This is a genomic window from Comamonas odontotermitis, assembly GCF_020080045.1.
GTDB classification, from domain to species: Bacteria; Pseudomonadota; Gammaproteobacteria; order Burkholderiales; family Burkholderiaceae_C; genus Comamonas; species Comamonas odontotermitis.
Genome location: NZ_CP083452.1, coordinates 230,436 through 345,072, shown reverse-complemented (window position 1 = coordinate 345,072; position 114,637 = coordinate 230,436). Strand labels below are relative to the sequence as shown.

The window sequence follows — 114,637 nt, the reverse complement described above, 5'->3', positions numbered from 1 at the left end:
TCTCGAGGTCCTCGTCATACCGCACCGCTTCAAAGCGCTCGTTGTTGAAGTACTTGACGGTTTCGTAGTTCAGCAGCGAATCGATGGCTTTACTGTGCGCCGAAGAGTCAATCAGGTTGGCCTCGCGCCGGTACTGGGTTCGCCACTGTGTGACCGTGACTGTGAAGGTGATGTAGACCACCAGCGCCATGATGGTGATGAGTGCAAACCAGATGTCGAACTTGACAGCCAGGATGCCCAGCACCAGCACCAGCTCGATGAAGGTGGGCACGATGCTGTAGAGCGAATAGGAAATGAGCGACTCGACGCCTTTGACACCACGCTCGATATCGCGCGTCATGCCGCCGGTCTGGCGCTCCAGGTGAAAGCGCAGGCTCATGCCGTGCAGGTGCTCGAAGGTCTGCAGGGCGATGGAGCGCGCCGCGCCCTGCGTGGCCTTGGCAAACACCAGCTCGCGCAGTTCGCCGAACACCGAAGTCAGCAGCCGCAGACCGCCATAGGCCAGCAGCAGGCCAACCGGCACCACCAGCAGCGCCTGAGCACTGCCCGGTTGAATGCCAAGCGCATCCACCACGTGCTTGAGCAGCACCGGCACACCGACGTTGGCGACCTTGGCTCCCACCATCAGCAGCAGTGCAGCCATCACGCGCCATTTGTAGGCCCACAGATAGGGCAGCAGGCGCTTCAGGGTTTCTCCATCACGAGACTCGGGTTTACCCTTAGTTTCGCTAGGGCTTGCGGGGAGAGAGGCTTCCTGAAAACGGCGCATGGAGGACAATTATGGGATTGTTGTATCCCCTGATTGTGCCCATGAATACCGTCCGCACCACTTCCTCCGATTTGCCCACCGACAAGGAGCTGGTGCTGCGCGTCATTCCCATGCCTGCCGATTGCAACGCCAATGGCGATATCTTTGGCGGCTGGGTGATGTCGCAGGTCGATCTGGCGGGCTCGGTGCTGCCGCTGCGCCACTCACGCGGCCGCACGGTAACCGTGGCCGTCAATGAATTCATCTTCAAGCAACCCGTGCGCGTGGGCGACATTCTGTCGTTCTACGCCAAGCTCACCCGCGTCGGCACCACGTCGATGACAGTGGCCGTGGAAGTGGTGGCCGAGCGCCTGTCCAAGCAGGGCCAGTTCATCAAGGTGACCGAAGCGACCTTGACCTATGTGGCAATCGACGAGGAAGGACAGCCTCGCAAGGTGCCGCCGCTGTCTGCTTAAACACCAGAGCACCAGAGCGGCTCCCAAGCAAAAGCGCTGCCAGGGCAGCGCTTTTTTATTGCTACTGAATCAGGAGCTATTGGCGCGCAATGGACGAGCGCCACAACCTGTTTCTTGCCTGAATCCTGTCAGGCCACGCTCTCGGCGGCCTTTTCGGTCTTGGTGGTGCTGCCTGTGCTTGCTGCAGGCTTGCGCGTGCTGCCCGAGCACTCGATCTCGCCCGTCAGCTGGCCGCCTTCTTCGATGATGACCTTGCCGTAGCGAATCTTGCCATGCACCCGGCCGCTGCCAAAGATCACCAGCTTGTCGCGCACCGTCAGGTTGCCTTCGAATTCACCGTGAATTTCGGCAATGTCGATCTCGGCCGAGCCGCGGAACGCGCCGTCGGCAGTGATCTGGATCACGCGCGAGTCCATGGTGGCCTCGACCGTGCCTTCCACCACCAGGGTGTCGCAATCGGTAATCTCGACGCCCTTGAGCTTGATATTGGGGCCGACGGTCAGTTTGCTGCCGGTGCCGGCATTGGTATCGTTGGAGGTCACTGCGCTGGAGTAAGAAGAAGTGGATGAAGAAGCACTGCTGAAGTCTTCGCTCTTGTTGGAGAGATTGCCCCCCAGCACCGAGCTGGCCGAACCAGCCGCCGTACTGGGCAAAGTGCTTCCGGAGGAGCTCGATGACGAGCCGCCCATGAACTTGGATGCGGAATTGTCGTTGTCACGGCGCCCGCCGAAGAAAGGGTTTTGTACAGCCATCGGATCTCCTTGTAGAAAATGACACCCCACGCTTCCCACGGCGTGCGGCTCGCGGCCCCTCTGCGAGGGGCGTTTTTCACCCTGGTGCGACCCTGCGATGAAAAAACAGAACTATGCTATTCAATTTATAGCTATCGTGTTAACAAAATTTGACACTAGTCGTAACAAGGCCGCTGTATTGCGTCGTTTGCTATCAATATTTTCATAGCATCGACAGATTTCACAATTCCCAACAAACACCTAGGCTCTGCAAATAGTCGTCAGGAAACGATGTAGGCCGCCGTTGCCGTGGCCAGCACCTGGCCCGTGCTGTCGCAGAAATCCGAGCGCGTCGTCGCCACGCGCGAGCCCAGGCGCAGCACGCGCGCCTGCATCGCAAACGGGCCGTGCGTGCCGGGGCGCAGGTAGTCCACGCGCAGATCGATGGTGCCCAGCTTGCCAAAGCGCATCAGCCGCTGCATGACCGGCTCGCCCACGTGCTTGGCGCCCGATGCGGCCATGACCGCAATACCGCCCAGTGCATCCAGGCTGGCACTGATCACGCCGCCATGGATGCGCTTGAGCCCGAAGTGGCCGATCAGCTCATGCCGCATCTCCAGCGATGCCAGCAACGCATCGTCCTGGACACCCACGAGCTTGAGCCCGAGCAACTGGTTGAACACAATGCGCTCTTCAAAGATTTCGCGCAGGCCGGCGATGTAGGGCTCATCCAGCCCCTGCATCGATACGTAGGCGGGGCCGGGGGAATGGGCCGGTAAGTGGGCAGGCGAGGCGGCAGCGGTCATACATCTCCGTGGTTGAAAAGGCAAAAGGTCCTTGAGCGAGTATGCATACAAACAGCGCTGCCGGGCAATGTGCATTCGCTCTGGTTTTCACCCAGGAGACCCGCCAAACGCACTGATGTAGACAGAGGAATCCACTGCGCAAGCGGTGCTTCATCGTCCACCCCGCCCCGCCTTGCGCTAGACTGCCAGCCATTCCGCAGACTTGCCATGCCATTACCTCCCGCCTCCCCTGCCCCTCTTGCCGTGCAGCGCCCGCCATTGCGGCTGAGCTGTGTCGTGCCCGCCTACAACGAGGCAGCCAATCTGGAAACCTTTTTGCCCGCCCTGCATGAAGCGGTGCGCCTGCTCTCGGCAGAGTGCGAGATCGTGCTGGTCGATGATGGCAGCAAGGACGAGACGCCGGCACTGGCATTGCGCATGGCCGATCGCCTGCCACTGCAGTACGTGCAACTGTCGCGCAACTTTGGCAAGGAAGCGGCCATGAGCGCGGGGCTTGACTACGCGCGCGGCAATGCCGTGCTGCTGATCGACGCTGATTTCCAGCACCCGCTGCCTTTGATCGCCGAGATGGTGCAGTTGTGGAACAGCGGCTACGACATGGTGTACGGCGTGATCGCTGACCGGACTGCCGAGGGCGCCGCCAAGCGCCGCGGCACCCAGCTGTTCTACTACCTGATGAACCGGGACAGCCGGTTCCGCATTCCTGAAAATGCGGGCGACTTCCGCTTGATGGACCGCAAGGTGGTAGATGTGCTGCGCCAGTTGCCCGAGCGCAACCGCTTCATGAAGGGGCTGTATGCCTGGGTCGGCTTCAAGAGCGCGGCCCTGCCCTTTGTGCCCGATGCGCGCCGCAGTGGGCAATCCACTTTCAACCTGCACCGGTTGGGGGCGCTGGCGTTCGAGGGGCTGACCTCGTTCACGACCATTCCGCTCAAGGTCTGGAGCTTCATCGGCTTCTGCATCTCGGTTGCAGCCATTTTCTATGGCGTCTACATCACCGTCGAAACCTTGATTTTCGACAATCCTACCGACGGTTGGCCCACGCTGGCAGCCAGCCTGATGCTGTTCTCCGGCGTGCAGTTGTTGTCAATCGGCATGCTGGGCGAATACATCGGCCGCATCTACGAAGAGGTCAAGCGCCGGCCACTGTATGTGGTGGACCAGCATGTGGCCACCCATGCACTGCCAGTTTTGGCGCCGGGTGCTGGCGGTGAAAGCGTTGCTGCCCCCGCGACGCCAGCCGCCTCGCAGCCACCGCAAGCATGATGGCGACCTTGCTCTCCCTGCTGCGCCGCCTGCCCCAGGGCCTGCAGTTTGTCTGCGTGGGCGGTGCAGCAGCGGCCACCCATCTGCTGGTGGTGGCCCTGCTGGTGCAGGGCCTGGCCCTGGCGCCGCTGGCAGCCAACGTGCTGGGTTTTCTGGTGGCATTCTGCGTGAGTTATGGCGGCCATGCATTGCTCACCTTTTCGGAGCATCAAGCGCCCCACAGACAAGCGCTTCCGCGTTTTTTTCTGGTGGCCTGCTGCTCGTTTGCACTGAATGAAGTGCTGTACTACATCGCACTGCACCAGTGGCACCTGCACTACCTGTGGAGCCTGTTTGCCGTGCTGCTGATCGTGGCCGTCGTCACCTTTGTGGCCGCCAAGTTCTGGGCCTTTGCCAGGAGCGCCGCATGAGCCGCTCCATTGTGCTGTGCGCAGACGACTACGCGCTGCACCCCGCTGTCGACGCCGCCGTGCAGCAGCTGGCCGAGCAGGGCCGCCTGTCCGCCACCAGCTGCATGACCACTGCGCCGCGCTGGCGCGAAGCGGCGCGGGCCCTGCCCGCCCTGCGCGGCAGGCTGAACGTGGGGCTGCACTTCAACCTGACCGAAGGCCATGGCGTGCAGCCAGGAGCCACCATTGGCAGCGTCATCGCACAGGCCTACACCCATCGCCTGCCCGCAGCCCGCCTGCGCGATGCCTGGCGCGAGCAGCTCGATGCCTTTGAAGATGCCCTGGGCATGCCACCCGACTATGTCGACGGCCACCAGCATGTGCACCAGTTGCCGGGTGTGCGCGCAGCCATGGTGGGGGAGCTGCAGCGCCGCTATGGCACAGACGCCGGGCAACAGCTCTGGATTCGCTCCACGGCACCCGCAGGCCGCCTGCGCTGGCAGCCCAAGGCCGCCGTGATTGCGCTGCTGGGCGGCTACACGCTCACGCGCCAGTTGCATGCACGGCGCTGGCAGATGAACCGGGGCTTTGGTGGCGTCTATGGTTTTGATGCGCCCACGCCTGCCGCGTATGGCGCGCACATGGCGCAATGGCTGGCCGCCTGCGACGACGGCAGTCTGCTCATGTGCCACCCCGCCAATGCCCAGGTGGAGGGCGATGCCATCGGCGGGCAGCGGCCAGTGGAGTTTGCGTACCTTCAATCGCCAGCGTTTGCCGATGCGCTGGCAGCGCAGAACTGCAGCATCTGGCAGGCGAATCGCAAAATTTAATAAAAAATAGCTGCAGACGCCCTTTCATCAAACGCCAGCAGCTATCTTTTTATGAGCAATTTATCGCTTGCGCGGCGTCATTGCTCTCAGCATTTGCTGAAATCCGGCTTTCTTTTAGCGAAAGAGGCCGCCTGCACTACGTGCATTGGCACCGCTGCGCGGCGCCATGGCTTTCAGCATTTGCTGAAATCCGGCTTTCTTTTCTCGAGGAAAGCGCTCATTGCCTCTTTGGCTGCGGGCTGCTGCAGCAGATCGGCAAACAGTTTGCCTTCTTCGGCAATGCGCGCCTGCACCGCTGCCATCTGGCCGCTCTTGAGCAGTTTTTTGCTCGCCAGCAGTGAGCCCATGGGCTTGGCGGCCAGTTTGGCTGCCTGGGCCTGGGCGATGGTGTTGCATTCGGTGGGGGGCACCACGCGGTTGACCAGGCCCACTTCCAGTGCCGCCTCGGCCATGAACGGATCGCCCAGCAACAAGGCCTCGCTGGCGCGCTGGTGGCCCATCAGCTGGGGCAGCAGCAGGCTCGATGCGCCTTCGGGACAGAAGCCCAGGTTCACGAACGGCAGCGAGAACATCGCGTTGTCGCCCGCATAGACCAGATCACAGTGCAGCAGCATGGTCGTCCCGATGCCGACCGCCGGGCCACAGACCGCCGCCACGATGGGTTTGGGGCAGGCGGCCAGTGCCTGCAGAAACTGAAAGGGCGGCGCATTCTCGTCCGGTTTGGGACCGTTCAGAAAATCGCCCAGGTCATTGCCTGCGGTAAATACCGTGGCATCGCCCTGGAACAGCACCACGCGCACGTCGCCGCTGGTGGCGGCCTGTTGCAGCACGCTGGCCATGGCCAGGTACATGGCGCCGGTGATGGAATTCTTCTTGGCGACGCGGTTGAAGGTGATGGTGCAGATGCCATTTTCGGCCAGCACCAGGATGTCGTCGCAGGTGGATTGAATGCTCACAGTTATCTCTCCAATATCTGGGAAGCAAGCACGCCGCGTGCTTGCCTCTGTTCGGGCGCCGATGCTAACCGATCCGGCGCCCTCCATTCACTCTTTGTAATAGACCAATTGGTGGCTCGTTGCGAGCAAGGTGCCGCCCGGCGCCCAGATCTGTGCCGTCTGGTCGAAGAAGCCGTCACGAAAGCCCTGGCCCTGCGCCTGCGCCAGCACCGGCTCGCTGCCGACCTGTCGCAGCTCGTCCTCGCTGGCGTGGAAGTACACGCTGAATGTGACCGTGCCAATCGGCACCCGTTTGGCGCGGCGCAGCCAGATGCGCGGAAAGAACACGTCGCACAGCGCCGTCAGTGCCTGCACATCCAAGGGGCGCGGCGGCTCGTCGCTGACCCACATGCGGGTCAGGCTCGGGCTGATGGCACCGTCCCACTGCTCCGGATAGCTGCCCAGAAGCGGGCGCACGTTGTAGCGCGAGAGCCATTCCACGCGAAAATCGGTGACGTAGCGCGCCACTTCGCCAGACGGCGGCACCTGCGGCATGGCGCATTCGTCGTCCGACCAGGTCTTGCGCGCCAGCGCCGTCATCGCGGTAGCAGTCGTGGTTGTGGACCAATGGCCTTCCGCGTCCTTTTCGCGCATGGTGATGATCCAGTGCTGCGTGGAGCGGTTGGTGCGCGCAGGAATGGCTTCGATCACCACCTCGCCCTCACCCACGGCCCCCGCAAAATTCACCGTGATCGCCACCAGCTCGCCCAGGCGATCCGGGTGCTGCAGCACCGCCTGCGCCATCTGCGCCGCGGTGATGCCGCCGTAGGGTCCGACCATGTTCCAGTAATCCTTGCTGGCGCGTGTGGCGAACTGGTTGGCGCCAACAGGCTCCATTGCCATCGCCCGGTCAAAGGGATGGCCGCCTGTAGAAGTGAAAAGGTTGCTCATTGGGACAGATTTCGCAAGAAAAGTGAAGAAAGGCTCCAGAGCCTTGCGCGCACCCATCGCGCGCCAGCTGCTTGATTGAGGCAGTTGGAAGTTGCATTTTCTGCCACTTTCAGCAACACCTGATTTGTACCACTCCCACCCTGCCAGGCGTGCCGTCTGCGGGACAGCACGCCTGCACAGAAACCTGTTCGCGCCTTTGTTCCAATATATGGACTTGGGATTACACGCGTTCCAGGATGCCGGCGGCTCCCTGCCCCATGCCCACGCACATGGTCACCATGCCGTACTTGAGTTTGTTGCGCTGCAGTGCATGCACCACCGTGGCCGCGCGGATGGCACCGGTCGCGCCCAACGGGTGGCCCAGCGCAATCGCGCCGCCCATGGGGTTGACCTTGGCCGGGTCCATGCCCAGTTGCTCCATGACGGCGAGCGACTGCGCGGCAAAAGCCTCGTTCAGCTCGATCCAGTCCATGTCCTGCAGCGACAGGCCTGCGTTGCGCAGCGCAACAGGAATTGCCTCGATCGGGCCGATGCCCATGATCTCGGGCGGCACGCCCTTGCTCGCATAGCTGACAAAGCGCGCCAGCGGCGTCAGGTTGAAGCGCTTGAGAGCCGCCTCGCTCACCACCAGCAGCGCACCTGCGCCATCGCTGGTCTGCGAGCTGTTGCCGGCGGTGACCGAGCCGCGCGCCGCAAACACGGTACGCAGCTTGGCCAGGCCTTCGATGGAGGTATCAGTGCGCGGCCCTTCGTCCAGGCTGACCGTGCGCGAGTTGCTCACCGCTTCGCCCCTGGCGATGTCCACGCCCCGGTCGGTCACGGTGATGGGCGTGATTTCTGCCGTGAAATCGCCCGCCTGCTGCGCAGCCAGGGCGCGTTGGTGCGATTGCAGCGCAAACGCATCCTGGGCATCGCGGCTCACCTTCCAGCGCTGCGCCACCTTCTCTGCCGTGAGACCCATGCCGTAGGCAATGCCAACGTCGCCTTCGCGCTCAAAGATCGAGGGCGACAGCGATGGCGAATTGCCCATCATGGGCACCATGCTCATGCTCTCGACACCGGCGGCGATCATCACGTCGGCCTCGCCCACACGGATGCGGTCTGCCGCCATCTGCAGCGCTGTCAGGCCCGATGCGCAGAAGCGGTTGACGGTAACGCCACCCACGCCCACCGGCAGGCCCGCCAGCACCGCGCTGATGCGGGCCACATTCAGCCCTTGCTGCGACTCGGGGATGGCGCAGCCGCACACCACATCTTCAATGGCCTGCGGATCGAGCCCGGGCGCCTGCGCCAGCACGGCTTTCATCGTGGTGGCCAGCAGATCGTCGGGGCGCATGTTGCGCAGATAGCCTTTGTGCGACTTGCCAATTGGCGTGCGCGTGGCAGCAACAATGTAGGCGTCTTGTACTTGTTTCATATCGATCTCTCAATGATCCAAACAATGCTCTCGGGTTCGTGGCTGAGGAAGCGTAGCGAGCAGGACTCATGCAAGGCGGACGGAGCACAGCCACCGGAACGCACTTGCTGTGCGTGAGGATGGCGAGCACCGCCCAACGCCGCATGAGGCCTGCGCAGTAGCTTCATCAGTTACGAACCGGTTTGCCGGTGCTCAACATGCCCAGAATGCGCTCCTGGGTCTTTTCCTTCACGATCAGGTCGGTGAAGGCCTTGCGTTCCAGTGCCATCAGGTATTCCTCGTTCACCAGCGTGCCTGCGTCCACATCGCCGCCGCACACCACATTGGCCATATGGCTGGCGATCAGCATGTCGTGTTCGGTGATGAAACCGCCCTCGCGCATGTTGACCAGGGTGCTGCGCAAGGTGGCAGCACCGCTGCGGCCCGCCACCGGGAAAGGCTTGCGCTGCGGCGGGCGCCAGCCCGACTGCGCCATGGCCTTAGCCTGGGTCAGCGCCACAAACAGCAGCTCGTCACGGTGCGGCACGATCACATCGTCTGCCTGCAGGTAGCCCAGGGTCTGCGATTCCAGCGCGCTGGTGCCGACCGTGGCCTTGGCGGCAGCCGTAAAACCGTTGGCCAGGAAGGGCAGCAGGTCGTTGCCGGTCGAATACTGGGCATGGCGCGCGGCTTGGTAGGCCACGTTGGTGAGACCGCCAGCACCCGGCACCAGGCCCACGCCCATTTCCACCAGGCCGATGTAGCTTTCCATGTGCGCCACGCGGCGTGCGCAGTGCAGCAGCAGCTCGCAGCCGCCGCCCAGCGCCATGCCGTGCACGGCCCCCACCACCGGTATCTGCGCGTAGCGCACGGCCAGGAAGAGCTGCTGCATCACCTGCTCGATCTGGTCGATGGCCATGGGGCCTTGCAGTGCAAAGGCGGGCATCATGGCCTGCAGATCGGCACCCACACTGAACGGTGCGTCGCCCGACCAGACGACCAGGGCGTCAAAGTCCTTCTCGGCAAGCGCCAGCGCGGCCTGCAGGTCTTCCATCACATCGGGGCTGATGGCGTGCATCTTGGTCTTGATGCTGAAGACCAGCACCTGGTCATCCAGCGTCCAGGTGCGCGAAGCCTTGCTCTCAGTCAAGGTTCGGCCTGCCGTGCGCCAATCCTGCGCGGCGTCGCCTGCCTCGCCCAGCACACGCTCGGGGAACAGCTGGCGCGCATACACCGGCAGATCGCGGCGTGGCACGAAGCGGTTTTCGGCAGCGCTCCACGATCCCTGGGGCGTGTGCACGCCGCCGGCATCGGCCACTGGGCCTTCGAACACCCATTGCGGCAGAGGCTCGGTGCTGAGCGCCTTGCCAGCATCAATGTCTTCCTGCACCATCTTGGCGACCTGCAGCCAGCCCGCTTCCTGCCACAGCTCGAACGGGCCCTGCTGCATGCCAAAGCCCCAGCGCATGGCCAGATCCACATCGCGTGCATTGTCTGCAATGTCCTTCAGGTGCACGGCAGCGTAGTGAAAGCTGTTGCGCAGAATGGCCCACAGGAACTGGCCCTGCGCGCCCTCGCTGCCCCGCAGCAGCTGCAGGCGCTCGCCCGCTGGCTTTTTCAGCATGCGGGCGTAGACGTCGTTGCACTTCTCGCCCGAAGGCACATAGGCCTGGTACTCGGGATCGAAGCGCTCGATGCCCAACTTGGTCTTGCGGTAAAAACCTGCCTTGGTCTTTTGCCCCAGCGCGCCATCTGCTATCAATTTGGTAATGACGGCAGGGGTCGCGTAGCTGGCGTAGAACGAATCGGTCTGCGCGCTCAGCTGGGTTTGCATCGTGCCGATGACGTGGGCCAGGGTATCCAGGCCCACCACATCGGCGGTGCGGAAGGTGCCCGAGCTGGCACGGCCAAGCTTCTTGCCGGTCAGGTCGTCCACCACGTCATAGGTCAGGCCAAAGCGATCGGCCTCGGCAATGGTGGACAACATGCCCGCCACACCCACGCGGTTGGCTACGAAGTTGGGCGTGTCCTTGGCGCGGACCACGCCCTTGCCCAGCTGGGTGGTGGCAAAGGTTTCCAGCTGATCGAGCACCTGCGGCTCGGTCGCCGCAGTGGGGATCAGTTCCACCAGTTGCATGTAGCGCGGCGGATTGAAGAAATGGATGCCGCAGAAGCGGTGGCGCAGTTGCTCAGGCAGGGCTTCCGAGAGTGCCGTGATCGACAGGCCCGAGGTGTTGGATGCCAGGATCGCATGGGGTGCGACGAACGGCGCGATCTTGTGGTACAGGTCGCGCTTCCAGTCCATGCGCTCGGCAATCGCCTCGATCACCAGATCGCAGTCCTTGAGCAGCTCCAGGTGCTCTTCGTAGTTGGCTGCCGCTATGAGATCCGCTTCTGCCGATACGCCCAGCGGCGAAGGCTTGAGCTTCTTCAGGTTGGCAATCGCCTTCTGGGCAATCGCACTCTTGGGGCCTTCCTTTGCCGGAAGGTCAAACAACACCACCGGCACGCGCACATTGACGAGGTGGGCCGCAATCTGTGCCCCCATCACCCCGGCGCCGAGCACCGCCACTTTCTTCACCACAAATCGAGACATGGTTACTCCATTTTTGATAGCTATCAGCGCTTTCTGGTTAACCGCCAAAAGCCAATTTCATTCAAAACCTATTCGACTCGCGACCAGGTTTGCGTGCGGCCGAACGGGCCGATTGATCCGCGCACATCGAGCTTGCTGCCGTTGTCGGCAGGCGTGAGCTTCAAGCTGTAGGTGCTGCCGTTTTCCGGGTCAAGAATCCTGCCGTCTTCCCACACGGCCTTGCCTTCTGCCTTCTTGGCACCGCGAATGATCTCCAGCCCCACCAGCGGCTGGCCCTTGCGATCGTCAGTGCAACGGTCGCAGACCGCCTTGGGGTCGGCGCCCTTGCGCAGCAGCTTTTCCACCTTGCCGCTGAGCACGCCGCCGCTGTCGCTGATGCGCACCTCGGATTTGGGCTCGCCGCTTTTCTCGTCAAAGGTGCGCCACAGGCCCACCGGCGACATTTCGGCAGCGAGCGCTGGCAGTGCCACCGCCAAGCTGCCAGCCACCATCAGCAAAGGTTTCAGCAAGGTTTGCATCACGGTCTCCTTAGGTCTTTTCGGCAGCACTGCGGGTGTTAAGCCAGCGCAGCGTCGGTGTTCATCAAAAGCTTGCTGCCGGTACGCATGGTGCGCACGCGCAGGCCTGCCTCGGGGAAGAGGCGCGCAAAGTAAAAGCGCGCCGTCTGCAGCTTGCCTTCGTAGAAGGTCTTGTCAGCCGCGTCGCCTTCCGCCAGTGCGCGCAGCGCGGTCTGCGCCATGCGCGCCCACCAGTAGCCCATCACCAGATGGCCCATGACGCAGAGGTAGTCGACCGAGGCCGCGCCCACTTCGTCGGGGTTCTGCAGTGCCTTGAGGCCCAGCTCGGTGGTGATGCCCGTCATCTGGCCGGCCAGTTGCGCCAGCGGGTTGATGAAATCGGCCATGCGCTCGTTCACGCCTTCTTCCTCGACCAGGCCCTGCACCAGTTTGCCCAACGCCTTGAGCGCCGCGCCCTGGTCGCCCAGCACCTTGCGGCCCAGCAGGTCAAGTGCCTGGATGCCGTTGGTGCCTTCGTAGATCATGTTGATGCGCGCATCGCGCACGAACTGCTCCATGCCGGTTTCGTGGATGTAGCCGTGGCCGCCGAACACCTGCTGGCACTGTACGGTCACATCGAAGCCCTTGTCCGTCAGGAAGGCCTTGAGAATGGGCGTGAGCAGGGCCACCTGCGCGGCGTTGGCCTTGCGCACGGCTTCGTCGGGGTGGTTCAGCTCTTCATCGACCAGGGCCGAGGTGGCCACCATCATGGCGCGGCCGCCTTCGCTGTAGGCCTTGGCGGTCAGCAGCATGCGGCGCACATCAGGGTGCACGATGATTGGATCGGCGGGCAGGTCCTTGGCCTTGGTGCCCGAGAGGCTGCGCATCTGCACGCGATCCTTGGCATAGGCCAGCGCATTCTGGTAGGCCACGGTCATCAGACCCAGCGACTGGTTGGCCACGCCCAGGCGGGCCGCGTTCATCATCACGAACATGGCTTGCAGGCCCTTGTTGGGCTGGCCCACCAGGGTGCCCATGGCGCCATCGATGGCGATCTGCGCGGTGGCGTTGCCGTGGATGCCCATCTTGTGCTCCAGGCCGGAGCAGCTGATGGGGTTGCGCGCACCGAGCGAGCCATCGGCATTGACGAGGAACTTGGGCACCAGGAACAGGCTGATGCCCTTGCTGCCCTTGGGCGCATCGGGCAGGCGGGCCAGCACCAGGTGCACGATGTTGTCCGTCATGTCGTGCTCACCGGCGCTGATGAAAATCTTGTTGCCGGTGATCTTGTAGGTGCCGTCGGCCTGGGGCTCGGCCTTGGTGCGCAGCAAGCCCAGGTCGGTGCCGCAGTGGGGCTCGGTCAGGCACATGGTGCCGGTCCACTCGCCACTGGTGAGTTTGGGCAGGTAGAGCTTCTTCTGCTCGTCCGAGCCATAGACATGGAGCGCCTCATAGGCGCCGTGCGACAGGCCAGGGTACATGGCCCAGGCCTGGTTGGCGCTGTTGAGCATTTCGTACAGGCACTGGTTCAGCACAAAGGGCAGGCCCTGGCCGCCGTAGGCAGTGTCGCACGACAGGGCCGCCCAGCCGCCTTCCACATACTTGGCGTAGGCCTCCTTGAACCCCTTGGGCGTGGCCACGCTCGAATCCGCCGGGTTGCGGGTGCAACCTTCAACGTCGCCGGACAGATTGAGCGGCTGTATGACTTCGGCTGCGAACTTGCCAGCCTCTTCCAGGATGGCATCCATGGTGCCGGTATCGACATCGGCATAGGCGGGCAACTGGGCAAAACGGGCGGGCAGACCCAGCACTTCTTGCATGAGGAACTGCATGTCGCGCAGTGGTGGGGTGTACTGAGGCATGGAATATCCTTTGGGGTTTTACGAAATCAACGCAGATTCGGAAGCCGCTACGGCAGAGGATGCGTGCGGTACCGGAGGGGTCGGAGGGGAAACGGATAGCAGGGGCGCCAGTGCGGCGTCGATCAGTGGCGCATCGCGCCCGCTGTCCACCGCATAGCGATGGAGCACGCTGCGCAATGCACGCGTGGCATGCAGCAAGGCCTGCGGGCCGTGCAGAAAACGGGTTTCGTAGTGCAGCGAGAGGATGATGCCGTGCAGCTCGAACAGCACCTGGTCAGGCTCGACCTCGGACTGCAACTGGCCCTCCTGCTGAGACTGGGCGATTGCGCGGCGCATGGCATCCATCCAGATGCTGACCGATTCGGCGAGCGCATCGCGCACATCGCCCGGGCGATCGTCGAACTCCACCGCGCCACTGATATACAGGCTGCCATAGAGGCGGCTGGCTTCGCCCTGCTGGGCGGTGCTGCCCATCCAGCCCGCCACCATGTGCAGCAGGCGGGGCAGGCCGCGCGGTGCCGCCAGGGCGGGGCCGAAGATCTCGCGCTCGAAACGGGTGTGGTATTCACGCACGACCGAGCACTGCAGCTCTTCCAGTGAGCCAAAATGGGCAAAGACGCCCGATTTGCTCATGCCCATGGCCAGGGCCAACATCCCCAGCGACAGGCCATCAAGCCCTTCCTGTGCAGACAGCGCGAGCGCCGCATCCAGAATGGCGGCACGGGTTTGGGCACCTTTGGCCAGCTTCGTGGTTTCGTTGTTTTCAGTGGTGATTCTGGACATACATCAAAAATAGCACGGTCGTTCTATTTTTTGATTTTTGCACAATCCCTGCCCCTTGCCAATGCCTGTTGTGCAAAGCAAGGGTAAACCACAGGCCAGACTCCCAGACAAGGCTGCAGCTCACCAGCCCCTCATGCCGGAGACGCAATAAAAAAAACTGCCAGCGCTTTCTCATCAAGCGCTGGCAGCTATGTTTTTTGAAGCAACCCGTTGAACGGGCCCGGTCAATGTGCCATCAGTCCCAGGCAGGCATCGAGCTGCTCGGTAGGCAGCTTGCGGAAATCCGACCGCGCAAAGCGCTGCAGGCGGCCGATCAGGAAAGACATATGGACGCTGGCGCGCACATTCGCATCCACGGTTGGCGTGGCCGACCCATCTGCCCCCGGCACGGTACGCAGGCACTGGCGCAAGGTGGTTTCGATGCGCTCAAAAAACTGCTGCATGCGCTGCTGCAGGCGTGGGTGCTCGGATTGGAGGGCATCACCCATCATCACCCGCACCATGCCTGGGTTGCGCTCGCCGAACTGCAGCACCATGGCCACCACGCGCTGCGCCTGGGCTACGCCCTGCTCTACGGTTTTCGCCGGGTCGGGCACATCACGGCCTGTGATCTGCACCGCCAGGGTGAATACGGACTGCTCGATGAAATCGATCAACCCTTCGTACATCTGCGCCTTGCTGGCAAAGTGGCGATAGAGCGCCGCTTCGCTGATCGACATCTGCGCCGCCAGGGCCGCCGTGGTGATGCGGTCAGCGCCCGGCTGCTCCAGCATGGCAGCCAGGGTTTGCAGAATCTGGATCCGGCGCTCTCCGGGTTTTGGGCGTTTACGGGTAGGTGCCGGCGCAGCAGCGTCTACCGGCGCATCAATGACGTCGGCGGCGAATGAAGATTCTTGATCGGACATGCGTTGTTTGAGGCGTGTGCCCGGCGTAGTCTCCCAACATCGCCAGGCTATTTTTCTAGGCAGCAATCATGCTTTTGTGCTCTCGGAGACTGATGTTTCAGCCTGTGGAGCCTGTAACATCTTACTGCAGAAAATCTGCAAAATCATGGCTCAAACCGGGCTTATCACTGGATAAGCCCATGAATTACGCAATCAAATGTATCAATAACTACGAATCATTGTGCCGTAAGCCGTGTCGGTCAGAATCTCCAGCAGCATGGCGTGGGGAACGCGACCGTCCACAATGTGCACGGCGTTCACTCCACTCTTGGCCGCGTCGATGGCGCCCGCCAGTTTGGGCAGCATACCACCCGAAATCGTGCCATCTGTGATCAGATCGTCGATCTGGCGCGAGGTCAATTCGGTGAGCAACTGGCCTTGCTTGTCCAGAACACCGGGAATGTTCGTCAGCAGCATCAGTTTTTCGGCTTGCAGCACCGTGGCCAGCTTGCTGGCTACCACATCTGCGTTGATGTTGTAGCTTTCATTGCCTTCGCCAAAGCCGATGGGGCTGACCACCGGAATGAAGGCATCATCCTGCAGCGCCTTGACCACACTCGGGTCGATCTGGAGGATATCACCGACCTGGCCCACATCGTGCTCGACCGATGGGTCCTTGTTGTCCTTGAGCTTGAGTTTCTGCGCGCGGATCAGGCCTCCGTCGCGCCCGGTCAGGCCCACCGCCTTGCCGCCTGCCTGATTGATCAGGCCTACGATGTCCTGCTGCACCTCGCCAGCCAGCACCCATTCCACCACTTCCATGGTTTCGGCATCGGTCACGCGCATGCCTTGCACGAAGCGGCCTTCCTTGCCCAGGCGCTTCAAGGCGTTTTCAATCTGCGGACCGCCACCGTGAACCACCACGGGGTTGATACCCACGAGCTTGAGCAGCACCACGTCTTCGGCAAAGTCGGCCTGCAGCTCAGGGTCCGTCATGGCATTGCCGCCGTACTTGATGACCATGGTCTTGCCATGGAACTTGCGAATGTACGGCAGCGCCTGCGCCAGGATTTCTGCCTTGTCGCGTGGAGCAATGGAAAGAGGTTGGGTCGTCATGGATGCAGGCCTTTACAGCAGGACGGGAAGGTTCAAAACGCGCATTGTGCCCCAATCTGCGCCATGGCCGTCAATTAGCGAATCCAGCCCGGCAGCTTGAAGCGAACAATCACCAGGTACGCGGCCACATAAGAGACACAGAACAGCGCACAGAACGCGATCAGCACATAGGTGTTGCGCCAGAACAGCACGGCAGGCACCACTGTCAGCAAGGTGAAGGCCCAGAGGTAGGGCGCGGTGCGGTTGTTGCGGCGCAGCATCTGACGGGCGGCATTCTCGTCCAGCACGCTGCGCACAATGCGGCGATAGATCAACTGGTGCAGGTGCAGGGCATCTGCCATGCCCGGCGAATCACCCCGCGCCAGCTTGCGATAAATGGAGAACATGGTCTCCCACACCGGATAGATGAGCAGCAGCATCGGAAACCAGGGCGAGACGATGGGGTGGCGCTGCACCAGGGTGATGCTGCAGAACGCGATCACGATGCCCCAGACATAGGCGCCGCCGTCGCCTGCGAACAACTGGCCCATGGGGTAGTTCCAGAACATGAAGCCCAGTGTGGCCGCGGCAGTGATCACCAGAATGGCGGCCAGTTCGCGGTCGCCCAGCTGCAGCGCCACATGGGTGAGCGCCGCACAGATGATGAGCGCCACCATGCCGGCCAAGCCGTTGTAGCCATCGATGATGTTGAAGGCATGGGGCAGACCCGCTATCGCCAGCACCGCCAGCGCCATGCCCAGCCAGGGGGCGGTGCTCAACAAGGCATCGAGCCAGCCCAGGCCCAGGCGCGGCACGGTCATTCCCAGCAGGTAGACGGCCAGCAAGCCGGTGGCCAGGGTCAGCACCAGGCGGTAGCGCACCGTCATGCGCTGGGTCATGTCCTCAGCAATACCGCCCGCCACTGCGGGCAGCATTGCTATGAAAAAGTAGAGCACCCAGGTGTTCCACTGCAGTGCATTGCTGTAGTAGCCCCACCAGTTCTGCACACCTGCCACGCCCACCGTCAACACCATGCTGACAAACATGGCCAGGCCGCCCAGGCGGGGAATATGGCCCATGTGAAAGCGCTGGGGCAGGTCTTTGCCATAGCGCCTGGCGTGCCCGCGCATGCGGCGCACGATGAAGCCCGCACCGATCAGCGCGAACAGAAAAGCCACCACTGCCAAGAGAATCATTGTTTCGTCATCGTGAGTGCCGCAGCCGGCAGGCGCCGCAACAAAGGGCGCGAACGCCAGAACACTGCCGAAGTCCATAACTGCAGCAGGCTGCGAATATGCCACAAAGCATGGCGCATGCGCCGATGGCTGGCCCTCTGGCCTGCATGCTCCACCACGGCGTCTGCACGTGCCAGCGTAAAGCCGGCCAGGCGCAGGCGCAGGCAGAGGTCCACATCCTCGCAGTACATGAAGTAGGCGGGGTTCAGCCCGCCAATGCTCCGCCATGCATCGGCAGGCAGCATCCACATGGCGCCGTTGACCCATTCCGCCCGTGTTTCCCGCCGGCGCACCGTGTAGCGCAGCAGCAGCGACCAGGGCGTGGGCACCTCGCGCTCGCTGTCCTGCACCGCACCTGTTTCGTCCAGCTGCGTGGGATAGGCCAGGCCGGCGCCAGGGCGGCGCGCCGCCTCAACAAGGGCGGGGAAAGGGTTGCCCTTGCGCAGCACCACATCCGGGTTGACGATGCAGACAAAGGGCTCGCTGGCATCTGCCAGGGCCGCATTGTGGTTGGCCGAAAAGCCCAGGGGCGCGGGGTTGTGCCGAATCTCCAGCACAAATGGCCAGCCGCCTTCGGGGGTCTGCAACGGTGGCTCCGGCTGGTTCAGCGTCAGCACGACGCGGCTCACGCCAGCGTCGCCCAGGCGGGCCAGATCTTCCAGCAGACGCTGCACCATGTCCCGGTGCCCGTGGCTGACGACGGACAGGACAATGGCGGGGTACGGGTGTGGCGATGGGAGCATGGCCTTCTATTATCCCCTGCCAACGCAGGGGCCGCGGCCGTGACTGGCCTCAGTACAGGCGCAGCGCCAGCAGCACCCGCAAAATCAGGGTGTCCACGGCGCTCATGCGCCAATAGAAGCCCTGAATCGCCACGCGAAAGGCGGCCAGCCATCGCCTGCGCGATTGCAGCAGCATCTGCAATTGGGCACGCTGCCCGTCTTTCAGGCGCGCGCCGTGCGTGCGATCAAACTCCGCCAGCTGGTCCAGCCAGCCCGGTCCGGCCTGGCGCAGGCGGCGCGCAAAGCGCTGCACACGCGCCCACTGGCCCAGCAGGCCCTGCTGCTGCATTCCAATGGTATTGCGCCCATGCTGACGGTAAAGAATATGGCTTTGCGTATCGAATACCACCGTGCCAAAGGCAGATACGACGAGATAGGCCCACCAGTCATGCGCCAGACAATACCGGGGCAGCGACGAGAGCACCAACTGGCGTGCAGAGGCATTCAGTGCTACGGTGCAGCCTGTGGCGATGTTCTGCACCAGGGCGTTGCCCCAGCCGATCTTGTCAGCCGGATAGTCTGGCGACGGGCCGATCGCCTCCAGCGCCATATCGGTGTACTGGGTGCGTGAGCAGTACAGCGCGGGGCCGGTCTGCGGCGCAAGCAAGGCCACGGCACTGGCGACCTTGCCCGGAAGCCAGACATCGTCCTGGTCGCAAAAGAAATAAAAATCGTAGCCATTGCCTGCAATTTGCAACAACTCATGAAAACTACCGACAAAACCAAGATTGGCGCCCACAGTCACACGGATGTTGGGGTGTGCCGCTGCATATCGGTGGACAATGGCAAGCGTCGCATCCGACGAGCCATCGTCGCGCACCCAGAGATCGCACGCTGCATGGGTTTGCACCAGCAGTGAATCCAGTTGCGCTGACAGAAACTGCTCGCCATTGAATGTAGACAATAGAATTGCCACTCGATTTTTCTTGTCAGTCATTCATCCCTACCTGCCTGGCAGGCCTACTTCGGCAGAATCTCTAGCCATTTCCTATCCATGACCCGCGAACACCACGTCTACACACGCCACATCGATCCACAAGAGCGGACCTCGCTGTCTGTGCTGGCCGGCAAAATACGTCCTGGCTCACGTGTGCTCGATCTGGGCTGCGGCCCGGGTGTGCTGGGCCAGCACCTGCACCAGCATCTGGCCTGCACCGTCGACGGTGTGACTTTCAGCGCTGAAGAAGCCGGGCTGGCCAAGCCACATTATCGCGATGTCGCTGTGGCAGATTTGGAACAGATCAATCTTGCAGAGGCTTTCCTGCTGCGCCAGTATGACTATATCGTCTGCGCGGATGTTCTGGAGCACCTGCGCCACCCCGAGCAGATTCTGGCCGATTGCCGTGCGTTGCTGGCAGAAGACGGCCAGATTCTGGTCTCGATCCCCAATGCCGGATACTGCGGCCTGGTGATGGAACTCATGCAGGGCGAGTTGCGCTACCGCGAGGAAGGGCTGCTGGATGCCACGCACCTGCGGTTTTTCACCCGCCAGTCGCTGCTGCGCCTGCTCAATGCCGAGCAATGGTGCGTGGAGTCGCTGGAAACCATCGATCGCCCACTCGATGAATCGGAGTTCGCACGCACCACCGCCGACAGCCTGCCACCGGCAGTCATGCACTACCTGCTCTCGCAGCCCGATGCACTGGCCTACCAGTTTGTCGCCAGCGTACGCCCTGCAGGCGACCCCGCTGCCGTCCAGTCGCATGCACTGCTGGCCATTGGCAACCAGAACAACGCAGCGCAAGCGAGCTTTACCACCAACCTGTACTGGGCCGATGCGGATGGCTACAGCGAAGACCGCAAGCTCATTCAAAAGGGCCATATCGGCAAGCTGCAGCAAAGCATTCGCTTCACGCTGCCCCGGTATGACGCGCCCACGCCCACCCTGCGCTGGGACCCGGCAGACCGCCCGGGTTTTCTGCACATCCACGATATCCGCCTGTTCGACGCCAGTGCTGACCTGCGCTGGCGTTGGCTTGGCGCTGGCGACCAGAGCCTCGCCCAGGCCCCGCACAGCGAAATGGTCTGGCAGCCCGCGCCAGCGAGCGCTCCAGGCTCTGCCCTTGCCCTGTTGACTGGCGACGACCCTTACCTGCGCCTGCCGATCCCTGCCGATGTGCTGCGCCAATGCCTGCAAACCGAAGGCGCCGTGCTGGAAGTGACGGTAGGCTGGCCCATGTCTGCCGACTACGCCGTGCTGGCAGACAGCGCGCAGCAGTTGGAAACCCGGCTGCGCCACGCCGATACCGAGGTGATCCGCGCCCAGCACGCCGAAGGCCGGGCGCATGAGCACATGCGCGAGCTGCAGGCCCATATCCAGGACCAGCGGCACAACCTGGAAGCGAGCATCGGGCAGCAGCAGGAACACATTCAGGCGCAGCAGACCCACATTGGCAACCTGCAGACGCACCTGAGCAATATTGAAGGCTCCGAGGCCTATCGCATTGGCCAGAAACTCGCCCGCGCCAAGGCAAGGCTGCGCGGCAGAACGCCGCCTCCCGCAGCCGTCGTGTCCATTCCTGCGGCAGCCGCTCCTGCTGTTCAGGCTGAGGAAGTGGTCGCTGGCGACGCAGTGCAAGCCAAGACCGAAGCCGAGACCAAGACAGTCACTGTGGCCGAACCAGTACCGGAGTTGGCGCCTGAAGCCCTGCTGCCCGACGCGGCACACCCTGTTGCGGCAGAGGCCAGCCAGCCAGCCAGCGCTGTGGACATCATCGTTCCCGTCTACCGGGGACTTTCGGACACCCAACGCTGCCTGCAATCGGTGCTGCAGGCAGCCACGCAAACCAATTGCCAGTTGATCGTCATCAACGACGCCAGCCCCGAACCCGCCTTGAGCGAGTGGCTGCGTGCGCTGGCGGCGCAGGACAGCCGCGTCACCCTGCTCGAAAACGACAGCAATCTCGGCTTCGTGGCCACGGTCAACCGAGGCATGGCGCTGCACCCCGACCATGACGTCGTACTACTCAACAGCGACACCGAGGTGTCCCATGAGTGGCTGGACCGCCTGCGTACCGCAGCCTACAGCCAGCCCGCCATCGGCAGCGTCACGCCACTGTCCAACAACGCCACGATCTGCAGCTACCCCCGTTTCTGCGAGAAGAACGCCCTGCCTGCAGACGCCGACCTGGTGCGCCTCAACCACCTCAGTGCTGCGGCCAATGCTGGCCGCACTGTCGATATTCCGACCGGCGTGGGCTTTTGCATGTACATCCGGCGCGACTGCCTTACGCAGACCGGTCTGTTCGATGTCGAGCACTTCGGCAAGGGCTACGGCGAAGAGAACGATTTCTGCATGCGCTCCCACCATCTGGGATGGCGCCACCTGTTGGCGCTGGACACTTTCGTCCTGCACACCGGCGGAGTCAGCTTTGGCGACAGCAAGACGCCCCGTGAGCAAGCCGCTTACCAGACGCTGCTGCAGTTGCACCCCGAATACGACGCGCAGGTGCAAGCGCACCTCAAAGCCAACCCCGCCCAGGCTGCGCGCAATGCCATCGACAAGGCCCGCCTGCGCCAGCACCCGCTGCCCCGCATTCTGATGGTGCTGCACAACGCAGGTGGCGGCACCTTGCGCCATGTGCACGAACTGGCGCACAGCCTGCGCGAGCAGGCCGTCTCGCTGGCCTTGACGCCGCTCGAAGACAACTACATCCGCCTGCAGTGGCTGGATGCCGCCGAGGGCTATGACGAGGAGTTCCACTGGCCTACCCAGTCACAGGAAGTGGTGGCGCTGCTGCGCGAGCTGGGCGTGCGCCATGTCCACTTCCACCACTTGATGGGGCTCAATCTTGAAATCATGCGCCTGCCACAGCTGCTGGGCGTTCGCTACGACTTTACCGCCCACGACTACTACGCCATCTGCCCGCAGATCAACCTGATGATGCCTACGCACAACGCACGCTATGCCGCGCTGGGCGTGGCGCAGTGTCCGCAATGCTCGGGCGAGCACCCCGCACCGACGGGCGAATACATCGACGCCTGGCGCATGCGCCACCGCCTGTTCCTCAACCAGGCACGTTATGTTCTGGCACCCACCCGCGACGCCGCAGAACGCATGTTGCAGTACTTTCCCGACGCGCCCGTGCGCTACGTCACCCACCACGACATTGCCGACCCGGCCGCGCTGCCCGTGCCACAGGGCAAGCCGCTGGCCGCACACAGCCATCTGCGCGTCTTCATCCTGGGCGGCGTCAGCCTCGCCAAGGGCGGCGATGTGATGGAAGCCGTGGCGCTGGCAGCCGCACGCGCAAACGCGCCGGTGGAGCTGCACCTGCTGGGCTATCCGCACCGCCGCATGCGCACGCAGCCGCAGGCAAGCCTCACCATCCACGGCCCGTACGACGATGCCGACCTGCCCGCGCTGCTGGCGCGCCTCCAGCCCGATGTGGTCTGGTTCCCCGCCCTCTGGCCCGAAACCTACAGCTACACCCTGAGCGCCTGCCTGCAAGCGGGCATACCGGTGATCGCCCCCGACATCGGCGCCTTCCCCGAGCGCCTGGCCAACCGCCCCTGGACCTGGATGCAGCCCTGGAGCACTTCGGCCGACGAATGGCTGGCCTTGTTCCAGAACATCCGCGAACGCCACTTCGTGCAAGGAACGCCGCCATTGCCTGCGCCCGCTGCGCCTGCCGAACTCTTTGGCCCGCGCCTGCAACCCTGGAGCTACCCGCACGATTACCTGACAGGTATTGCAGCCCCTTGATTTTCAATAAAATATGCCTCTGGCGCTGACGTATAAAGCGCCGTTAGCTATAAAATAAAGAGCAATCATCTTGTCTTCTCCACTTTCCACCTTGCGCAGGCTGCCCCACAAGCTGCGCCAACTTGGCCGCAGCCTGTACCTGCTGGCCGCCGATCCACGCCAGTTGGGCAGCAACAGCCGCAAGCTGTGGCGCGCCTGGCGCGCTGGCGGCACGCAGATGCTCAAGCACCAATTGCTGTCGCTGGGCCACCCGGATGCGCCCACCGTCCCCGTGGCACCCACCGACGCCTGGCAGGATTACCAGCAGCGACTGAATGAAGACGTGCTGCCCGTGCTGCGCGCCGAGGTTGCGGCCATGGCGCAGCCGGTCACCATCTCCATCCTGGTGCCCACCTACAACACCGATCCCGCCATGCTGACTGCCATGGTGGAGTCGGTACGCAGCCAGATCTACCCGCACTGGGAGCTGTGCATTGCCGATGACGCATCGCCCAAGCCGCATGTGCGCCAGATGCTGCAGGAGCTGGCCACGCAGGAGCCGCGCATCAAACTGCACCTGGGAGAGACCAACCGCGGCGTCTCGCACGCCACCAACCAGGCGCTGGCGCTGGCCAGCTCGCCATTCGTCGTGCTGCTCGACCATGACGATCTGCTCCAGCCCCAGGCCATCTACCGGGTGGCGCAGTGCGTGCTGGCAGACGATCCGGACATGCTGTATTCGGACGAAGTGCTGGTCAGCCCCGATGGCAGCCAGGTGCTGCAGTACTTTCACCGCCCGGCCTTTTCGCCCGAGTACCTGCGCAGCCACCCCTATATCGTGCACATGGTGGGCTTTCGTACCGCCTTGCTGCGCCAGTTGGGCGGCTTTGATGAAGCCCTGACGATTTCGCAGGATTACGACCTGATCCTGCGCGTGAGCGAAGCCGCCAGCCGCATCGCCCACATCCCCGAAATCCTGTACCAGTGGCGCACCCACACCGGGTCTGCCGGGCATGAAAAGATGGCGCAGGTGATGGCCACCTCCACCGCCGTGCTGCAGCGCCACCTGGACCGCACCGGCCAGCAGGCCACCTCGGCTCCCGGCGTGTCGTTCAATTTCTTCGAAACCCGCCACCGGATTGCGGCAGACCAGCGCGTTGCCATCATCATTCCCACCAAGAATTACGGCCATCTGGTCCGCCAGTGTGTGGACAGCATCCGCGCCACCACCAAGCAGGTCCAGTACGACCTGATCGTCATCGACCACGAGTCAACCGACGCCAACAGCCTCGATTACTTTGCGCAGATCGCCCAGGACGGCACGGCCACGGTGCTGCGCTACAAAGGGCCGTTCAACTTCTCGGCGATCAACAACTGGGCGGTGCACCAGCTCACGCGCAGCTATACGCACTACCTGTTCTGCAACAACGACATCGAGGCCCTGCACGAGGGCTGGCTGGAGCAGATGCTGTCCCAGTGCCAGGACCCGAGTGTGGGCATGGTGGGCGCCCAGCTTCTCTACCCCGACCGTACCTCCATCCAGCACGCAGGCGTCTGCGTGGGCGCTTTCGGCATCGCCGAGCACTACGGCAAGTTCCTCAAGCTGCCGCCGGACCGCGTGGACATCGCCTTCATGGGCCGCCTGGTCTGCACGCACGAGGTATCGGCCGTCACCGCAGCCTGCCTGCTGATGCGCAAGGAAGCCTTTGATGCCATCGACGGCTACGATGAAAAGCTGGCAGTGGGCTTTGGCGATGTGGACCTGTGCCTGCGCACCCTGCAGCTGGGCTGGCGCGTGCTTTACTGCCCGCAGGCCACGCTGATCCACCATGAATCCATCACCCGCGGCAAGGCCGAAGGCTACGACCCCCACCCCGAGGATTCGGCCTTGTTCGCCAGCCGCTGGCGCGATTTTCTCGACGCAGGCGACCCCTACCACCACCCCGCATTCGAGGTACGCCATACCTGCTGGCTGGTACGCACACCCATGCGCTGCGAGCCATCGATCAACCGCCGCCTCTTCAACCGCAGCGGCCTGGGCCAGCGCATGCAGCATCTGGGCTACAGCTTGAGCGAATCAACATCCACCACTGAAGCGACCTGAAAATCGTTGATCTGAATAGAAATCGGCGCTTAATCCATACGGAGTAAGCGCCGATAGCTATCAAGATCACTGAAAAACTGGCTCAAACGGGCCTTTGCAGCAGCAGAAAGATTTCGTTGTTGGTCAGAACTTCTCGCGGGTAGTGCTGCAGCAGCGCCTCCGGCACCGGAGCTGGCTCATAGTGGCGGCGCTCCTCACGCGCCACGCCAAAACCGGCATCCACCGCAATCGCCACCAGCTCATCGGCCGTTAGGCGGTTGAGCTCCTGGTATTCCTTGAACACGAAGCGCTTGTAGCCGGCCGGGCCAAAATCGGCAAAACCAAAATCAACTTCATCCGGGCTGAGCTGGCCGTTATAGGCTTCAATCACCTGCCACAGCACCTCTTCATCCACCTGCAGGTGGTGCCAGGGGATTTCGTCATAGCGGCGCAGGTGCGAGCCATAGGCCGAGTAAAACAGCGGCTCGATCTGCAGGAAGAAGTAGCCGCCGGGCTTGAGGCAGGCACGCAGATCCTTCAGGATGGGCAGCAACTGGTCGCGCTGCACGTGCTCGAATGTGGACCAGCTCATGATGCCGTCGTACAGGGGCGCCTGCCCGGCCAGCGGCGCGCCAGGCGCGATGGTCTGAAAGCTCAGTGCCTTGGGGATGGCTTGCATGCCCAACTGCTCATGCGCAATGCGCGGCAGCTTGGTGTATTCCTGCCTCACATCAATGCCATGAATGGCATCGGCACCGTGCCGAAGCACCAGCGCGAGATCGGTGATGCCGTCTCCGCAGCCAAACTGCAGCAGCCGAGAAGTTCTCAGATCCAGCACGCCCCCCAGCCACTGCTGCACCACATCGGCCGCGTAGTGGAAGTGGGAACGAAACCATTCATCGGTGATGAGGCCATCGTTGTAGGCAGGCAGGCCAAACCGCCGCTCGTGCAGCTGGGCCAGCCGGCGCATGCGGCTTCCGCGGTTCATAGCGGTTTGCGCAGCACGTACACGTCCTGGTGGTTCCAGAACTGCACGGGTGCGAAGTATTCGAGCTTGTCGGCGCCCACGGTCTCTGCAATGCGGGCGCGCACAAAGGCCTCGGTCGTGAAGGCGGTGCCATATTCGTTGGCATCGATCGCATGCGATTCGCTGGACGATGCAAAGAAAAAGCCCTCGTCATCGAGAGGCACGCGGTCAAAATTAGCGGCCTTGATGCCGTGGGTGCTGAACACCAGCACGCCGCCGGGGGCGACGACCTCGTACAAGGCCTTCAGCCAGCGCGCCCAGGTGCTGCGCGGCAGGTGGCTGAACAGCGAGAGAACGAACACCGTGTCATAGCTGCGCGGAGCCGCGAGGTCTTCGGGAACGCTGGCAGACAGAAAGCCGTCTACGCCAAAGGTACGGGTTGCAAACTCCACGGCATCCGGCACCACATCAGATACCGTCACCTTGTCGGCCCCCAGCAGCTTGACCAGATGGCGGGTAAAACGGCCGTGGCCGCTCGCAAACTCCAGAAAGTGCTGGCTTTGCACCAGGGGTTGGCCCACACGCTCCATCACGGTCATCAGCTCGGCCAGGGTGCGCCAGCCGTCGGCAAAGTAATCGCGCAGCGGGTTGATGCTGCTCGGGTGTCCGGCAAAGAAGCCGAAAATATCGTCCGAACCCGAAATGGTGCAGTCCAGGCCCGTCATGTTGCGGAACGATCCGCTCAGACCATGCTGCTCGATCAGCGCATGCGCTGCAAGCATGGTGTCTTTTTCGGCCCGCGCGCTCAGCAGCAGAGGTGAAGCCGCTACGGGATCGCCAGCCGCCAGCAATTGCCGGGCTTGCTCCAGCAGGTGCTGCCCGGTGCTGGCAGAGGGGGATGTGGTGGTCGTCATATCTGTGATTTTTATAGCATCAGGCGCATGCTGGGTGGATGCCAGTGGCCATTCTTATCTGAAGCATCAGCTCCATTCGTGCGGCAATCGTACCAGTCCGGGAAGCGGCTTGGGGTAGATGAAGCGAAACACCGTGTACTGGAACCATTGGTCATACACGGCGAGACCGGACCCGTCGAACAGGAACGCGCTCACCACATAGTCGCCACTGTGCAGCGGCAGATCGGGGAAGGTGAGGACCGATTGCCAGGTGCCATCAGGCTGCAACACCGGCCGCGCGCCGTCTTCATGGGTAGCCAGGCAGGCAATGCCCACGCCCTTGTTCTGCTCGATCATGAACCCAATGTGGGGACACTCCGCCCCGTTGCCACGCGCACGGATGGTGACAACCAAGTCATTGCCCTGCAGCACCGGAGGCTGATCGCCACTCAGGTTGGCGATCTCGACGGACAGCAGGCAGGCATTGCCTGTTTCTTCTGCCTGCGGTGCATTGGGCCGCTGAACGACGTATGGCTCTGCCTCCTTGGCGAGGCCCTCGGGGATGCCGGTATCCGGCGACTCGGCAGTCTGGTCCATGGGCGGCAAGCCAAGATCTGCAACGCCTGCGGGCGCATCGTCACCCCATTGCAGCCGGTCCTTTTCTTCCTTTAGCTGGCGGGTGCGCACATCGTAGGCAGCAAGTGCCGCCTCGGTTTCACCGAACATCTGCACCTGGCCCTTTTCCAGCCACAGGGCAGCATCGCACAGATGGCGGATATGGTAGGGGCTGTGGGAACAGAACAGGATCGTGCATCCCTTCTTGCGGAAGTCGAGAATCCGCTCGATGCACTTTTTCTGAAAGCTCTGGTCACCCACGGCCAGCGCCTCGTCGACAATCAGCACATCCGGCTGCACGGCGGTCACCAGTGCGAACGCGAGGCGCACATTCATCCCGGAGGAATAGGTCTTCACCGGCCGGTCGATGGCATCGTGCAGCTCGGAGAAAGCGATGATCTCCGGCTCCAGCTGGCGCATCTCTTGCTGATTGATGCCAATCAAGCTACCGGCAAAGTACAGATTCTCACGCCCGGTGAAATCGCCGTGGAACCCCGCACCCAGCTCCAGAATCGCGGTAATCCGCCCTGTGCGCTCAATGGTGCCGGTAGAGGGCTGCATCGTGCCGGCAAGCAGCTTCAGCAGCGAGCTCTTGCCTGCGCCATTGTCGCCAATCACGCCAATGCATTGGCCACGCTGCAAAGTAAAGCTCACATCGCGCAGAGCCCAGTGGCTGCGATGGGTGGCCCGCCCCGTCAGCAATGCCTTCACGCGCTGCCGCGGCGAGTCATAGAGCTTGTATTCCTTGCCCAGGTTCTTGATCACCAGTACAGGCTGGGCTGCCGTCTCTTTTGTTGTCATAACCAATCCACCAGCTGATCCCGGCTTCTGCGCACCAGCAGATTCACGACCACGGCAAGGAGCGCGATCCATACCAGCCCGCCCAGCCATACAGGCCAATCCGGCCATTGGCCCTGCAGCAGGATCGACTGGTACCCTTGCACGTATGAAGCCATGGGATTGAGCCACAACAGCCAGCGCCACTGCGCTGGGAACATGGAAACGGGAAACAGAATCGGTGTCAGATAGATGCCTACCGACAGCGCAAAACCCACCACCTGCACGGTATCGCGCAAGGCTGCAGCAAAAATCGCCAGGGCGTAGGCGAGCAGCACCGTCATCAGCAGCTGCATTGCCATCAGCGGCAGCAGGGCCAGCACACCCCACTGCATGTGGTGCAGCGGCGTATAGCAAAGCGCGACCAGCAGCATCAATGGCCCGAAGATGATGGAACTGGCCAGCACCGACCGCACAGGAAAGAGAACCGGTGGCAACGGATTCTTCTGCAGCATGGCGCCCGCCTCCAGAAGGCTGCCCATTCCACGCGCCACAGCATCGCAAAAGGCCATCCAGGGCAAAGCCCCGACAATCAGGAATGTTCCCACGGCATGGGTTTTGGCTCCATCGCCAAGACGCATGGAGAACACGATGTCAAATACCAGGTAATAGGCAGCCACCGACAGCAGCGGCTGCAGATAGGGCCACAGAACCCCAAGAGCTGTTCCCGCGTGGCGGGCCGCAACCTCTCGCCGCGTCATCACACCAATCAACTGGCGGCTGGCGACCAACTCACGAATATTCTGCAAAAGCGAACGCATATGGTTTCCAAGGCCCTTCCGTGTGGCCGGAGCCGGTATACAAAAAAGGAGAAGGCCAAGCCCTCTCCTTCACATCAGGATCGAAATCCCTACCGGCTCCACAAAGAGCGCAGCTTATTTCTTGTTGGCAAAACGGGCAGAAAATGCTTCCATATTGGCCTTGTCCCAGGTAGCGGCCTTCAACACCTTTTCCACCTCAGCCTGGCGCGCGGTCTGCAGGGACTGCTGCACATACTGCTTCTCCAGATCCGGGCGCACTTCGTCAAAGGACATGGTGCGAGCGGGCTTCTTCTCGAACAGCTTGATGATGTGGTAGCCGAACTGGCTCTTGATGACCGGGCTCAGCTGATTAGGCTTGTCCAGAGCAAAGGCTGCGGCCTCGAATTCAGGCACCATTCTGCCATGTGAAACCATACCCAGGTCACCGCCCTTGACTGCGCTGGAAGCATCGGAAGAATTGTCCTTGGCCAACTGCGCGAAGTCTGCGCCCGCCTGCGCCTCTGCCAGCAGCTTTTCGGCCTTTGCTTTCGCTGCAGCATCATCGTCCTGGTTCATCACCAGAATATGTGCAATATGCACCTGCTCCGGAGCCTTGAAAGTTTCCTTCTTGGCTGCATACGCCGCTTTCGCCTGTGCCTCAGCCAATTTGGTATCAGGCTTGTGTTCGGCATTGAACTTTTGCAGATAAGCATCCGACAGCACCTTGTCGGTCGCAATCTTGATCGCGGCGGCAATTTCCGGCTGGTTTGCCAGACCACTGGAGCGAGCGGTTTCCGCAATCGCCCTGCGCACATACAGTGCCTCCACCATCTGCGCTACGCTTTCCGGCTTGGCCAAAAAGCTGCTTCGCATCTCTTCCGGCATGCGCTTGGCATCATTGAGCACATCGCTTTCATACACCGCAGTGGATGGTCCTTGCAACAATACGGCGTTGCTGCTGCCCTGGGCAACGGCTGCAACACTCATGCCTCCCAATGCCACAACCATACCTACCGACTTCAACCAATTACGCATGAGCCTTGTCCTTCTGCCAAAACTGCAAGGATAGCAAAAAAGTGCCAACCGCCACGGCATTACCCTCATAGCGGCTGGAAACAAAGAGAAAACAAAAAAGGGCAGAGATTGCTCTCTGCCCTTTGGCTAGTTTCCTAAGCACTTACCAAACAGGTCTTACGACCTGCGGGGCAAATTACTTAGAGAAACGGTGAGGCCAGGTGATACCGTAGGTACCGCTGAAGCCGTTAGCTGCGCCACCGCTGTTCATCAGCTTGATGAACGAAGAACCAACCACTGGGAATGCATTGCCAGCACCGTAGTTGACCTTGCCCCAGCCGTTTTCGTACTGAACAGCAGCGGTTTGACGAGCAACCGTAGCGCCCAGAACGGAAGTACCTGCATCCTTGAATGCCAGCACGTTCACTTCACCGCACAGACGGATCTTCTTGGCGGTACCTGGAGACACCACAGCACCGTTGGTCACCGACGATTCTTCACGGTCGTAGAACGTGTTGCTTGCGGTATCCACGCAGATGTTGCCATCAGCGTCCACCGAGGTGATGCCACGGGGGAAGAATGGTTGGCTGTTAGCAGGGTTCAGCACAGCTGGGTTGAACACTTGGTAAGCAGCGTCCTTGGTAGCAGCAGCGTAGTTTGCACCAACGCTGTAACGACGCAGAGGCATGGACAGTACCCAGTCAGTCTTCGCATCGATGATGGCATCGGTTGCGAACTGGTTGGCCACGCCATTGTTTGCCACTGCAGCGGTCAAGGTCGAAGCTTGGCTAGCTGGAACACCAACGTTGCTGGTCAGGTAAGGGGTCGACAGGTCTGGCAGGTCGTAGTTAGCGATCTGGATCAGCTTGTTCTGAGGATTGTTACCCTTGTCCACTGCGGTCGAGATGAACAGTGGGTCAGCGGTGTACAGGTCGGTGTTACCAACTGCTGGCGACAGGTTGTCCTGAGGGAAGGCAACGAAGTTACCGCGTGCGTTAGCACCGGCAGCGTCCACAGCCTTGATGGCGGTAGCAGCACCCGAGAACGTGGTGGTTTGGTTCACGTTCAGGATGTACCAGTCACCAGTCAGACCACCGGTAGGCGTGTCGTAACCCAGGGCGGTAGCGTCAGCTGCCTTTTCTGGGTTGATCGACAGGGTCTTGGCCAGCACTGCTTCGTCGCAGGAAGGTGCGCCGCCGCTCTTGTGCTTGATGGCTGGGTACAGCGTGCCCGTAGCAGTGCTGGGAGGAATGTCAGCCATGTTCAGGATTTCGATGTAGCCTTCCTTGGTGTTGTTCACACGCTTTTCAGCAGACCAGCTGTCAGCCAGACGGTCTTGAATGAACGACTGCTTCACCTTGCGGATGTCAGGGTACATGCAGCTATTGTCAGCGGTCATGAAGTACGAACCGTTGGCATCAGCTTGAACGGAACCGGTCCACACGTCGTATGGCGACAGGAACACGGTAAAGTCCAAGATATCGTCAGAGTTAGCAGCGCCGCGGAAGCGAACCTTCAGAGCCTTGCCGTTCTGCGTGTCGGTGTTCACCACGTGAATCACAGACATGTTGTTGTTTTGCGTGGTGAAGTAAGGCACCACCAAAATGTGACCTGCACCGCCATCGTTTTGCTCGAACGCGGTTGCCGTAGCAGCGGTCAAAGCGTTGGCAGAGCCAGCAAAGCCGCCAATCATGGCAGCAATGCTCAGGGCCAGAACATTTTTCTTCATAAACACACTCCAGTTAAAAAAAGTTAGTCAGCGCAACTACCACGATTGTTTACGCTAAGAAATAATAGCATAGCGCTCCGACCAGATGCAAAGCAAGTTCGCTGTTTTTTGGGGATGGCTGTAGACTAATTACAACAATCCTGAACCAACTTGCCATGCAGAGCCTGTCTCAAGGCTCAAGGTACAGCTTCCACTGACCGTCTTCGAGCAACCAAGTTTGCTTCGAATACATATCAATGGTACCGATCTTTTTGCCAGGCAGCGGTGGATTGACCTTTAAATTGATACCGACGTCGCATTTTTGCGCATCGCACTCCACCTTGTGCACTTCGGCCCCGACCGCAAAAGTAGCCATGTGGCCGCGCTTGAACTTGTCTTCGTCCACGGCCTGCCTGAAAGCATCATTGGCAAAGCCATACGCCGCAGAAGCATCCCCCTTCAGTCGCGCATCCCAGTAGGCCTGCGCGCGCTTGGCGACGATTTGCTCCGGCGTGCCGGAGTCCATGGTGGCACATGCAGTCAACGACAGTGCAGCCATGATCATGGCGCCAGCACGCACTACGCCTTTTTTGGGGAACCAAGTCTTCATTACAATTTCTTTCATAAAATGAATTAGCTGATTGATTTACTGAGTCACCATTGGCTGAACCGTGGAAGCCGGACGCCGAGGCTCCGCCTTTTTGAGGCTACCGAGCAAATCATCATCATTCAAACCGCGCAGGCGGTCACGCAACTCTTCGCTCACTTCCCGCACGTCTACATCCGTACGCACTACACGAGGCGTCATGACCAGCAATAGTTCCGTGCGGGCTGTGCTCTTTTTGGTACTGCTGAATGCCTTTCCAATGATTGGAATGTCCTTGAGCAGCGGAACGCCGCTGTCGGAATCTTCCGTCCTGTCCTTGATGAGTCCACCCATCACGATTGACTCGCCGGATCGCACGGCCAGCTTGCTCGTGAGTTGCCGGTTCGAGAACTTGGTTTGGCTGGAGGCTGCATCAATACCTGCACTATCGATGACGGACTGATCAATCTGCAAGCTGACCATATTGCCGGAGTTGACGGAAGGCGTGACATTCAGAATCACGCCGGTGTCCTTCAGTTGGTAATTTTGCGCGATGTAATTGTTGCCGGTGTTGTTGATGTAATCCGTAGTTCTCACCGGGATCTGCTCGCCAACGGAAATAGTGGCAGGATGGTTGTCCATCACCATCACCGACGGGCTCGATAGCATCTTGACCTGCCCCTGCCCCGCAACGGCGCTCAAGCGAGCAGCAATATTAGAGCCATTGAAGATAGAGTAGGTGAAGGTAGGCGCAGCGGTGCTCCCCAAAGCGCCACTATTGGCGCCCGCATTGGGGTCAGCCAATCCGCCAAAGTTGCCAATGCCAGTGTAGTCGCGTGATGAGCCCCCCAGATGGCGGTTCTTGAACAGCCATTCCACACCATATTGCAAGTTGTCATTCAAGGTGACTTCGATGATGCTCGCCTCGATCAACACCTGGATAGGAGCCACGTCAAGCCGCTTGAGCGAGGCCTCGATCTTGCGGTACTGAGAGCCCGTGCTCCAGACCAGAATGGTGTTGTTGAATTCGTCAGCCACCACGCGGATATCGCCGATTGCGGTGGCTGTGATGGTGGGGGCATTCGCCTGCTGCTGGGTATTCTGGTTCAGGCCAAACCGATTGCCGCTATTGAACCCCAGGCCAGAAGAAGTGCCCAGATTGTTGAAAGATCCGGGCGTGCGGTTCACGCTATTGTTCAATCCGGGAGCGACACCAGAGGTCATGTTGCCCGCTGCGCCTGGCTGCTGCCCACCAAAGATGCCATTCAGCACCTGCGCCAGGTACTTTGCATTGCCGTTTTGAACACGGTAGACGTACAACTCTGGCTCGCTGCCCCCGTAACCGGGAACATCCAGACGGCGAATCCACTTTTCCGCTTCATCCAGATAGGCCGCACGCGGCGTGATGACCATGAGCGCATTCAATCGTGGAATCGGCAGGACGCGCAGCGCTCCATACAGCGGATTGGACTCCCCCAAAGAGGACAGCAAGGCCGCAGCAGCAGCGGCATTGCCGCTCAGTTGCGTAGTGTTCGCCCCGGCTGCACCCGTTGGAGATGCCGCCTGGCCAGGGCGCCGACCCGCAACAACGCTGGCTGAATTCCCCGCAGCGCCGCCGCTGACGTTGATCGATTGTTGGCCGGCCCCAGCTGCCTGCCCACCGCTATTGACCATTTGCAAGGCCGCAGAGACCTCTTCTATGGATGCATGCTTGAGCGGATAAATGCCGACCGACATGCCCTTGAGCAGATCGACGTCGAAGGTCTTCACCATCTCCATCCAGCCTTCGGACTGGGTACGGTTTCCCTGCATGATGATGACGTTGCGAACGGCATCCACCTTGACCACCGCCTCAGGTGGCGCGATCGGCTTCAGGATGTTGGCCATTTCGTTGGCGCCAATGTACTGAAGAGGAATCACGATCACGCCATAGCCTGGGGCCATCGAGCCAGGGGCGCCTGCCACGCGCACCGCACCCACCAGGCTGCGCAGCACCTCTGGCTTGCCCACCTGGTATACACCGCGCGCATCACGCACCATGGCCAGCCCATTGGCCTGCAACGCAGCTTCCAGCAGAAACACTGCGGTATCCGGATCAATGGCATTGCGGGTTGTCAATGTGACCGTCCCCTGCAGGGGCGGATGCATGACGAAATCCAGCTTCAGCATGTCGCCCAGGATGGTTCGCACCACCTCCGCCACAGGGGCCTCTTCAAAGCGGAACGTCACCGGCGCGCCCTTGGGGATGGGCTCCGATTTGTCTATGTTGAGCACCTTGTCGGTGCCGCGCATGATGCGGGGCTCGGTGGATTGCTCGTCATCGCCTCCCGAAGCCTGCTTTCCGTTGATCAGGATGCCTGGCGCTTGCAGCACCGGCACCTGTCCAGCCTGTCCTGCCTGGGCGGGTGTAGCGGCCGTCCCGGTTGCAGGAGTCTGCGCATACGCTGATTGCAATATGAGCGCCTGCCCAAGTGCCAGGAAGAGTGCGGTGCGGCGCAAAGTGGAAGTCGTCATAATTTAAAACCCAAAAATCGATCAATACGTCGGTGCTGGCCTGTCTGGGCCTGTGTCAAGATCTGGCAGGGGAGCGAGAGCCCCCCAGGGTCGGACCTCTGCGTTGTGGCTTCGCCTCCTGTCCGTCACCACCTGGTACTGGTGGGGCACTTCTCGGCATCTCGGGCGTCTCAGCAGACGGCCCATATCCGGTCTGCAGCTTGGCCTTTTGCAAGGTGATTTCCTTGGTGACGCCATTCCGTGTGAAATACACCCGGTTCTCTGCCACCGAGTTCAGAGTCCATCCGTCCAGCACACCACGCAATGGCAGGGACTTGTCTTTGCCCTGGAAGCGAATGATGATTCCGCCTGATTTGCCCTGTTCGCTGACGTACACGCCCGTCAAGACGGCATCTGCCAAGTAGTCGGGCGGTGGAGGCGGCGCCTCGACTGGAGGTGGAGGTGGCGGCGGAGGTGGGCGCCGCGTGGACGAAAAGAGCGGGCGGTCCAGCATGGCCAGAAATTGTCTTTGGTCCATCGGTTGAGGCTTGCCGAGACGAGGAACCACATCGTCAAAATTTGATTTCTGTGCCCGTGGCGCCTCCCAATGGGCGTTTCGCAATTCCCCATTGGGCTTGAACCATAACCAAGCCAGCACAAGTGCCAACACAATGTTGAGGGCGGCCAGCGCCCAGCCTAGATAGCGCTTCATGTACGCTCCCGCAGTACGCTCAGATTCAGTTGCAGAGTCAACCGCGGCGCTATTTTTTCATTCATGATCTGCAGGTTCCCCTGGTTACGGACCTCCACATCGCCAAGCAGCATCACTGGAAACTGTTCGACCAACACCGCCAGGGCACTATCCACGGCCAGCAACTCGCCTTCCGCACGCACGGTGAGCGGGATGCGATCAAAACCCTTTTCTTCCTTGGCCTGCAACACCTGGCTGCTGACCACCGTCAAGCCTGCCTGCGTCAGCAAGTCTCGCAACTTTTGCTGCACGGCATTGCCCGTCTGGGCCACATCCTGGGAGGATGGATAGACATACTCTGCGCGGATGCGCAATGCACGCTCCAGAGCCTGGTCAATTTCTTCGCGCTGCATATCCAGACCTTTGAGACGTGCATAGCGCGGCTCCAGCTCCGCGAGCCTGGATTGGGCCCAGTGGTGCTTGTTGGCGATATATCCACCAAGAACCACCAACGGTGTGAGTGCCAACACCACGGTACCCAGCAATATCAGCCATTCCTTGCGATTGGGTTTGATGTGATCTGTCATTTGCGCTCCTCCCGCGACTGTGCCGGCTTGGAGCCCCCAAGGCTGGGCCCGGATTTTGATCCACCAAGGGTCGGTCCCTTGTGTTGGTTTACGTTGGCAGGTGGTGGAGACTGGGCCGGAGGGGTCTGTGCAGGTACAGGAGCCGCATTCGGCACCGCTGGCGTTGCACTTGCCTCCTGGCTCGGTGCAGCCGGGTGTGCACCGGCTTCACTCGCCTCGGAGGGGCTGGTTGCTGGCGGGAGCTCCTCCGCCTTGAGGGTAGGGCCAAACACCTTGTTGTCCAGTGTCAACTCAATCGTGAACGACTCCCGGTTGGCACCTGCCAGGCGGGTTGCTGCGCTTGGCGCGCGAACATCCTTGACGCCTTCCTCGTTGCTGAGCTTTTGCATGAGTGTCGAGGAGTTTTCCGTCAGTCCCACCAGCGTGACCTTGTTGCCCTGAACACGCGCCGATTGCAGTGCCGTGTCATCAGGAAGCACTTTGGTCAGCATGCTCAGCACCTTGACACTATCCACGCGCTCGGAAAGCAGCTCCGATAGCCCTGCAACCTTGTCGGCGCTCTGCATCAATTGTTCACGCTTGCCCACCACGTCCGTCGTTTTGGCAGCCATGCCTTCATAGGCGTGAACTGCCTCGATCGCACGTAGGCGCAGCTGTGCCGTCGGCGTGATGGCAATGGCAGCACACAACAGGCCTGCTACTCCAACGCCCGCAGCATTGAGCATCAGTTTCTTGCGGCCGGCAACAGCACGGGCGGCTTCGCCAAACCCGTGGATCACAATCGGCTGCCGCTGCGGAGCAAAAACCCAGACCTCCGGCTGCAACAGCGGCGCAGCGTTTTCAGCCAACGTCAGCTGGCGCTCAGAGATCTTGCTCTGTATATAAGGCTCCACCTGGGTTCGGGATGCCAGTACCAGTTGCAAACGCACCGCCTGGCTGCTTCGCGAGAGCTCCGCATATCCCCAGAGCACATCTGCTGCCGAAAATGGGCTGATGGCTTGCACCTCCAACTGTGCCGCGCTGGCACAGTCTTGCGGATCCAGTGCAGGCAGCTGCAAGGTCTTGCGCAACACCATGCCTTCCGGGATTTCGACAGCCCAGAACTCGGGACTGCGTTTGCCGACGGGCGCTGGTGCGCCGCTCTCCCAAACAACGGATGGATCGCCTTGCGTTGGCACCAGCGTCAGCGCCTGCTCTGGACGCAGCCAGCTCAATGGCGGCCATTGCGGGGCCTTTTGCCAAGTTTTGAATACATCGGCTTTCAACTGGTTCAAATCCAGTCCAAAAAAGCGCGAGTCTGTGGAAAGTGCCATACCGTTTCTTTGTTTGAATCAGGACGCGGGCTGCAACATCTGACGTGCTTCGAACGTGTACCAAGGCAACCCATCACGGGTACGAGAGCCAAAATACACGCTGCGATCCACCAGAAAAAATCGACCGTCGGCCATGGGAACCTTGGCCGTCACGCGGTAGCGGCGTTGAGCGCTTCCTGCGCGGGACAGATTGCCGTCGAGACCGGAGGTGTCCACACCGGTCGTATCGCCAGAAGCGCGGGCGGAGGTAATCTGGTTGACGATGCCCTCATTGCCGTTTGCAAGAATGCGCAGCACTTCAGGCGGCGCCGCCAATGGATTGACGCCCGATCCACCCGTACCGGCATTGGAGGCTGTGATCAGGGGCGCGAGTCTAGCATAGAGGTCATAATCGATTCCAGGGATCTGCATGAGATCCTCAATCGCTTCAAAACGTTCCGGCCGACGCCCTTCCAACGAGGAGCGCTCGCGCCGATCCAGAATGCCGATGGCAATCTCCTGCGCAGCTCCCTCGGGGACTCCGCCGCCAATCGTCAACAATGCAGTCAACAGCGGCAGCGATGCACCATTGATATTGATCAAGCCATTCAAGGGCATCACGTTCACCGGAATTTCGGCCCCCTGGTAGGTCACCGAGGTATCGGTCCATTGCCGGATCGGGTTGCGCTCTGCCGCGAGTTGCTGCAACACCAGCATGACTGCCGCATCGCCCATGGCGTGCGCCGAGACGCGATCCTTGGCAACACCCACCATTCGCGTCTCTTGTCGCACGACGCCGCTGACCCCCGTCACCATCAGGCTCAGGGCGGCAACCAGCCACAACACCGCAATCAGCGCCATGCCAGCTTGCGCACCGGGCCTGCGTGCAGCGATACGCCATTGAAAAGCGTGCCTGCTTGCGTAACTCATGATGCACTGCCTCCCAACGAGGCACCGCCGCCGCCACCGCCGCGCGGATCTCCTGCGGGCATCACTCTCATCTGCACCACGAGCGGAGGCAATACTGCCTGCTCCGAGGCCATCGATATCTGCACGGCTTGCGGGAGCTGATCCAGACTGCCCCAGTCGCTACCCCATTGTGGAGGATCAACGGCCGCATTGAGGTACTGAAAGGAAACCCCCGTCGCATGCGGCAACACCGGGTAGCTTTCTGCAGCCCCCCAGTTGGGCTGGGTCTGCTGATCAATCCACGGGGTATAGCTCAGAACCACGGCGGGAGCGCCCAGGTAGTCACCCATGGCCAGTCGAAAATGATAGCGTCCGCCCACACCATAACGTGCCGGCATGACCCCTACCCAGGTCATGACCTGTCCGGCGCCGGAGAAGAAGAACTGCGGCTTGGTCCCCTCCCCCATGCGCTGCTCTTGCAGACCTTGTACCCTTTTTGCAGAAATGCGCGAAAGCACGGAACGCAGGAAATCTGTACTCGAGCGCGCTTCGTCCATGCGGTCGAGCCGGTTGTCGATACTCGTTTCCGTTCGCCCCATCGTGCCCATGGCACCAGCAAGCCCCAACATGATGAGCGATAGCAGCGACAACGCCACCAGCATTTCCACCAGGGTAAATCCAACCGACGCGTTGCGCCTGTTGCTGTTGACGCTTCCGCCAACGCCAAGGGAATTTCGCGCTTTGGTCATGACGCCCCACCGCTTTCAGCCGGATCCGGCGGGCGACGCTGGGCACGTAGAGTGCTCAACTCAAAACTCTTGGGCTTGTCGCCGTCACTCCAACTGACAACAATGCGCACTTCGTGCAATGGTGGAATATTGGGAGCCTCCCCCACATCGGTCTTGAAGGGGGCACTTTGGATGCTCCATTGAAAACCATTGCTTTCCCCAGACTCGTTCCAGCCACTTTCATACACCGAATCCCGGGAGTCCATCAACGATTCGGCCAGCTGTATCGCGTACTGGTAGTGCCCCAAGTCCCCAACGCTGCGCGCGTTGCTGCCGGTTGCACGGTAGATCATGCCAAGGGATATGGCCATGATGGCCAGGGCGACAAGCAATTCGAGCAAGGTCATCCCTCGCTGCCGCTGGCGATGAACCGAGTTGGACAAGGCACGCGTCATCATTGCAGGAGCGGCTCCTGGGTGACGCGCCCCGACAACCAGTCGACACGCAGCCGCGTGCCCGTCCCCGTCTTGCGCACGATCTCCACGCTACCACCGGTCGATCCACCGGAAGCCAGGAACACAATGGAGGCAGAGCCACCCGGAACAAACTCCCGATCGGCGACGATGGTACGCAGATCGACGCTTTCCGGGATTTCCTTGACAGCGCCGGGCACGCCATATTCGCGGGTTTTCAGATCCACCGTGAATCGCACCGACACACCTTCCGAGACGGCCGCATATCTGGCGGAGCGCAGTTGCGTGATCAGACTGCGCACCGTATCACGGTATTGCACACCTTCCTTGAGCCTGTCATAGGCGACCGGAGCCATGGCCACCACCAAAGCCATGATGGCGAACACCACCATCAGCTCGATCAGGGTAAATCCCCGATGTGCCGATGTTCTGCGCACCGAAGCACGCGCAGGAAGTTGCAACCATGGCGAAAGAATGGGCACGGAGGCGTCCGGTCAGGCGCTAGTACTTACTGCGCGTTGCGAATATCAGCGGCCTCGCCCTCGCCGCCAGGCTGGCCATCCGAGCCCAGAGACAGCAATTCCACCTTGCCGTTCGCATAGCCATAGCGGTACGGATTGCCCCATGGATCGGAAGGCACGCCGCCCGTCAGATAGGGGCCATTCCAGCCGCGAACATTGCCAGGCTGCTTGGCCAGGGCTTCCAGGCCTTCTTCCGTGGTGGGGTAACGACCCACGTCCAGTTTGTAGATATCGAGTGCCTTTTGCAGGTCGGCAATCTGGACACCGGCAGTCTTGGACTTGGCGCCGCCCAGCTGGCTCAGCACCTTGGGACCGACCAGGCCTGCCAGCAAGGTCAGGATAGCCAGCACCACCAGCAGTTCAATCAGCGTAAAGCCGCGGCTTTTGCGTTGCAGTTTTTGGGTAAATAAAGCCTTCATGGCAGGCACTCCTTGTTGAATCAAATCGTTAGACAGCCAGATCATTGACGGACAGAATGCCCATCAGGATCGACACAATGATCGAGGCGATCAGGATACCCAGCACCAGAATCAGAATCGGCTCAATCATGGTCAGAGCGCGTTTGATGCCGATTTCCACCTCGCGGTTCAAGATATTCGACAGCTCCAGCATCATCTGGCCCAGCCGCCCCGTTTCTTCGCCAACCCGCACCAGATTGACGGCCAGAGGCTCGAACACGGTGGTCGTATTCATGGCCTGCACCATCTTTCCCCCCTCTTTGACGATGGGCGGAATCTTGGCCAGCTCCGTCTGGATGATGCGGTTGCTGACCGTGTCGGTCGCAATGTGCAGCGCCGTCAGCAGCGGCACGCCGTTCCCCAGCAGAGTACCGAGCGAGCGGGAGTACAGGGTCAGCTGGTACTTGAGCGCCAGGCGGCCCAGCACCGGCATGCGCAGCAGAACACCCTGCCACCACATGCGCCCCTTGGGCGACTGGAACCAGCGGCGCAGCACATACACGCCCAGCGCCACCACGATCAGAATCACCCAGCCGTTCTTGCGGAATGCTTGACCGATCGTCATCACGATCTTGGTCGGCGTTGGCAGTGCATCCCCCATGTCGGTGAACAGCTTTTCGAACTGCGGCACGACAAAGCCCAACATGGCAACCAGAGACAGAATGGCCACCGCAACCAGAATCATCGGGTAAATGGTGGCGGAGATGACGCTTTCCTTCAGGGCACGCTGGCGCTCCAGATGCTCCACCAGCCGGGCCAGCACTGCTGACATCTGGCCGCTGGCCTCGCCCGAGCGCACCATGTTGATGTAGAAATCGCCAAACAGCTCCTGGTGCTGCATCAGTGCCTTGGACAGCGGAACACCGCCCTTGACGGCTTCCAGCACCCCGGTCAGAAGCTCGCGCATGCTGTCCTTGTAGGCCATGTCGATCAGCACACGCAGCGCATTGTCGAGTGCGAGACCCGCTTTGAGCATGATGGACAGCTCGGAGGTCATCGCCAGCACATCTGCCGCCTTGGCAGGACCTTTCTGCGACTTGGTGGCCTTGGCTTTGACGATTGCGTTGCTGGCCTCGGCCTTCTTGTCGGCCTTACCGCCTGCAAGGATCAAGGCCGCCGCATCGGCCGCATCGACAATGCGCACCGGCGTGAGCTTTTGCGCGCGCAAATGCTTTTGCACCGCCGCCACGCTGGAGGCCTGGAATGTGCCGCGGACTTGCTCGCCGCTGGCGCTGATGGCGTGCCAGGCAAAATCAGCCATCGATCTGGTCCTGGGTGACGCGGGCAATTTCGTCCAGCGTGGTCATACCTGCAGCCACTTTGCGCAGGCCATCCTCATTCAGGCTGAGCATGCCGGCCTTGGAGGCCAGCGCAAACAGCTCGTTCGAATCCTTCCCCGCATTGATGGCGTTTCGCATCGGCTCATCCAGCACGAACAGTTCGTGAATGCCCGTACGCCCCTTGTAGCCCGTATGGCGGCAGACGTTGCAGCCAACGGCGCGATAAATGGGCTGGCCAGTCTGGCTGAAACGCGCCAATCCGGATCGCTGGCGCACTTCTTCGCCGGGCTCGTATTCTTCCTTGCAGTTGCTGCACAGGGTACGCACCAGGCGCTGCGCCAGCACACCGTTGACGGAAGAGGTGATCAGGTAGCTCTCCACCCCCATGTCTTGCATACGGGTGATGGCACCCGCCGCAGTATTGGTGTGCAGGGTGGACAGCACCAGGTGACCGGTCAGCGCGGACTGCACGGCAATCTGCGCGGTTTCACCGTCACGCATTTCACCGATCATGATGATGTCCGGATCCTGGCGCAGAATGGAGCGCAGTGCGTTGGCAAAGGTCAGGTTGATCTGCGAATGCACCTGGATCTGGTTGATGCCTTCAAGCTGGTACTCCACCGGGTCTTCCACGGTGATGATCTTGTTGGCTTCGGCATCGATCTTGGACAAGGCGGCATACAACGTGGTGGTCTTGCCCGAGCCCGTGGGCCCCGTGACCAGCAGGATGCCATGCGGGCGGGCCAGCAAATCGTTGAATTTGGCCAAGGTGTCCTTGGCAAAACCCATGGTTTCGAGCTGCAGGCGCACGCTGGCGCGGTCGAGCACACGCATCACGATGCTTTCGCCATGCACGGTGGGCACGGTCGAGACACGCAAATCCAGCTCGCGACCCTTGACGCGGGTCTTGATACGGCCGTCCTGCGGCAGGCGGCGTTCGGCAATGTCCAGATGCGCCATCAGCTTGACGCGCGACCCCACGGCGGCCGACAGGCGTGGGGGCACCAACTCACCCGGGTGGATCACGCCGTCCACGCGGTAACGCACATGCAGGCCGTCATCAAAGGGCTCCAGGTGAATGTCGGAAGCCCGCAGGTCCGTCACCTTGCCGATGATGCTGTTGACCAGGCGAATCACCGGCGCCTCGCTCGCCAGATCCTTCAGGTGCTCGACAAAATCGCCGACATCCGCGCCGTCGCCGAACAGGCCGTCATCGTCCTCCTCGGCCACTTCGGGCTCGGGCTCCTGCAATGCCTTTTCAATATCGGCTTCCAGCGCCAGATGGGGCTGGATCACCAACCCGGTCGACATCTGCAACGCCTTGATGACAAACGGATCCTGTGGCGCCGTCATGGCCACATCCAGCACGCCGTTTTCCAGTTTCAGAGGAAACACGTGCTGGGTATGCTGAAACTCCGGCAGCAGGCCCGGCACCTCGATGGATTCCGGCGGAAAGTCCGCGCCGAGCGTGAAGGGAATCTGCAGCTGGCGCGCCAGCGTCTGCATCAAATCCATCTCGGAGACCAGGCCCAGTTGCACCAGCACCTGGCCGATGAGGCTGCCCATCTCCTGCTGCGCCTGCAAGGCTCGCTCCAGGTCACGCGGCGAGAGCTTGCCAGCCTGCACCAGCATTTCGCCCAGCAGGGGTCGCACCGCATCAGCCTGGCCGGCGGCGGTTGCAAAAGTGGGCTCGTGAAGAGTGCTGGTCGTCATGCTTATCGTTGTTCAAGGCCTGTCACAGGCGAATGGTCCGCCCCTCCATGCCATAGGCGCTCTAGTGTAGAAGGCAGGCATGGGAGACATTTGGGAGGAACTGCAAAGATCAGACAAAAACCTCAGCCCGGGCAAAGGCCACGCCCTGCTGATCCTTGGCAGACAGCTGCGGCACGATATCACCTAGATTCCAGTCGATGGCCAGATCGGGATCATTCCATGCAATGCAGTGCTCGTGCGCTGGCGCGTAATAATCCGTTGTTTTATAGAGAAATTCTGCCGTTTCGCTGTATACAACAAAACCATGGGCCAGCCCCGGCGGCACCCACAGCTGACGTTTGTTGTCCTCCGTCAGCTCTACCGACACCCATTGGCCAAAGGTTGGCGAGCTTTTGCGGATATCCACCACCACATCCAGAACGGAGCCTTGCGTCACCCGTACCAGCTTGCCCTGAGCCTGCTGCAACTGGTAGTGCAGGCCGCGCAACACGCCACGGCTGCTTTTGCTGTGGTTGTCCTGCACAAAATTGTAGTGCCTACCCACCGCCGCATCGAAAGCCTGCTGGTTGAAGCTCTCATAGAAGAAACCGCGTGCATCACCAAAAATCTTGGGCTCGATGATCTTGACGTCGGCAATCTTTGTATCAATCACTTGCATGTCGCACTCACTCTCCCGCCTCTTGCAGCAGGCGCTTCAGGTACTGGCCGTAGCCGTTCTTGGCCAATGGCTTGGCAAGCGCCGCGAGTTGCTCGCTGTTGATGTAGCCGCTGCGCCAGGCAATCTCTTCCGGGCAAGCGATCTTCAGGCCCTGGCGGCTTTCCAGGGTCGCAATGAACTGGCCCGCCTCCAGCAGGCTGTCGTGCGTGCCGGTATCCAGCCAGGCATAGCCCCGGCCCATGATTTCGACGCTGAGCTGGCCTTTTTCCAGGTACAGGCGGTTCAGATCGGTGATTTCCAGCTCGCCACGCGGCGACGGTTTGAGGCTTTTCGCCAGCTCCACCACCTGGCCGTCGTAGAAATACAGGCCGGTGACCGCGTAATTGCTCTTGGGCTTGGCCGGTTTTTCTTCCAGCGACAACACCCGCCCCGCCTGGTCGAACTCGGCCACGCCATAGCGCTCTGGGTCGGTCACGTGGTAGGCAAAAACACTTGCGCCATCGCCGCGCTGCATGGCGCTGCCCAGCAGCTTGTAGAAATCATGACCGTAGAAGATGTTGTCACCCAGCACCAGCGCGCTGGGAGCACCGTTCAGGAACGACTCACCGATCAGGAAGGCCTGCGCCAGGCCGTCGGGACTGGGCTGCACCGCGTATTGCAGGCGGATGCCCCATTGGCTGCCGTCGCCCAGCAGCTGCTCGAAGCGTGGCGTATCCTGCGGCGTGCTGATGATCAGGATTTCCTTGATCCCGGCCAACATCAAGGTGGTGAGCGGGTAATAGATCATCGGCTTGTCATACACCGGCAGCAATTGCTTGCTGACAGCCAGAGTTGCCGGGTGCAGGCGGGTGCCCGAGCCGCCCGCGAGGATGATGCCTTTGCGTTGTTGCGTTGTCATTTACAAAATTTCCTGCAGCATGCGCTGTACGCCGACCTGCCAGTCAGGCAGTGCCAAGCCAAAGCTCTGCTGCAATTTCTGGGTATTCAAGCGAGAATTGTTGGGACGCTTGGCGGGCGTCGGAAAAGCCGATGTCGCCACCGCCTGCACTTCACGCGCGGTGATGCCAAGCGCCGGATTGATTTGCCGGGCCTGCGCCAGCACAAACTGGGCGTAGCGGTTCCAGGTGGTTTCGCCGCCTGCCACCAGGTGGTAGATACCGCTCAGGTCCTGCCCGGCCGCCATGGCCGTGCGCAGCGCATGGGCCGTTACATCGGCAATCAGCTCGGCCCCGGTGGGCGCGCCCCATTGGTCATCGATCACCGCGAGCTTGTCCCGCTCCTGTGCAAGGCGCAGCATGGTCTTGGCAAAGTTGCCGCCGCGCGCCGCGTAGACCCAGCTGGTACGGAAGACAAGGTGCTTGGCACCGCTCTTGGCAATCGCCTGCTCGCCTTCCAGCTTGGTCTGGCCATAGACCGAAAGCGGACCGGTGGCATCGCTCTCCTGCCAAGGTTTGGTACCGCTGCCGTCAAAGACATAGTCGGTGCTGTAGTGCACCAGCCAGGCACCCAGCGCCTTGGCCTCGCGCGCCAGCACACCCAACGCTTCGGCATTGATGGTGCGGGCGGCATCCACGTCGCTTTCCGCCTTGTCGACGGCGGTATAGGCCGCAGCATTCACGATGACGTCGGGCTTGATCACCCGCACGGCTTCGGCCAGCGCATCGGGCTGCAGCAGATCGCCGCACAGCGGGCTGCTGTTGCGATCCAGCGCGATCAGCTCGCCCAGGGGCTGCAGGCTGCGCTGCAGCTCCCAGCCGACCTGACCGTTCTTGCCGAGCAACAAAATCTTCATTCCACTACCTTTCGCTATCGATCAATACAAAAACAACCGCTGGCACAGCGCTGTCAAGCGCGAGCAGTCCTGTTTTCATAGCAAATCTCAAGCGTACTGTTTGTTGACCCACTCTTTATAGGCGCCAGACTGCACCTGCTGCACCCACGCCTGGTTGTCCAGGTACCACTGCACGGTTTTCTGGATACCGCTGTCAAAGGTTTCGGCAGGCTTCCAGCCCAGCTCCTTTTCAAGCTTGCGCGCGTCGATGGCATAGCGGCGGTCGTGGCCCGGACGATCCTTGACGTAGGTGATCTGTTCGGCGTAGCGCTTGCCATCGGCGCGGGGACGCAGTTGGTCGAGCAGGCTGCACACGCGCTGGACGATTTCGATGTTGGGCATTTCGTTCCAGCCACCGACGTTGTAGGTCTCGCCCAACTGCCCGCCTTGCAAGACGCGGCGGATCGCGCTGCAATGGTCCTTCACGTAGAGCCAGTCGCGAATCTGCATGCCATCGCCATACACCGGCAGGCTTTTACCGGCCAGCGCATTCACAATCATTAATGGAATTAGCTTTTCTGGAAAATGATATGGCCCGTAGTTATTGGAGCAGTTGGTGGTGAGCACCGGCAGGCCGTAGGTGTGGTACCAGGCACGCACCAGGTGGTCGCTGGCGGCCTTGCTCGCGCTGTAGGGGCTGTTGGGCTCGAAATTGTGGGTCTCGGTAAAGGCCGGGTCGGTCTTTTCCAGGCTGCCATAGACTTCGTCGGTCGATACGTGCAGAAAGCGGAAACCGCTCCTGGCATCGCCTTCCAGACCATTCCAGTAGGCACGGGTAGCTTCCAGCAGGCGCAGGGTTCCCACCACATTGGTCTGGATGAAATCCTCAGGGCCGTGGATCGAGCGGTCCACATGGCTTTCGGCTGCAAAGTGCACAATGGCGCGGGGCTTGTGCTCGGCCAGCAGCTTGTCCAGCAGCGCGCGATCGCCAATATCGCCTTGCACGAAGATGTGACGGTCATCACCCTGCAGGCTGTGCAGATTGTGCAGGTTGCCTGCGTATGTCAGCTTGTCGAGATTGACCACGGGCTCCTCGGAGCCTGCCAGCCAGTCCAACACAAAATTCGAGCCGATAAAGCCGGCGCCTCCGGTGACGAGAATCATGGGCAATATGGGTAATGAACAACAACCGCCCATTATCGCACCGCCCTCCATGGACTGGCTGCCAGCGCCCGCAAAGCCGCGCCCCTGTTGTAACCAGGCTTACAAATCGGCAAACCGCTACTATTTTTGCAGCAATCAGCGCTTTCTATACATGGCCTTCTGACCCAAAAGCCTTGATTCTGCGGCTCTTCGCTCAGGAGGCCGCGCCGAAGCGGCTCTGCGCAATATGCAGCAACCCATCGAAAATCAGGTTTTCCACCAGTTCGAACGGGCGCGTCATGCTGGGCATCATCTTCCAGCCCGCACCGCCTGTCATGACACACGCCGGCTCTTCGCCGCAGTGCGCAATCACGTGCTGCACCATGCGCTCCACGGCACCCGCAATGGCGTAAGTGCCGCCGCTGGTCAGTGCATCGCTGGTATTGGTGGGGAAGGAGCAGACATTGCCCGTGGGCACATGCAGGCCGGCGGTACCCGCTTCCAACGCGCGCAGCATGATGCCGTGGCCGGGCAGAATCAGGCCGCCCAGGAACCTGCCGCTCGCATCGATGGCCTCTACCGTCACGGCCGTACCCACCATGACCACGACCACCGGCCGCTGCCGCCCCTGCGCCAACACGTGGTGCCAGGCGCCGATCATGGCAATCCAGCGGTCTGTCCCCAGCCGGGACGGGTGGTCGTAGCCATTGGTCAGGCCCGCCTCTTGCGTGGTGGATACCACCCAATGGGGCGAGACATCCCAGATTTCCATTTGCTCCTGAACGCGGCGGCGCACCACATCGCCCGCCACGACGCAGCCCAGCATGTGCCGGGGCTCGGGCAGTTCCGCCCAGCTGCCTTCGGCCAGGCGTTCGATGTTGTCCAAAAACTCCACGCCATGGGCGAGCACGGCCGCACCCGGGCTCGGCTCGTCATACATTGCCCACTTGAGGCGCGTGTTCCCTACGTCAATGGCCAGAAAATGCATGGGCGGCATTATCAGCCTTTTTGCATTCATCCTTTGTTGCACTTGCAACATCTACGGTAAATACCCAGCTGCAAGCGGTAGTGAGCACTGCGGGTACTGTGAATTTTCTTCAAGCGCCCTTGGCTGACATTGCGTTGCCGCCAAAGCCGTTTATATTGGGCAGTTCCTGCAATCAACCTTCAAGGAGTCAACCAATGGGACTGTTCAGCTTTATCAAGGAAGCCGGTGAAAAACTGTTTGGAGGCAAGGACGCCGCTGCCGCCCCTCAGGACCTGAACGCCACCGCAGGCGCAGCCATCGAAAAGTACATCGGTACCCAGAATCTGGGCGTGACCGATGTGAAAGTCGCCTTTGACGCAGGCAAGGTGACCGTGACGGGCACTGCCCCCACCCAGGCCGCCAAGGAAAAGGTGACCCTGTGCTGCGGCAACGTCTCAAGCGTGAGCGATGTGGACAACCAGATGACCGTCACTAACCCCGAACCCGAAGCCAAGTACTACGACGTGGTCTCCGGCGACACTCTCTCGGGCATCTCCAAGAAGATGTATGGCGACGCCAACAAGTACATGGTGATCTTCGAAGCCAACAAGCCGATGTTGAGCGACCCCAACAAGATCTACCCAGGCCAGAAGCTGCGCATCCCTGCAGTGTAAAAGCCGGTAGGCCCATCAAAAAACCCGCGCAGGGCTTCCCCTGCGTGGGTTTTTTATTGGAATGGATGTCACGCGGCTCTGGACTGCAGGAACCGGTCTACCAACTGGCGCAGGTCCTGTTCGGCCTTGTAGATGACCGCCAGATACTCCTGGTTGTTGATGCCCCACAGCGACGAGTCCATTTCGGTCGTGTGCGCCACCAGGAAAGGCAAGGTCGTCACCACACGCATCTGCGCCTTGGTCTGCAGATAGGTATCAATGGTGTTGGTGTGCGGATCGCGGATGTTGGCGTCCCACTGGGCCAATGCCTCCAGCGCCGGCTGGGTGTAGATGTTGTGCACCATGCTGGTCATGCGGTCGAGCACCACAAAGGTTTCGCCGTCGCGCTGCTGAACGTCCAGCACCTGGGTGTCGGGGTGGATCTTGGCGATCAGTCCCGCAAAAATGTCCCATTCGCCAGCGTGCTGCTGCAGCCAGGCATCGACCTTGCCGCGGCGCAGCGCGTAATCAGGCGGCATCTCCACGTCGTCTTCCATCACTTCAATCTGTGGCACGCCAGCCTGCAGCGCCTTGCGAGCAAGATAGTGGTAGCTCATGGCACAGCCCAGCCATCCAGGGCTGTGGCGCACACCATCAAACACCGCCACATCGCGAGCGAGGCCGGGCAAGGTCTCCTGCACGAAATGTGCGCGGCGGCGGTGGGTTTCGGGCATGCTCAGCACCATGCAGTCACCCGGCAGCGGTTGGGTCTGCGTCAGGGCATCCCATGTGGCGGTATCGATTCGGCCTAGCGCGTACAGGGCGCGGCAGGCCATGAACTCGAACTGCTGCGCGCTGCGCTGCACCTCCTGCTCGACGGCCTGGCGCACCTCGGCCGGTGCAATCGTGATTTGCTGCAGCAGTTGTTCCACCGCCTTCACCAGCGCCTGCGCATCGCCAACCGGCGCCACACGCACCGCGCCGCTGTCCACCAATTCCTGATAGATGTCAATGTCGGCGCTGCTTTCCGTCACAACCGGCGTGCCCAGACTCAGGCACTCGTAAATGCGCGTGGTCTCCAGCAATGCACCTTCGTAGTAGTGGATGTTGACCACCACGCGCGCCTGGCGCACAGCCTGGCGCAAAGCGTCACCAAACAGATTGCCTTCGATGCGGACCGTGAAATGGCGCTGCAGCTCCTGCAGCATCTCCTGGCGACGCGGCGCATTGACATCACCGTAGAACAGCACATCGCACACCGGCTCGGCAGGCTGCAGCGCAGGCTCGCCGCTGGCCTCCAATGCCAGCGAATAATCGGCCACACCGCCAATGGGCACCAGGAAGGTGTGCGGGTAGCGCACGCCCTTGCCTTCCAGGAAGGCCAGGTTGGCCGGCGCATAATCCCAGGCCGACAGCGAGTTCTCCAGGATCGACAGGTATTCTGGCGTGAACCAGCGCGGACTGACGCTCTGCTCCATCTGGAACACGATACGTTTTTCACCCGGAGGCAATTGCCTGAACATCTGCGGGCACACCACGATGTACATGTCCAGCACATAACCCTCGGGAGGAACCTCCTGCAGCACGGACACCTCGAACCCCGCCTTGCGCAGCACCTGCGCGAGGCCGTGCGCAACAAACTGCGTATGCGCGGTGGCCAGCACGCCGTACCGTCTGTTGCGACCGGGCAGCAGCGGCACCGTTTGTGGCACCACTCCTTGCGAGCGCTGAATGCGCCGGCGCAATGCGTGCCGCACCTTGCGCACCAGGGCCGGCTCGTAAGGCGCGAGCTTCTGCTTGAGGCGGAAAAGCGCGCTTTTCAACGAGCGCAGCGCATCCTTGACCCGCCACAGCGGTGTCAGCTGGCGCGCCATGGCCTGCATCTGCTGGCTTTGCTGCTCGATCTGCCACTGCTTCTGGGCGCCCTCCAGCTCCAGGGCCCGCATCCGGGCAGTCTGCTGCTCGAGGCGCTGCTGCTTGCGTGCGGCGTTCTGCTCCAGAGCCTGCACCTGCTGCTGCATGTGACGGCCAGCCTCGTCCAGCGTCGCCTGCACTTGCTCAGCTCGGCTTTGCCACTGCTGGCGTGCCAACTCCAGTGCGCGGATCTCGCCGTCCTGCTTTTCAATCCAGGCATGCCGCTGCTGGCCTGCTGCCTCCAACTGTTGTGCCTGCTGCTCGACACCGGCCAGTTGGTGCTTCAGCGCCTGCATCTCGGCCCGGCATTCAAACCGCGCTCCAAGGGCGCCCAACACCGCCTGCACCTGGTTTTGGAGATCCGTGTGGGCCGGATTGCAGAGTGACCGCAGCAGCGCGGGTTGCTCGGGCCCCACCAGCAACACCCCCAGGCCATTGCTGTGCGGAAAGTGCAGGCTGGGGTAGCGATTCTTCAGCTCTGCCCACAATTGGTGTACGCCAAAGTCATCCCGGTAGACATTGCTGTCGTGGAAAAGCACAACCCCGCGCTTGCTGAGCTTGGGCAACCAGCTCTCGAAATCATGGCGAACGGCTTCATAGGTATGCAGGCCGTCGATGTGCAGCAGATCCACACTGCCATCGGCAAAGCTGCGCAGAGCCTCATCAAAGCGCATGCGCATCAGCGTGGAAAACCGCAGGTAATGCGGGTCGTGGTGCTGCCGCAGGCTGGTATAGATGTGCTCGCCATAGGCGCCCGCATGGGCGTCGCCCTCCCAGGTATCCACCGCATAGGCACGGGTCGGCAATTGCTGCGCCGCAATCGCCTGGCAAAAGGCGAGGTACGAGATGCCGGAGTACGCACCCAGCTCCACCAGCACATCTGGCCGGGCCACCGCCATGAGCCAGGCCGCAAATGGAATATGGCCCGCCCACGGTGCGGGGTGGGTCAGGTGATGGGGCTCCATCATGGCTGCGGGCAGCAGCCAGTCGTAATCCGCAGAGTCCTCGCGCAGGACATCGGTCATTGGTTTCATGTCGAAGAAGTCTTTTCGTTGTCGCCGCCTGCACGCAGCGCGATGCTCCGCATCGGAATCCCCAAAAGGCCCGTGGCCACGTTGGTGGATTCGGATTTGAAGTGCACGGCATCCTGAATCCAGTGGTGCTGCACGTGGTCGTGCTGCGAGCCATCGGCCAGCGCAATATCAATGGCGTAGTGGCCCACCGGCATGCGCGGCATGTCAAAGCTGAATTCCGCCTGCAATTGCTGGCCTGCGGCGCAGGCCACAGGCTGGCCCAGGTAGGAGAGGTAGCTGTTGTCCCCAAATACAGCCTGGCCGGTTCGGTCCTTCACGACAAAACCGACGATCGGGGATTGCAACGCCTGCAGGCACTGCGCCTGCACCCGCAAAGTCACAGGCTCGCCCCCCACTACCCAGTGCAGGGGGCGGCGCTGCGCATCTATCAGCCAGACATCAGTGATGCGTGCACCACCCAACCCGAAAGACATGGCTTCGGGATTGAAGCGGAATACTTCGATATCGTTGCGCAAGGGCTCGCTGCGGAAAAAATCTTGACGCTGGTCATGAAAGCTCAGCTGTACCGCCTCGGCCTGCGTCACCGCCACGCCTGCAGCGGCACTCTCGCCCTGCTCTGCCTCATAGCAGGCCTGCATGTACCGGTCGCAGACTTCCTTGGTCGGACCTACCTGCATCACGCGGCCCTTGTCGATCCAGACCGCGCGGTCGCACAGACTCTTGATTGCAGCCGTATCGTGGCTCACGAACAGCAAGGTACCGCGCTGCATGAAATTGCGCAGAAAGCGCATGCATTTCTGGGTGAACACGGCATCGCCCACCGCCAGCGCCTCGTCCACCACCAGAATATCAGCATCCACATGGGCGATCACCGCAAAGGCGAGGCGCACATACATGCCGCTGGAATAGGTCTTGACCGGCTGCTCCATGAATTCACCGATATCGGCAAACGCCGCAATCGAATCGAAGCGCTCGGTGATCTGCGCATCCGACAGCCCCAGCAGCGCGGCATTCATGTAGACATTGTCGCGGCCCGAAAACTCGGGGTTGAAGCCAGCGCCCAGCTCCAGCAGCGCCGCGATGCGGCCGTTCGTGCGCACCTCGCCCCGGGTTGGCTCCAGCGTGCCGCACACCATCTGCAGCAAAGTGGACTTGCCGGAACCATTGCGGCCAATGATGCCGACCGTCTCGCCCTTGCGCACGCGCAGGTCCAGGTGGTGCAGCGCCCAGAATTCGCGGTAGTAGTCCTTCGCCGGACGCCCCACCATGCGCGACATGCGTGGCAGCACAAACTGCCGCAGCCGATCGCCCGGCCGGTCGTAGACGTGGAAACACTTGCCCAGGCCGTCGATCTCCAGCGCCATCGTTTCAGAGGACATCGGCAAATCCTTTGCGCGTCTTCTGGAACCAGGCAAAGCCCAGCCACGCCACGATGGCACAGACCACCAAACTGACAGCCCAGGCGGCCCAATCCGGCGCACGCCCCCAGATCAGCACCTCGCGCGATTGCTCGATAAAAAAAGTCAGTGGATTGAGCCACATCACGGTCTGGAACTCTGGCGGCAGTGCCTTGACGGGAAAAAAGATGGGAGAAATGAACATCAGCATCGTGGTCAGCACACCGGTGATCTGCTTGAGATCGCGCGCGAAAACGCCCAGCGATGCAAAAAACCAGCCCACACCCAGGGTCAGCAACACCAGCGGCAGCCAGATCAGCGGCAGCAGCAAGGCCGTGGGCGGCACGCTGCCATTGAGCACCAGCAAGGCCAGCAGCAGTACCACCAGGCTGGCCAGCGACTGGATCAGCGCCGAGCACACGGCCACGATCACCAGAATTTCAAGCGGAAACACCACGCGCTTGACGTAGTTGACATTGCCCAGAATCAGCTGCGGGGCACGGTTGAACACGTCGGAGAAAAAACCATACACGATGAGGCCCGAAAACAGCACCATCGCAAACTGCGTCTTGGATTCGTTCAGATCACCCCAGCGCGCCTTGAACACCACGGAGAACACAAAGGTGTAGATCACCAGCATGCACAGCGGAATGATGAGCGACCACAGCCACCCCACAACCGAGCCCGTATAGCGCTCGCTCACATCGCGACGCGTCATCTTCCTGATCAAAGGCCAATGCGTGCGAACGCTGGCAACCATGGCTGCAGCAGAAGCTGCGCTGCCAGCACGAGCTGTCAATGTAAAACTCCGTTAATTGGTGAGGGGCCAAGTTTACTGGTGCGAGGAGCCCAGTGTGGCCTTTATCGGAGCTACGGTTACACCTAGCCACGCTTACGTTGCTAAGCTATTGATTTTATTGAAACCAAGGCAGGCCATGCTGGCGCCAGCCACCCAGCCCGCCCCGCTGGCCTTGGCTGTTTGCGTCGCCCTCGAAGCCTTCAAGGATGTTATATGCGGCTAACCCAAGCTCGGTAGCGCGTTTTGCGGCAGCCACCGAGCGCACGCCACTTCGGCACAGAAGAACGACTTTTTTCCCTTGCTCCTTCTGGGCAACCGCCTGCAGCAGGACGTCAAAGTCAGGATTCATCGCCATACTGGGCCATTGCTTCCAGGCAAGGGGCACGGCGCCTGGCACCTGCCCCACCCAGGCACGCTCGGCATCGGTACGGACATCCACCAGCACGGCTTCGCCGCTTTGCACCCAGTGCCATGCCAGCTCTGGCGCAATATCACCGGCATAGCCGCTGGCGGGATGGATCTTTTGCTGCTCTGTGGTCAATGTCATAGCGGTACGGTCTCCATGCGGTTTACGCAAACCAAATCTCAACAAGATATTTGCCAATGAGAATACACCGCCTGTATTCTTCACCTCCGGTTGGGCGAAATATTTTTAAATTTGATAGCTATCTGCGCATTTCTGCTGCGCTTCATCACTATTTTCCATCCAAGCTTCGCCAAGATTTGGCTCATGCGGCCAGATCCCAGGGCGGCGCAGGAATCGACTTGAGCTGCTCGCGCAGCGCGCGGTGATCGGGCACCACCTCGGCCACAGTGTCCCAAAAGCGCGGGCTGTGATCCATCACACGCAAATGGGCCAATTCGTGCGCGACCACATAGTCGATGACGGCGGGCGTGTAGTGCATCAGCCGCCAGTTCAGCCGGATGGAGCCATCGGATTTGGCACTGCCCCAGCGAGTTTCAGCGCTCGACAGCCGCAGGCTCGTGTAATGCACACGCAGAAGCGGTGCAAAGTGAGCGAGCCGCGAGAGAAAATGCTGGCGCGCACTTTTCATGAACCAGGCCTGCACCAGATCCCGAATCTGCTCACGCCCGGCTGCACGCGGCAGGGCCAGGTACAGCCGCGAGGGACTGCCGGGTAGCTCGCTCTCCACTCGCCATACCGCACCGGCACGCGCCACGCGCTGCTCGCTGTCGATCACCAGTTGCAGCGGCTGCCCCAGAAAGGGCAGGGTTGCGCCATCTTCCCAGCGGATGGTGGCGTTCAGGCTATGGGCGCGGCGGCGCTGCATTTCGCCCAGCTTGCGCACAATCCAGGCCCCCTTCTCCTGCAGCGCTTCGTCAATGCCGTTCTGCGTGACCCAGCGCGGCGCACGCACCACGAGGCCGTCCTCCCCCACCAGAAAGCCAATGCTGCGCCGCTTGGCGCGCTGGAGCAGGTAGGCGATATGGGTGTCGCCCAACAACACAGCGCGATTGGCCCCCGGGTGCTCGAATGCCTGTGGCAGCAGGGTGTGCGACAAGGATTCGGGCTCAGGCTCGGGCGGCATGGTTTTCGTAGACACCGCAGATGGCGTCTCCACACCTGCACCAGGCGCTGGCTGGACACCTGGAATCACCAGATCGGGCACTTTTTGCAGTGACGGCACCACAGGCCTATCGATCACCGGCGGCGGTGCCACGGGCACGGATGGGCGTGTACCACCCTGCCCCGCCGCAGCCTCGGCAGGCGCCCTGGGCTCACTGCGGTCCCACAGGTCCAACGCCAGTTGCACCAGCCGGCGCACATCCGCAATCATGCCCACCTCCGTTGCACGGCTGTCCTGGCCCATTTCGGTGAGAAATACCCTTTTCCGCCCTTGGAAGTGCCCAGCCGCAGGTCTTGAACCATCGCGCGTTTTTTCCTGAAGCAGCCTCGCGATGAAAAATAGCCACCAGCGCTTGAAGTACAAGCACCAGCAGCTATTGTTTTTATAGTTCTTTGTAGCGAGACTGAAGTATCGCAGGCAGGCAAGTAGATGCTCTCCGGTAAAAAATCAATCGGCAGAGGCATCGGCAGCGGACGCAGCCGGGGCGCGTTCCGCACGCGCGGGCAACTGCGGCTTGCCCACATAGGCCTCCGGGTCCAGGCGACGCATTTCTGACTCGATCCAGAATTCCACCTCTGCCATCAACTCGTCATGCTTGCGACCCTTGCTGTCGATGGGTTTGCCCACCGACACATCCACCGTGCCCGGTTTCTTCACGAATGCCTTGCGAGGCCAGCACTTGGCAGAGGTCACGGCAATCGGCACCACCTGCGCGCCCGTCATGATGGCCAGGCGGGTGGCGCCGGTCTTGTAGTCGCCAGTCTCGCCGCGTGGAATGCGGGTCCCTTCGGGAAACATGATCACCCAGATACCCTGCCCCAGCAGGCGCTTGCCCTGTTCCACCACCTTGTGGAAGGCACGGCTGCCGTCCTTGCGGTCAATGTGGATCATGTCCAGGCTGCCGATCGACCAACCGAAGAACGGAATCTTCAGCAGTTCTTTCTTGAACACATAGGCAAGCGGCACCGGCATGATGGCCGGCATCAGAAAAGTCTCGAACGTGGACTGGTGCTTGCACAGCAGCACCACGCCTTTTTCACTCCCCGGCTGGCCCTGCACCGGCAGATTCTCCATTCCCTGCATGCGCACCTTGATACCGCAGAACCAGCCTGCGCTATCGGCCGACAGCTTGAGCCAACGCCGAGCCACTGTATAGCGCGCCATGCTGCTGGCACCGCATACGCGCAGCAGCAGAATGGTCAGGGTGAACGGAATCACCGTCAGGCTCATGAAGAGCGTATGCAAGATCGATCGAATCAGGGGCATGGGTCAAGTGGCAAAGCAGCACATGACAGGTGCCATGTGCGAGTGCTAAATCTATCCAGGTGCGCGGGTCGGCAACCAACCGCCAATGAACGGATGTGGCCCGGGCACGCGGTCATCAGCGCATGATCATATCGGAAGCGAACCCACATTGACCGGGGATAACACAGAGGCCACGAAGCACCCCACCACAGCCCGAAGAACGACAACTGCAGCCTGCGGCAGCGCAGCAGCCAGGCTCTTACACATTTCGGCCACCGCCATGATTAAAGAGGAATCTAAATAATTCATTGATTTTTATAGAAATAAATTCAACTACCCACAAGAAGAAGGGAGGTATCCACAAGCTTGCACACAGCTTGATCAAAATGGGAAAAATCTCAATAAATTATTTACATATCAATGATTTATGGTGGATAAATCAGCTATTTCTAGAATAATTGTGGATAAATGACTGCTGGAAGCAGCGCCGTGCTGCACGCCACCCGTGCAGTGAGCGAGCACTTATGCACACAATGTGGAAAGCAGACCCACTAGCACAAAACAAGGCGCGTGAATTTGAAAATGCCTAGAGCGCGTATATAACTTATTGAAAAATAGAAATAAAAAATTTTGTCAACGAGGCAAAGGCCATGGGCGACAATCTGTGTTAGTGGCTCGGGCACCTGATGGCGGCTTGTATGTCAACAAAGTTATCCACAAATGCATCGGCCATTGTTGATTTACCTTGGGATTTATCTTGTGGGTAAGTTGTCCTACAATTTTCTCAATGCCTTCTCCGGGTTGCACAACTGGTAAAAATACCTAGGCTGGTGCACCGCGCTTGGCGTCCTCCTGAAATCAGAAGTCCCAAGCCCTACACTTGGTACTTTGGTCCGCTCCGCCCACGCATCTCCTGTCTCTGCATTCCGTGCCCTTGCTTCTTGTCGCCGTCCATACGCCTGCCCATAGCGCCATCAGCGCTGCCAGCGAGCTGCTGAGCTATCGCAGCGAACAGTTGCTGCCACGCGGCAGTCTGGTGCGTGTACCCCTGGGCAAACGGGAAGTGCTGGGTGTTGTCTGGGGTGAGGATGACAGCTATGCAGGCGAGGCCAGCGCACTCAAACCCATCGCTGCCGTGCTCGAAGGCATTGACCCCATGCCGGAAAACTGGTTGCGCCTGGTGCAATTTGCTGCACGCTACTATCAGCGCAGTCTGGGTGAGATGGCCATCACCGCCTTGCCGCCCGCCTTGCGTGATTTGACAGCAGAGCAGCTGACCCGGCGGCTCAAACGCAAAAGCCAGGCCGCGCCAACAAACACAGCCACTGACACCGCCTTGGCCTTGAGCCCCGAGCAAGCCGTTGTTTGTGCGCAGATCGATGCCAATGCAGGGCCATTCCTGCTATTTGGCAGCACTGGCAGCGGCAAGACCGAGGTCTACCTGCACCAGGCCGCGCAGCTGCTGCAGCGCGATCCAACTGCCCAGGTGCTGGTGATGGTGCCCGAGATCAACCTGACCCCACAGCTGGAAGCACGCTTTCAAGCCCGCTTCACGGCCCAGTTGGGTGAAAGCGCCGTTGTCAGCATGCACAGCGGCATGACGCCGCCGCAGCGCCTGAAAAGCTGGCTGGCTGCGCATACAGGCCAGGCCCGCATCGTCCTCGGCACGCGCATGGCGATATTTGCATCGATGCCGCAGCTCCAACTCATCATCGTCGATGAGGAGCACGACCCCAGCTACAAACAGCAGGAGGGAGCGCGGTACTCGGCACGCGATCTGGCCATATGGCGCGGCCATGATCTGAATGCCAAGGTCATACTGGGATCCGCCACACCCTCGCTGGAGAGTTGGTGGGCCAGCCGCCCTGCCGGAACCGCAGGACCGCAGGATGCCGGCGGCCGCTACCTGCGGCTGGCCATGCCCAGCCGTATCGGTGCGGCCGGCGTAGGTGCTACCGGCGTAGGTGCTACCGGCGTAGGTGCTACCAGCTTAGGGGTGGCCAGCCCAGGTGCCACCGAATCCGGCGCAGGCGCCATGCCACGCCTGCGCATGGTCGATATGCGGCAGCAACCGCGCCGCACGGTGTTCTCCGATGCGCTGCTGCAAGCCATTACAGAACGTGTGGAGCGCGGCGAGCAGGCCTTGGTCTTGCTGAACCGGCGCGGTTTTGCCCCAGTGCTCTTCTGCGGCGATTGCGGCTGGAAAAGCGATTGCCCCCATTGCAGCGCGCACCAGGTCTTTCACAAGAATGACCGCACGCTGCGCTGCCACCACTGCGGATACACCCAGCGCGTACCGCACGCCTGCCCCAGCTGTGGCAACCCCGACATCCTGCCACTGGGCAAGGGAACCGAGCAGCTCGAAGAAGAGCTGGAGCGCCTGCTGCGCAACGTACAGCGCCCCGACGGCGACCCAGCCCGCATCGCACGCATCGATGCCGACACCACCAAGGCCAAGGGCGCACTGGAAGAAAAGCTGGCCCATATGCACGCAGGCGATGTCGACGTGCTGGTTGGCACGCAAATGGTGGCCAAGGGCCATGATTTCCGGCGCGTCACCCTGGTGGCCGCCGTGCAGCCCGATGGCGCCCTGATGTCCAGCGACTTTCGCGCGCCTGAACGCCTTTTCTCATTGCTGCTGCAGGCGGCGGGCCGTGCCGGGCGCGACGCTGCCTACGTGGCAGCGCAAGGCAGCAAGGTGGAAATGTGGCTGCAGACCCTGCAGCCCGACCATGCCGTATATCAGGCGCTGCGCCGTTGGGACTTCGCAGGCTTTGCCGCCCAGCAACTGGCGGAGCGGCGCGACGCTGCCATGCCACCATTTGCCCACCAGGCCATCATCCGTGCCGATGCCCGAACGCAGGAGGTGGCGCAGGGCTTTCTGCGTGCCGCTGCGGCTGCCGCAACCAGCCAGCCCATGCCCGGAGCGGAAGATGTATTCGTCTACCCGCCCATTCCGCTCGCCGTGCAGCGCGTTGCCAATGTGGAACGGGCGCAGATGCTGATCGAGAGCCCATCGCGCAAGGCCCTGCAGCAATTCCTGCGCGCCTGGCAGCCCACACTGCACTGGCTGCGCAGCCACCCGGAGCACAAAGCCTTGGTACGCTGGCTGGTGGATGTGGATCCGCAAGCTATCTAATCAATAGCATTCAGCGCTTGACATGCAAGCGCTACAGCCACTTTTATTGAAAAAATTCTGCAAACCCACTGACCGCCAGTGTAAAGCTGACAAAGGCGAGCGCCGTGCTCACCAGAATGATGTGCGCAATGCGGCCGTTGTGCGCGCCATAGCGCTCGGCCAGCAAGGTGACATTGCTGGCACTGGGCAGGGCAGCCACCAGCGCCAGCACCATGACCGAAAAGGACGGCAGCGGCAAGCCCAGCGCAATGGCAGCATGGCCCAGCGCCAGCACCAGCAGCGGATGCACGAACAATTTGACCAGCGCCAGCGGTACATAGCTGCCTGGGGCCGCGTACTCGGCCTGCACCATCTTGGAGCGCGCGAGTACCGCGCCCACGGCAAATAACGCGACCGGTGTCGCTGCGCTCGCCAGCAGCCCGACCGTCTTGTCGATGGCCACAGGCAGTTGCCACTGCAGGTAGGAGGCGAGCGCGCCCAGCAGGATCGACCAGGGCATGGGATTGGAGAGCACGCCCTTGAACGCCTTGCCCAGCGCCGGGCGAATGTTGCCTGCAGCGCCATCCATGCGAGACAGGGCCAGGCCCAGCGAGGTTGTCATCACCATGTCCACCAGCATCGACAGGATGGCTGGCCCGGCAGCCGCCTCGCCCAGCAGCGCCACCAGAAGCGGCAGCCCCATGAACCCGGTATTGGGGAAAGCCGTGACCAGTGCGCCAAAGGCGCTGTTGTTCCAGTCCAGCCCGCCTCTGCGCGAGAACCAGACACAGCCGCCCACCATCAAGAGCTGCACCAGCATGTACAGCAGCAGCGTGGGAATATTCATCAACTGTGCAAACGGCAGCGACGAGCCCGCCTTGTACAGCATGCACGGCAGTGCAAAGAACAGCACGAAGGCATTCACCCCGGCGATGGCGGGCAGCGGAAATATGCCGCGGCGCGTGGCCAGATAGCCGCACAGCACCAGCGCAAAGAATGGAAAGGTGACAAGAAAGACAGACAGCACCCGCGTATTGTGCCGATGCCTCTGCGCTGCTGCTGTAGCGCGAGGGACCAGCGCGGGCTATCAGGCACCCGGGACATCCCCAAAGTGCCCCCCCCCCCGCTCACACCACGCCTCTACCAGAGAAAAAAAGAGCATTCCTGCATCGATATAGCCCGTACAAATAGAAAAACCTGCCAGCGACGCGGCAGGTTCTGGGTATCGGCTATTGGCGAAACGAGCGCCAGGCGCTCGCTACAAGGGATCAGATCGACACGAGCTTTTCCACATCTGCGCATTTGCGACGGGACAGCGCCAGATTGCTGCGCTGCTTGTCGAGCACCAGATACAGGAAGAGGCCTTCCTTTTGCGCCATGGGACGAATGATGTGGTACTGCGTGCCCAGGGTAATCAGAATATCGTCAATCGAGTCGTTGAGGCCGAGCGACTTCATCGTCTTGAGCTTGGCGCGTACCACCTCGGTATTGCCCGCCGCAGCCAGTTCGAGGTCCAGACCGGAGCCTGCGCTGCCCAACAGCATGCCGCTGGCGCTGTCCACCAGTGCTGCGCACATGGCGCCATCAACGGTGAGCAGTTGTGTCAAAGCTTCTTGTACCGATGCCATTCATCTCCCCTTCACGCACTGGCTGATTGTCGTCGCTGGCTCATTCGGCCAATGCAACGCATGGGCCAGCTTTCTCCCTGCCGGCGCCATGCAGGCGGCGCCATCAGGGTTTGTTCATTTCCGCACCGACTTCCGCAGCCGCCCAGAGCACACGGCCCAGGATGGCATTGGTGTCGAGCACCATGCACAAAATACACGGGAACTCGGATGATACCGATTGAAACACAACCACGCCACTGTCGGTTTCAAACGTGAGGCGTTTGCAGCCCGCATGGTTGATTTCCCGGCCCACGGCACGTGCCATCGCCATCAGCGAGCCGGCCATGGCCGACAGGCGGTTGAGTTGCAACTCGCTGTTCGTGCGCAGCGATGCGATCTCAAAACCATCGGGAGTGCTGAGCAGAGCAACACGGACCCCATCGACGGGCCCGATCAATTTATCCAGCGCCTGTTGGCCCGCTGTGACAACCTGGGCAGGGATCATGGGTTGTGATGCGGTCATGGATTCTCGCTTTGCAAAGACAGCATGGAAACTAGCACACTCATTACTTCCAGCATCTGGGCGCGATCACGGGGATCGGCCTGCAACACGGGAATCACGCCATAGCCGGCAGAATACACACCTTGCGCGAATGTTTCAATTTGTGTATCGCCCGCGTCACGCGCGCTCAGAATCAAGGTGACAGGCGCCGTCTCCAACTTGCTGATCTCGCCGAGAATGTGCGTGGTTTCCGCCAGGCTGCCAGCGGCATTCACGTCGGCCATGATGAAAACACCCATGGACACCGACAACACCCATTGACGCACAAAGCTGAAACGCTCCTGCCCCGGGCAGCCGCAGATCTGGACGCGATCACCATCGCCCAGGTCGATTTCACCGAATTCGGTACCGACCGTGGTGAAGTCCTTGGTGTGGGCGGCAAGGTCGAGATTGCGCACATCCGAATGGGACATCAGCTCGCCACACAAGGTACGCACGGCTGTTGTCTTGCCTATGCCCATGGGCCCACACAGCGCAATGCGGGGCAGCGCCAGCTTTTGCCGCGTGCCCCAGTCCAACTCCTGAATCATGCCGCTTTTCCTCCTCCGCGGATCCATCGGCTCAAACGGCCGAGTAATCCACCGGAGTGTACCGGCTCACGGCTTCCCGCAGAAGCAATTGCGCGCTGAGACGACATGGCGACACCACGCAGCACGCCGCGTTGACCCAGTTCCACCAGCATGTGGCGGGCGGTAGCGGAATCCATTCCGCTATGGGTGCAGAGTTGGGCAAGGGAAATAGGCTCGCGCGACAGCAGGGCCAGTGCCCGGATGCAGGCACCGGTGTTGAAGGGCGCGCCCATCGATACCCAGGATTTGAGCTGGTAGAGATATTCCTGCTTGGCCGCAGGTGCGGCGTCAGCCACCTGAGTCTGCGCACGCGCACTCCGGGCAATCACTTTCTGGCGCGCTTCCCAGTCCAGCAGAAAGACGGCGGCACGGTCCAGCGTATCGATCAGGTCGCTCAGCGTGTAGTTCACCTCCAGGCGCCCCGCCCAGGAGGCATTGCCCGTGAGGTTGCCCCCTACATTGCCGACGGTCACCACGCAAGGGCTGTTGCCCAGCGAAGAAACGACATCAGCCATGCCCTGGTCCACGAGAACCAGTTGGGCACGGTCTCGAGGCACCTCCTTCCAGGGAAGCACCGACTTGCGTGCAGCCACCCCGAACAGTTGCACGAAACGGTGCCTGACATTGGGGGTGAGCAAATCTGCGGAAATACCGGCGGTCTGCATGGATGTGACTCGTAACTTATTGTCTAAATTTATTAGCACTTTCGTTGAACAACAACGATGCTATCGCACATTCTAAAAGCTTGTAAGTTAGGCGCAAGTCTTTCGTCAAGGTGGAAAGCATCTACCTACATTGATTGACATTCAGCCCGGCGAAACGTGTGCTTTCTGTAACAAAAAAATATACAAAGTCCCATGTCTGCAGTCGGCGGAGCTTGCCGCTATTCTTCTGCACCTTCTTCATCTTTTATCCGCAAGGTTTCATCGCTCCATGGCAGCAGGCCTCAATCTCGCCCAATTGCAAGCAGTGCATTACACGCAAGGCCCTTGCCTGGTGCTCGCAGGTGCGGGCTCCGGCAAGACGCGCGTCATCACGCACAAGATTGCCCGGCTGATTGAGACAGGCCTTGCACCGCGCAAGATTGCTGCCATCACCTTCACCAACAAGGCTGCCGCCGAAATGCGCGAGCGTGCCAAGGGGCTGATCGGCCGTGCCGCCAATGATGTGCTGATCTGCACCTTCCATGCCCTGGGCGTGAAAATGGTGCGCGAAGACGGTCATGTGCTGGGCCTCAAGCCCCAGTTCAGCATCCTCGACAGCGACGATGTCGTCGGCATCCTGAAAGATGCGGCCGGAGGCTCCGCAGATGCGGCCACCGCACGCCAGTGGCAGTGGACGATCAGCAAATGGAAGAACATGGGGCTGGACTACAAGGCGGCCCTCGCCCAGGCCGCCGATGACAACGAGCGCGCCATTGCGGTCATCATGCAGCGCTATGAAGAGCGCCTGACCGCCTACCAGAGCGTGGATTTTGACGACCTGATCGGCATGCCGCTGCGCCTGCTGCGCGACCACCCGGCCGTGCGCGCAAAATGGCAGGCCCATCTCGGCCATGTGCTGGTGGACGAGTACCAGGACACGAATGCCACTCAGTACGATCTGCTGAAGCTGCTGATCGGCGAGCGGGCCCATTTCACCGCCGTGGGCGACGACGACCAGAGCATCTACGGCTGGCGCGGCGCCACGCTCGATAACCTCAAGAAGCTGCCGGTGGATTTTCCGCAGCTCAAGGTCATCAAGCTGGAGCAGAACTACCGCTCCACCAGCGCCATCCTGCGCGCGGCCAACAATGTGATCCAGCCCAACCCCAAGCTGTTTCCCAAGACGCTGTTCTCCGAACTCGGCGAAGGCGAGCCGGTGCGCATCGTGGATTGCGATACCGAGGAGCATGAGGCCGAGCGCGTCGTGGCGCGCATCATGAGCCTGCGCGCCAGCGCCAACCCACCGCCGGACTGGAAGAACTTTGCCATTCTGTACCGCGCCAACCACCAGGCCAAGCCGTTTGAAAAGGCCTTGCGCCGCGCCAACGTGCCCTACAAGGTCTCGGGCGGCACCAGCTTTTTCGACCGCGCCGAAATTCGCGATCTATGTGCCTGGTTCCGGCTGTGGATCAACAACGATGACGATCCGGCGTTCCTGCGCGCCATCACCAACCCCAAGCGCGGCATCGGCCACACCACCCTGGGCCGGCTGGGCGAATTCTCGAAAGCGCACCACTGCAGCATGTTCGGTGCGCTCTTCAACAGCATGCTCGAAGACGCCATGCCCGCCAAGGGCCGTGAAAGCCTGCTGGAGTTCGGCCGCTACATCAACGACCTGGAATACCGGGCACGCCAGACCCGCGGCGCCGAGGAATCGCTTGCGTTCCTGATGGAGTGGCTCAAGGAGATTGGTTACGAACAGCACCTGTACGACGCCGAAGACAGCGAAAAGCTTGCGGCCGCGCGCTGGACCAATGTGCTCGAATTCTGTGAGTGGATGGCCCAGCGTGCGGGTGGCCAGACCTCGACGACCGCCGACATCACCACCACCAGCGAGGCCAAGAGCCTTCTGGAAGTCTCGCAGACCATCGCGCTGCTCTCGACCATCAGCGAGCGAGAAAAGGAGCAGGACATGGTGGTGCTGTCGACCTTGCATGCCAGCAAAGGGCTGGAGTGGCCACATGTCATGTTGATCGGCGTCAACGAAGGACTGCTGCCCTTCAAGCTGGAAGACGACGAAGGCCGCCAGCAAAAAGTGACCGAAGACGTCGCCCTGCGGCTGCAGGAAGAGCGCCGCCTGATGTATGTAGGCATCACCCGCGCGCAACGCTCGCTGGCCGTGAGCTGGACCAAGCGCCGCAAAAAGGGACGCGAGCTTGTCTCCGCCCTGCCCAGCCGCTTTATTGAAGAAATGGGACTGGACCAAAGCACCGCCCGCGAAGACCCCCGCGAGAAGCTGCGCAAGCTGCGTGAGGAATTTGCCAAGAAGGCGCAGAACGCCAGCAACAATGCCAGTCCCGGTACCGTTTGATTCGCATGAAAAACACTATATTTTTAATAGCTGCAAGCGCTTTACTGGTAAGCGCATGCGCTACAAATCAGCAAAAACCACGTCCAGCCTGCCCCACGGCAGCCCAAATGGACCAGCCGGAGCTGCTGGGTCGCTGGACAGCCACCATGGATGGTCAGCCCGGCCCCATCCAGCTGCAGCTCGCACCGCATCCGGAGTGGAACGGCACGGTCAAGGGCAGCATTGCACGCCCTGCGGGCCGATCTGTCGTCGTGGGCGATGTCAACCAGGGCAAGCTGACGATGGAAGAATCAGCGGACGGCAAAAAAGTGAGCGGCACCTGGCTCGGAGATGTGGTGGAAGGCAGTTGTGCACGCGAGATCCGTGGCGATTGGCTGGATGATAAAGACAACAGTGTCCCTTTCGTCATGCGCAAACAGCAGCAATAATGTGCGACCGTGCAGCCCCACTCGCGTCTGCACGCACCTCGCTCCAATACCCATGAACACCACTTTCTTTGCGCGCACCCCGCTGGCGCTCGCCTGCTCTGCACTGGGCGCCTGCCTGGGCCTGCCCGCTGCCTGGGCACAGAATGCCTCCGCCATTGCAAGCAATACCACGGACACCGCCTGGCGCCAGTGCACCCAGCAGCAGGACAGCAACGCACGCCTGGCCTGTTTCGACCAGTGGGCGCAGCAGCAAAGCAAGCAAGTGTCGGTAGAGCCGACACCGGCTCCCGTATCCGCTGCAGCAACGGCCCCGTCGGCCACCGAGGCAAGCCCGGCCAGCACCGGCCTGCGCGCTCCCGCCACAGCGCTGGCGGCTACCGAAGAGATTGCGCCTCCCATTGGGGGTTGCCGTAACGATGCCTACACCGAGATGTCACGCTTCTGGGAACTGGAAGCCGGCACCGATTGCGGCAAATTCAGCTTCCGTGGCTACCGCCCGCTTTCCGTGTCGATTGCAGCAGGTGACCATGTCAACCAGCAACCGACCTCGGGCAACCCCGGCAACTCGGCCCCTACCGCCGAGCCTTACCAGAAGCAGGAAATGCGCATCCAGCTGTCGGTGCGTACCAAGCTCGCGCAGAATCTGCTGACCGACCCCAATGGCAAGCTGCGCGATTCGCTGTGGATCGGCTACACCGGTCTGTCGTACTGGCAGGTGTTCAACTCGGACATGTCGCGCCCCTTCCGCACCACTGATCATGAGCCCGAGATTTTCTATGTCTACCCCACTACGGCACAGCTGCCGTTTGGCTGGCGCTGGCGCTACAGCGGGGTGGGCCTGGTGCACCAGTCCAATGGCCAGAGCGATCCGCTCTCGCGCAGCTGGAACCGCACCTACTTGATGACCGGCTTCGAGCTGGACAACCGACTGCAGTTGCAGGCCAAGGTCTGGCATCGCATCAAGGAAAGCGCCGAGGACGACAACAACCCCGGCATCCAGAACTACATCGGTCGCGGCGAGTTGAAGCTGGGCTGGAACGTGAACCAGCGCAACTGGATGGGCCTCACCGCTCGCGGCTCGCTCAACGGCCACGGCAAGGGCTCGGGGCGCCTGGAGTGGATGCACACGCTGGGCGAAGGCTGGATGGGCGGCAAGAGCAATCTGCGCCTGCACGCCCAGCTGTTTCACGGCTATGGCGACAGCCTGATCGACTACAACTACAAGCGCACGGTGTTCTCGCTGGGCTTCAGCCTGCTGGATTTCTGACCGTTCTAAGCCGCCAGACGCACCAGCCGCTGGCACAGATCCGATTGCGGATCCTCCAGCCCGTGCAGCACCGAGAAATGGTCGCAGCCAGGCAGGGCTGCGTGCTCCGACACATTGCCCGCAGCCTGCCATCCGGCATGCATCAGCAGGGACTGGCGCTCGAACTCGCTTTGTTCGCGCCCACCCCACACCAGGTGCATCGGCGTGGCGCAACTGCGGGCGCCATACGCGGGGGAGTTGCGGGTAATCACCCCTTCATCGAGCTGAATCAGAGGCTGCAGATAGCTGTAGCGTAACGGGGCAATGTCGTAGATACCGCTGATCAGGAGCGCTCCGCGCAGCGGGTCATTGGGCAGTCCGTAGTCTCTGGCCCAGGGCGTTTGCAGGCACATGGCGCCCAACTGTCCGCCCGCAGAGTGCCCGCCCACCACCACCCGGCCCGGATCTCCGCCATAGGCTTCGATATGGCGGAAAACCCATGCCAGGCTGGCCCGGCACTGGCGCACGATTTCATCAACGCTGACCTGCGGGCACAAGGCATAGTTCACCACCACCGTGCAAAAGCCCAGGGCCTGCGGCCCCCATGCGAGACAGCTGAACTCCTTGGAGGTATTGGCCCGCCAGTACCCGCCGTGGAAGAAGACGAACACCGGAGCCGCCACGCCGTCTGGCGCATGGAAGATGTCCAACGTCTCGGCCAGGGTTGCACCAAACGCAACATCCAGCTCACAGCGCAGTTGGGCCCGGGCAAGGGCACTGCGCTGCACAAAATGCTGGCGCGCCGCTGCCGGGTCTGCCACAGGCCGCAGCGGATCGTAGGCTGCGTCAATCTGTGCCTGCGATTCAAAATCGCGGTAAAGCTTGAAAGGCGAGGGCGCCACGGCAACCGCCCGCTCAGTTGGCATCCGGCACCACAGCCGTCACCTCGATCTCGACCTTGGCGCGGTCTTCGATCAAGGCCGCCACCTGCACCGCCGTCATGGCGGCGTTGAAGCTGCCGATCAGTTCGCGGTAGGCCTTGCCGATCTCGGCCTGCTGGGCCAGGTATTCCTGCTTGTCGGTGATGTACCAGGTCATGCGAACGATGTGTTCGGGCCGGGCGCCGCCTTCTTCGAGTACGGCCACAATGTTCTGCAGGGCCTGACGCACCTGACCCGCCAGATCATCCGTGTGGAACACGCCTTGCGCATCCCAGCCGATCATGCCGGCCACGAACAGCTGGCGCCCGGTGACCGTCACGCCATTGGCATAACCCTTGGGGCGGGGCCAGCCCTGGGGAAGTAGTACTTGCATAGCGATTCCTTTCCAGATCAAAAACTATTGCACGCCATCGCCCACCATCCAGCGCTCGATCGCCGCACGAATGGGAGCGGGCACAGCCACGGCTGCGTGGCTGTCCAGGTTGGTAAAGACCAGCACCTTGCGGGCCATCGCGCGCAGCACACCATCCGTGCCCATGCAGCGCAGCACCAGCTCCAGCGAGCGGCTGCCCAGCCTCTGCACGGCCAGATCCAGGTGCACGGCATCGCCCATGCGGGCGATGGCGCGAAAATCGCACTCCAGATGCACAATGGGCAGACCCGTTCGCTCCGGCCCCAGCATCTGCGCGTAGGGGTGCTTCAGCGCCTGGTTGAACCAGTCTTCCACCAATCCGTTGAACAGCACCAGGTACTGCGGGAAGAAAATGATGCCCGCCGGGTCGCAGTGTGCAAAGCGGATGCTCATGCTGCTGCGGAAAAACGGGCCGTGCTCGGGCCAAGTCAAGGCTGCCATTTCAGATTCCGATATAGCGCTGCCAGACCTCGGGCTGGCTTTGCAGCTGCGCCGAAGGGCCCTGCCACACCACCTGGCCGCGCTCGATGATCGTGTGGCGATCAGCCAGCCCCATCAGGCGCTTGACGTACTTGTCGATCACCAGAATGGTCTGTCCCTGCGCACGCAAGGCAGCAAGACAGCTCCAGATTTCCTCGCGAATCAATGGCGCCAAGCCTTCGGTGGCTTCGTCCAGAATCAGCAGGTGCGGGTTTGTCATCAACGCCCGGCCAATGGCCAGCATCTGCTGCTCTCCGCCCGACAGGCGGTTGCCCAGATTGCCCGCACGCTCAGCCAGACGCGGAAACAACGCGTACACCCGCTCCAGCGACCAGGGGTTTTCCGAGGCATTGCGGTTGGCGGCAAAGGCCAGCAGGTTTTCCTGCACGGTCAGATTTGCAAAGATCTGCCGCCCTTCAGGCACCACGGCCATGCCCATGCGTGCAATGCGGTCAGCCGCCAGCCGCTCGATGCGCTCGCCGCGAAAACGGACGCTGCCGCTGCTCGCCGGGGTGATGCCCAGCAGGCTGCGCACCGTCGTGGTCTTGCCCATGCCATTGCGCCCAAGCAAGGTGGCAACCTCGCCCGCTCCAATCTGCATGTGCATGCCAAAGAGCACCTGACTGCTACCGTAGCTGGTCTGCAGTTGCTCGACTTCCAGCAGAGCCGTCATGGCGCCACCTCCTCTGCCTCATCGCCCAGGTAAGCACGCTTGACCTCGGCATGGTTGCGGATCTCTTGGGGCGTACCACTGGCGATCACCTTGCCAAACACCAGAGTCGATATGCGGTCGGCCAGGCGGAACACAGCATCCATGTCATGCTCAACCAGCAGGATCGTGGTATCCCCCCGCAACTGCTGCAACAGCGTCACCATGCTTTCGGATTCCTCAGGCCCCATGCCTGCCATGGGCTCGTCGAGCAGCAGCATGCGTGGCCGCGTGGCAAGCGCCAGCCCCACTTCCAGTTGGCGCTGCTCGCCATGAGCAAGCAGGCCGGCTGGTTGCTGCAGTTGGGCTGACAACCCCACCCGCGCGGCCACTTCGGCAGCCTGCGCATAGCGCGCGCTTTCAAGGCGCGCAGGGCGCCAGAAGCGCCAGCTCGAGCCATCGCGCGACTGCACGGCCAGCGCAATGTTCTCCAACACCGACAGGCGCTTGAAAATGCTGGTGATCTGGTAGGAGCGCACCAGCCCGCGCTGCACCCGCGCGGGCATCGCCATGGCGTGGATTGCATCGCCCGCAAAAAGTATCCGCCCCTCATCGGAAGCGAGGGCCCCCGACAGCTGGTGGATCAAGGTGGTCTTGCCCGCGCCATTGGGGCCGATCAGCGCATGGATTTCGCCAGCATGCACATCGAAGCTGGCATGGTCGGTGGCCGTGAGCCCGCCAAAGCGCTTGACCAGGCCCTGCACCTGCAGCAAAGGTGTCGCCACTGTATTCATGGCTTTCTCCACATGCCGCGCCGCAAGCTCAGCAATCCATTGGGTGCCACCAGCACCACGATCAGCAGCACCGCCCCCAGGCCCAGTTGCCAATGCATGGTGTAGGCGGCCAGCACCTCTTCCAGCAGCAGGAACACCGCAGCCCCCAGCAAGCCACCATACAGATGCCCCACCCCGCCCAGAATGACCATGATCAGTAAAATTCCGGACTGCGTCCACTGCAGCATGCCCGGGCCCACAAAGCTGCTCTGGTTGGCCAGCATGGCGCCCGCCAGTCCAGCAAAGGCGCCAGCAATCGTGAAAGCCGCAAGCTTGTAGCGATAGACAGGAAAGCCGATCGCGGACATGCGGATCTCGTTCTCCTTGATCGCCTGCAGCACATGGCCAAAACGCGCGTTGAGCATGCGCGCCATCAGCAGCACGCAGAGGGTCACCAGCAACAGCACCACGTAGTAGAAAGTCGTGTCGTCGCCCAAATCCAGTCCAAAGCCAATCTGAGAACGGGCGGGCAACGACAGGCCGTCGTCTCCGCCCAGGGCCTTGAACGACATGATCAGGTAATACAGCATCTGCGCAAATGCCAGGGTGATCATGATGAAGTACACCCCTTGCGTGCGCAGGCTGATCGCCCCCACCACCAGTGCAAAGCCTGCCCCCAGCAGCATCGCCAGCGGCCAGGCCAGCCAGGCGGACGCCACGCCTTGCTGCATCAGCACGCCCACCGTGTAGGCGCCCAGGCCCATGAAGGCCGCGTGGCCGAAGCTGACCATGCCGCCAAAGCCGAGGATGAAATTGAGGCTTGCCGCGGCCAGCGCAAACACCAGCACGCGGCTGGCCACGCCAATGTAGAAATCCTCATTCATTGCACGGGCGAGCAGCGGCAATGCCACGAGCAGCAGAAAGACGGGCAGCATCACCCGCCAGTGAAGGCGATGATCCAGGATACTGGGCCGCGCGGGGCCGCTCGCGGCCGAGTAGGAAGCGGAAGTGTCAGTCATGGGCGGGGAACAGGCCTTGGGGTTTGTAGAACAGCACGGCTGCCATCAGCACATAGATCAGGATCGAGGCAACAGCCGGGCCCGCGTTGGCGGCAACATCCGGCCCCATGGTTTTTTCGAACAGCAGCGGTACCAGGGTTCGGCCTGCCGTATCGACCACACCGACCAGCAAAGCCCCCAGCAGCGCGCCGCGGATCGAGCCGATGCCGCCAATCACGATCACCACAAACGCCAGGATCAGAATGCTCTCACCCATGCCCACCTGCACCGCCAGCAGCGGCCCAAGCATCCCGCCCGCCACGGCGCACAGGGCGGCCCCAAGCGCAAACACCAGGGTGAACAGACGGCGCACATTCGCCCCCATGGCGGTCGCCATTTCGCGATTGGCGGCACCGGCGCGCACCTGCATGCCAAAACGGGTTCGCGTGACCAGCAGCCACAGCAGCAAGGCCACAAGCAGACCCACACCGATGATCAGCAGGCGGTATGCGGGGTAGGAGAAACCGCTCATCAATTCAACAGGCCCGGCCAGAGCCGCGGGCGGGTTCAGCATCAACGGCTGCGCTCCCCAGATGATGCGCACGACTTCGTTGCTCATCAGCAAGATGGCGAAGGTGCCCATCACCTGCGACAGATGGTCGCGGTGGTAGAGCCTGCGCAGGATGGTGCACTCCAGCAGCACGCCCACCACCACCGTGGCGAGCACACCCAGGCCCAGGCCCAGCCAGAACGAGCCCGTGGCCTGGCTGAAGGTAGCCACCATGTAGGCTCCAATCATGTAGAGCGAACCATGGGCCAGGTTAATCATGTCCATGATGCCGAAGACGAGCGTCAGCCCGGCCGCCAGCAGGAAAAGCATCAGGCCGAACTGCAGTCCGTTGAGCGATTGCTCCAAAATCAAGATGGCGTTCATCGAAGTCGGCTATTCATGAAGGCATGGTTCGAGGCACATGTGGCCGGTGTGATCCAACCGCAGGCACCGGGCAAGGGCCGCTTCGCAGCAGGGTAACCACCTCCTTTCCCGGTGACAGCCGGTGCAAAGAGGAAAACCGCGCAGCGGCCCTGAGGGTTGCTCACAGGTTCTGCATCTTGCAGTCCTTGGCATAGGCATCCTGGTGGTTCTTGAACACCGTGCCCACCGTGCGATTGGTCAGCTTGCCCTGGGCATCCTTGGTCACCACACGCAGGTAGTAATCCTGCACCGGGAAATGGTTGGTGTTGAACTTGAACGCACCACGCACCGATTCGAATTTGGCCGCCTCCAGCGCCTTGCGCAGTGCAGCCTTGTCGTCGAGCTTGCCTTTGACATCCCGCACGGCTGCATCCATCAACTTTGCGGCGTCATAGCCGTGCGATGCATACAGCGACGGCATACGGCCAAACTCCTTCTGAAAATCCGCCACAAACTTCTTGTTTGCCGCGTTGTCCAGGTCATGCGCCCATTGCGAGGTGTTGAAGGTGCCCAGCATCGACTCGCCCACCGCGCGGATCACGTCCTCATCCGCCGAGAAGCCAGGAGCGTACAGGGTCATGTCCTTGGACAGGCCTGCCCCGACGAACTGCTTGATGAAATTCACACCCAGACCGCCGGGCAGAAAGATATACACGCCGTCAACATTGGCCGCGCGCATCTTGGAGAGTTCCGCGCCGTAGTCAAGCTGGTTGAGCGCGGTATAGGTCTCCATGCCGATCTCACCCTTGTAGAAGCGCTTGAAGCCTGCGATCGAATCCTTGCCCGCCGGGTAGTTGGGCGCAATCAGCGCCACACGCTTGAAGCCTTTGTCCTGCATGGTCTTGCCGGCTGCTTCGTGCAATGCGTCGTTTTGCTGCGACACATTGAAGAAGTAGGGGTTGCACTGCGCGCCGGCGTACTGTGACGGACCCGCATTGGGGCTGATGAAGAAGGTCTTGTTCTGAAAGGCAGGCTGCCCGACGGCCAGCATCACGTTTGAGAACACCGTACCGGTCATGAAATCCACCTTGTCGCGCTTGAGCAGACGTTCTGCGGTCTGCTTGGCCACTTCGGGGTTCTGCTGGTCGTCGACCACCACCACCTCAGCCGGTAGATTGCCGATCTTGCCGTTCATGTGCTTGACGGCCAGGTTGAACCCATCGCGGATATCGACACCCAGCCCCGCGCCCGGGCCGGAGAGCGTGCTGAGCAGGCCGACTTTCACCTGGTCTGCTGCGTAGGCCCCGCCAGCCATCAGGGCACCGATGGACAGGGCCACCAGACTGTGTTGCAAGGAATAGCGCTTCATGGTTTTCTCCTCGTTGCTGTTCGTGAAAATTTCACCGAGCCGATACTATGCCGGGCTGTGCAGCCGAAACCGTTGTAGTTTTCCCGTAGCCGTGCGCGGCAGTTGCTCCACAAAGGCCACCGCACGCGGGTATTTATAGGGGGCAACAGTGCGCTTGACGAAGTCCTGCAGCTCCTTGGCCATGGCTTCGTCCCCCGCGTGCCCGGAACGCAACACGACAAAGGCCTTGACGATCTGGCCACGCTCGCTGTCGGGCACGCCAATCACTGCGCATTCGGCGACGGCCGCATGGGCCATGAGCGCGTCTTCCACCTCGGGGGCTGCGATGTTGTAGCCCGCAGAGATGATCATGTCGTCGGTACGCGCCTGGTAGACGAAGTAGCCGTCGGCATCCATCAGGTAGGCGTCACCCGTGAGATTCCAGCCCCGCTGCACATATTGGGTCTGCCGGCTGTCGGCCAGGTAGCGGCACCCCGTGGGGCCCAGCACGGCCAGCCGGCCCACGGTGCCGGGTGGCACCTCGTTGCCCTGCTCGTCCACCACCTTGGCATGGTAGCCGGGCACGGCCTTGCCCGTGGCGCCGGGCCGTGCGTCTTCCTCGCGGTGCGAGATGAAGATGTGCAGCATCTCGGTGGAACCAATGCCATCGATGATCTCGATGCCAGTCGCATCCTTCCACAATGCACGCGTGGATGCCGTCAGTGCCTCGCCCGCCGAAACACATTTGCGCAGCCGGGTGTTGCGGATGCGCTCGCCCTGCTGGGCCATGACGCGGTAGGACGTGGGCGCCGTGAACACCACCGTGGCGCCAAAGCGCTCTATGCCTTCCGCCAGCTGTGCCGGTCCCGCCTTCTCCAGCAGTACCATCGATGCACCGATGGACATCGGAAACAGCACCTGCCCGCCCAGGCCAAAGGTGAAGGCAATCGGAGGACTACCAACAAACACATCATCTGCATGGGCGCGCAATGTGCTCTGCGGCCAGCAGGCGCAGATGGCCATCACGTCGCGGTGGAAATGCATGGTTGCCTTGGGCACACCCGTGGTGCCCGAGGTGAAGCCCAGCAGGCAGGTATCGGTGGCCGCCGTATCCACGGCATCGAAATCCGGTGGTACCTGCTGCATGAGCACTTCGAGGGAGTCGGCCCCCCTGGTCGGCACATTGAAAAAACGGATCGATTGCAGAGCCGGGCTCTTTTGCTGCGCCCCCAGCACTTCGGCGCGCTGCGCATCATCGCACAGCGCATGGCTGATCTTTGCGATATCCACGATGGTGGACAGTTCCTTGGCACGCAGCAGGGGCATGGCTGCCACCGCAATGCCACCGGCCTTGATCACCCCGAACCAGCAGGCCACCAACATGGGGTTGTTGGGGCTGCACAGCAACACACGGTTGCCAGGCACCAGGCCCATCTCCCCGGTCAGCACACGGGCGATGCGGTTGGCTCTGTCCTGCAAATCGGCATAGCTCCAGCGCACGCCCTCGGCCTGTATGCACAGCCGGTTGCCGCGCCCCTCTTTCACATGGCGGTCCAGCAGCTCGGCGGCACAGTTCAACCGCTCGGGAAACTGCAGCTCCGGCAGATCAAACACATAGTCGGGCTGCAGCTCGGCAGGCGGCAGGTTGTCGGCAGCAAAAGTATCGATATGGGCGGTGTGGGACATGGGTTGGTCTCCTAGGCCTGTACGCTCTTGAGCAGCTCGCGTGCAATGATGAGCTGCTGCACCTCGGTCGCGCCTTCGTAGATGCGCAGCGCACGAATCTCGCGGTACAGCCGCTCCACCGGCTGGTCGCTGACCACGCCCAGCCCGCCCCAGATCTGCACCGCCGCATCGATGACCTGCTGCGCGTTCTCGGTGGCTGTCATCTTGGCCATTGCGGCTTCGCGCGTCACGTTCTCGCCCTGGTCACGCTGCCAGGCCGCGCGGTAGGTGAGTAGGGCCGCGCTGTCGATCTGCGTAGCCATCTGCGCGAGCTTGGCCTGGGTGAGCTGAAAATCGGCCAGCACGCCGCCAAACATCTTGCGCGTGGTGGCGCGTTGCAGTGCCTCATCCAACGCGCGGCGCGCAAAGCCCAGCGCGGCTGCGGCCACCGAGGTACGGAATACATCCAGCGTGCGCATGGCCACCTTGAAGCCTTCGCCGCCCGCGCCCACGCGCTGGGCCACAGGTACCCGGCAATCGGTGAACTTCAGCCGCGCCAGTGGGTGCGGCGCGATCACGTCGATGCGCTCGGCGATCTCGAAACCCGGCATACCCGCATCGACGATCAGCGCCGAGATGCCGCGCGAACCTGGCGCCTCGCCCGTGCGCACAAACACCACATAGAAGTCTGCGATACCGCCGTTGGATATCCAGGTCTTCTCGCCGTTGACTACGTAGTGGTCGCCATCGAGCCGTGCCTCGCAGGCCATGGCCGCCACATCCGATCCAGCCTCGGGCTCGGACAGTGCAAACGCCGCAATCGCCTCGCCCGCCGCCACTTTGCCCAGGTAGCGCTGCTTCTGGTCTGGCGTGCCAGCCAGGCTGATGGCGCCGGAGCCCAGGCCCTGCATGGCGAAAGCAAAGTCGGCCAGCCCATTGTGGCGCGCCAGTGTTTCGCGGATCAGGCAGATAGCGCGCGTGTCAATTTGTGGGCCCGCGCCGCCGTGCTCTGCCCCTGCCACCGCATGGCGCAGCCAGCCACCAGCGCCCAGAGCCTTGACCAGCTGGCGGCAATCGCCATCGGTGTCGCTGCTGTGCACATGCGCTGCATGCCGGGCCGCCCAGGCATCCAACCCCTGCGCCAGTTGTGCGTGGCGGGCCTCAAAGAAAGGCCACTTCAGATAGCTGCTGTCTGCCATGTCAGTTTCCTTGGAATTGCGGCTTTTGCTTGGCGACGAACGCATGGTAGGCGCGCGAGAAATCTTCGGTCAGCATGCAAAGAGCCTGCGCCTGGGCTTCGGCCTCAATGGCCTGCTCCACCGTCATCGCCCATTCCTGGTGCAGCATGGTCTTGGTGATGCCATTGGCAAAGGTCGGGCCGGCAGCCAGATCGCTGGCCAGCCTGTGCGCCTGCTCCAGCAAGGCATCGGGTTCGCACAGGCGGTTGAAGAAACCCCAGCGCTCACCCTCTTCGCCGCCCAGGCTGCGGCCCGTATAGAGCAGCTCGCTCGCCCGGCCCTGGCCGATGAGGCGCGGCAGGATGGCGCAGGCGCCCATGTCGCAGCCCGCCAGACCCACGCGGTTGAAGAGAAAGGCCGTCTTGCTGCGCGCCGTGCCCAGGCGCATGTCAGAAGCCATCGCCATGATGGCGCCCGCACCGGCGCAGACACCATCGACGGCAGCAACAATGGGCTGCGGGCAGGCGCGCATGGTGTTGACCAGCTCGCCCGTCATGCGGGTGAACATCAAAAGTTCAGGCGCCTTGAGCTGCACCAACGGGCCGATGATCTCGTGCACATCACCGCCCGAGCAGAAGTTGCCGCCCGCCCCTACCAGCACCACCGCCTTGACATCCTGCGCCCATTTGAGGTTGTGGAACAGATCGCGCAGCTCGGCATAGGACTCAAAGGTCAGCGGGTTCTTGCGCTCGGCGCGGTTGAGCGTGATCGTGGCGACGCCGCCTTCCACCTGCCACAGAAAGTGCTGAGCCTGGTAGCCCGCCAGTTGCTGGTGATTGCCCGCCACCAGGGCGGGATCGATTGTGTATTCACTCATCTTGGTCTCCATTCACATCACTTCGCCGCCAGCCACCGCAATGGCCTGGCCGGTGACGGCGCCAGCGCCCGGGCCGCACAGCCACAGCACGGCGTCGGCCACTTCCTGCGGCTGCACCAGCCTGCCCTGGGGGTTGCTTTTGACGAATTCAGCCATTGCCTGCTCGGGCGTACGGCCGGTCTTTTCCACCACGCGCGCAATGCTCTCGCGCACGATTTCGGTCTCGGTATAGCCGGGACAGACCGCATTGACGGTCACGCCCTTGGTGGCAAACTCCAGCGCCAGCGAGCGGGTCAACCCCACCACGCCGTGCTTGGCTGCACAGTACGCGGCCACATAGGCGTAGCCCGCCAGCCCCGCCGTGCTCGCCACATTGACGATGCGCCCATAGCCCGCTGCCACCATCGCGGGCAGCACTTGCTGCATGCACAGCATGGCACCCGTCAGGTTGACGGCCAGCATGCGCTGCCACAGCGCCGCATCCACCTTCATGAATGGAGCGCTCTGCGCCTGACCCGCGTTGTTTACAAGGATATTGATAGCGCCTTGCGCATGCACTGCCTGTGCAAAAGCCGTCTTTACTTCGGACTCCTGGGCAACGTCAGCCAGCTCCATGCGGCATTGCCCGGGGAATTCATCCACAAGCTTGCGCAGCGGCTCGGCCCTGCGCCCCAGCACCGTAACCCTGGCACCGCGCGCCAGCAATTGCCGCGCAATCGCCTCGCCAATACCCTGGCCCGCGCCGGTCACCAACGCGTGTTGATCGCTCAGATCACCGCTCATCTCAGTGCCCCCCGGCTGGAGCCAACGCGGCGGCTTGCTGTGCCTTCTCGCGCTCGAACAGGGTTTCCATCTGGCGTTTGCCCTGAAAGTACGGCTTGGGCCAGGCAATGGCGGTGTAGCCGATCCTCGCCGCCTCGGTCAGCGTCCAGGCCGGGTTGGCCAGGTGCGGTCGGGCCACCGCGCACAGATCAGCGCGGCCCGCCGCGATGATGGAGTTGGCATGGTCTGCCTCGCTGATCGCGCCCACGGCCATGGTGGCAATGCCTGCCTCCTGGCGGATACGATCGGCGAATGGCGTCTGGAACATGCGGCCATACACCGGCTTTTCCTGCTTGCTGACCTGGCCCGACGAGCAGTCGATCAGATCCGCACCTGCAGCCTTGAAAGCCTTGGCAATTTCCACCGCGTCTTCGGGCGTGATGCCGCCCGGTACCCAGTCATGGGCCGAGATACGCACGGACATCGGCCGGTCCTCGGGCCAGACGGCGCGCACCGCGCGGAAAACCTCGAGCGGATAGCGCAGCCGGTTTTCCAGACTGCCTCCATATTCGTCGTCGCGGTGATTGGTCAGTGGCGAGATGAAACTGGAGAGCAGGTACCCGTGGGCGCAGTGCAGCTCCAGCCAGTCGGCACCAATATCAGCCGCCATCTGCGCGCCATGCACGAACTGGGCTTTGACTTCGTCCATGTCCGCTCGCGTCATCTGCCGGGATATCTGGCTCACGCCGTCCAGGTATTGCTGCGGCGAGGCAGAGAGGATGGGCCAGTTGCCCTCAGACAGCGGCAGATCAGTACCATCCCAGGCCAGGCGTGTCGATGCCTTGGCGCCCGCATGGCCGATCTGCATGGCGAACCTGGCATCGGTATTGGCATGGATCCAGTCGGCAATGCGCTTCCAGGCCACTTTCTGTGCCTCGCTGTAGGTACCGGGGCAGCCGGGGGTGATGCGACCCTCGGGGCTGACGCAGGCCATCTCGGCAAACACCAGCCCTGCGCCGCCCATGGCACGCGCCCCCAGGTGCACCAGGTGGTAATCGCCGGGCACGCCATCCACGGCCGAATACTGCGCCATGGGGGAGACCACGATACGGTTCTTGAGCGTGAGACCGCGCAGCGTATAAGGCAGAAACATCGGCGGCGGCGCCTTGCCCCCCTTGTCGGCATTGATGTGCACGCCGTTCTTCTCCGCCAGCCACCGCTCATAGCCACCCAGCCACGCCGCGTCGCGCAAGCGCAGATTCTCGTGGCTGATGCGCTGGCTGCGCGTGAGCATGGAGTACATGAACTGCTCGGGCTCGAACTGGTCGCAGTAGCGGCGGCCACAGGCCTCGAACCACTCCATCGCGTTCCAGGCTGCGTTCTGGATGCGCAGTGTCTCCACGCGGCGCGCCTCCTGGTAGGCCGCGAGCACTTCGGGGATGCGCGACGGCGCAGCGCCCAGGGTCTTGAACTGGCGCGCCAGCTCGATCGCGTCTTCAATCGCCAGCTTGGTGCCCGAGCCAATGGCAAAGTGCGCCGTGTGCACGGCATCGCCCATCAGCACCACATGACTGCCCTTGGCATTCTGGAGCCACCACTGGTCGCACACCACGCGCTGGAAGTTGATCCACGCCGAGCCACGCAGATGGCGCGCATTGGTCATCAGCTTCTCGCCCTGCAGATTGTCTGCAAAGAGCTTTTCACAGAAGTCGATGGATTGCTGCTGATCAGCCGTATCGAGACCACTGGCTTTCCAGGTGTCTTCGGTGGTCTCGACGATGAAGGTCGAAGTCTTGTCGTCGAACTTGTAGATGTGCGCCTGGAACCAGCCATGCGCGGTGCGCACGAAATCGAAGGTGAAGGCCTCGTAGACCTTGTTCGTGCCCAGCCAGATGAAACGGTTGGGACGCGTGACGATATCGGGTCGGAAGGTGTCGGCATATCGGGTGCGGATGCGCGAGTTCACACCGTCGCTGGCGATGATGAGGTCGGCATCGGGATAGTCTTCATCGGACTGCACATCGGTCTCGAACACCAGCTTCACGCCCAGTTGCTCACAGCGCGCCTGCAAGATGTTGAGCAGGTGCTTGCGGCCAATACCCACAAAGCCGTGGCCGCCCGATCGGATTCTGCGGCCCTTGAACAGCAGCTCGATATCGTCCCAATGGTTGAAGGCCTCCTCGATCTGCGCAGCCGTAGCCGGATCCCATTCGCGCATGTTGTCCATGGTCGCGTCGGAGAACACCACGCCCCAGCCAAAGGTGTCGTAGGGCTTGTTGCGTTCCACGACGGTCACGTCGTGCGAAGCGTCCATCTGCTTCATCAGCAGTGCAAAGTACAAACCTGCGGGACCGCCACCGATGCAGACAATTTTCATTGCGACCGAGCTCCTTCAAATTGCTTTATGTCTAAATTATTTATGAATGAATATTTGAATAGAATACGAAGTAACCCTGAGTCTCCTGTACCCGCGTTGAGGCACGATATCCCTATGGCCGCCATTCCAGATATGCATTCGATTGCTGCTACCGATGCGCCCGGGCGCGAAGCCGGTCTGTCACACGACGACCACCAGGCCGTACGCCTGTGGCTGCGTCTGCTCACCTGCAGCACCCAGATAGAGCAAGTGATCCGCAGCAACCTGCGCACGCAGTTCGGCACCACCTTGCCGCGCTTTGACTACCTGGCGCAGCTCAGCCGCTTTCCCAAAGGCCTGCGCATGAGCACCTTGTCGGAATACCTGATGGTGACCGGCGGCAACATCACGGGCCTGACCGACCAGCTTGTGGCCGAGGGCTGGGTGGAAAGAGTGGCGGATGGCGATGACCGGCGTGCCATGATCGTGCGCATGACGCGCGACGGAAAAAAACACTTCAGCGCCATGGCGCAAGCCCATGAGCAGTGGCTCGATCAGCTGCTGGCCCCGCTGGGCACGCAAGCAGCGCGCGACCTGTATGACCAGCTCGGCAAACTACGCCAGACCCTGGCACAGACAGATGGCCTCGCCTCTTCCAACTGATAGGTGCCCTGGCAATCGCTCATTTTCGAAATATTGCCCGGTATACGCATTTTTCGCCATTAGATATGCAATAAGCTTCGTTGCGTTTGGCTGGCAAGCCTCTCAGAATATTTCATATTGATTCTCAACATGGGCATTCACCATCAAATGGGTGCCCATGACAATATCGGCATGAATATCCTCCTGATCAGCAGCAGTCCGACACTTCCTTCCCGCTCAGCCGCATTATTGGCAAGCTTCGGCGAAAGGCTCAAAAGCATGGCGGGCATCCAAGCCTCGTCACTGTCCATCCGCGATCTGCCCCCGCAAAGCCTGCTGCACGCCGACTGGAACAACGCCATCCTGGCCCAGGCCATTGCTGCGGTAGATAAAGCCGATGCACTGGTCATTGCCACGCCCATCTACAAAGCGGCCTACAGCGGCCTGCTCAAGGCCTTTCTGGATCTGCTGCCGCAATACGGGCTGAGAGACAAAGCTGTTCTACCGCTGGCATCAGGTGGCAGCCCCCACCACATGCTTGCACTCGACTATGCGCTGCGCCCAGTACTGCAGTCCATGGGCCCGCGATTGGTGTTGCCTAGTGTGTATGCCACCGATGCGCAGATCACCGCCCAGACCTTGGGCGGCTACCAGATAGCCCACGACATCCACGCCCGCCTTGATGAGTCTCTTACCCTGCTGACCCAGGCACGGCCCTACATCTACAGCGCCGCCAGAGACCAAACACCCGCAGCGGCATAAAGCCCCCACCAGAGTCTTCCCGAAAAGCCTTGAGCAGCCAATGCTCAAGGCTTTTTCTATGGGCACGCATTATCAAGAACCCATCACCAATCGCATAAAACCTCAACAAATAATCAAATACCAAGAACTACTCAGCTCCAACATATAAATCGATTTACGCATGACCATCTGCAAATAAGTAGCAGCAGCAATGAATATTGAAAGATATTATTTTTGACATATTCACCGCTGCCAGCCTAGCGCTACTTTTTCATGACCTACCGCCTCTCGCTGCTCGACAAAAGCCCCATTCCGCCGGGCGCCACCGCCGCCTTGGCGCTTCGCTCCACCCTGGCCATGGCACAGCGCGCCGAAGCGCTGGGCTACCACCGCTTCTGGGTGGCAGAGCACCACGGCAACCCCCAGGTGGCGGGCTCCGCCCCCGAAATCCTGGTCGCCTGGCTGCTGGCGCATACCAGGCGCATCCGCATCGGCTCAGGCGGCGTCATGCTGCAGCACTACAGCCCCTACAAAGTGGCCGAGGTGTTCAAGCTGCTGTCGGCACTGGCGCCGGGCCGGGTGGACCTGGGTATTGGCAAGGCGCCCGGCGGTCTGCCGCAGTCCACACGCGCGTTGCAAGCGCGCCACGACCAATCACAGCCATTCAACTTCGACAGCCTGCTCAGCGATCTGAACGGCTTTCTGCGCGACGACTTGCCCGCCGGGCACCCGTTGGCCGCCTCGCGCGCGCTACCCACACCTGGCACCTTGCCGCAATGCGTGCTGCTCGGGGCCTCTCCCGACAGCGCACAGCTGGCATCGCACCTGGGCTGGGGCTTTTCCTATGCAGGGCACTTCAACGATGACCCTGCCTTGCTTGCCAGCACCACGGCCACCTACCGCAAGAGCAGCGGCCATGCTCCATCGATGGCCGTCTATGCCTTTGCTGCCAATGACCGTGCCAAGGCTGAAGCGTTGGTTGCGAACGTGCGCATCTTCAAGCTGCATTTGCCCACCGGCCAGAGCTTCAACCTGCAAAGCCGCGAAGCCGCCGCAGAGTTTGCGCAGCAAGCCGGAATCAGCGATTACCGACTGGAAGAAACACGCCCCCATGTCATTGCGGGCACCGCCGACGACGTGCACGAGGCGCTGACTGCCTTGCACCAGCAACACGGCATCGATGAATTCGTCATCGACACGCCGGTTCCATTTTTTGAAGAGCGCCTGGCATCGATAGAGCTGATTGCCAAGGCGCAACCCGCCGTGGCCGAACTGGCGGCCGCCTGAACCTTGACCGAAAGCCCACCATGAGCAAATCCCCCATCCGTTTCGGCCTGATGCTGCACGGCGCAGGTGCCCACATGAATGCATGGCGCCATCCCAGCGTACCGGCAGACGCCAGCGTCAACCTGCAGCACTACATCGGCATCACCCAGAAGGCCGAGGCCCATGGCATCGCCTTCGCCTTTGTGGCCGATGGCCTTTACATCAACGAAAAATCCATTCCCCACTTTCTCAACCGGTTCGAGCCGATTTCCATCCTCTCGGCACTGGCAACAGTCACCAGCAAAATCGGGCTCGCCGGTACGGTGTCCACCTCCTACAGCGATCCCTTCACCGTCGCGCGGCAATTCGCCTCGCTCGATCTGATCAGTGGTGGCCGTGCAGGCTGGAACGTGGTCACTACGCCGCTCGAAGGCTCGGCGCTGAACTACAGCCGCAAGCACCCCGAACATGCGCAGCGCTACCGGATCGCCGATGAATACCTGCAAGTCACCCAAGGCCTGTGGGACAGCTGGGACGATGCTGCCTTTGTCCGCAACCGCGACAGCGGCCAGTTCTTTGACCGCAGCAAGCTGCACACGCTCGATCACGAAGGCCGCTTCTTCCAGGTGGCCGGACCCCTCAACATCCAGCGTTCGCCCCAGGGCCAACCGGTGATCTTCCAGGCCGGTTCTTCGGATGCCGGCATTGATCTCGCCGGCAAATACGCAGACGCCGTATTCACGCATTCGCCGTCGCTGGAAGAGACCCGCGAGTTCTCGCGCAAGGTCAAGGCCAGTGCCATCAGCCACAGCCGATTGGCCAGCGATGTGAAGATATTCCCGGGCATCAACGTGGTGACCGGCGCCACCGATGAAGAAGCCAACGCCAAATACGAACGCGTGCGCAACCTGCTCGGCATTGATGAAGCGCTGGCCTACCTGGGCCGCTACTTCGATCACCACGATTTCACCCAATACCCGCTGGATGCACCTTTCCCCGAGCTGGGCGACATTGGCCGCAACAGCTTCCGCTCCACCACCGACCGCATCAAGGCTGATGCCAAGGCGCAAGGGCTGACCCTGCGCCAGGTGGCCCTGCAAGCGGCAACGCCCAAATCCAACTTCGTGGGTTCAGGCAAGAAAATTGCCGAGCAGATCATCCATTGGGTGGATGCAGGCGCAGCAGACGGCTTCATCCTGCAGTTCCCCGTCAGCACCGAGGGCCTGGATGACTTCGTCACTCACGTGCTGCCCGAGCTCGAAGCCAGCGGCCGCTATGAGCGCACGCTGACAGGCCAGACCTTGCGCGACCATCTCGGCCTGCCGCGCAAGGCCAGCCGGTACGAAACAGTGGAAGACACGCTTGAATCCCGACGGGTCGCCTGATGAACAGCGCCGCCATCACCGAACCCGCCGCCCAGATTCGCAGCACAGACCGCCTGCGGGTGGAGAACGGCATCGCCCGCCATGCACAGAGCTTCATTGCCCTGCGCCGCGATATCCACCAGCACCCCGAGCTATCGTTTCAGGAGCATCGAACCTCTGCCCTCGTGGCCAGAGTTCTGGCCGAATGGGGCTACGAGGTGTTTACCGGCATCGCTGGAACGGGGGTCGTTGGCCGGCTGAAAAAAGGCCAGGGCGGCAGAACCCTGGGCCTGCGCGCCGACATGGACGCGCTGCCGATCCAGGAAGCCACCGGCCTGCCCTATGCCAGCCAGAATGCAGGCGTGATGCATGCCTGCGGCCACGATGGCCACACCGCCATTCTGCTGGCAGCTGCCCGCTTTCTGGCCGAGCAAGGTAATTTCGATGGCACGCTGCACCTGATTTTTCAGCCTGCGGAAGAACTGGGCGCAGGCGCCAAAAAGATGATCAGCGAAGGGCTGTTCGAGCGCTTTCCCTGCGACGCCATCTATGGCCTGCACAACTGGCCGGGCGTTCGCGCCGGGCACCTGGGCTGCGTGGAAGGCCCCGCCATGGCTTCAATCGACTATGCCAAGGTCACCATCACCGGCCAGGGCGGCCACGGCGCCGAGCCGCACCAGGCTGTCGATCCGGTTCTGGCAAGCGCACATGTGATCACCGCCTTGCAGAGCGTGGTCTCCCGCAACGTCGATCCGCTGGAGATGGGGGTGGTCACGGTGGGCTCCATCCACGGCGGCCATGCGGCCAATGTCATCCCCGATCAGGTGGAGCTGCAGCTCACGGCGCGCTCGTTCAAGCCCGAGGTACGCAGCACGCTGAAAAACCGCTTGCGGGAATTGGCGCAAGCCCAGGCGGAAAGCCTGGGCGCGCAGGCCCATGTGGATTTCAAGAACGGCTTTCCGCCTGTCATCAACCACCCGCAGGAGACACAGTTTGCGCGCGATGTGGCCATGGATGCACTGGGGGAGGACTTTGTGGATTTGCACTTTCGCCCCCGCACTGCCAGCGAGGATTTTGCCTACCTGCTGCAAGCCAGGCCCGGCAGCTTCCTGTTTTTGGGCAACGGCGAAAGCGCTTCTCTGCACAACCCCCGGTATGACTTCAACGACGCCGTTCTGGCACCGGCCGCCGCCTACTGGGTGCACCTGGTAGAGCGCTTTCTCGCCCCATGATTCAAGGAGTTTTCATGCGCTCTGACATCTTTGTCTACACCAGCTTGCAAGACCCGCGCGCCCAGCCTTTGATCGAGGAATTGGGGCGAGAGTATGAAAGCCGCTATGGCGATTTCTATCTGCAGGAATCAGGTGTTCCGGAAATCCAGCGCTACCCGGCCGAAGTGTTTACACCCGCCCAGGGCGGCAATTTTCTGCTGCTGCTGCGCAACGGGCACGCCGTCGCGGGTGGTGCGTTCAAGCGCTTGGATGCGGACACCGCAGAGTTCAAACGCATCTGGACGGACAGCCGTCTGCGCCGCCAGGGTTTGGCGAGTTCGGTCCTGGCCGAGCTGGAAGCGCAGGCCTTGCGCCAGGGCTACCAACGGATCTTTCTCACTACAGGCTTTCGCCAGCCCGAAGCCGTGGGGCTGTACCTCGGCCATGGCTACCAGCGTCTGTTCGACCCCGGCGCAGATCTGCAGGCGTTGCGAAAACTGCCTTTTGAAAAGCACCTGTCTTCCGCGCTCCACAACCATCCGCACCTGCACTCCTCAAACGCACTGCAAGCGCCGCTGCTCGCCGGAGTCTGAGTCCCACTAGAAACAAACTGCACCATGAACACCACCACCCTGGCACCACCCAACGTCGCCATCGAGCAGGCACCCACAGCACCCGCACCGGCACCTGCTTCACGCCGCAGCGACTATGCGTCGCTGCGCATTGTTCCAGCGCGCTACCCTGCACGCACCATTGGCACCATCATTTCGCTGATTCTGATTGGCGCCGTTCTGAACTCCGTGCTCGGCAACCCCCGCTGGGGCTGGCCGGTATTTGCAGAATGGTTTTTTGCCGAACCCGTGCTGGTGGGCCTGGGCCGCACACTCGTGCTGACAGCACTGGGGGCGGCGCTGGGCTTCACGCTGGGCACCGGCCTGGCATTGGCGCGCGTCTCGCGTTCACCGCTGCTGCGCGCACTGGCCTGGACGTTTGTGTGGATCTTCCGCTCCATTCCGCTCATCGTGCTGCTACTCATTCTGAACAACCTGGGCTACCTGTACGAGACCGTATGGCTGGGCGTTCCTTTCACCAATATCACCTGGGCCGAGTGGAGCACCACGCAACTGGTCACCCCGTTTCTGGCAGCGGTGATCGGGCTGACGCTGAACCAGGCGGCTTACTCTTCCGAGATCATCCGTGGCGGCATTCTTTCGGTGGACCAGGGCCAGCATGAGGCCGCCGCCGCACTGGGCCTGCCGCGCCGCCGCCAGGCCTTCCGCATCGTCCTGCCTCAGGCCATGCGCTCCATCCTGCCTTCTGCGTTCAACGACATCATCGGTCTGGCCAAGGGCACATCCAACGCCTACATCCTGGCCCTGCCCGAGCTGTTCTACACGATCCAGATCATCTACCGCCGCAACCTGGAAGTGATCCCTCTGCTGATGGTGGCGACCGTCTGGTACCTGATCATTCTCTCGGTGCTCTCCGTTATTCAGGCGCAAGTGGAGCGCCACTACGCACGCGGCGCGCTACGCCAGCTGCCTCCCACCTTGCTGGGGCGGGCCTGGGCCTGGCTGCGCCCTGCAGCAGCGCCCTCCGCAAACGCAGCCCCGGCAGCCACCGACGAGCCCCCTGCGCGCGCCGCTGCATGGACCCATACCAACACCCGTGGTGGGAATGTCGAGGTGCAGGCCGTCTCCAAAAGCTATAACGGCGTTCGCGTGCTCAACAATGTGTCGCTGCACGTTCCTTCAGGCAGCGTGACGGTCATCCTGGGCCAGTCGGGCTCGGGCAAGTCCACGCTGCTGCGCTCCATCAACCATCTGGAGCGGGTGGACAGCGGATTCATCGGCATTGACGGAGACCTGGTGGGTTACCGTCAGGACGGCGACACCTTGTATGAACTGAAGGAAAAGGACATCCTTGCCCGCCGCGCCGATGTGGGCATGGTGTTCCAGAATTTCAACCTCTTCCCGCACCTGAGCGTGCTGGACAACGTGGCGGAAGCACCTGTCTCGGTGCGTGGCCTACCCCGTGCCGAAGCCGAAGCACTGGCCCGGGAGCTGCTGGCCCGTGTAGGCCTTGCGCACAAGGCAGACGCTTTCCCTCGCCAGCTGTCCGGCGGCCAGCAGCAGCGTGTGGCCATCGCCCGGGCACTGGCGCTCAAGCCCAAGGTGCTGTTGTTTGACGAGCCCACCTCGGCTCTCGATCCCGAGCTGGTCAACGAGGTACTCGATGTGATCAAGGAGCTGGCCCGCACTGGCACCACCTTGCTCATCGTTACCCATGAAATCGGCTTTGCCCGTGAGGTGGCAGACACCGTGGTCTTCATGGACCAGGGCCGCATCATCGAAAGCGGCCACCCCCACAAAGTACTGCAGCAGCCCGACCACCCGCGCCTTCGCGAGTTCCTCGCCAAGGTGCTGTAGATCGCCAAACCATTCCTTCCCACTGACATCGAAGAATCGAGAACATGCAACGTCGTCATCTGATCCACACCACAGTCGCAGCGCTGTCCCTGCTTGCTCTGCCTGTCTGGGCGCAGCCCGCCGCTCCCGACCTGAGCCCCGAGCAGGCTGGCCGTCCACGGTCCGACAAGGTGGAGGAAGCCATTCGCCAGCTCAACCCGCAGTTCAGGTTTGCCAAGGAAGGTGCTCTCGTGGTGGGTACCACCACGGGCCGCCTGCCGTTTGGCGCGTACGCCACCGACAACAAGACCCCGGTGGGCAACGCCCCCGACATCGCCCAACTGGTGGCCGACAGCCTGGGCCGCAGGCTGGAGCTGGTATCAGTGGCCTGGGCCGACTGGCCTCTGGGCCTGCAATCGGGAAAGTTCGATGTGGTGATCTCCAACGTCACGGTGACCGAGGAGCGCAAGGAGAAGTTCGATTTCTCGACCTACCGCAATGACACCCTGGGTTTCTACGTCGCCAGGAACAGCAAGGTGCAGGCCATCAAGGAACCCAAGGATGTCGCTGGCCTCAAGGTGATCGTCGGCGCCAGCACCAACCAGGAGCAAGTGCTGCTGCGCTGGAATGAGCAGAACATCAAGGCCGGCCTCAAGCCGGTGGAAGTGCAGTACTACGACGACGATGTGGTGCTGTATCTGGCCCTGGCTTCGGGCCGGGCAGATACGTATTTCGCGCCCAATGGCATTGCTGCCTACAACGCCCGCGATGGAAAGACGCGTCTTGTCGGCCTGTTCTCGGGCGGCTGGCCACAGTCGGCTGAAATCGCAGTCACTTCGCGCAAAGGCTCGGGCATTGCCGATGCCATCACCACCGCACTCAACGCGCAGATCGGCAACGGCAACTACGCCAAGGCGCTGGAACGCTGGAGCCTGCAATCCGAGGCCATCACGGCATCGCGCACCAACCCGCCCGGCCTGCCCCGGAAATGAAAACCGCACACACCCCATTCACCATGAAGAATCTCCACCGCCGCCTCGTCCTGTCTGCCGTTCTGTCAGTCTGCAGCGCCTTGCATGCACAGACTGCCGTGGATCTGAGCCCCGAGCAGAAGGGGCGTCTGCGCGCACCCAAGGACGAGACCGCAATTGCCGCCCTCTCCAAGGACTTCAAATTCGTGAAATCCGGCGTGCTGACCGTGGCCATCCATCCTGCGGCGCCACCCACCGGCACCTATGCCACCGATGCAAAAACCATCGTGGGCTTTGACCCGGACTTCATCCTGCTCATCGCCGATGCGTTGGGGCTGAAGCTGGATCTGCAGCCGATTGCCTGGGCAGACTGGCCGCTTGGGTTGACTTCGGGCAAATACGATGCGGTGATCTCCAACGTCGGCGTAACCGAGCAACGCAAGGAGAAGTTCGATTTTTCGACCTACCGCCTGGGCCTGCACGGCTTCTATGTCAAGGCCGGCAGCAAGATCACCTCGATCAAGGAGCCCAAGGACATTGCAGGCCTGCGCGTGATATCGGCATCGGGCACCAACCAGGAGCGCATCGCGCTGGAATGGAACCGCCTGAACATTGCAGCGGGCCTGAAACCGGCCGAGCTGCAGTACTACGACGACGAAGCCGCGCGCACGCTCGCCCTCGTGTCTGGCCGGGCGGATGTGAACTTCAACCCCAACGCGCCGCAGGCCTACCAGGCGACCAGGGATGGGCAGATACGCCTCGTGGGCACCGTCAACGCAGGCTGGCCCAACAAGTCGGATGTGGCCATCACCACCCGCAAAGGCAGTGGCCTGGCTGATGCCTTGACGCAGGCCGCCAACGGCTTGATCAAAAGCGGCCAGTACGCGCAGGTGTTGGGCCGCTGGAAGCTCGCTGAAGAGGCCCTGCCCCGCTCGGAGACCAATCCACCGGGACTGCCCAAGTTCTGACCCATGCCTTCAATCTTCTTTATGCAGGCCTCTCCATGAGCATCCATATCTCCCGCATCGCATTCCTCACGCCGGGCAACCATGCGGAGAACGCGCCCTGGTCCGGGCTCGAGCACACGCTGCAATTGTTCGAATACGGTGAACAGCTGGGCTTTGACGGAGGCTGGGTGCGCCAGCGCCATCTGGAGCCCGCTGTTTCGTCTGCCCCTACCTTGCTGGCCGCAGCAACCCAGCGCACAGAGCGTATGGAGCTGGGCTGCGCCGTCATTCAGCTGGGGTATGAAAACCCTTTCCGTCTGGCTGAAGATCTCTCCACTGTCGATGTGCTCTCGCAAGGCAGGCTCCAGGTCGGGGTGAGCGCCGGGGCACCCAACCATGGCGATCTGCTGGGCGTGCACCTGTATGACGGAGATCCCGCACACATCGACTTCTCACACGAGCGCGTCGCGCGCCTGCGCCGCAACCTGCAGGGACAGTCCCTGGGGCCCGAAGGCGCCGTGGTGCAATCGCCAGCCGGCCAGCACACCCCCCGCATCTATCCACACGCAGCGGGCCTGGCGCACCGCCTGTGGTATGGCGGCGGCTCCCTGCACTCGGCTGAATGGGCCGGGCGCAACGGCTTGCATCTGCTGATCGGCAATCTGAACCGGGGCGAGCACAGCGACCATTTCTTCGAAACGCAGCTCGCCCAGTTGCAGCGCTTTCGCAATCACTGGACGGCGCCACACGCCCCACGGGTGGCCCTGGGCCGGGTGATCGTGCCCACCGACAGCGCCGATGCGGGCAGCCGCAAGCGCTACCAAGCCTTTGCCGAGGGCCGCCATGCACGCACGCTGGCACCGCAGGGGGAACGCCGGGTGCTGTTTGCACGCGATCTGGTGGGAAGCAGTGCGCAGATTCTGGAGTCGCTCCTGGTTGATCCGGTGTTACCTCTGGTTGACGAATTGCGGCTGGAGCTACCCTACAACCTGCCGCACGAGGACTACCTGCAGATCCTGAGTGATTTCACCGAGCGCATCGCGCCAACCCTGGGCTGGCAGCACACCCATGCGCAGCAGACCGTGGGCGGTTGAATGCATCAAGGTGCTTGCCGATGGCATCAGTCGTCCGTGTACGGCACTTTCACAACGGTGACCGGCACCTGGCTGTGGCGCACGAGGTCACTGCCCACCGATCCCAGAAAGATACGCGACAGCGCGCCTTCGCCGGTAGAGCCGATCAGGATCATGGCAGATTCGTGCTCTTCCGCAATCTCCAGCAGCGTCGGGTAGACATCGCCGATGCGCACGTCCACCTCATGATCGACACTGGCGGCGCGCAAAAGCGCGACGGCTGGCGCCAGCAAATCCATGCCTGCATCCACGCTGGCATCCGCAGCGGCTGCGGGCCCAACGGTGGCCAGCTCCGTCAGGGTGGCGCTTTCCTGCACATGGCCCAGCACCACCTGGGCGCGCAGGCCCTGGCCGATCAGGTGCAGCCCGTGGCGCACGGCCTCCAGCGAATGCTCGGATCCGTCTACCGCAATCATCATGGTCAACATGGCTCGCTCCTTGGCGTAATGGCAATAGGCCCAGTGTAGACGCCTGCGCCGCAAAGCCTGAGGTACCAGCACGGCAAAATCTGCCGCGCTGCAGGGCTCTCGGCACATCTGCGAAAATGCGCGGTTATGCTGCAATTCGACCTGCTCAAGACCGACCCGACCAGCCACGCGCGCCGTGGCACGCTCACGCTCAACCATGGCGTGGTGCAGACCCCCATCTTCATGCCCGTGGGCACCTATGGCACCGTCAAGGGCGTCATGCCACGCAGCCTGCATGAAATGGGCGCGCAGATCATTCTGGGCAACACCTTCCACCTGTGGATGCGTCCGGGCCTGGACATCATGAAGAGCTTTGGCGGCCTGCACGGCTTTGAGCAGTGGGACAAGCCCATCCTCACCGACTCGGGCGGCTTTCAGGTCTGGAGCCTGGGCGCCATGCGCAAGATCACCGAGGAAGGCGTGCATTTCGCCAGCCCGGTCAATGGTGACAAGCTGTTCATGTCGCCCGAAGTCAGCATGCAGATCCAGACGATCCTGAATTCGGACATCGTCATGCAGCTCGATGAATGCACGCCCTACGAGACCAACGGCAAAAAGACCACCGAGGCCGAAGCGCGCAAGAGCATGGAGATGAGCCGTCGCTGGGCCAAGCGCTCCAAGGACGAATTCGAGCGTCTGGGCAACCCCAATGCGCTCTTTGGCATTGTGCAGGGCGGTATGTTCAAGAATCTGCGCGAGGAATCGCTGCAGGCCCTGGTCGAGATGGATTTCCCGGGCTACGCCGTGGGCGGCGTCTCGGTGGGCGAGCCCAAGGACGAGATGCTGGACATCATGCAGCACACCCCGCACCTGCTGCCGGCCCACAAGCCCCGTTACCTGATGGGCGTAGGCACGCCGGAGGATCTGGTGCAAGGCGTGGCCGACGGCGTGGACATGTTCGATTGCGTGATGCCCACCCGCAATGCGCGCAACGGCACCATCTTCACGCGCTACGGCGATCTCAAGATCCGCAATGCGCGCCACAAGAGCGATCACCAGCCCATCGACACCACCTGCACCTGCCATGCCTGCGCTGGCACCGCAGGCGTGAGCTGGGACGATGGCGGCCGAGGCGGCTTCAGCCGTGCCTACCTGCACCACCTGGACCGCTGCGGCGAGATGCTGGGCCCCATGCTCACCACCATCCACAACCTGCACTACTACCTGAACCTGATGCAGGAAATCCGCAATGCGCTCGATACCGGCACTTTTGCCGAATTCCGCGCCCGCTTCAAGGCAGACCGGGCCCGCGGGGTGTAGCCGCCCCTGAGCCAGCCGCCTGCAGACCATCCGGTGGCTGGCGCAGCTTGGCGACCATACCGTGCCTTGCACGATACAGGTTTGACAAGGATTGACATTCGTCATTGAAGAGCCCGTCCATGCCTGCCTGCTGCGCTCCAGGCCCCACAACCAGCGCATCCACCGAGGGCAGGCACCGGTCATCTGCACCGTTGCGGCGCTCCCTGTTCCGATGTATTGCGCGCCCAAAATACCTACAACGCAATACCGACGGGCGCAGACCGCTATCCCTTTTTATGCCTGCAATGCAAGCAGAGGCCAGCTGTTGCAGAAGGTGGATGAAGGCGAGCGCCCTCTATCGGAATGTGGCAGCTCAATCTGGATGCGCCTCGGCCACAGCCGCGGAAGCACCCTGCCCTAAAAATGATGTGCGTCAAAAATGTTCAGCAGGTATATTCCGAACATCTGCTTACACGACCATGTTGCTTGCCACATCCGCCACCTCCATGAGCACGCCCCATAGTGGCCGCTTGCTGGCCTATGCCTGTGCCGCCATATTTGCCGCATGCTTGCTGGGGATTGTGCTGCGGCCCATCGGTTTTCTCTCCGTTTTCTGGCCAGCCAATCAGTTGCTGCTGGTATTGTTTTTGCGCTACCCGCGTGTGCTGTTGCAACCCCTGGGCATGGCTGCCATCTTTGTCAGCTATGTAGCGGCGGATGTGCTCACCGGCAGCAATCTGTGGGTGTCCATGGGGTTTTCGGTCGCCAACATGGTAGGAGCTGCTTCTGCCTGGTGGGTCATGCACAAGCACTCCGAGCGCGATCTGCAGATGGAAGGCCAGTTCTCCGCGCTCCTGGTGTTCTATGGCAGCGGCGTCGCCACCACGGTATCGGCCGCCATTGGTGGTCCCATCAGCGCTTATGCCTTCAGTGTTCCGCTGCTGCAGGGAACCCTGATGTGGTGGACCGGCGAGTGGATGAACGCGATGATCCTGCTGCCTTTCCTGCTGGCGCTGCCCACGGCACGCAAAGCCACCCTGGTGCAGGAGGCTCTGCCGATCGCCGCACGTGTGCTGCCGGTGGCGGCTGTCGTCGTGCTGGAAGCAGCCAGCTATACGGTCGCCGGCAAGGTCGGGGCCCTGGCCTTTTCGCTGCCTGCGCTTCTGTGGTGTGCCCTGAGTTACCGCATCCTGCCCACCACCATCATCACCATGCTGGTGTTTGCCACGAAGATCATCGTGGCCTCCAGGCTCGATTTCACGCCAGCGCAGTTTGTGGACGTAGCCACCTTCCGTCTGGGGGTCACCATGCTGATCCTGGGCCCACTGTCGGTGGCCGGAGCGCATGCTGCGCGCTCTGAATTGCTCAACCGCATGCGCTACCAGGCCCACCATGACAGCCTGACCGGCGTGCTCAGTCGCAACGGTTTCGTGCAGGCAAGCGAGCTGCTGCTCCAGCGGCTGATGCACGAGCGCGGATCCGTGGCGGTGCTGATGCTTGACCTGGATCATTTCAAGCGCGTGAACGACAGCCACGGCCATGCCACCGGAGATCACCTGCTGTGCGAGTTCTCCCGCACCGTGGTTCATACCTTGCGCCCGCAGGACGTGTTTGGCCGTATCGGCGGGGAAGAATTCGCTGTGGTGCTGCCGCACATCAGCGCCCAGGATGCCGCTACGATTGCCGAGCGGCTCTGCCTTGCCGTTCGGGCAGGCAAGTTCCAGACCCTGAGCAACGAATCGCTGTCTGCCACGGTCAGTATTGGCGTCGCCCACGTGGCGCAGCTGTCACAGTACGACTCCATCGAAAATCTGCTGCGCGATGCCGATGTGGCGCTCTACCAGGCCAAGAGCCGTGGCCGCGACTGCGTGATGCTGGGCCCGGCTCGATAAAAAAATAATAGCTGCCAGCGCACGCCAATCGTGCGCTGGCAGCCTGTCCAGTCATGGTTTGAATCGCTATTGCACCAGCTGCGGGGCCGCGGCCAGCTGCCTTCGCTGCAGAAACTGCAGAACCGAATCCACCGTCGTGGTCTCGATATGGCCCGAAAAACGCTTCTCGGGTGGATGGTCATCAAAGGCAATATTGGCGCGCGTCATGCGGCCGCCCAGGCGCGTCATGGCGCCAATGCGCAAATCGCTGGGCTGGTAGCCTTGCAGCTGCAGCCATGCCTGCGCCTGGCCGCGGCTGTGCACTGCAGGCTCCATGGCCTGCGCCAGCGCTTCCAACGCCCATTGGTTGCTTTGCTGGTAGCGCAGGCTCCATGGATAGGCCACCATGCTGTAGTGCGGTTCATGCAGTTGCAGGGGTTGCTCATTGCCAGAGAGCGCCAGCAGCAATTTCTGCTGTACCGCAGGCGCAGGCACCATGAGCACCGCCTGGTAACGCCACAGGTCGTCCAGAAAGAACTCCCCCAGACCCTGGCGGTACACGTGAGAAGCGGCAGTACCGCAATCATTGAGCTTGTGCACCACGCGCCAGGCACCTGTGGCCGACTTGTAGGCCCAGCCCATGTGCGAGTACTGCAGCTGGTACTTGCTCAGATCCTGCCCCTGGCGGCCCAGCAGCACAACCTGCGCGCCGCTGGCATCCAGCGCCTGTGCCACGTGTTGCGCCAAGTCCAGGCTCTTGCGCACACTTTCCACCGTCGGCTTCTGCACTTCGCAGCTGCGCCCGGCCTGGGCGCCTGCTGCAGCCAGCATCGCTGCTGCCATGAGGGTCACGCGGAATGGTTTCATCATCGCAATCTCCTTGGGGCGTTCTTACAGGCGCTCGTTGTAGAGCAACGCCTTGCCGATTTCGTTCGGCACAAAGGCGATCACTTCGCCCGCTGCCGACAGCAGAACTCCTGTGCCGATAACGCTCACGAAGATGGCCGTGCCCACGCTGGCAGCACTGGCGCCCAATGCGCCGGCCGACAGCTCAATGCTGGCGGCTGCACCGTCCGAAGCGCTCTCCAGCAGCAACACTGTGCCCTTGGCCGATGCCTTGACGCCCTTGACGACGAGCTTGGCACCATCGACCGACAAAGCCACCGGCAACGCCACGACGGCGGTGGATGCGCCCACCGACACCGCAGTCCCCACCACAACCGAGGCAATGGGCAGGGCCGACACCATCAGCGATGCATCGCTTTGCGCATGGGCGGCGGGGGCCGTGGCCAGCCCCAGCACCAGGGCGGCGCCAGCGATGGCTGCTGTGGCAGTACGTTGCAATCCGGCAAGGACTGGGCTCTTCATGCTGTGCTCCCGTGTTGGCTGGTGTATGCGGCCCGCGTTCACACGCGCTCCTGGCTGCTGCTCACTTCTGGGTTGCGCTGCTCGCTACGCATGGCGCGGGCACTGTACAAGGCTGCAGCCAGATCCGATTCATGCTTGTCGCGCAGCATCTTGGCCAGGGTGAAGGCCGTGGTGATCATGTACAGCCAGCTCACGCCCAGGAACGCCTTGTAGGTGGGGTTGATGTCCATGCTCAGCAGGCCCCAGCCCGTCAGGCCCATGGCGATGGCAAAGCCACCCCAGACCACAAAGCGCCACATCGGAGTGTCACCAGCAGACTTGCCGCTGTCCGATTGCTTGTCCCGTACAAACTTGGCCAGCACGAAGGCCGCCGAGAGACAGAACATATAGCCCATCACCATGAACGCCTGCTCCAGGTGTTGCCCCGGCAGCCAGGCCAGGCCGATCGCGCACATCGAGATCGCAATACCGAACGAAATCCATACCTGGTATTGCCATGCACGGGTGTCACGTTGAACAGGGTTGAATGAGTGAGACATGTGTGATCGGAGCATCCGGGCCCCGCGTTGGTTGAACACGGCGCCATCATGCAATCCAGCGGCCTTGCCAGCATCCCCCTTTAATGCCGGTAGCAGCTTTCAATAAAAATGGTATTGAAAAATGATACTTTCGTCACCACCCGTCTGTCGCCGGGCCATCGGGCAGAGAAAGCCTTCCATGGCATGATCGGGCCCATTGCATCCCCGCATTCCCGCGCCAGACAGGAGACCGCCGTGCGCCAGCCCCCTACCCATTTGCCTGCAGCCCCGCAAGCCGACCCCGCCGAACTGGCTGAATGGTGTGAGGCCTTCGATGGACTGCTTGCCGTCTATGGCGCAACACAGGGCAAGGAGCAGGCAGCCGCACTGCTGGATGCGCTGCTTGCCCATGCCCGCAAGCGCCATGTGGCGTGGAAGCCTTCGGGCAACACGCCGTATGTCAACACCATCACCGTAGATGAGCAACCGCCCTATCCGGGCGATGTGGACCTGGAAAAAAGACTCTCTGCCATCCTGCGCTGGAATGCACTGGCTATGGTGGTGCGCGCCAATGCCGCGCATGGCGAGCTGGGTGGCCACATCGCCAGCTACGCATCGGCGGCCGATCTGTTCGAGACCGGCTTCAACCACTTCTTCCGCGCCGATGACGGCCACCAGGCCGCCGACCTGGTGTTCTTTCAGCCGCATTCGTCGCCCGGCGTGTATGCCCGCGCCTTTCTCGAGGGACGGCTGGGAGAAGACAACCTGAGCCACTACCGCCAGGAGCTGGTGGCCGCCAGCCAGGGCATTCAGGGCCTGTGCTCCTATCCGCACCCCTATCTGATGCCGGAGTTCTGGCAGTTTCCCACCGGCTCGATGGGCATCGGCCCCATCAACGCCATCTACCAGGCGCGCTTCATGCGCTACCTGGCGCACCGAGGCCTGGCCGACACCGCTGGCCGCAAGGTGTGGGGTTTTTTTGGCGACGGCGAAATGGACGAGCCCGAATCCATCGCGGCACTCACCCTCGCTGCCCGCGAAGGGCTGGATAACTGCATCTTCGTCATCAACTGCAACCTGCAGCGGCTCGACGGCCCGGTGCGCGGCAACGGCCGCATCGTCGATGAGCTGGAATCGCTCTTCAGCGGCGCGGGCTGGAACGTCGTCAAATGCCTGTGGGGCTCGGAATGGGATGCGCTTCTGGCACGCGACCACAGCCATGTGCTGGCACGCACCTTTGCGCACACGGTCGATGGCGAGTTCCAGACCCTGTCGGCCAACGATGGCGCCTTCAACCGCGAGCATTTCTTCAACCAGAGCCCCGAGCTGGCCGCCCTCGTCGCCCACCTCTCCGACAGCGACATCGACCGCCTGCGCCGGGGCGGACACGATCCGGTCAAGATCCATGCCGCCTTTGCCAGCGCCGCCGCGCACAGCGGCCAGCCCACCGTGGTGCTGGCCAAGACGATGAAGGGCTACGGCATGGGCAGCATCGGCCAGGGCCGCATGACTTCGCACCAGCAAAAGAAACTGGGCGCCGAAGACCTGCTCGCCTTCCGCGACCGCTTCAGCCTGCCGCTGACCGACGTACAGGCAACCTCTGCGGCCTTCCTCAAACCCGCCGACGGCAGCGCCGAGATGCGCTACCTGCATGCGCGCCGCCAGGCCCTGGGCGGTTTTCTGCCCGCACGCAAGACCCAGGCCCCGCAGGTGGCGGTGCCCAGCCTGCAGGCTACCGCACAGTTTGCGCTGGAGGCCGATGGCAAGCCCATGAGCACTACCATGGCCTTTGTGCGCCAGCTGGGCAACCTGCTCAAGGACAAGGAGCTGGGCCCGCGCATCGTTCCCATCGTGGCCGATGAAGCCCGTACCTTCGGCATGGCGGGGCTGTTCCGCCAGGTCGGCATCTATGCGCCGTTCGGCCAGCTGTACCAGCCGGAAGACAACGCATCGATGCTGCTGTACCGCGAAGAGACCACGGGCCAGATTCTGGAAGAAGGCATCAGTGAAGCCGGTGCCATCTCCTCATGGACAGCTGCGGCCACCAGCTACAGCACGCACGGCACCGCCATGCTGCCGTTTTTCATCTTCTACAGCATGTTCGGCTTCCAGCGCGTGGGCGATCTGATCTGGGCCGCTGCCGACCAGCGGGCACGCGGATTTCTGATCGGCGCAACCAGCGGCCGCACCACACTGGGCGGCGAAGGCCTGCAGCACCAGGATGGCAGCAGCCTGCTGACGGCCTCGACCGTGCCCAACTGCAAAAGCTACGACCCGGCCTTTGCCGGAGAGCTGGCCGTCATCATCGACCACGGCATGCACCGCATGCTGCAGCAGCAGTGCGACGAGTTCTACTACATCACCGTCACCAACGAAAACGTGGCCAACCCCAGCCTGCCGCCTGATGCGCACGAGGGCGTGGTGCGCGGCATGTACCTGCTGCAAGCTGGCAAAAAAGAGAGCACGCAGCGCGTGCAACTCCTGGGCAGCGGCGCCATCATGGGCGAAGTACTGAAAGCCGCCCGCATACTGGAGAGCGAGCATGGCGTGGCAGCAGATGTCTGGAGCGTGACCAGCTACACCGAGCTGGCACGCGATGGCGAGGCACAGCTCGAAGCCTGGCGCAACGCCCCGGATGGCCAGCCGCTGCAGCCCGGCTGGTTTGCCCAGCAGTTGCAGCACTCGCAAGGCCCCATCATCGCCGCCTGCGACTATGTGCGCGCCCTGCCCGAGCTGGTGCGCGCCTACCTGCCTGCCGATGCGCAGGGCCTGCCGCGCCAGCGCTATTACACGCTGGGCACTGATGGTTTCGGCCGCAGCGATTCGCGCGCTGCCCTGCGCCGCCACTTTGCGGTGGATGCGGCAGCCATCGTGCAGACCTATGTGCGCAGCCAGCAACAGTAAAGCTTGATCTGGGCAAAAAAGCCAAGCCATTGTGCGCAGCCGCCCAGGCCTGCACATCACGCCTGATGACTCCTGAATTGATAGCTATTGGCGCTTACCAGTTGAGCGCCAATGGCTATTTTCATGCAAATTCTGCCACCAACGGTCTGGCGTGCGGCGCAGTAATTGCCCCAATACCGCCCGTCGCTGTGCGTGCCAGTATCGGGCCATGCGGCTGCCGCATTGGAACAACATCACAACATCAGGAGCAACTATGCAACGCACACGCCTGGCGCAGGCCTTGGCCACCTTGGGACTGCTGGGTTTGACCGCCGCCATGGGCACGGCCCACGCGCAGGACAAGGTCAAGATCGGCTACATCTCCGACATGTCCAGCCTGTACGCTGACCTCGAAGGCAAGGGTGGCGCCACCGCCATTCAGATGGCCATCGATGATTTTGGCGGCAAGGTGCTGGGCAAGCCCATCGAGCTGCTCACCGTCGACCACCAGAACAAGGCCGACATTGCCGCCAGCAAGGCGCGCGAGTGGATCGACACGCAGAACCTGACGATGATCTTCAGCGGCACCAACTCTGGCACCGCCCTGGCGCTGGCCAAGGTGGCGGACGAGAAAAAACGCGTGATGATCAACAACGGCGCTGGCTCCTCCGCCCTGACGAACGAGGCCTGCACCCCTTACTCGGTGCACTATGCCTATGACACCGTGGCCCTCTCCAAGGGTGCGGCAGGCGCCATCGTCGACAACGGCGGCAAGAACTGGTTCTTTCTGACCGCCGACTATGCCTTCGGCCATGCGATGGAAGCCGATGCCTCCAAGGTTGTCAAGGCCAAGGGTGGTGCCGTGGCAAGCGCCGTGCGCCATCCGCTCAATGCGTCGGATTTCTCGTCCTTCCTGCTGCAGGCACAGAACTCCAAGGCCCAGGTACTGGCGCTTGCCAATGCAGGTGGCGACACCATCAACGCCATCAAGGCCGCCAAGGAATTCGGCATCGACAAATCGATGAAGATCGCACCGTTGCTCGTCTTCTACAGCGACATCCACAGCCTGGGGCTGAAGAACACGGCGGGCATGCAGTTCGTCACCAGCTGGTACTGGGACATGAACGACGCATCGCGCAAGTTCGCCGATGCCTACATGAAGAAAACCCAGCGCCGCCCCACCGAAATCCAGGCCGCCGACTACTCGGCCACCATGAACTACCTCAAGGCCGTGCAGGCTGCCGGCACCACCGATGCCGACAAGGTGATGGAAACCTGGCGCGGCATGAAGATGGACGACTTCTTCGCCTCGGGCTCCATCCGCGCCGACGGCAGCTACATCCACGACATGTACCTCGTTCAGGTCAAGACGCCACAGGAATCCAAGGGCACCTGGGACTACTACAAGATCGTCAAAAAGCTGCCCGGCGACGAGGTGTTCACCACCAAGGAAGAAACCAAGTGCGCGCTGTGGAAGTGACCTGACACGTTCTTACGCCCCCATGCCTGGCGCCTGCCAGGCATTTTTCTTGCCAAAGGGCACTTGGCGCCCAATGCCTTCCTTCACCCCGCACGGCAGCGAAAGTGCAGACCTGCGAAGCGGGCGACAGGCCATTTTTCATCGTCCCCCATAATGGGACTGCAATCCGCAGAAAAGGAATTCCCATGCCCCATTCTCCCAATGCCGATTTCGACTCCCTCCTGCCCGGCCGCGCGACTGCGGCAGGCAGCACACGCCGCAGCGCGCTGCAGATGGCACTGGGCGTGGGCTACGCCGCAGCCGCTGCGCCTGTCATGGCACAAACGGCCATCAAGACATCCGATGCAGGCCTGACGGCGGGCACCATCCAGTACACGGTCGATGGCTTTCAGGTCAGCGCGTACCGCGCGGCGCCCGAGGGCAAAGCCAATCTGCCGGTGATCCTGGTGATCCAGGAAATCTTTGGCGTGCATGATTACATCGCCGACACCTGCAGGCGTCTGGCCAAGCTGGGGTATCTGGCCATTGCCCCCGAACTGTTTGCCCGGCAGGGCGACCCGCGCAAGTACACCGAAATCAGCCAATTGCAGGCCGAATTGGTCAGCAAGGTGCCCGACGCACAGGTGATGAAAGACCTGGATGGCGCGCTGGAATGGGCCGCTGCCAATGGCGGCGATGTAAGCCGCGCGGGCATCACCGGCTTTTGCTGGGGTGGCCGTATCACCTGGCTGTATGCGGCCACCGGCAAGGTGAAAGCCGGTGTGGCCTGGTATGGCCGCCTGGAAGGCACCGCAGGCAGCCTGCAGCCCAAGCACCCGACCGATATTGCGGCCGATCTGAAGGCACCCGTGCTCGGCCTGTACGGCGGCAAGGACCAGGGCATTCCGCTGGATTCCGTCGATGTGATGAAGCAGGACCTGCAAAAAGCCGCCAGCGCAGGCAACGCTGCTGCTGGAGCCTCCAGCTTCCACATCTACCCTGACGCTGGCCACGCCTTCCACGCCGACTACCGCCCCAGCTACCGCAAGGACGCTGCAGAAGACGGCTGGAAGCGCATGCAGGACTGGTTCAAGGCCAAGGGCGTTGCATAGGCCCGGGCAAGTCCTGTTCAAACAAAAATAGCTGCCAGCGCTTTACTATTCAGCGCTGGCAGCTATTATTTTTATATCGTTGAGCACCCCGAATCCAGGCTAGCTGCAGCGAGCCTGGGATTTGCAGCAAGCTCAATTCAGCGGGTTGTCACGCCAGAACAGATCCCACGGGTCCATTTCCTTGCCATCCGGCCAGCGGCACAAGGTGTTCTTGCCCTTGGGGGTGTCGACCAGGGAGCCCCCCATCTGCACGCAGTAGGCCGAAGCCGGGCTGCGCGGGCCCTTGTATGTGGTGGCGTACGACTCCTGCTTTTTCTCGTTGGGGTCCTCCAGAGGCTTGAGGCCGGACGTGCTGGTACAGGCTGCCAGCGCCGCAAACGCCAGCAGCGCAGCAGTGCCTTTTGCAAAGCGAGCGATCAAAATCTTCTCCATTCCTTCTAGCAGCAGCCAGGCATTGAAGCGCCTTGGCGGGCTGCGTTGCAGATGGGCCCATTATCCCAAAGCAGCATCAGTCCCTGAGCCATTGCCGCAGACGCGGATAAATGGGTGCACCAACCGCCAGATCCGGGCCCGGCAACCAGGCGAGACCCGCATGCACGAGGCCCGATGCCCCTAGATAGATACCCATCTCAAAATTGATGCGCAGGCCAGTGGCATGGCCACGGTAACCGCCTTCATGGAACAGCACCTGTGACGGCAGTTGAAGGTGCGTGAGTGCCGCCCAGGCCCACGCGGTGGCCTCGGTCTCTCCGCCATGCTCGATGACGGGTAGCTGCGCCAGGGCGTCGTCCATACGAGGCCGCAAGGCGGCAGGCACCACCGCCAGATGCCCCGCTTCGTGCAACAGGTCACCAGGCCAGCGCAGTTGCAGCCGATCCACCACCAGCCCGCCTTGCACAATGCGAATGCCTGGCAGAAAGCAGTCGCCGGGCAGAAGCTCCTCGCGTACCTCCAGACCGATCTGCCGCAGAAACTGCAGGATGCGCTCGGTGGCCTGCGCATCGGTCAAGGCAGCCGCGCCGGCGCTCATTGGTCCAGCAGGCTTCGCACGCGCTCCTGCAGACGCGCTGGCTGGCACTGTTCGGGCGGCAAGGGCTCGCCGACGCGCAGCGTCACCCGGTTGAACAGGCCACGGCGGAAAGGCCGGGTCATGGCGCCCTTCGGCTCCACCCGGCTGAAGTACGAACCCCACAGATTCGACAGCGCCATCGGCACCACCGGAACCTGCAGGCCATCGGCCTTCGCCTGTTCCAGAATCTTCATCATGCCGCCCTTGAACTCCTGCAACTGGCCGTCACGGGTAATCGCCCCTTCGGGGAAGATAGCCAACAGGTCGCCTTCACGCAACACCTGGGCGGCGCGGGCAAAGGCTGCTTCGTACACGGCGGGGTCTTCCTTCTGCGGCGCGATCGGAATGGCCTTGCACAGGCGGAACAACCAGCCCAGCAGCGGAGTGCGGAAGATGCGGTAATCCATCACGAAATGGATGGGACGCGGGCTCGCTGCCATCAGCAGGATCGGGTCCACAAAGCTCACATGGTTGCAGGTGAGCAGCGCCGGTCCGTCCGTGGGAATGTGGTGCGCGCCCGCCACCCTGAACCGGTAGACCAGGTGCGTGGCCACCCAGGCCACGCAGCGCAGCAGGTATTCCGGCACCAGGAAGAAGATATATCCCGCCACGATGGCATTGGCGATGCCGGTCATCAAAAATATCTGTGGCACGCTGAAACCCGCTCCCAGCAATGCGCCCGCGCTGACGGAGCTGGCAATCATGAACAGCGCATTGAGAATATTGTTGGCCGCGATGATGCGGGCACGGTGCGTAGGCTGGCTGCGCATCTGGATGAGCGCATACATGGGAACACTGTAGAGACCCGCAAACAGCGACAGCAGCAGCAGATCGGCCATCACCCGCCAATGGGCCGGCTGCGAGATGAAGGCCCCCACATCCATCAGCGGCGCCGCGGGCAGGCTGCGCGAAGCAAAGTAGAGGTCGATTGCAAATACGCTCATGCCGATGGCCCCCATGGGCACGAGGCCGATTTCCACCTGGCGGCGCGACATCACCTCGCACAGCAGAGAACCGATGCCGATGCCGATGGAAAACACCACCAGCAGCAGCGATGCCACATGTTCGTTGCCGTGCAGCACTTCCTTGGCAAAACTGGGAAATTGGCTCAGGAACACGGCACCGAAGAACCACATCCAGCTGATGCCCAGCAGCGAGCGGAACACCACGACATTGCTCTTGGCCAGTTTGAGATTGCGCCAGGTCTCGGTCAGCGGGTTCCAGTTGATCTGCAGGCCTGGATCGGTGGCGGCCGCCACCGGCACGCCCTGGGCCATCAGACGACCCACCAGCGCCAAGGCGATGCAGGCAACAGCGACCGATGCGTGCCCGATCTGAGGCAGCGCCACCAGCAGACCGCCCACCACATTGCCCAGCAAAATGGCGACAAAGGTACCCATCTCGACCATGCCATTGCCGCCCGTCAACTCGTCATCGCGCAGCACCTGGGGCAGGTAGGCGTATTTGACCGGGCCGAACAAGGTGGAATGCACCCCCATCAGGAACACGCAGGCCAGCAGGATCACCGGGCTCTCGATCCAGAAGCCGATACCTGCAATCAGCATGATGCCGATTTCCAGATCCTTCACAAAGCGGATCATCCGGTGCTTGGGAAACTTGTCGGTGAGCTGCCCCGAGGTGGCCGACAGCAACAAAAACGGCAAAATGAACAAGGCGCCAATCACCAGGCCCGCCATGGAGGGTGGCATCCATGCCACCTGCAACTGGTAGGTGACCATCACCGTGAAGGCGAACTTGAACAGGTTGTCATTGGCCGCGCCGGCAAACTGGGTCCAGAAAAATGGCGCAAAGCGGCGTTGGCCCAACAAGGCAAACTGATTGGGGTGGGCGGGCGCATCCGCAGCGGCGCTTGTTTCCTGACGGCTCATTTCCGGGGTCTCCTGGCTGGTGGTTTTGATCATGGCTGAGGCCCTTGCACCAGCGTGGGCCTGATTGTGCCTGCGGCAGACGCAGGCAGGCGCTCTGCGTTGCGCACACGCCGCACCATTATCAAAAGCGGCACCAGTGCCAGCGCTGCCGCTACATGCTTCAACGCATGGCCGCCCACCCAATGGTGGCTGATGCTCCAGACAAAGGAATCGCCCAACTCCAGCACCTTGGCCAGCGCATACCAGGCCACAACAGCCCCCCATGGCCACAACAATTGCCCTTCAGCGGCCCGCGCATTGACGGCAGAGAAACGTTGCCACAGCGCCACCGCCAGCAGCAGCACCATGCCTGCTCCCTGCAGCACCGCCCAGGGCAGCAACTGGCCGGTTTGCAGCCATACCCACAGCGACAGCGGCCCAAGCGCCAACACCAGCACGGCCGTCACCACAGCCGCACGCCGTGAAAGCACCGACTGCAGCGCCAGGGCCAGCACACCGGCAAACACGGGCACCATGCCCAGGCGATCCCAGAACACGCGCCAGTCATCAGGCATCAGGTGGTAATAGCTGGAGCCAGCCGCAGTGAGCAGCAGGCCGCCAAACACCAGGGCCAGCCAGGGGGGCGCGCTGTCGGCACGCACCGCAGCCGGCGCCTGCCACACGCCGCGCCACAGGCCCAGGACACCAATGAGCGCAAACGGCAAATTGCTGAGCACGTCCAGCGCGTTGCGCAGGCCCCATAGCGCGCGCTGGTCCGCAAAATCATGGTAGTGCGCAGCTTGTGGCACATAGGGGCCGAGGCAGGCCAGCGCCAGCAAAGCGGCGTAGCTCGCGTACAGCAGCCATTCGGCAGGTGTCACGCGATACAAGAGGGGTGAAGGCATGGATGTATCGGTCATGGCCGCCACTGTGGCGAGGTGCCATCACGGCGTCTCGAATTCATGCAGTGATCGCCTATGATGGCGCCCAGAGTAGCAATTTTCGATACTATTTCGCAAAATCCATGAGCACCACTGCTGACCTGGTCACCGCCCTCAAGAAAGAACTCAAAGCCGCACAGATGACCTATGCCGACCTGGCCGATGCGCTGGGCATGGCGGAGTCGAGCGTCAAGCGCATGCTGGCCAAAGGCGATATGCCGCTGTCGCGCATCGATGCCATCTGCCATGTGCTGCGGCTGGACTTTGCTGACCTTGCGCGCCGGGTAGCCGACAACCAGCCGCTGATCAAGGAGCTGACGCAGCAGCAGGAGCAGGCGGTGATTGCCGACAAGAAGCTGCTGCTGATGGCCATCTGCGTGCTCAGCCAGTGGACGCTGGAGCAGGTGCTGGCCACCTACCGCCTGACCGAGGCCGAAGGCATCAAGTACCTGGCACAGCTGGACCGCATCGGCATCATCGAGCTGCGGCCAATGAACCGCTATCGCCTCAAGCTGGCCAAGACCTTCCGTTGGCGCCCGCATGGCCCGGTGATGGAGTACTTCCGCGAGAACGCGCTGCACGATTACTACTCTGGTACCTTCGACAAGGCGGGCGAAGGCCTGATGCTGGTACACGGCTCGATCAGCCGCACCCTGGCCCCTGCCTTTCTGGAGCGGCTGCAACGGGTGGCGCAGGACTTTGCCCAGCAGCATTTGACTGACCAGCGCCTGTCTGAGAAGGAGCGCGAAGGCTATACCCTGCTGCTGGCGATGCGTGGGTGGGAGCTGTCAGTGTTCACCGCCATGCGCCGCACCGGAACCGGCGGCGAACGGTGAGTCTTGCGCTGTTGCCTCTGCAAGCCCTATCTTCAAAAACGATAGCTGCTTGCGCTTTTCCTTCAAGCGATCAGCAGGCATTTTTACTAAACTTCTTGCGTGAACACCAGCAACGCACCACTGTAGCGATGCAGTTGCTGGCCAGCGATTTCGCCCTGGCTGAAAAAGCCGATCAGCGGAATATCGCCCAGCACATGGTGCAACAGCTCCAGTTCGCCGTTCTCCGCGCCAAAATAGCCACCGCCGCGGCCCGTGCAACTGATATAGATGGCGCCGGCAATGGCACGCTCCTGTACCGCCTCCGGCACGCCTTCTGCCTCAACAGAAAGCTGTGAGCCGCCCGCCAACAGCGGCTGGCCATTGGCGGGCGCCAGCGATTCACGCAGTTCAGCACACATGCGCAACAGGTCGGCGCGAGCGGCGGTCCAATTGCGCTGGCAAAAGCGCAGATACTTCTGCTCCAGCGCCGATTCGGGCAGCACGATCCCGCCTCGGCGTGTATCCACGCCCAGCAGTGAACAGACGCGTGCCTGCGGTGGCAGTTGTCCTTCGTACACGCTTTGAGGGTGGTCAATATTCTCCAGGGCCACCTGCATGTTGCGCATCTTGCGCGTCGCCAGCTCCGGATGGGTGTCCATGCGCACCAACATGATCTCCTCCAGCACCTCCAGCGCCGGGCGCCCGTCCAGCGACAGCAGCACATTGTCCTGCAAGGCAGTGATGCGCATCCGCCCGCCGATTGGCTGGCAGCCCTGGGTCACGGACTGCAGGGCCGCTGCATCTGCACCGAAGGCAAGGCCCGAGATCCCGCCATGAAACACGCCGCTGTGCCGGGGCTCCAGCGCTTTGCTCCACGCCAGTTGCAAGGGGGGCGCCGAGCCGGAGCACAACCCGCCCAGCAATTGACCAGCCCCGGTGCGGGCAGCCAGTTCCTGCAGCAGATCTGGCAAATCATGCAGGTTGGCATCTGCATGTACCAGCGCCTGTTGCCACGTGCTGAAAAGCGCGGCAGAAGCGCCGTGAGGAACGCCCCCCTCCGAGCGCAAGGGCGCAATGCCGGAAAACACTCGATACGCGTGGCGCGGTAGATCCAGCAGCATCACGGCCAGTGCAGGCTCGGTCAGGTATTCCGCACGCGTCGCCATGACGCCAGCCCCCACGGCGCCCGACCAGTCGCTCACTTCGGGGAATTCATCCTGCAAGGCTTCGAGCAACGCCTCGGCGTGGCTGGCAAAGGCGTCACTGAAATATGCAACCCCCAGGCTGGGATTGCGGGCATAGCCGCTCTGCGCCATGCGACCGCGTATCTGTGCCACCACCAGCGAGACGGCCATGCGCCAATCGGGGTGGGTGGCGTGACCATAGGGAAACCGTTTCATGCGGATCATTCTACGGTCCGGCCGGCACCATGGCGGTGTCAGCCATGACCGCTTCGGGGTCGCCGCAAAACGGAACTGCGGTCGTGGCCCGCCCGCAGACCAGTGCCTATTTTCGACCGGACACCGGTTTCTTGGCCGCAGCGCGCTTGGCGGGAGCCCATGGCGCCGCAGCCTTGCCTGCTGGCGCCTTCGCTGCCGGCTTCCTGGCAACGGGGCTCTTGGCCTTCGCCTTGGTGGCTGCGCCACCTGTCGCACCCATCGCCTCCATCGCCGTGGCAGCCGCTTCCTGCGTGGTGGCCGCATGCTGCATGGCGTGCTGGGTCACATCCTGCACGGCCTGCTGCGCGATGTGCTGAAACTGCTGGGTCAGGGCGCTCCACCACTGCAGGGGATCTGCACCTGTACCGCCAGAAGCATTGGCAGTCACGCCCGGGCCATCCTTTTTGGTGGATGCATCCGGGGGCGCGCTTGCGGCCACAGGCGGCTTTGCAGCGAGGGGCGGAACCTCCTGTGCGGCAGGCGCCTTTGGTGCGGCGCCCTTCTGCCCGGCCGTCGCAGCCTCCGCGCCCGAGCCGTTGGCGAACTGCTGCCAGTTCTGCACCACCGAAGTGGCCCAGTTCTCCACGGGAACGTTCATCGTCTGGAGTGCAGAAAGTGTCATCTTCTGCACTTCCATCGCTTGGATCGTGGCCGCCAGGGCACGCTGGTTCTGCTCCAGCCAGAACAACACGGTTTTGAGCTCGCCAATGCGCTTTTCGAGGTCGTCCACGCTCATGGTCGGGGCCACCCAGTCACTCCATTGGGGAAATGCCGAGGCGCTGCTTGCCACTCCGCCCTGGGCCAGTTTCTGCAAAAAATCAAAGCCGGGTGCAAAAGGATTGAATGAATCGCTGCTCGTCGCCATGAAAATAGCCTCCTGTTGTTGCCGCTGTTTCCGCCCAAGGCGTTGTGGCAGCTTATCCGATCGGCTGACCGCTGGCTATCCGCTTCTCCATCCAGGTTTCCCTCTATGCAAAGCCTCTTTCACCTTGCCTTCCACGTCCACGATCTGAATGCCGCACGACAGTTCTACGGCGCCACTCTGGGCTGCACCGAGGGCCGCAGTACCGATACATGGGTGGATTTCGATTTTTTCGGCCATCAGATCTCATGCCATCTCGGCAAGCCGTTCGAGACCACCAACACCGGCCATGTGGGCGACCACCTGGTGCCCATGCCGCATTTTGGTCTGGTGCTGGAGTTGCAGGATTGGCAGCAATTGGCGCAGCGCCTGCGTGATGCGCATACCCAATTCGTGCTAGAGCCCCAGGTGCGCTTCGAAGGACAGCCGGGCGAGCAGTGGACGATGTTCTTCTACGACCCTTCAGGCAACCCGATTGAGGTCAAGGGCTTCCGGTCACTGAAGCAGCTGTATGCCAACTGACGGCGGTATGACATTGGCAGCAACTCAGCCTACCAATGTGCCCAGCGCTCTGCTGAATGGCGGGCACAAAAAAGCCAGCTGGAAAGCTGGCTTTTGATGTTCTGGTTGCGCGAGAAGGATTTGAACCTCCGACCTTTGGGTTATGAGCCCAACGAGCTACCAGACTGCTCCATCGCGCACCGCAATTATAGCGCGATATGGGGTGGCATTTCTGGAGTCTTGCGCTTTTCCTGATTATTTTCGCAGCTGCAACTTTGATAGCGCGTCCATGACAGGTCCGGCTGGAATGACGAACCGCCTGCAGAGAGGGCGAACTGCTCGCAGCAACAACAAAAAAGCCAGCTGAAAAGCTGGCTTTTGGTGTTCTGGTTGCGCGAGAAGGATTTGAACCTCCGACCTTTGGGTTATGAGCCCAACGAGCTACCAGACTGCTCCATCGCGCACCGCAATTATAACCCAGCGATTTCCTTGATATGAAGTCCATTGCCATATTTTGGAAATATTTTGCACTGCAGCATCTGAAGCCTCGGTCCAAGCGGGTCCAAGCAGGAATCCATCTTCCTGCAGGTCACGAAAGCCGCTGCACCACCCACATATAAGCAGCCAAAAAGAAAAAGCCCACCGAAGTGGGCTCTCTCCTCAGCTTTGCAAAAATTGCGAAAGCTTATTCAGCAGCGGCTTCACCGGCTTCTTCAGCGCGGTCCACCAGCTCGACAAACGCCATAGGAGCGTTGTCACCCACACGGTAACCCATCTTCAGGATACGGGTGTAGCCGCCAGGACGGTTCGCCGAGCGAGGACCCAGCACGTTGAACAGCTTGGTGACGCTGTCGCGGTCACGCAGACGGTCAAACGCCAGACGACGGTTGGCAACGGTGTCCACCTTGGCCAGGGTGATCATGGGCTCGATCACCTTGCGCAGTTCCTTGGCCTTGGGCACAGTGGTCTTGATGGCTTCGTGCTCGATGAGCGAATTCATCATGTTTTGCAGCATCGCCTTACGGTGAGACGAGGTGCGGTTCAGTTTACGGAGGCCGTGTCCGTGACGCATGGTGCTTTTCCTTTTAAATCATTGATTCAATCAAACAGCCGTATCAGGTACTGTCTGACGCACTACAAATGGGCTTTCCCGAAACGGGAAGCCCGTCATTATAACTTAACGCTTTTCCAGACCGGCAGGTGGCCAGTTTTCAAGCTTCATGCCCAGCGTCAGACCACGGGAAGCCAGGACTTCCTTGATCTCGTTGAGCGACTTGCGACCCAGGTTAGGCGTCTTGAGCAACTCGTTCTCGGTGCGCTGGATCAGATCACCGATGTAGTAGATGTTCTCAGCCTTCAGGCAGTTGGCAGAACGCACGGTCAGCTCCAGCTCATCCACAGGACGCAGCAGGATCGGATCGAACGTGGCGTTGTTACGTGCCTGGCCACCAGGTTGGTCGAACACGTCGAGCGCGCCACCTTCCAGTTGGGCAAACACAGCCAGCTGCTCCACTAGGATCTTGGCCGACGAGCGCACTGCATCTTCTGCAGCGATGGCGCCGTTGGTTTCGATCTCGAGAACCAGCTTGTCCAGATCGGTACGCTGTTCCACACGAGCGGATTCCACCGTGTAGCTCACGCGCTTAATAGGCGAGAACGATGCGTCCAGCACGATGCGGCCGATCGACTTGGTCGACTCGTCACCGTAGCGGCGGACGTTACCGGGCACATAGCCACGGCCCTTTTCCACCTTGATCTGCATGTCCAGCTTGCCGCCTTGCGACAGGTTGGCAATGATGTGATCAGGGTTGATGATTTCAACGTCGTGCGGCGTCTGGATATCAGCGGCCGTCACCACACCTTCGCCATCCTTGCGCAGGCTCAGGGTGACTTCATCACGGTTGTGCAGCTTGAAGACCACGCCCTTGAGGTTCAGCAAGATGTTGACCACATCTTCCTGGACGCCATCGATGGACGAGTATTCGTGCAGCACGCCTGCAATGGTTACTTCCGTCGCTGCATAACCCACCATGGACGACAACAGAACACGGCGCAGGGCATTGCCCAGAGTGTGGCCATAACCACGCTCGAACGGCTCCAGCTCCACCTCGGCACGATTGTGGCCCAGCTGTTCTACGTTGATTGTCTTGGGTTTCAGCAAATTGGTTTGCATGCAAACTTCCTCTCAATACCCCCGGCTCGTTACACCGGTAAGGCTGGTGAAGCACCAGAACCGCGATGCCTCGCGGTTCTGGGACGGATACTTCTGCAGTCGAAAACCGACCGTCGGAATTAACGGGAATACAGTTCGACGATCAGCGATTCGTTGATGTCAGCGCCGAATTCGTCGCGGTCAGGAGCCTTCTTGAAGACGCCTTCAGCCTTGTCTGCCGACACTTCCACCCAAGCAGGGAAACCCACTTGGCCAGCCAGTTGCAGAGCTTCCACGATGCGGGCTTGCTTCTTGGACTTTTCGCGCACGGCAACCACATCGCCTTCCTTGACCAAGTAGGAAGAGATGTTGACGGATTGGCCGTTCACGGTGATTGCCTTGTGCGACACCAGCTGACGCGCTTCAGCACGGGTCGAACCGAAGCCCATGCGGTACACCACGTTGTCCAGACGGCTTTCCAGCAGGCTCAGCAGATTGGCGCCAGTGTTGCCACGACGACGATCGGCTTCAGCGAAGTAGCGGCGGAATTGCTTTTCCAGCACGCCGTACATGCGCTTGACCTTCTGCTTTTCGCGCAGTTGCAGACCGTAGTCGGAAGTGCGGGCACCCGAAGTGCGGCCATGTTGGCCTGGCTTGGTGTCCAGCTTGACTTTGTCCGCAATCGAGCGACGTGCGCTCTTGAGGAACAGGTCTACGCCTTCGCGGCGGGAAAGTTTGCCCTTAGGGCCAATAAAACGTGCCACTTGAATATCCTTTTTTCAGCTACCGCATAAATGCGGGAGCCGCCAGAGCACCATGCACTGGCGGCGGTGGGCTTATGGTGAATTAGATACGACGACGCTTTTGAGGGCGGCAGCCGTTGTGAGGCACTGGCGTCACATCGGAGATCGACGTGATGCGGATGCCCAACGCACCCAAGGCGCGAACCGAGGATTCACGACCTGGGCCTGGGCCCTTGATCTCGACGTCCAGGTTCTTGATACCTTGTTCCATGGCAGCACGGCCGGCCACTTCGGAAGCAACCTGGGCAGCAAAAGGCGTCGACTTGCGAGAGCCCTTGAAACCCTGGCCACCGGACGAAGCCCAAGACAGAGCATTGCCTTGGCGGTCGGTGATCGTGATGATGGTGTTGTTGAACGAAGCGTGAACGTGTGCAATACCGTCAGAAATGTTCTTGCGAACTTTCTTACGTACACGAGCAGCTGCGTTGTTTGCAGGAGACTTAGCCATTGTGTACCTTCAATCTCTTATTTCTTCAAAGCCGCTGCGCCCTTGCGCGGACCCTTGCGGGTACGGGCATTGGTGCGGGTACGTTGACCACGCATGGGCAGACCACGACGATGACGGAAACCGCGGTAGCAGCCGATGTCCATCAAACGCTTGATGTTCATCGTGGTTTCACGACGCAAGTCACCTTCCAGGGTCAGGTGAGCAATCGCGTCACGGATCTTTTCCAGATCAGCGTCCGTGAAATCCTTTACTTTCTTGGCGTAGTCGATACCCGTGGTTTCGCAGATCTTGCGAGCCGTGGTACGACCGATGCCATAGATAGCGGTCAGGCCGATCTCCGCATGTTGGTGCGGAGGAATGTTAATACCAGCAATACGTGCCATTTGCGTCCTCTAGTCTTTCAATCAACCTTGGCGCTGCTTGTGGCGCTGGTCGGTGCAGATCACGCGTACGACACCCTTGCGACGGATGATCTTGCAGTTACGGCAAATCTTCTTTACCGAAGCTGAAACTCTCATTTCATTCTCCTAAAACTTCCATCCGCTCCAGTCTGTGACGGCATTTCAAATTTTTAGCCCGAACAGACTGGAGGGCACACTTTCCTGTCGATCTCAGTTTTTGGCTGAGGCCTTGAAGTTCGCCTTCTTCAGAAGCGACTCATACTGCTGAGACATCATGTAGTTTTGTACCTGGGCCATAAAGTCCATAGTCACCACCACGATGATCAACAAGGAAGTGCCACCGAAATAGAACGGAACGTTGTACTTCAGGATCAAGAACTCTGGCAGCAGACACACAAAGGTGATGTAGATCGCCCCTGCAAGTGTCAAACGCACCAAAATCTTATCAATATAGCGTGCTGTCTGATCCCCTGGTCGAATACCGGGAATAAAGGCACCACTCTTCTTCAGGTTATCGGCCGTTTCGCGGCTGTTGAAAACCAGAGCCGTATAGAAGAAGCAGAAAAAGATGATCGCTGCGGCGTAGAGCATCACATAGATAGGTTGACCAGGAGTCAACGTACCAGCAATGTCCTTGAGCCAACGCATCGATTCGCCAGCGCTGAACCAGTTCACAACCGTAGCAGGCAGCAAGATGATCGACGAAGCGAAGATGGGAGGAATCACACCTGCCATGTTCAGCTTCAGCGGCAAGTGCGAAGACTGGCCACCATACACCTTGTTTCCAACCTGACGGCGCGCGTAATTCACCAGGATCTTGCGTTGACCGCGCTCGACAAACACGACGAAGTACGTCACGGCTGCCACCACGAGGACGATGAAGATCGCGGCAATGATGCTCATCGCACCAGTGCGCACCAATTCGAGCAAACCGCCGATGGAGCTGGGGAGACCCGCAGCAATACCAGCGAAGATCAGGATCGAGATCCCGTTGCCCAAACCACGCTCTGTGATCTGCTCACCCAACCACATCAGGAACATCGTACCGGCAGTCAGGCTGACCACAGCAGTAAGACGGAACCCGAATCCAGGGCTGAGAACCAAACCGGCGGTGCCTTCCAGCGCAACGGCAATGCC

General features: G+C 61.6%; 107 protein-coding genes and 2 tRNA genes (2 of these 109 only partly in view). 28 read left to right on the top strand and 81 right to left on the bottom strand.

Features of this window, described 5'->3' with window-relative positions; translation table 11 throughout:
- On the bottom strand, positions 1-769 hold the 5' end (the start) of the coding sequence (locus LAD35_RS21885) for an ABCB family ABC transporter ATP-binding protein/permease (protein WP_224153040.1). It extends 1,100 nt beyond the left edge of the window; only the first 769 of its 1,869 coding nucleotides appear in the window; the start codon lies at positions 767-769; its stop codon lies beyond the left edge, outside the window.
- Positions 770-780: 11 nt separating this feature from the next.
- Here LAD35_RS21885 and LAD35_RS21880 point away from each other — a divergent pair, with 11 nt between their 5' ends.
- Positions 781-1,224, top strand: a complete 444-nt coding sequence (locus LAD35_RS21880; RefSeq protein WP_224153039.1) for an acyl-CoA thioesterase — start codon at positions 781-783, stop codon at positions 1,222-1,224.
- A 128-nt stretch (positions 1,225-1,352) separates the two neighbouring features.
- On the opposite strand, the gene LAD35_RS21875 is transcribed toward LAD35_RS21880, so the two are convergent.
- On the bottom strand, positions 1,353-1,976 hold the full coding sequence (locus tag LAD35_RS21875; protein ID WP_224153038.1) for a bactofilin family protein: 624 nt from the start codon (positions 1,974-1,976) through the stop codon (positions 1,353-1,355).
- Positions 1,977-2,236: 260 nt separating this feature from the next.
- A complete protein-coding gene (locus tag LAD35_RS21870; protein ID WP_224153224.1) occupies positions 2,237-2,698 on the bottom strand; it encodes a thioesterase family protein in 462 nt (153 codons plus the stop codon).
- 270 nt (positions 2,699-2,968) lie between these two features.
- On the opposite strand from LAD35_RS21870, the gene LAD35_RS21865 reads away from it, so the two are divergent.
- From LAD35_RS21865 to LAD35_RS21855, 3 genes are read left to right on the top strand one after another with little or no spacing between them, the layout of a single operon-like run.
- Positions 2,969-4,027 carry a glycosyltransferase family 2 protein gene (locus LAD35_RS21865; RefSeq protein ID WP_224153037.1) on the top strand — a complete coding sequence of 353 codons (1,059 nt, stop codon included), beginning with the start codon at positions 2,969-2,971 and terminating at the stop codon, positions 4,025-4,027.
- Positions 4,027-4,437, top strand: a complete 411-nt coding sequence (locus tag LAD35_RS21860) for a GtrA family protein (RefSeq protein WP_224153223.1) — start codon at positions 4,027-4,029, stop codon at positions 4,435-4,437. The genes LAD35_RS21865 and LAD35_RS21860 overlap by 1 nt, the downstream gene beginning before the upstream one ends.
- Complete coding sequence (locus LAD35_RS21855; RefSeq protein ID WP_224153036.1) at positions 4,434-5,246, top strand: ChbG/HpnK family deacetylase; 813 nt, start codon at positions 4,434-4,436, stop codon at positions 5,244-5,246. The genes LAD35_RS21860 and LAD35_RS21855 overlap by 4 nt, the downstream gene beginning before the upstream one ends.
- 173 nt (positions 5,247-5,419) lie before the next feature.
- On the opposite strand, the gene LAD35_RS21850 is transcribed toward LAD35_RS21855, so the two are convergent.
- The 12 genes from LAD35_RS21850 to LAD35_RS21795 form a co-directional block, all read right to left on the bottom strand.
- Positions 5,420-6,202 (bottom strand): enoyl-CoA hydratase, encoded by a 783-nt coding sequence (locus tag LAD35_RS21850; RefSeq protein ID WP_377779274.1) that lies wholly within the window; start codon positions 6,200-6,202, stop codon positions 5,420-5,422.
- An 87-nt stretch (positions 6,203-6,289) separates the two neighbouring features.
- Positions 6,290-7,132, bottom strand: a complete 843-nt coding sequence (locus tag LAD35_RS21845; protein ID WP_224153035.1) for an acyl-CoA thioesterase — start codon at positions 7,130-7,132, stop codon at positions 6,290-6,292.
- A 220-nt stretch (positions 7,133-7,352) separates the two neighbouring features.
- Complete coding sequence (locus LAD35_RS21840) at positions 7,353-8,549, bottom strand: acetyl-CoA C-acyltransferase (protein ID WP_224153034.1); 1,197 nt, start codon at positions 8,547-8,549, stop codon at positions 7,353-7,355.
- 166 nt (positions 8,550-8,715) lie between these two features.
- Positions 8,716-11,124: a 3-hydroxyacyl-CoA dehydrogenase/enoyl-CoA hydratase family protein gene (locus LAD35_RS21835; protein ID WP_224153033.1), complete on the bottom strand. Its 2,409-nt coding sequence runs from the start codon at positions 11,122-11,124 to the stop codon at positions 8,716-8,718.
- Positions 11,125-11,192: 68 nt separating this feature from the next.
- Positions 11,193-11,642 (bottom strand): DUF2147 domain-containing protein, encoded by a 450-nt coding sequence (locus LAD35_RS21830; RefSeq protein ID WP_377779276.1) that lies wholly within the window; start codon positions 11,640-11,642, stop codon positions 11,193-11,195.
- Positions 11,643-11,680: 38 nt separating this feature from the next.
- Complete coding sequence (locus LAD35_RS21825) at positions 11,681-13,483, bottom strand: acyl-CoA dehydrogenase C-terminal domain-containing protein (RefSeq protein ID WP_224153032.1); 1,803 nt, start codon at positions 13,481-13,483, stop codon at positions 11,681-11,683.
- 18 nt (positions 13,484-13,501) lie between these two features.
- A complete protein-coding gene (locus tag LAD35_RS21820; protein WP_224153031.1) occupies positions 13,502-14,266 on the bottom strand; it encodes a TetR/AcrR family transcriptional regulator in 765 nt (254 codons plus the stop codon).
- Between the two features lie 224 nt (positions 14,267-14,490).
- Positions 14,491-15,171, bottom strand: a complete 681-nt coding sequence (gene slmA, locus LAD35_RS21815) for a nucleoid occlusion factor SlmA (protein ID WP_224153030.1) — start codon at positions 15,169-15,171, stop codon at positions 14,491-14,493.
- 201 nt (positions 15,172-15,372) lie between these two features.
- Positions 15,373-16,266 carry an acetylglutamate kinase gene (gene argB, locus LAD35_RS21810; protein WP_224153029.1) on the bottom strand — a complete coding sequence of 298 codons (894 nt, stop codon included), beginning with the start codon at positions 16,264-16,266 and terminating at the stop codon, positions 15,373-15,375.
- A 74-nt stretch (positions 16,267-16,340) separates the two neighbouring features.
- Positions 16,341-17,441, bottom strand: coding sequence for a glycosyltransferase family 4 protein (locus LAD35_RS21805; RefSeq protein WP_224153028.1), 1,101 nt, complete (start codon positions 17,439-17,441; stop codon positions 16,341-16,343).
- The gene (locus tag LAD35_RS21800) at positions 17,438-18,223 is read right to left on the bottom strand and encodes a glycosyltransferase family protein (protein ID WP_224153027.1); all 786 of its coding nucleotides are present in this window, start codon (positions 18,221-18,223) and stop codon (positions 17,438-17,440) included. Before LAD35_RS21800 ends, LAD35_RS21805 begins: the two co-directional genes overlap by 4 nt.
- 49 nt (positions 18,224-18,272) lie before the next feature.
- On the bottom strand, positions 18,273-19,178 hold the full coding sequence (locus tag LAD35_RS21795) for a glycosyltransferase family 2 protein (protein WP_263434679.1): 906 nt from the start codon (positions 19,176-19,178) through the stop codon (positions 18,273-18,275).
- Between the two features lie 78 nt (positions 19,179-19,256).
- Between LAD35_RS21795 and LAD35_RS21790 the strand changes: the two genes are divergently transcribed.
- Positions 19,257-22,967 (top strand): methyltransferase domain-containing protein, encoded by a 3,711-nt coding sequence (locus tag LAD35_RS21790; protein ID WP_224153025.1) that lies wholly within the window; start codon positions 19,257-19,259, stop codon positions 22,965-22,967.
- Between the two features lie 70 nt (positions 22,968-23,037).
- Positions 23,038-25,050, top strand: coding sequence for a glycosyltransferase family 2 protein (locus LAD35_RS21785; RefSeq protein ID WP_224153024.1), 2,013 nt, complete (start codon positions 23,038-23,040; stop codon positions 25,048-25,050).
- A gap of 82 nt (positions 25,051-25,132) precedes the next feature.
- On the opposite strand, the gene LAD35_RS21780 is transcribed toward LAD35_RS21785, so the two are convergent.
- The 23 genes from LAD35_RS21780 to LAD35_RS21670 all read right to left on the bottom strand — a co-directional run bounded on the left by LAD35_RS21780 (position 25,133) and on the right by LAD35_RS21670 (position 48,094).
- Positions 25,133-25,999, bottom strand: a complete 867-nt coding sequence (locus tag LAD35_RS21780; protein ID WP_224153220.1) for a class I SAM-dependent methyltransferase — start codon at positions 25,997-25,999, stop codon at positions 25,133-25,135.
- Between the two features lie 14 nt (positions 26,000-26,013).
- The gene (locus LAD35_RS21775) at positions 26,014-26,910 is read right to left on the bottom strand and encodes a class I SAM-dependent methyltransferase (protein ID WP_224153023.1); all 897 of its coding nucleotides are present in this window, start codon (positions 26,908-26,910) and stop codon (positions 26,014-26,016) included.
- A 66-nt stretch (positions 26,911-26,976) separates the two neighbouring features.
- The gene (locus tag LAD35_RS21770; protein WP_224153022.1) at positions 26,977-28,305 is read right to left on the bottom strand and encodes an ABC transporter ATP-binding protein; all 1,329 of its coding nucleotides are present in this window, start codon (positions 28,303-28,305) and stop codon (positions 26,977-26,979) included.
- Positions 28,302-29,102, bottom strand: coding sequence for an ABC transporter permease (locus tag LAD35_RS21765; RefSeq protein ID WP_224153021.1), 801 nt, complete (start codon positions 29,100-29,102; stop codon positions 28,302-28,304). Before LAD35_RS21765 ends, LAD35_RS21770 begins: the two co-directional genes overlap by 4 nt.
- A 114-nt stretch (positions 29,103-29,216) precedes the next feature.
- On the bottom strand, positions 29,217-30,116 hold the full coding sequence (locus LAD35_RS21760) for a peptidylprolyl isomerase (RefSeq protein WP_224153020.1): 900 nt from the start codon (positions 30,114-30,116) through the stop codon (positions 29,217-29,219).
- Between the two features lie 175 nt (positions 30,117-30,291).
- The gene (locus LAD35_RS21755) at positions 30,292-31,824 is read right to left on the bottom strand and encodes a cell surface protein (RefSeq protein ID WP_224153019.1); all 1,533 of its coding nucleotides are present in this window, start codon (positions 31,822-31,824) and stop codon (positions 30,292-30,294) included.
- Positions 31,825-31,993: 169 nt separating this feature from the next.
- A complete protein-coding gene (locus LAD35_RS21750; RefSeq protein WP_224153018.1) occupies positions 31,994-32,362 on the bottom strand; it encodes a hypothetical protein in 369 nt (122 codons plus the stop codon).
- 87 nt (positions 32,363-32,449) lie between these two features.
- Complete coding sequence (gspD, locus tag LAD35_RS21745; RefSeq protein ID WP_224153017.1) at positions 32,450-34,903, bottom strand: type II secretion system secretin GspD; 2,454 nt, start codon at positions 34,901-34,903, stop codon at positions 32,450-32,452.
- Between the two features lie 55 nt (positions 34,904-34,958).
- On the bottom strand, positions 34,959-35,420 hold the full coding sequence (locus LAD35_RS21740; RefSeq protein WP_224153016.1) for a hypothetical protein: 462 nt from the start codon (positions 35,418-35,420) through the stop codon (positions 34,959-34,961).
- A gap of 170 nt (positions 35,421-35,590) precedes the next feature.
- Positions 35,591-36,160: a type II secretion system protein GspM gene (gene gspM / locus LAD35_RS21735; protein WP_224153015.1), complete on the bottom strand. Its 570-nt coding sequence runs from the start codon at positions 36,158-36,160 to the stop codon at positions 35,591-35,593.
- Complete coding sequence (locus tag LAD35_RS21730) at positions 36,157-37,473, bottom strand: PilN domain-containing protein (protein ID WP_224153014.1); 1,317 nt, start codon at positions 37,471-37,473, stop codon at positions 36,157-36,159. Before LAD35_RS21730 ends, gspM begins: the two co-directional genes overlap by 4 nt.
- Positions 37,474-37,491: 18 nt before the next feature.
- Positions 37,492-38,382, bottom strand: a complete 891-nt coding sequence (locus tag LAD35_RS21725) for a type II secretion system minor pseudopilin (RefSeq protein ID WP_224153013.1) — start codon at positions 38,380-38,382, stop codon at positions 37,492-37,494.
- Complete coding sequence (locus LAD35_RS21720; protein ID WP_224153012.1) at positions 38,379-39,110, bottom strand: prepilin-type N-terminal cleavage/methylation domain-containing protein; 732 nt, start codon at positions 39,108-39,110, stop codon at positions 38,379-38,381. Before LAD35_RS21720 ends, LAD35_RS21725 begins: the two co-directional genes overlap by 4 nt.
- Positions 39,107-39,547, bottom strand: a complete 441-nt coding sequence (locus LAD35_RS21715; protein WP_224153011.1) for a type IV pilus modification PilV family protein — start codon at positions 39,545-39,547, stop codon at positions 39,107-39,109. Before LAD35_RS21715 ends, LAD35_RS21720 begins: the two co-directional genes overlap by 4 nt.
- Positions 39,544-40,044, bottom strand: a complete 501-nt coding sequence (locus tag LAD35_RS21710) for a GspH/FimT family pseudopilin (RefSeq protein WP_224153010.1) — start codon at positions 40,042-40,044, stop codon at positions 39,544-39,546. Before LAD35_RS21710 ends, LAD35_RS21715 begins: the two co-directional genes overlap by 4 nt.
- A gap of 26 nt (positions 40,045-40,070) precedes the next feature.
- A complete protein-coding gene (gspG, locus tag LAD35_RS21705; RefSeq protein WP_184705608.1) occupies positions 40,071-40,502 on the bottom strand; it encodes a type II secretion system major pseudopilin GspG in 432 nt (143 codons plus the stop codon).
- 28 nt (positions 40,503-40,530) lie between these two features.
- Positions 40,531-41,802, bottom strand: coding sequence for a type II secretion system F family protein (locus LAD35_RS21700; protein ID WP_224153009.1), 1,272 nt, complete (start codon positions 41,800-41,802; stop codon positions 40,531-40,533).
- Complete coding sequence (gene gspE, locus LAD35_RS21695) at positions 41,795-43,534, bottom strand: type II secretion system ATPase GspE (RefSeq protein WP_224153008.1); 1,740 nt, start codon at positions 43,532-43,534, stop codon at positions 41,795-41,797. The genes LAD35_RS21700 and gspE overlap by 8 nt, the downstream gene beginning before the upstream one ends.
- A 109-nt stretch (positions 43,535-43,643) precedes the next feature.
- On the bottom strand, positions 43,644-44,192 hold the full coding sequence (gene rfbC, locus LAD35_RS21690) for a dTDP-4-dehydrorhamnose 3,5-epimerase (RefSeq protein WP_224153007.1): 549 nt from the start codon (positions 44,190-44,192) through the stop codon (positions 43,644-43,646).
- Between the two features lie 7 nt (positions 44,193-44,199).
- The gene (gene rfbA, locus LAD35_RS21685) at positions 44,200-45,090 is read right to left on the bottom strand and encodes a glucose-1-phosphate thymidylyltransferase RfbA (protein WP_224153006.1); all 891 of its coding nucleotides are present in this window, start codon (positions 45,088-45,090) and stop codon (positions 44,200-44,202) included.
- Complete coding sequence (rfbD, locus tag LAD35_RS21680; protein ID WP_224153005.1) at positions 45,091-45,984, bottom strand: dTDP-4-dehydrorhamnose reductase; 894 nt, start codon at positions 45,982-45,984, stop codon at positions 45,091-45,093.
- Positions 45,985-46,071: 87 nt separating this feature from the next.
- Positions 46,072-47,127, bottom strand: a complete 1,056-nt coding sequence (gene rfbB / locus LAD35_RS21675) for a dTDP-glucose 4,6-dehydratase (RefSeq protein ID WP_224153004.1) — start codon at positions 47,125-47,127, stop codon at positions 46,072-46,074.
- Between the two features lie 193 nt (positions 47,128-47,320).
- Positions 47,321-48,094, bottom strand: a complete 774-nt coding sequence (locus tag LAD35_RS21670) for a type III pantothenate kinase (protein WP_224153219.1) — start codon at positions 48,092-48,094, stop codon at positions 47,321-47,323.
- A 194-nt stretch (positions 48,095-48,288) separates the two neighbouring features.
- Here LAD35_RS21670 and lysM point away from each other — a divergent pair, with 194 nt between their 5' ends.
- The gene (gene lysM, locus LAD35_RS21665) at positions 48,289-48,747 is read left to right on the top strand and encodes a peptidoglycan-binding protein LysM (protein WP_224153003.1); all 459 of its coding nucleotides are present in this window, start codon (positions 48,289-48,291) and stop codon (positions 48,745-48,747) included.
- Positions 48,748-48,815: 68 nt separating this feature from the next.
- Here the strand turns inward: lysM and LAD35_RS21660 are convergent, their stop codons facing one another.
- The 6 genes from LAD35_RS21660 to LAD35_RS21635 all read right to left on the bottom strand — a co-directional run bounded on the left by LAD35_RS21660 (position 48,816) and on the right by LAD35_RS21635 (position 56,725).
- Entirely contained in the window at positions 48,816-51,674 is a 2,859-nt protein-coding gene (locus LAD35_RS21660; RefSeq protein WP_224153002.1) for a class I SAM-dependent methyltransferase, read from the bottom strand.
- Complete coding sequence (locus LAD35_RS21655; protein ID WP_224153001.1) at positions 51,671-53,053, bottom strand: ABC transporter ATP-binding protein; 1,383 nt, start codon at positions 53,051-53,053, stop codon at positions 51,671-51,673. Before LAD35_RS21655 ends, LAD35_RS21660 begins: the two co-directional genes overlap by 4 nt.
- The gene (locus LAD35_RS21650; protein ID WP_263434678.1) at positions 53,043-53,789 is read right to left on the bottom strand and encodes an ABC transporter permease; all 747 of its coding nucleotides are present in this window, start codon (positions 53,787-53,789) and stop codon (positions 53,043-53,045) included. The genes LAD35_RS21655 and LAD35_RS21650 overlap by 11 nt, the downstream gene beginning before the upstream one ends.
- Before the next feature lie 196 nt (positions 53,790-53,985).
- The gene (locus LAD35_RS21645; protein WP_224152999.1) at positions 53,986-54,417 is read right to left on the bottom strand and encodes a rhodanese-like domain-containing protein; all 432 of its coding nucleotides are present in this window, start codon (positions 54,415-54,417) and stop codon (positions 53,986-53,988) included.
- 181 nt (positions 54,418-54,598) lie between these two features.
- Positions 54,599-55,702 carry a M48 family metallopeptidase gene (locus LAD35_RS21640; RefSeq protein ID WP_224152998.1) on the bottom strand — a complete coding sequence of 368 codons (1,104 nt, stop codon included), beginning with the start codon at positions 55,700-55,702 and terminating at the stop codon, positions 54,599-54,601.
- Between the two features lie 204 nt (positions 55,703-55,906).
- Positions 55,907-56,725: a lysophospholipid acyltransferase family protein gene (locus LAD35_RS21635; RefSeq protein WP_224152997.1), complete on the bottom strand. Its 819-nt coding sequence runs from the start codon at positions 56,723-56,725 to the stop codon at positions 55,907-55,909.
- 907 nt (positions 56,726-57,632) lie between these two features.
- Between LAD35_RS21635 and priA the strand changes: the two genes are divergently transcribed.
- Positions 57,633-59,843, top strand: coding sequence for a replication restart helicase PriA (priA, locus tag LAD35_RS21630; RefSeq protein ID WP_224152996.1), 2,211 nt, complete (start codon positions 57,633-57,635; stop codon positions 59,841-59,843).
- 43 nt (positions 59,844-59,886) lie between these two features.
- Here priA and LAD35_RS21625 read toward each other — a convergent pair whose 3' ends face one another.
- From LAD35_RS21625 to LAD35_RS21605, 5 genes are all read right to left on the bottom strand, one after another.
- A complete protein-coding gene (locus tag LAD35_RS21625) occupies positions 59,887-60,849 on the bottom strand; it encodes an AEC family transporter (protein WP_224152995.1) in 963 nt (320 codons plus the stop codon).
- A 241-nt stretch (positions 60,850-61,090) separates the two neighbouring features.
- Positions 61,091-61,450 (bottom strand): hypothetical protein, encoded by a 360-nt coding sequence (locus LAD35_RS21620; protein WP_224152994.1) that lies wholly within the window; start codon positions 61,448-61,450, stop codon positions 61,091-61,093.
- 103 nt (positions 61,451-61,553) lie between these two features.
- Positions 61,554-61,952, bottom strand: coding sequence for a roadblock/LC7 domain-containing protein (locus LAD35_RS21615; protein WP_224152993.1), 399 nt, complete (start codon positions 61,950-61,952; stop codon positions 61,554-61,556).
- Positions 61,949-62,521, bottom strand: a complete 573-nt coding sequence (locus tag LAD35_RS21610; RefSeq protein WP_224152992.1) for a GTP-binding protein — start codon at positions 62,519-62,521, stop codon at positions 61,949-61,951. The genes LAD35_RS21615 and LAD35_RS21610 overlap by 4 nt, the downstream gene beginning before the upstream one ends.
- Positions 62,518-63,225: a hypothetical protein gene (locus LAD35_RS21605; protein WP_224152991.1), complete on the bottom strand. Its 708-nt coding sequence runs from the start codon at positions 63,223-63,225 to the stop codon at positions 62,518-62,520. Before LAD35_RS21605 ends, LAD35_RS21610 begins: the two co-directional genes overlap by 4 nt.
- 268 nt (positions 63,226-63,493) lie before the next feature.
- On the opposite strand from LAD35_RS21605, the gene LAD35_RS21600 reads away from it, so the two are divergent.
- The 3 genes from LAD35_RS21600 (at position 63,494) to LAD35_RS21590 (ending at position 67,270) form a co-directional block, all read left to right on the top strand.
- Positions 63,494-65,575 (top strand): ATP-dependent helicase, encoded by a 2,082-nt coding sequence (locus tag LAD35_RS21600; protein WP_224152990.1) that lies wholly within the window; start codon positions 63,494-63,496, stop codon positions 65,573-65,575.
- 107 nt (positions 65,576-65,682) lie between these two features.
- On the top strand, positions 65,683-66,003 hold the full coding sequence (locus LAD35_RS21595; RefSeq protein ID WP_224152989.1) for a hypothetical protein: 321 nt from the start codon (positions 65,683-65,685) through the stop codon (positions 66,001-66,003).
- 52 nt (positions 66,004-66,055) lie between these two features.
- Complete coding sequence (locus LAD35_RS21590) at positions 66,056-67,270, top strand: phospholipase A (RefSeq protein WP_224152988.1); 1,215 nt, start codon at positions 66,056-66,058, stop codon at positions 67,268-67,270.
- A 5-nt stretch (positions 67,271-67,275) separates the two neighbouring features.
- On the opposite strand, the gene LAD35_RS21585 is transcribed toward LAD35_RS21590, so the two are convergent.
- From LAD35_RS21585 to LAD35_RS21525, 13 genes are all read right to left on the bottom strand, one after another.
- On the bottom strand, positions 67,276-68,175 hold the full coding sequence (locus tag LAD35_RS21585; protein WP_224152987.1) for an alpha/beta hydrolase: 900 nt from the start codon (positions 68,173-68,175) through the stop codon (positions 67,276-67,278).
- Positions 68,165-68,563 (bottom strand): RidA family protein, encoded by a 399-nt coding sequence (locus tag LAD35_RS21580; protein ID WP_224152986.1) that lies wholly within the window; start codon positions 68,561-68,563, stop codon positions 68,165-68,167. Before LAD35_RS21580 ends, LAD35_RS21585 begins: the two co-directional genes overlap by 11 nt.
- A 24-nt stretch (positions 68,564-68,587) precedes the next feature.
- Complete coding sequence (locus tag LAD35_RS21575; RefSeq protein WP_224152985.1) at positions 68,588-69,043, bottom strand: acyl-CoA thioesterase; 456 nt, start codon at positions 69,041-69,043, stop codon at positions 68,588-68,590.
- A 1-nt stretch (position 69,044) separates the two neighbouring features.
- The gene (locus tag LAD35_RS21570) at positions 69,045-69,755 is read right to left on the bottom strand and encodes an ABC transporter ATP-binding protein (protein WP_224152984.1); all 711 of its coding nucleotides are present in this window, start codon (positions 69,753-69,755) and stop codon (positions 69,045-69,047) included.
- The gene (locus LAD35_RS21565; RefSeq protein ID WP_224152983.1) at positions 69,752-70,525 is read right to left on the bottom strand and encodes an ABC transporter ATP-binding protein; all 774 of its coding nucleotides are present in this window, start codon (positions 70,523-70,525) and stop codon (positions 69,752-69,754) included. The genes LAD35_RS21570 and LAD35_RS21565 overlap by 4 nt, the downstream gene beginning before the upstream one ends.
- Entirely contained in the window at positions 70,522-71,523 is a 1,002-nt protein-coding gene (locus LAD35_RS21560) for a branched-chain amino acid ABC transporter permease (RefSeq protein ID WP_224152982.1), read from the bottom strand. The genes LAD35_RS21565 and LAD35_RS21560 overlap by 4 nt, the downstream gene beginning before the upstream one ends.
- Entirely contained in the window at positions 71,516-72,436 is a 921-nt protein-coding gene (locus tag LAD35_RS21555; RefSeq protein ID WP_224152981.1) for a branched-chain amino acid ABC transporter permease, read from the bottom strand. Before LAD35_RS21555 ends, LAD35_RS21560 begins: the two co-directional genes overlap by 8 nt.
- Positions 72,437-72,596: 160 nt before the next feature.
- Positions 72,597-73,784: an ABC transporter substrate-binding protein gene (locus LAD35_RS21550; protein ID WP_224152980.1), complete on the bottom strand. Its 1,188-nt coding sequence runs from the start codon at positions 73,782-73,784 to the stop codon at positions 72,597-72,599.
- 45 nt (positions 73,785-73,829) lie between these two features.
- Positions 73,830-75,449 carry a benzoate-CoA ligase family protein gene (locus tag LAD35_RS21545; protein WP_224152979.1) on the bottom strand — a complete coding sequence of 540 codons (1,620 nt, stop codon included), beginning with the start codon at positions 75,447-75,449 and terminating at the stop codon, positions 73,830-73,832.
- An 11-nt stretch (positions 75,450-75,460) separates the two neighbouring features.
- A complete protein-coding gene (locus tag LAD35_RS21540; RefSeq protein WP_224152978.1) occupies positions 75,461-76,627 on the bottom strand; it encodes an acyl-CoA dehydrogenase family protein in 1,167 nt (388 codons plus the stop codon).
- A 1-nt stretch (position 76,628) separates the two neighbouring features.
- Positions 76,629-77,483, bottom strand: coding sequence for an enoyl-CoA hydratase family protein (locus LAD35_RS21535; protein ID WP_224152977.1), 855 nt, complete (start codon positions 77,481-77,483; stop codon positions 76,629-76,631).
- A 12-nt stretch (positions 77,484-77,495) separates the two neighbouring features.
- Complete coding sequence (locus tag LAD35_RS21530; RefSeq protein WP_224152976.1) at positions 77,496-78,266, bottom strand: SDR family NAD(P)-dependent oxidoreductase; 771 nt, start codon at positions 78,264-78,266, stop codon at positions 77,496-77,498.
- Between the two features lies 1 nt (position 78,267).
- Positions 78,268-80,622 (bottom strand): bifunctional salicylyl-CoA 5-hydroxylase/oxidoreductase, encoded by a 2,355-nt coding sequence (locus tag LAD35_RS21525; protein ID WP_224152975.1) that lies wholly within the window; start codon positions 80,620-80,622, stop codon positions 78,268-78,270.
- A 114-nt stretch (positions 80,623-80,736) separates the two neighbouring features.
- Here LAD35_RS21525 and LAD35_RS21520 point away from each other — a divergent pair, with 114 nt between their 5' ends.
- The 10 genes from LAD35_RS21520 to LAD35_RS21470 all read left to right on the top strand — a co-directional run bounded on the left by LAD35_RS21520 (position 80,737) and on the right by LAD35_RS21470 (position 91,245).
- Complete coding sequence (locus LAD35_RS21520; RefSeq protein WP_377779290.1) at positions 80,737-81,264, top strand: MarR family winged helix-turn-helix transcriptional regulator; 528 nt, start codon at positions 80,737-80,739, stop codon at positions 81,262-81,264.
- 129 nt (positions 81,265-81,393) lie between these two features.
- Positions 81,394-82,005, top strand: coding sequence for an NADPH-dependent FMN reductase (gene ssuE, locus LAD35_RS21515; protein WP_317986750.1), 612 nt, complete (start codon positions 81,394-81,396; stop codon positions 82,003-82,005).
- A 252-nt stretch (positions 82,006-82,257) separates the two neighbouring features.
- Entirely contained in the window at positions 82,258-83,271 is a 1,014-nt protein-coding gene (locus tag LAD35_RS21510) for an LLM class flavin-dependent oxidoreductase (RefSeq protein ID WP_224152973.1), read from the top strand.
- Positions 83,272-83,291: 20 nt separating this feature from the next.
- Positions 83,292-84,635 (top strand): LLM class flavin-dependent oxidoreductase, encoded by a 1,344-nt coding sequence (locus LAD35_RS21505; protein WP_224152972.1) that lies wholly within the window; start codon positions 83,292-83,294, stop codon positions 84,633-84,635.
- Entirely contained in the window at positions 84,635-85,846 is a 1,212-nt protein-coding gene (locus LAD35_RS21500; protein WP_224152971.1) for a M20 aminoacylase family protein, read from the top strand. The genes LAD35_RS21505 and LAD35_RS21500 overlap by 1 nt, the downstream gene beginning before the upstream one ends.
- A gap of 14 nt (positions 85,847-85,860) precedes the next feature.
- Complete coding sequence (locus LAD35_RS21495; protein WP_224152970.1) at positions 85,861-86,418, top strand: GNAT family N-acetyltransferase; 558 nt, start codon at positions 85,861-85,863, stop codon at positions 86,416-86,418.
- A 24-nt stretch (positions 86,419-86,442) separates the two neighbouring features.
- Positions 86,443-88,254, top strand: a complete 1,812-nt coding sequence (locus LAD35_RS22355) for an amino acid ABC transporter permease/ATP-binding protein (protein WP_317986749.1) — start codon at positions 86,443-86,445, stop codon at positions 88,252-88,254.
- A gap of 44 nt (positions 88,255-88,298) precedes the next feature.
- The gene (locus LAD35_RS21480; protein WP_224152969.1) at positions 88,299-89,225 is read left to right on the top strand and encodes an ABC transporter substrate-binding protein; all 927 of its coding nucleotides are present in this window, start codon (positions 88,299-88,301) and stop codon (positions 89,223-89,225) included.
- A gap of 23 nt (positions 89,226-89,248) precedes the next feature.
- Positions 89,249-90,172 carry an ABC transporter substrate-binding protein gene (locus tag LAD35_RS21475; RefSeq protein WP_224152968.1) on the top strand — a complete coding sequence of 308 codons (924 nt, stop codon included), beginning with the start codon at positions 89,249-89,251 and terminating at the stop codon, positions 90,170-90,172.
- A gap of 35 nt (positions 90,173-90,207) precedes the next feature.
- Positions 90,208-91,245: an LLM class flavin-dependent oxidoreductase gene (locus LAD35_RS21470; RefSeq protein WP_224152967.1), complete on the top strand. Its 1,038-nt coding sequence runs from the start codon at positions 90,208-90,210 to the stop codon at positions 91,243-91,245.
- 26 nt (positions 91,246-91,271) lie between these two features.
- Here LAD35_RS21470 and LAD35_RS21465 read toward each other — a convergent pair whose 3' ends face one another.
- Positions 91,272-91,712, bottom strand: a complete 441-nt coding sequence (locus LAD35_RS21465; protein ID WP_224152966.1) for a universal stress protein — start codon at positions 91,710-91,712, stop codon at positions 91,272-91,274.
- Positions 91,713-91,838: 126 nt separating this feature from the next.
- On the opposite strand from LAD35_RS21465, the gene tgt reads away from it, so the two are divergent.
- Together tgt and LAD35_RS21455 are read left to right on the top strand one after the other, a co-directional pair.
- On the top strand, positions 91,839-93,011 hold the full coding sequence (gene tgt / locus LAD35_RS21460) for a tRNA guanosine(34) transglycosylase Tgt (RefSeq protein WP_224152965.1): 1,173 nt from the start codon (positions 91,839-91,841) through the stop codon (positions 93,009-93,011).
- A gap of 485 nt (positions 93,012-93,496) precedes the next feature.
- Positions 93,497-94,882, top strand: coding sequence for a GGDEF domain-containing protein (locus tag LAD35_RS21455; RefSeq protein WP_224152964.1), 1,386 nt, complete (start codon positions 93,497-93,499; stop codon positions 94,880-94,882).
- Between the two features lie 66 nt (positions 94,883-94,948).
- Here LAD35_RS21455 and LAD35_RS21450 read toward each other — a convergent pair whose 3' ends face one another.
- Genes LAD35_RS21450 through LAD35_RS21440 form a run of 3 tightly spaced genes read right to left on the bottom strand, consistent with a single transcriptional unit; the run spans position 94,949 to position 96,768 of the window.
- On the bottom strand, positions 94,949-95,728 hold the full coding sequence (locus LAD35_RS21450) for a DUF2145 domain-containing protein (RefSeq protein ID WP_377779301.1): 780 nt from the start codon (positions 95,726-95,728) through the stop codon (positions 94,949-94,951).
- A gap of 24 nt (positions 95,729-95,752) precedes the next feature.
- Positions 95,753-96,229: a hypothetical protein gene (locus LAD35_RS21445; RefSeq protein ID WP_224152962.1), complete on the bottom strand. Its 477-nt coding sequence runs from the start codon at positions 96,227-96,229 to the stop codon at positions 95,753-95,755.
- Positions 96,230-96,267: 38 nt separating this feature from the next.
- Entirely contained in the window at positions 96,268-96,768 is a 501-nt protein-coding gene (locus LAD35_RS21440; RefSeq protein WP_224152961.1) for a YiaA/YiaB family inner membrane protein, read from the bottom strand.
- Between the two features lie 183 nt (positions 96,769-96,951).
- Between LAD35_RS21440 and mdeB the strand changes: the two genes are divergently transcribed.
- The 3 genes from mdeB to LAD35_RS21425 all read left to right on the top strand — a co-directional run bounded on the left by mdeB (position 96,952) and on the right by LAD35_RS21425 (position 102,201).
- Entirely contained in the window at positions 96,952-99,651 is a 2,700-nt protein-coding gene (gene mdeB / locus LAD35_RS21435; RefSeq protein WP_377779302.1) for an alpha-ketoglutarate dehydrogenase, read from the top strand.
- A gap of 253 nt (positions 99,652-99,904) precedes the next feature.
- Positions 99,905-101,110, top strand: coding sequence for an ABC transporter substrate-binding protein (locus LAD35_RS21430; protein ID WP_396022795.1), 1,206 nt, complete (start codon positions 99,905-99,907; stop codon positions 101,108-101,110).
- A gap of 185 nt (positions 101,111-101,295) precedes the next feature.
- Positions 101,296-102,201, top strand: coding sequence for a dienelactone hydrolase family protein (locus LAD35_RS21425; protein WP_224152959.1), 906 nt, complete (start codon positions 101,296-101,298; stop codon positions 102,199-102,201).
- 132 nt (positions 102,202-102,333) lie between these two features.
- Here LAD35_RS21425 and LAD35_RS21420 read toward each other — a convergent pair whose 3' ends face one another.
- From LAD35_RS21420 to LAD35_RS21405, 4 genes are all read right to left on the bottom strand, one after another.
- Positions 102,334-102,621, bottom strand: coding sequence for a DUF333 domain-containing protein (locus LAD35_RS21420; RefSeq protein WP_224152958.1), 288 nt, complete (start codon positions 102,619-102,621; stop codon positions 102,334-102,336).
- Between the two features lie 88 nt (positions 102,622-102,709).
- Positions 102,710-103,231, bottom strand: a complete 522-nt coding sequence (locus LAD35_RS21415; protein ID WP_224152957.1) for a hypothetical protein — start codon at positions 103,229-103,231, stop codon at positions 102,710-102,712.
- Complete coding sequence (locus LAD35_RS21410) at positions 103,228-105,159, bottom strand: MFS transporter (RefSeq protein ID WP_224153215.1); 1,932 nt, start codon at positions 105,157-105,159, stop codon at positions 103,228-103,230. The genes LAD35_RS21415 and LAD35_RS21410 overlap by 4 nt, the downstream gene beginning before the upstream one ends.
- A 29-nt stretch (positions 105,160-105,188) precedes the next feature.
- Positions 105,189-106,043: a hypothetical protein gene (locus tag LAD35_RS21405; protein WP_224152956.1), complete on the bottom strand. Its 855-nt coding sequence runs from the start codon at positions 106,041-106,043 to the stop codon at positions 105,189-105,191.
- 119 nt (positions 106,044-106,162) lie between these two features.
- Here LAD35_RS21405 and LAD35_RS21400 point away from each other — a divergent pair, with 119 nt between their 5' ends.
- Positions 106,163-106,915, top strand: a complete 753-nt coding sequence (locus tag LAD35_RS21400; protein ID WP_184705485.1) for a helix-turn-helix domain-containing protein — start codon at positions 106,163-106,165, stop codon at positions 106,913-106,915.
- Between the two features lie 86 nt (positions 106,916-107,001).
- Here LAD35_RS21400 and LAD35_RS21395 read toward each other — a convergent pair whose 3' ends face one another.
- Together LAD35_RS21395 and LAD35_RS21390 are read right to left on the bottom strand one after the other, a co-directional pair.
- Complete coding sequence (locus tag LAD35_RS21395) at positions 107,002-108,294, bottom strand: FIST signal transduction protein (protein ID WP_224152955.1); 1,293 nt, start codon at positions 108,292-108,294, stop codon at positions 107,002-107,004.
- A gap of 106 nt (positions 108,295-108,400) precedes the next feature.
- A complete protein-coding gene (locus tag LAD35_RS21390; RefSeq protein ID WP_224152954.1) occupies positions 108,401-109,198 on the bottom strand; it encodes a PhaM family polyhydroxyalkanoate granule multifunctional regulatory protein in 798 nt (265 codons plus the stop codon).
- A 105-nt stretch (positions 109,199-109,303) separates the two neighbouring features.
- Between LAD35_RS21390 and LAD35_RS21385 the strand changes: the two genes are divergently transcribed.
- Positions 109,304-109,717 (top strand): VOC family protein, encoded by a 414-nt coding sequence (locus LAD35_RS21385; protein ID WP_224152953.1) that lies wholly within the window; start codon positions 109,304-109,306, stop codon positions 109,715-109,717.
- Positions 109,718-109,819: 102 nt separating this feature from the next.
- Here the strand turns inward: LAD35_RS21385 and LAD35_RS21380 are convergent.
- The 9 genes from LAD35_RS21380 to secY all read right to left on the bottom strand — a co-directional run.
- Positions 109,820-109,896: transfer RNA gene (locus LAD35_RS21380), tRNA-Met, on the bottom strand.
- A 187-nt stretch (positions 109,897-110,083) separates the two neighbouring features.
- Positions 110,084-110,160, bottom strand: a tRNA-Met gene (locus LAD35_RS21375).
- Between the two features lie 221 nt (positions 110,161-110,381).
- The gene (gene rplQ, locus LAD35_RS21370) at positions 110,382-110,768 is read right to left on the bottom strand and encodes a 50S ribosomal protein L17 (RefSeq protein WP_224152952.1); all 387 of its coding nucleotides are present in this window, start codon (positions 110,766-110,768) and stop codon (positions 110,382-110,384) included.
- 105 nt (positions 110,769-110,873) lie between these two features.
- Positions 110,874-111,869: a DNA-directed RNA polymerase subunit alpha gene (locus tag LAD35_RS21365; RefSeq protein WP_224152950.1), complete on the bottom strand. Its 996-nt coding sequence runs from the start codon at positions 111,867-111,869 to the stop codon at positions 110,874-110,876.
- A 119-nt stretch (positions 111,870-111,988) separates the two neighbouring features.
- Complete coding sequence (rpsD, locus tag LAD35_RS21360) at positions 111,989-112,612, bottom strand: 30S ribosomal protein S4 (protein ID WP_224152948.1); 624 nt, start codon at positions 112,610-112,612, stop codon at positions 111,989-111,991.
- Between the two features lie 82 nt (positions 112,613-112,694).
- A complete protein-coding gene (rpsK, locus tag LAD35_RS21355; RefSeq protein WP_054257670.1) occupies positions 112,695-113,099 on the bottom strand; it encodes a 30S ribosomal protein S11 in 405 nt (134 codons plus the stop codon).
- 17 nt (positions 113,100-113,116) lie between these two features.
- Complete coding sequence (rpsM, locus tag LAD35_RS21350; protein WP_184705471.1) at positions 113,117-113,482, bottom strand: 30S ribosomal protein S13; 366 nt, start codon at positions 113,480-113,482, stop codon at positions 113,117-113,119.
- A 21-nt stretch (positions 113,483-113,503) separates the two neighbouring features.
- Positions 113,504-113,617, bottom strand: coding sequence for a 50S ribosomal protein L36 (rpmJ, locus tag LAD35_RS21345; RefSeq protein WP_003050535.1), 114 nt, complete (start codon positions 113,615-113,617; stop codon positions 113,504-113,506).
- A 93-nt stretch (positions 113,618-113,710) separates the two neighbouring features.
- Positions 113,711-114,637: the 3' portion of a preprotein translocase subunit SecY gene (gene secY / locus LAD35_RS21340; RefSeq protein WP_184705469.1), read on the bottom strand. 393 nt of this gene lie beyond the right edge of the window; 927 of the gene's 1,320 nt are visible here — the last part of the coding sequence; its start codon lies beyond the right edge, outside the window; the stop codon is at positions 113,711-113,713.

Bases quoted from the DNA above. Each gene is read 5' to 3' on its own strand.
- lysM (WP_224153003.1), top strand. From the start codon at position 48,289: ATGGGACTGTTCAGCTTTATCAAGGAAGCCGGTGAAAAACTGTTTGGA.
- LAD35_RS21555 (WP_224152981.1), bottom strand. From the start codon at position 72,436: ATGAACGCCATCTTGATTTTGGAGCAATCGCTCAACGGACTGCAGTTC.
- LAD35_RS21800 (WP_224153027.1), bottom strand. From the start codon at position 18,223: ATGCTCCCATCGCCACACCCGTACCCCGCCATTGTCCTGTCCGTCGTC.
- LAD35_RS21845 (WP_224153035.1), bottom strand. From the start codon at position 7,132: ATGAGCAACCTTTTCACTTCTACAGGCGGCCATCCCTTTGACCGGGCG.
- LAD35_RS21660 (WP_224153002.1), bottom strand. From the start codon at position 51,674: ATGAAACCAATGACCGATGTCCTGCGCGAGGACTCTGCGGATTACGAC.
- LAD35_RS21880 (WP_224153039.1), top strand. From the start codon at position 781: ATGGGATTGTTGTATCCCCTGATTGTGCCCATGAATACCGTCCGCACC.
- rplQ (WP_224152952.1), bottom strand. From the start codon at position 110,768: ATGCGTCACGGACACGGCCTCCGTAAACTGAACCGCACCTCGTCTCAC.
- LAD35_RS21410 (WP_224153215.1), bottom strand. From the start codon at position 105,159: ATGAGCCGTCAGGAAACAAGCGCCGCTGCGGATGCGCCCGCCCACCCC.
- LAD35_RS21650 (WP_263434678.1), bottom strand. From the start codon at position 53,789: ATGACGCGTCGCGATGTGAGCGAGCGCTATACGGGCTCGGTTGTGGGG.
- LAD35_RS21445 (WP_224152962.1), bottom strand. From the start codon at position 96,229: ATGAAGAGCCCAGTCCTTGCCGGATTGCAACGTACTGCCACAGCAGCC.
- LAD35_RS21855 (WP_224153036.1), top strand. From the start codon at position 4,434: ATGAGCCGCTCCATTGTGCTGTGCGCAGACGACTACGCGCTGCACCCC.
- LAD35_RS21570 (WP_224152984.1), bottom strand. From the start codon at position 69,755: ATGACGGCTCTGCTGGAAGTCGAGCAACTGCAGACCAGCTACGGTAGC.
- LAD35_RS21840 (WP_224153034.1), bottom strand. From the start codon at position 8,549: ATGAAACAAGTACAAGACGCCTACATTGTTGCTGCCACGCGCACGCCA.
- gspG (WP_184705608.1), bottom strand. From the start codon at position 40,502: ATGAAGGCTTTATTTACCCAAAAACTGCAACGCAAAAGCCGCGGCTTT.
- LAD35_RS21415 (WP_224152957.1), bottom strand. From the start codon at position 103,231: ATGAGCGCCGGCGCGGCTGCCTTGACCGATGCGCAGGCCACCGAGCGC.
- rfbC (WP_224153007.1), bottom strand. From the start codon at position 44,192: ATGCAAGTGATTGATACAAAGATTGCCGACGTCAAGATCATCGAGCCC.
- rfbB (WP_224153004.1), bottom strand. From the start codon at position 47,127: ATGATTCTCGTCACCGGAGGCGCCGGCTTTATCGGCTCGAATTTTGTG.
- LAD35_RS21875 (WP_224153038.1), bottom strand. From the start codon at position 1,976: ATGGCTGTACAAAACCCTTTCTTCGGCGGGCGCCGTGACAACGACAAT.
- LAD35_RS21740 (WP_224153016.1), bottom strand. From the start codon at position 35,420: ATGGACCAAAGACAATTTCTGGCCATGCTGGACCGCCCGCTCTTTTCG.
- LAD35_RS21700 (WP_224153009.1), bottom strand. From the start codon at position 41,802: ATGGCTGATTTTGCCTGGCACGCCATCAGCGCCAGCGGCGAGCAAGTC.
- LAD35_RS21465 (WP_224152966.1), bottom strand. From the start codon at position 91,712: ATGTTGACCATGATGATTGCGGTAGACGGATCCGAGCATTCGCTGGAG.
- LAD35_RS21510 (WP_224152973.1), top strand. From the start codon at position 82,258: ATGACCTACCGCCTCTCGCTGCTCGACAAAAGCCCCATTCCGCCGGGC.
- LAD35_RS21760 (WP_224153020.1), bottom strand. From the start codon at position 30,116: ATGCGTAATTGGTTGAAGTCGGTAGGTATGGTTGTGGCATTGGGAGGC.
- LAD35_RS21870 (WP_224153224.1), bottom strand. From the start codon at position 2,698: ATGCAGGGGCTGGATGAGCCCTACATCGCCGGCCTGCGCGAAATCTTT.
- LAD35_RS21565 (WP_224152983.1), bottom strand. From the start codon at position 70,525: ATGAATACAGTGGCGACACCTTTGCTGCAGGTGCAGGGCCTGGTCAAG.
- argB (WP_224153029.1), bottom strand. From the start codon at position 16,266: ATGACGACCCAACCTCTTTCCATTGCTCCACGCGACAAGGCAGAAATC.
- LAD35_RS21580 (WP_224152986.1), bottom strand. From the start codon at position 68,563: ATGCAAGTACTACTTCCCCAGGGCTGGCCCCGCCCCAAGGGTTATGCC.
- mdeB (WP_377779302.1), top strand. From the start codon at position 96,952: ATGATCGGGCCCATTGCATCCCCGCATTCCCGCGCCAGACAGGAGACC.
- LAD35_RS21495 (WP_224152970.1), top strand. From the start codon at position 85,861: ATGCGCTCTGACATCTTTGTCTACACCAGCTTGCAAGACCCGCGCGCC.
- LAD35_RS21600 (WP_224152990.1), top strand. From the start codon at position 63,494: ATGGCAGCAGGCCTCAATCTCGCCCAATTGCAAGCAGTGCATTACACG.
- LAD35_RS21385 (WP_224152953.1), top strand. From the start codon at position 109,304: ATGCAAAGCCTCTTTCACCTTGCCTTCCACGTCCACGATCTGAATGCC.
- LAD35_RS21755 (WP_224153019.1), bottom strand. From the start codon at position 31,824: ATGAAGAAAAATGTTCTGGCCCTGAGCATTGCTGCCATGATTGGCGGC.
- LAD35_RS21865 (WP_224153037.1), top strand. From the start codon at position 2,969: ATGCCATTACCTCCCGCCTCCCCTGCCCCTCTTGCCGTGCAGCGCCCG.
- LAD35_RS21390 (WP_224152954.1), bottom strand. From the start codon at position 109,198: ATGGCGACGAGCAGCGATTCATTCAATCCTTTTGCACCCGGCTTTGAT.
- LAD35_RS21430 (WP_396022795.1), top strand. From the start codon at position 99,905: ATGCAACGCACACGCCTGGCGCAGGCCTTGGCCACCTTGGGACTGCTG.
- LAD35_RS21805 (WP_224153028.1), bottom strand. From the start codon at position 17,441: ATGATTCTCTTGGCAGTGGTGGCTTTTCTGTTCGCGCTGATCGGTGCG.
- LAD35_RS21440 (WP_224152961.1), bottom strand. From the start codon at position 96,768: ATGTCTCACTCATTCAACCCTGTTCAACGTGACACCCGTGCATGGCAA.
- LAD35_RS21655 (WP_224153001.1), bottom strand. From the start codon at position 53,053: ATGTCCTCTGAAACGATGGCGCTGGAGATCGACGGCCTGGGCAAGTGT.
- gspM (WP_224153015.1), bottom strand. From the start codon at position 36,160: ATGACAGATCACATCAAACCCAATCGCAAGGAATGGCTGATATTGCTG.
- LAD35_RS21640 (WP_224152998.1), bottom strand. From the start codon at position 55,702: ATGGGCCAGGACAGCCGTGCAACGGAGGTGGGCATGATTGCGGATGTG.
- rpsM (WP_184705471.1), bottom strand. From the start codon at position 113,482: ATGGCACGTATTGCTGGTATTAACATTCCTCCGCACCAACATGCGGAG.
- LAD35_RS21725 (WP_224153013.1), bottom strand. From the start codon at position 38,382: ATGAGTTACGCAAGCAGGCACGCTTTTCAATGGCGTATCGCTGCACGC.
- LAD35_RS21505 (WP_224152972.1), top strand. From the start codon at position 83,292: ATGAGCAAATCCCCCATCCGTTTCGGCCTGATGCTGCACGGCGCAGGT.
- rpmJ (WP_003050535.1), bottom strand. From the start codon at position 113,617: ATGAGAGTTTCAGCTTCGGTAAAGAAGATTTGCCGTAACTGCAAGATC.
- slmA (WP_224153030.1), bottom strand. From the start codon at position 15,171: ATGTCCGATCAAGAATCTTCATTCGCCGCCGACGTCATTGATGCGCCG.
- rfbA (WP_224153006.1), bottom strand. From the start codon at position 45,090: ATGACAACGCAACAACGCAAAGGCATCATCCTCGCGGGCGGCTCGGGC.
- LAD35_RS21830 (WP_377779276.1), bottom strand. From the start codon at position 11,642: ATGCAAACCTTGCTGAAACCTTTGCTGATGGTGGCTGGCAGCTTGGCG.
- LAD35_RS21405 (WP_224152956.1), bottom strand. From the start codon at position 106,043: ATGCCTTCACCCCTCTTGTATCGCGTGACACCTGCCGAATGGCTGCTG.
- LAD35_RS21610 (WP_224152992.1), bottom strand. From the start codon at position 62,521: ATGATTCAGGAGTTGGACTGGGGCACGCGGCAAAAGCTGGCGCTGCCC.
- LAD35_RS21450 (WP_377779301.1), bottom strand. From the start codon at position 95,728: ATGAAACCATTCCGCGTGACCCTCATGGCAGCAGCGATGCTGGCTGCA.
- LAD35_RS21530 (WP_224152976.1), bottom strand. From the start codon at position 78,266: ATGAGCGGTGATCTGAGCGATCAACACGCGTTGGTGACCGGCGCGGGC.
- LAD35_RS21825 (WP_224153032.1), bottom strand. From the start codon at position 13,483: ATGCCTCAGTACACCCCACCACTGCGCGACATGCAGTTCCTCATGCAA.
- LAD35_RS21520 (WP_377779290.1), top strand. From the start codon at position 80,737: ATGGCCGCCATTCCAGATATGCATTCGATTGCTGCTACCGATGCGCCC.
- rpsK (WP_054257670.1), bottom strand. From the start codon at position 113,099: ATGGCTAAGTCTCCTGCAAACAACGCAGCTGCTCGTGTACGTAAGAAA.
- gspD (WP_224153017.1), bottom strand. From the start codon at position 34,903: ATGACGACTTCCACTTTGCGCCGCACCGCACTCTTCCTGGCACTTGGG.
- LAD35_RS21835 (WP_224153033.1), bottom strand. From the start codon at position 11,124: ATGTCTCGATTTGTGGTGAAGAAAGTGGCGGTGCTCGGCGCCGGGGTG.
- LAD35_RS21770 (WP_224153022.1), bottom strand. From the start codon at position 28,305: ATGACAACAAAAGAGACGGCAGCCCAGCCTGTACTGGTGATCAAGAAC.
- LAD35_RS21535 (WP_224152977.1), bottom strand. From the start codon at position 77,483: ATGAGTGAATACACAATCGATCCCGCCCTGGTGGCGGGCAATCACCAG.
- LAD35_RS22355 (WP_317986749.1), top strand. From the start codon at position 86,443: ATGAACACCACCACCCTGGCACCACCCAACGTCGCCATCGAGCAGGCA.
- LAD35_RS21605 (WP_224152991.1), bottom strand. From the start codon at position 63,225: ATGCAGACCGCCGGTATTTCCGCAGATTTGCTCACCCCCAATGTCAGG.
- LAD35_RS21365 (WP_224152950.1), bottom strand. From the start codon at position 111,869: ATGCAAACCAATTTGCTGAAACCCAAGACAATCAACGTAGAACAGCTG.
- LAD35_RS21620 (WP_224152994.1), bottom strand. From the start codon at position 61,450: ATGGCATCGGTACAAGAAGCTTTGACACAACTGCTCACCGTTGATGGC.
- LAD35_RS21645 (WP_224152999.1), bottom strand. From the start codon at position 54,417: ATGACATTGACCACAGAGCAGCAAAAGATCCATCCCGCCAGCGGCTAT.
- tgt (WP_224152965.1), top strand. From the start codon at position 91,839: ATGCTGCAATTCGACCTGCTCAAGACCGACCCGACCAGCCACGCGCGC.
- LAD35_RS21550 (WP_224152980.1), bottom strand. From the start codon at position 73,784: ATGAAGCGCTATTCCTTGCAACACAGTCTGGTGGCCCTGTCCATCGGT.
- LAD35_RS21615 (WP_224152993.1), bottom strand. From the start codon at position 61,952: ATGACCGCATCACAACCCATGATCCCTGCCCAGGTTGTCACAGCGGGC.
- LAD35_RS21545 (WP_224152979.1), bottom strand. From the start codon at position 75,449: ATGTCCCACACCGCCCATATCGATACTTTTGCTGCCGACAACCTGCCG.
- LAD35_RS21475 (WP_224152968.1), top strand. From the start codon at position 89,249: ATGAAGAATCTCCACCGCCGCCTCGTCCTGTCTGCCGTTCTGTCAGTC.
- LAD35_RS21860 (WP_224153223.1), top strand. From the start codon at position 4,027: ATGGCGACCTTGCTCTCCCTGCTGCGCCGCCTGCCCCAGGGCCTGCAG.
- LAD35_RS21715 (WP_224153011.1), bottom strand. From the start codon at position 39,547: ATGATGACGCGTGCCTTGTCCAACTCGGTTCATCGCCAGCGGCAGCGA.
- LAD35_RS21575 (WP_224152985.1), bottom strand. From the start codon at position 69,043: ATGGCAGCCTTGACTTGGCCCGAGCACGGCCCGTTTTTCCGCAGCAGC.
- LAD35_RS21635 (WP_224152997.1), bottom strand. From the start codon at position 56,725: ATGCCCCTGATTCGATCGATCTTGCATACGCTCTTCATGAGCCTGACG.
- ssuE (WP_317986750.1), top strand. From the start codon at position 81,394: ATGGGCATTCACCATCAAATGGGTGCCCATGACAATATCGGCATGAAT.
- LAD35_RS21395 (WP_224152955.1), bottom strand. From the start codon at position 108,294: ATGAAACGGTTTCCCTATGGTCACGCCACCCACCCCGATTGGCGCATG.
- LAD35_RS21595 (WP_224152989.1), top strand. From the start codon at position 65,683: ATGGACCAGCCGGAGCTGCTGGGTCGCTGGACAGCCACCATGGATGGT.
- LAD35_RS21590 (WP_224152988.1), top strand. From the start codon at position 66,056: ATGAACACCACTTTCTTTGCGCGCACCCCGCTGGCGCTCGCCTGCTCT.
- LAD35_RS21400 (WP_184705485.1), top strand. From the start codon at position 106,163: ATGAGCACCACTGCTGACCTGGTCACCGCCCTCAAGAAAGAACTCAAA.
- LAD35_RS21670 (WP_224153219.1), bottom strand. From the start codon at position 48,094: ATGCATTTTCTGGCCATTGACGTAGGGAACACGCGCCTCAAGTGGGCA.
- LAD35_RS21780 (WP_224153220.1), bottom strand. From the start codon at position 25,999: ATGCGCCGGCTGGCCCAGCTGCACGAGCGGCGGTTTGGCCTGCCTGCC.
- gspE (WP_224153008.1), bottom strand. From the start codon at position 43,534: ATGACGACCAGCACTCTTCACGAGCCCACTTTTGCAACCGCCGCCGGC.
- LAD35_RS21820 (WP_224153031.1), bottom strand. From the start codon at position 14,266: ATGTCCAGAATCACCACTGAAAACAACGAAACCACGAAGCTGGCCAAA.
- LAD35_RS21500 (WP_224152971.1), top strand. From the start codon at position 84,635: ATGAACAGCGCCGCCATCACCGAACCCGCCGCCCAGATTCGCAGCACA.
- LAD35_RS21525 (WP_224152975.1), bottom strand. From the start codon at position 80,622: ATGAAAATTGTCTGCATCGGTGGCGGTCCCGCAGGTTTGTACTTTGCA.
- LAD35_RS21765 (WP_224153021.1), bottom strand. From the start codon at position 29,102: ATGCGTTCGCTTTTGCAGAATATTCGTGAGTTGGTCGCCAGCCGCCAG.
- LAD35_RS21730 (WP_224153014.1), bottom strand. From the start codon at position 37,473: ATGGCACTTTCCACAGACTCGCGCTTTTTTGGACTGGATTTGAACCAG.
- rfbD (WP_224153005.1), bottom strand. From the start codon at position 45,984: ATGAAGATTTTGTTGCTCGGCAAGAACGGTCAGGTCGGCTGGGAGCTG.
- LAD35_RS21455 (WP_224152964.1), top strand. From the start codon at position 93,497: ATGAGCACGCCCCATAGTGGCCGCTTGCTGGCCTATGCCTGTGCCGCC.
- LAD35_RS21750 (WP_224153018.1), bottom strand. From the start codon at position 32,362: ATGGCTGCACTGTCGTTGACTGCATGTGCCACCATGGACTCCGGCACG.
- LAD35_RS21560 (WP_224152982.1), bottom strand. From the start codon at position 71,523: ATGACTGACACTTCCGCTTCCTACTCGGCCGCGAGCGGCCCCGCGCGG.
- LAD35_RS21775 (WP_224153023.1), bottom strand. From the start codon at position 26,910: ATGACGACCACCACATCCCCCTCTGCCAGCACCGGGCAGCACCTGCTG.
- LAD35_RS21585 (WP_224152987.1), bottom strand. From the start codon at position 68,175: ATGCCAACTGAGCGGGCGGTTGCCGTGGCGCCCTCGCCTTTCAAGCTT.
- LAD35_RS21540 (WP_224152978.1), bottom strand. From the start codon at position 76,627: ATGGCAGACAGCAGCTATCTGAAGTGGCCTTTCTTTGAGGCCCGCCAC.
- LAD35_RS21470 (WP_224152967.1), top strand. From the start codon at position 90,208: ATGAGCATCCATATCTCCCGCATCGCATTCCTCACGCCGGGCAACCAT.
- LAD35_RS21480 (WP_224152969.1), top strand. From the start codon at position 88,299: ATGCAACGTCGTCATCTGATCCACACCACAGTCGCAGCGCTGTCCCTG.
- LAD35_RS21425 (WP_224152959.1), top strand. From the start codon at position 101,296: ATGCCCCATTCTCCCAATGCCGATTTCGACTCCCTCCTGCCCGGCCGC.
- LAD35_RS21790 (WP_224153025.1), top strand. From the start codon at position 19,257: ATGACCCGCGAACACCACGTCTACACACGCCACATCGATCCACAAGAG.
- LAD35_RS21720 (WP_224153012.1), bottom strand. From the start codon at position 39,110: ATGACCAAAGCGCGAAATTCCCTTGGCGTTGGCGGAAGCGTCAACAGC.